100 protein-coding genes, 2 tRNA genes, 2 pseudogenes and 1 CRISPR repeat array (1 of these 105 only partly in view) are annotated in these 115,343 nt (G+C 37.4%); of the genes and pseudogenes, 35 read left to right on the forward strand and 69 right to left on the reverse strand.

Going from position 1 to position 115,343, the window contains the following annotated elements:
* Positions 1-403: 403 nt before the first annotated feature.
* Together F938_RS03440 and F938_RS03445 are read right to left on the reverse strand one after the other, a co-directional pair.
* Positions 404-1,153: a YebC/PmpR family DNA-binding transcriptional regulator gene (locus F938_RS03440; protein ID WP_004831110.1), complete on the reverse strand. Its 750-nt coding sequence runs from the start codon at positions 1,151-1,153 to the stop codon at positions 404-406.
* Positions 1,154-1,259: 106 nt separating this feature from the next.
* A complete protein-coding gene (locus F938_RS03445) occupies positions 1,260-1,823 on the reverse strand; it encodes a 1-acyl-sn-glycerol-3-phosphate acyltransferase (RefSeq protein WP_005029431.1) in 564 nt (187 codons plus the stop codon).
* An 884-nt stretch (positions 1,824-2,707) separates the two neighbouring features.
* Here F938_RS03445 and F938_RS03450 point away from each other — a divergent pair.
* Together F938_RS03450 and F938_RS03455 are read left to right on the forward strand one after the other, a co-directional pair.
* Positions 2,708-3,814 carry an OmpW/AlkL family protein gene (locus F938_RS03450; protein WP_005029433.1) on the forward strand — a complete coding sequence of 369 codons (1,107 nt, stop codon included), beginning with the start codon at positions 2,708-2,710 and terminating at the stop codon, positions 3,812-3,814.
* 457 nt (positions 3,815-4,271) lie between these two features.
* On the forward strand, positions 4,272-4,802 hold the full coding sequence (locus tag F938_RS03455) for a porin family protein (RefSeq protein ID WP_004831114.1): 531 nt from the start codon (positions 4,272-4,274) through the stop codon (positions 4,800-4,802).
* Between the two features lie 307 nt (positions 4,803-5,109).
* Here F938_RS03455 and F938_RS03460 read toward each other — a convergent pair whose 3' ends face one another.
* On the reverse strand, positions 5,110-5,694 hold the full coding sequence (locus F938_RS03460; protein ID WP_005029434.1) for a TetR/AcrR family transcriptional regulator: 585 nt from the start codon (positions 5,692-5,694) through the stop codon (positions 5,110-5,112).
* Between the two features lie 134 nt (positions 5,695-5,828).
* On the opposite strand from F938_RS03460, the gene F938_RS03465 reads away from it, so the two are divergent.
* Positions 5,829-7,028: an MFS transporter gene (locus tag F938_RS03465; protein ID WP_005029436.1), complete on the forward strand. Its 1,200-nt coding sequence runs from the start codon at positions 5,829-5,831 to the stop codon at positions 7,026-7,028.
* 278 nt (positions 7,029-7,306) lie between these two features.
* Here F938_RS03465 and F938_RS03470 read toward each other — a convergent pair whose 3' ends face one another.
* Both F938_RS03470 and F938_RS03475 read right to left on the reverse strand, forming a co-directional pair.
* Positions 7,307-7,897 carry a hypothetical protein gene (locus tag F938_RS03470; RefSeq protein ID WP_005029437.1) on the reverse strand — a complete coding sequence of 197 codons (591 nt, stop codon included), beginning with the start codon at positions 7,895-7,897 and terminating at the stop codon, positions 7,307-7,309.
* A gap of 365 nt (positions 7,898-8,262) precedes the next feature.
* Positions 8,263-8,339, reverse strand: a tRNA-Ile gene (locus tag F938_RS03475).
* Positions 8,340-8,913: 574 nt separating this feature from the next.
* Between F938_RS03475 and F938_RS03480 the strand changes: the two genes are divergently transcribed.
* Entirely contained in the window at positions 8,914-9,723 is an 810-nt protein-coding gene (locus F938_RS03480; RefSeq protein WP_005029438.1) for a siderophore-interacting protein, read from the forward strand.
* Between the two features lie 896 nt (positions 9,724-10,619).
* Here the strand turns inward: F938_RS03480 and F938_RS03490 are convergent.
* From F938_RS03490 to F938_RS03505, 4 genes are all read right to left on the reverse strand, one after another.
* The gene (locus F938_RS03490; RefSeq protein WP_005029441.1) at positions 10,620-11,210 is read right to left on the reverse strand and encodes a Type 1 glutamine amidotransferase-like domain-containing protein; all 591 of its coding nucleotides are present in this window, start codon (positions 11,208-11,210) and stop codon (positions 10,620-10,622) included.
* A gap of 154 nt (positions 11,211-11,364) precedes the next feature.
* On the reverse strand, positions 11,365-12,144 hold the full coding sequence (locus tag F938_RS03495; RefSeq protein ID WP_005029442.1) for a TIGR03915 family putative DNA repair protein: 780 nt from the start codon (positions 12,142-12,144) through the stop codon (positions 11,365-11,367).
* A complete protein-coding gene (locus tag F938_RS03500; RefSeq protein WP_005029443.1) occupies positions 12,145-13,404 on the reverse strand; it encodes a putative DNA modification/repair radical SAM protein in 1,260 nt (419 codons plus the stop codon).
* A gap of 240 nt (positions 13,405-13,644) precedes the next feature.
* Positions 13,645-14,067: a PACE efflux transporter gene (locus F938_RS03505; protein WP_005029444.1), complete on the reverse strand. Its 423-nt coding sequence runs from the start codon at positions 14,065-14,067 to the stop codon at positions 13,645-13,647.
* 92 nt (positions 14,068-14,159) lie between these two features.
* Between F938_RS03505 and F938_RS03510 the strand changes: the two genes are divergently transcribed.
* The 3 genes from F938_RS03510 to trmB all read left to right on the forward strand — a co-directional run bounded on the left by F938_RS03510 (position 14,160) and on the right by trmB (position 16,688).
* Positions 14,160-15,068, forward strand: a complete 909-nt coding sequence (locus F938_RS03510; protein ID WP_005029445.1) for a LysR family transcriptional regulator — start codon at positions 14,160-14,162, stop codon at positions 15,066-15,068.
* A gap of 154 nt (positions 15,069-15,222) precedes the next feature.
* The gene (locus tag F938_RS03515) at positions 15,223-15,777 is read left to right on the forward strand and encodes a lipocalin family protein (protein WP_004831126.1); all 555 of its coding nucleotides are present in this window, start codon (positions 15,223-15,225) and stop codon (positions 15,775-15,777) included.
* A 194-nt stretch (positions 15,778-15,971) separates the two neighbouring features.
* Complete coding sequence (trmB, locus tag F938_RS03520; protein WP_004831127.1) at positions 15,972-16,688, forward strand: tRNA (guanosine(46)-N7)-methyltransferase TrmB; 717 nt, start codon at positions 15,972-15,974, stop codon at positions 16,686-16,688.
* Between the two features lie 61 nt (positions 16,689-16,749).
* On the opposite strand, the gene F938_RS03525 is transcribed toward trmB, so the two are convergent.
* On the reverse strand, positions 16,750-17,595 hold the full coding sequence (locus F938_RS03525) for a hypothetical protein (RefSeq protein WP_227567566.1): 846 nt from the start codon (positions 17,593-17,595) through the stop codon (positions 16,750-16,752).
* Between the two features lie 161 nt (positions 17,596-17,756).
* Here F938_RS03525 and F938_RS03530 point away from each other — a divergent pair, with 161 nt between their 5' ends.
* Positions 17,757-19,160 carry an aminotransferase-like domain-containing protein gene (locus F938_RS03530; RefSeq protein ID WP_005029448.1) on the forward strand — a complete coding sequence of 468 codons (1,404 nt, stop codon included), beginning with the start codon at positions 17,757-17,759 and terminating at the stop codon, positions 19,158-19,160.
* Positions 19,161-19,284: 124 nt separating this feature from the next.
* Positions 19,285-19,446, forward strand: coding sequence for a hypothetical protein (locus F938_RS24440; RefSeq protein WP_004831130.1), 162 nt, complete (start codon positions 19,285-19,287; stop codon positions 19,444-19,446).
* Positions 19,447-19,485: 39 nt separating this feature from the next.
* Here the strand turns inward: F938_RS24440 and F938_RS03535 are convergent, their stop codons facing one another.
* The 11 genes from F938_RS03535 to F938_RS03585 all read right to left on the reverse strand — a co-directional run bounded on the left by F938_RS03535 (position 19,486) and on the right by F938_RS03585 (position 28,954).
* Positions 19,486-20,265: a Rossmann-like and DUF2520 domain-containing protein gene (locus F938_RS03535; protein ID WP_005029449.1), complete on the reverse strand. Its 780-nt coding sequence runs from the start codon at positions 20,263-20,265 to the stop codon at positions 19,486-19,488.
* 106 nt (positions 20,266-20,371) lie between these two features.
* A complete protein-coding gene (locus tag F938_RS03540) occupies positions 20,372-21,409 on the reverse strand; it encodes a hypothetical protein (protein WP_005029451.1) in 1,038 nt (345 codons plus the stop codon).
* Between the two features lie 122 nt (positions 21,410-21,531).
* Complete coding sequence (locus F938_RS03545) at positions 21,532-23,070, reverse strand: OmpA family protein (protein WP_005029452.1); 1,539 nt, start codon at positions 23,068-23,070, stop codon at positions 21,532-21,534.
* Between the two features lie 187 nt (positions 23,071-23,257).
* Entirely contained in the window at positions 23,258-24,493 is a 1,236-nt protein-coding gene (locus F938_RS03550) for a dihydroorotase (RefSeq protein ID WP_005029453.1), read from the reverse strand.
* Positions 24,494-24,509: 16 nt separating this feature from the next.
* Positions 24,510-25,526, reverse strand: coding sequence for an aspartate carbamoyltransferase catalytic subunit (locus F938_RS03555; RefSeq protein ID WP_005029454.1), 1,017 nt, complete (start codon positions 25,524-25,526; stop codon positions 24,510-24,512).
* Between the two features lie 93 nt (positions 25,527-25,619).
* A complete protein-coding gene (locus F938_RS03560; protein WP_005029456.1) occupies positions 25,620-26,159 on the reverse strand; it encodes a hypothetical protein in 540 nt (179 codons plus the stop codon).
* 178 nt (positions 26,160-26,337) lie between these two features.
* On the reverse strand, positions 26,338-26,697 hold the full coding sequence (locus tag F938_RS03565; RefSeq protein WP_005029457.1) for a hypothetical protein: 360 nt from the start codon (positions 26,695-26,697) through the stop codon (positions 26,338-26,340).
* A gap of 133 nt (positions 26,698-26,830) precedes the next feature.
* Positions 26,831-27,133: a hypothetical protein gene (locus tag F938_RS03570; RefSeq protein ID WP_005029458.1), complete on the reverse strand. Its 303-nt coding sequence runs from the start codon at positions 27,131-27,133 to the stop codon at positions 26,831-26,833.
* A 42-nt stretch (positions 27,134-27,175) separates the two neighbouring features.
* Positions 27,176-27,923, reverse strand: a protein-coding gene (locus F938_RS03575) for an IS5 family transposase (protein ID WP_100250461.1) whose coding sequence is annotated in 2 segments (ribosomal slippage) — positions 27,176-27,829 and positions 27,831-27,923 — 747 coding nt in all. Because the reading frame shifts where the segments join, the coding sequence is not laid out codon by codon here.
* Between the two features lie 107 nt (positions 27,924-28,030).
* Positions 28,031-28,348: a hypothetical protein gene (locus F938_RS03580; RefSeq protein WP_005029462.1), complete on the reverse strand. Its 318-nt coding sequence runs from the start codon at positions 28,346-28,348 to the stop codon at positions 28,031-28,033.
* A gap of 24 nt (positions 28,349-28,372) precedes the next feature.
* Positions 28,373-28,954 (reverse strand): LysE family translocator, encoded by a 582-nt coding sequence (locus tag F938_RS03585; RefSeq protein WP_227567568.1) that lies wholly within the window; start codon positions 28,952-28,954, stop codon positions 28,373-28,375.
* Positions 28,955-29,184: 230 nt separating this feature from the next.
* Between F938_RS03585 and rlmKL the strand changes: the two genes are divergently transcribed.
* On the forward strand, positions 29,185-31,389 hold the full coding sequence (gene rlmKL, locus F938_RS03590; protein WP_004831142.1) for a bifunctional 23S rRNA (guanine(2069)-N(7))-methyltransferase RlmK/23S rRNA (guanine(2445)-N(2))-methyltransferase RlmL: 2,205 nt from the start codon (positions 29,185-29,187) through the stop codon (positions 31,387-31,389).
* An 11-nt stretch (positions 31,390-31,400) separates the two neighbouring features.
* Here the strand turns inward: rlmKL and F938_RS03595 are convergent, their stop codons facing one another.
* The 5 genes and pseudogenes from F938_RS03595 to clpB all read right to left on the reverse strand — a co-directional run bounded on the left by F938_RS03595 (position 31,401) and on the right by clpB (position 35,412).
* The gene (locus F938_RS03595; protein WP_005029465.1) at positions 31,401-31,865 is read right to left on the reverse strand and encodes a hypothetical protein; all 465 of its coding nucleotides are present in this window, start codon (positions 31,863-31,865) and stop codon (positions 31,401-31,403) included.
* A gap of 154 nt (positions 31,866-32,019) precedes the next feature.
* Entirely contained in the window at positions 32,020-32,223 is a 204-nt protein-coding gene (locus F938_RS24855; RefSeq protein ID WP_227567119.1) for an SEL1-like repeat protein, read from the reverse strand.
* A pseudogene (locus tag F938_RS24860) lies at positions 32,209-32,400 on the reverse strand (tetratricopeptide repeat protein); the annotation flags it as partial. The pseudogene F938_RS24860 and the gene F938_RS24855, both read right to left, overlap by 15 nt.
* 39 nt (positions 32,401-32,439) lie before the next feature.
* Positions 32,440-32,739 (reverse strand): SEL1-like repeat protein, encoded by a 300-nt coding sequence (locus tag F938_RS03605; RefSeq protein WP_005029469.1) that lies wholly within the window; start codon positions 32,737-32,739, stop codon positions 32,440-32,442.
* Positions 32,740-32,832: 93 nt separating this feature from the next.
* Positions 32,833-35,412, reverse strand: coding sequence for an ATP-dependent chaperone ClpB (gene clpB, locus F938_RS03610; RefSeq protein WP_005029470.1), 2,580 nt, complete (start codon positions 35,410-35,412; stop codon positions 32,833-32,835).
* Positions 35,413-35,675: 263 nt separating this feature from the next.
* On the opposite strand from clpB, the gene F938_RS03615 reads away from it, so the two are divergent.
* On the forward strand, positions 35,676-36,821 hold the full coding sequence (locus F938_RS03615; protein ID WP_005029472.1) for a hypothetical protein: 1,146 nt from the start codon (positions 35,676-35,678) through the stop codon (positions 36,819-36,821).
* 454 nt (positions 36,822-37,275) lie between these two features.
* On the opposite strand, the gene epsC is transcribed toward F938_RS03615, so the two are convergent.
* On the reverse strand, positions 37,276-38,184 hold the full coding sequence (gene epsC / locus F938_RS03620) for a serine O-acetyltransferase EpsC (protein ID WP_005029475.1): 909 nt from the start codon (positions 38,182-38,184) through the stop codon (positions 37,276-37,278).
* A 273-nt stretch (positions 38,185-38,457) separates the two neighbouring features.
* Between epsC and F938_RS03625 the strand changes: the two genes are divergently transcribed.
* The 4 genes from F938_RS03625 (at position 38,458) to F938_RS03640 (ending at position 43,350) form a co-directional block, all read left to right on the forward strand.
* Positions 38,458-38,946, forward strand: a complete 489-nt coding sequence (locus F938_RS03625; protein ID WP_004831152.1) for a rhodanese-like domain-containing protein — start codon at positions 38,458-38,460, stop codon at positions 38,944-38,946.
* Positions 38,947-39,093: 147 nt separating this feature from the next.
* Positions 39,094-40,026, forward strand: coding sequence for a family 2A encapsulin nanocompartment shell protein (locus tag F938_RS03630; protein ID WP_005029477.1), 933 nt, complete (start codon positions 39,094-39,096; stop codon positions 40,024-40,026).
* A complete protein-coding gene (locus tag F938_RS03635) occupies positions 40,001-41,950 on the forward strand; it encodes a family 2A encapsulin nanocompartment cargo protein cysteine desulfurase (RefSeq protein WP_005029479.1) in 1,950 nt (649 codons plus the stop codon). Before F938_RS03630 ends, F938_RS03635 begins: the two co-directional genes overlap by 26 nt.
* Positions 41,951-42,546: 596 nt before the next feature.
* Positions 42,547-43,350 (forward strand): peptidoglycan DD-metalloendopeptidase family protein, encoded by an 804-nt coding sequence (locus F938_RS03640; protein ID WP_010591505.1) that lies wholly within the window; start codon positions 42,547-42,549, stop codon positions 43,348-43,350.
* Between the two features lie 179 nt (positions 43,351-43,529).
* Here the strand turns inward: F938_RS03640 and F938_RS03645 are convergent, their stop codons facing one another.
* Complete coding sequence (locus F938_RS03645) at positions 43,530-43,952, reverse strand: OsmC family protein (protein WP_004831156.1); 423 nt, start codon at positions 43,950-43,952, stop codon at positions 43,530-43,532.
* Positions 43,953-44,103: 151 nt separating this feature from the next.
* Between F938_RS03645 and crp the strand changes: the two genes are divergently transcribed.
* On the forward strand, positions 44,104-44,814 hold the full coding sequence (gene crp / locus F938_RS03650) for a cAMP-activated global transcriptional regulator CRP (RefSeq protein WP_004831157.1): 711 nt from the start codon (positions 44,104-44,106) through the stop codon (positions 44,812-44,814).
* A gap of 320 nt (positions 44,815-45,134) precedes the next feature.
* Positions 45,135-46,184 carry an NADP(H)-dependent aldo-keto reductase gene (locus F938_RS03655; protein ID WP_004831158.1) on the forward strand — a complete coding sequence of 350 codons (1,050 nt, stop codon included), beginning with the start codon at positions 45,135-45,137 and terminating at the stop codon, positions 46,182-46,184.
* A gap of 113 nt (positions 46,185-46,297) precedes the next feature.
* On the opposite strand, the gene F938_RS03660 is transcribed toward F938_RS03655, so the two are convergent.
* From F938_RS03660 to F938_RS03680, 5 genes are all read right to left on the reverse strand, one after another.
* Positions 46,298-47,083, reverse strand: coding sequence for a M48 family metallopeptidase (locus F938_RS03660; protein WP_004831159.1), 786 nt, complete (start codon positions 47,081-47,083; stop codon positions 46,298-46,300).
* A gap of 112 nt (positions 47,084-47,195) precedes the next feature.
* Positions 47,196-47,501 (reverse strand): phosphoethanolamine transferase domain-containing protein, encoded by a 306-nt coding sequence (locus F938_RS03665; RefSeq protein ID WP_005029483.1) that lies wholly within the window; start codon positions 47,499-47,501, stop codon positions 47,196-47,198.
* Between the two features lie 141 nt (positions 47,502-47,642).
* On the reverse strand, positions 47,643-48,434 hold the full coding sequence (locus tag F938_RS03670; protein ID WP_004831162.1) for a M48 family metallopeptidase: 792 nt from the start codon (positions 48,432-48,434) through the stop codon (positions 47,643-47,645).
* A 175-nt stretch (positions 48,435-48,609) separates the two neighbouring features.
* Positions 48,610-49,929 carry an adenylosuccinate synthase gene (locus tag F938_RS03675; protein ID WP_004831163.1) on the reverse strand — a complete coding sequence of 440 codons (1,320 nt, stop codon included), beginning with the start codon at positions 49,927-49,929 and terminating at the stop codon, positions 48,610-48,612.
* A 70-nt stretch (positions 49,930-49,999) separates the two neighbouring features.
* Positions 50,000-51,166 carry an ATP phosphoribosyltransferase regulatory subunit gene (locus tag F938_RS03680; RefSeq protein ID WP_005029485.1) on the reverse strand — a complete coding sequence of 389 codons (1,167 nt, stop codon included), beginning with the start codon at positions 51,164-51,166 and terminating at the stop codon, positions 50,000-50,002.
* A 313-nt stretch (positions 51,167-51,479) separates the two neighbouring features.
* Here F938_RS03680 and F938_RS03685 point away from each other — a divergent pair, with 313 nt between their 5' ends.
* Positions 51,480-51,989: a hypothetical protein gene (locus F938_RS03685; RefSeq protein WP_005029488.1), complete on the forward strand. Its 510-nt coding sequence runs from the start codon at positions 51,480-51,482 to the stop codon at positions 51,987-51,989.
* 65 nt (positions 51,990-52,054) lie between these two features.
* Here the strand turns inward: F938_RS03685 and F938_RS03690 are convergent, their stop codons facing one another.
* On the reverse strand, positions 52,055-52,597 hold the full coding sequence (locus tag F938_RS03690) for a cysteine hydrolase family protein (RefSeq protein ID WP_005029491.1): 543 nt from the start codon (positions 52,595-52,597) through the stop codon (positions 52,055-52,057).
* 121 nt (positions 52,598-52,718) lie between these two features.
* Between F938_RS03690 and F938_RS03695 the strand changes: the two genes are divergently transcribed.
* Positions 52,719-53,123, forward strand: coding sequence for an Lrp/AsnC family transcriptional regulator (locus F938_RS03695; RefSeq protein ID WP_005029494.1), 405 nt, complete (start codon positions 52,719-52,721; stop codon positions 53,121-53,123).
* 39 nt (positions 53,124-53,162) lie between these two features.
* Positions 53,163-53,729, forward strand: a complete 567-nt coding sequence (locus F938_RS03700) for an RNA 2'-phosphotransferase (protein ID WP_005029497.1) — start codon at positions 53,163-53,165, stop codon at positions 53,727-53,729.
* A 3-nt stretch (positions 53,730-53,732) separates the two neighbouring features.
* On the opposite strand, the gene F938_RS03705 is transcribed toward F938_RS03700, so the two are convergent.
* Positions 53,733-54,194 (reverse strand): Lrp/AsnC family transcriptional regulator, encoded by a 462-nt coding sequence (locus tag F938_RS03705; RefSeq protein ID WP_004831170.1) that lies wholly within the window; start codon positions 54,192-54,194, stop codon positions 53,733-53,735.
* 149 nt (positions 54,195-54,343) lie between these two features.
* Between F938_RS03705 and F938_RS03710 the strand changes: the two genes are divergently transcribed.
* Both F938_RS03710 and F938_RS03715 read left to right on the forward strand, forming a co-directional pair.
* Entirely contained in the window at positions 54,344-55,087 is a 744-nt protein-coding gene (locus F938_RS03710) for an AzlC family ABC transporter permease (RefSeq protein ID WP_005029499.1), read from the forward strand.
* The gene (locus F938_RS03715) at positions 55,084-55,383 is read left to right on the forward strand and encodes an AzlD family protein (protein ID WP_004831172.1); all 300 of its coding nucleotides are present in this window, start codon (positions 55,084-55,086) and stop codon (positions 55,381-55,383) included. The genes F938_RS03710 and F938_RS03715 overlap by 4 nt, the downstream gene beginning before the upstream one ends.
* Positions 55,384-55,441: 58 nt before the next feature.
* Here the strand turns inward: F938_RS03715 and F938_RS03720 are convergent, their stop codons facing one another.
* Positions 55,442-55,738, reverse strand: coding sequence for a hypothetical protein (locus F938_RS03720; protein ID WP_005029501.1), 297 nt, complete (start codon positions 55,736-55,738; stop codon positions 55,442-55,444).
* A 119-nt stretch (positions 55,739-55,857) separates the two neighbouring features.
* Positions 55,858-56,880, reverse strand: coding sequence for a type I glyceraldehyde-3-phosphate dehydrogenase (locus F938_RS03725; RefSeq protein ID WP_005029503.1), 1,023 nt, complete (start codon positions 56,878-56,880; stop codon positions 55,858-55,860).
* A gap of 137 nt (positions 56,881-57,017) precedes the next feature.
* On the opposite strand from F938_RS03725, the gene F938_RS03730 reads away from it, so the two are divergent.
* The 5 genes from F938_RS03730 (at position 57,018) to csrA (ending at position 63,420) form a co-directional block, all read left to right on the forward strand.
* Positions 57,018-57,836, forward strand: coding sequence for a PA3715 family protein (locus tag F938_RS03730; protein ID WP_005029505.1), 819 nt, complete (start codon positions 57,018-57,020; stop codon positions 57,834-57,836).
* A gap of 29 nt (positions 57,837-57,865) precedes the next feature.
* Positions 57,866-58,642, forward strand: coding sequence for a PA3715 family protein (locus F938_RS03735; RefSeq protein ID WP_005029507.1), 777 nt, complete (start codon positions 57,866-57,868; stop codon positions 58,640-58,642).
* A gap of 245 nt (positions 58,643-58,887) precedes the next feature.
* A complete protein-coding gene (gene alaS, locus F938_RS03740) occupies positions 58,888-61,581 on the forward strand; it encodes an alanine--tRNA ligase (protein ID WP_167539460.1) in 2,694 nt (897 codons plus the stop codon).
* A gap of 63 nt (positions 61,582-61,644) precedes the next feature.
* On the forward strand, positions 61,645-62,925 hold the full coding sequence (locus tag F938_RS03745) for an aspartate kinase (RefSeq protein WP_005029511.1): 1,281 nt from the start codon (positions 61,645-61,647) through the stop codon (positions 62,923-62,925).
* Between the two features lie 243 nt (positions 62,926-63,168).
* The gene (gene csrA / locus F938_RS03750; protein WP_004721174.1) at positions 63,169-63,420 is read left to right on the forward strand and encodes a carbon storage regulator CsrA; all 252 of its coding nucleotides are present in this window, start codon (positions 63,169-63,171) and stop codon (positions 63,418-63,420) included.
* A gap of 80 nt (positions 63,421-63,500) precedes the next feature.
* On the opposite strand, the gene rnhB is transcribed toward csrA, so the two are convergent.
* A complete protein-coding gene (gene rnhB, locus F938_RS03755; RefSeq protein ID WP_005029513.1) occupies positions 63,501-64,070 on the reverse strand; it encodes a ribonuclease HII in 570 nt (189 codons plus the stop codon).
* Positions 64,071-64,127: 57 nt separating this feature from the next.
* Positions 64,128-64,508 carry a hypothetical protein gene (locus F938_RS03760; protein WP_005029514.1) on the reverse strand — a complete coding sequence of 127 codons (381 nt, stop codon included), beginning with the start codon at positions 64,506-64,508 and terminating at the stop codon, positions 64,128-64,130.
* A gap of 221 nt (positions 64,509-64,729) precedes the next feature.
* Between F938_RS03760 and F938_RS03765 the strand changes: the two genes are divergently transcribed.
* Complete coding sequence (locus tag F938_RS03765; protein WP_005029516.1) at positions 64,730-65,281, forward strand: cytochrome b; 552 nt, start codon at positions 64,730-64,732, stop codon at positions 65,279-65,281.
* Positions 65,282-65,539: 258 nt separating this feature from the next.
* Here F938_RS03765 and F938_RS03770 read toward each other — a convergent pair whose 3' ends face one another.
* From F938_RS03770 to F938_RS03805, 8 genes and pseudogenes are all read right to left on the reverse strand, one after another.
* Entirely contained in the window at positions 65,540-65,890 is a 351-nt protein-coding gene (locus tag F938_RS03770; RefSeq protein WP_005029519.1) for a hypothetical protein, read from the reverse strand.
* Between the two features lie 68 nt (positions 65,891-65,958).
* Positions 65,959-66,959: pseudogene (locus F938_RS03775) on the reverse strand (adenosine deaminase).
* Positions 66,960-67,078: 119 nt separating this feature from the next.
* The gene (locus F938_RS03780) at positions 67,079-68,398 is read right to left on the reverse strand and encodes an NCS2 family permease (RefSeq protein WP_005029525.1); all 1,320 of its coding nucleotides are present in this window, start codon (positions 68,396-68,398) and stop codon (positions 67,079-67,081) included.
* 312 nt (positions 68,399-68,710) lie between these two features.
* Entirely contained in the window at positions 68,711-68,902 is a 192-nt protein-coding gene (locus F938_RS03785; protein WP_005029527.1) for a hypothetical protein, read from the reverse strand.
* Between the two features lie 335 nt (positions 68,903-69,237).
* Entirely contained in the window at positions 69,238-70,635 is a 1,398-nt protein-coding gene (locus tag F938_RS03790; RefSeq protein WP_005029529.1) for an efflux transporter outer membrane subunit, read from the reverse strand.
* Between the two features lie 10 nt (positions 70,636-70,645).
* Positions 70,646-73,750, reverse strand: a complete 3,105-nt coding sequence (locus F938_RS03795) for an efflux RND transporter permease subunit (protein WP_005029531.1) — start codon at positions 73,748-73,750, stop codon at positions 70,646-70,648.
* Positions 73,747-76,842, reverse strand: a complete 3,096-nt coding sequence (locus F938_RS03800) for an efflux RND transporter permease subunit (protein WP_005029533.1) — start codon at positions 76,840-76,842, stop codon at positions 73,747-73,749. Before F938_RS03800 ends, F938_RS03795 begins: the two co-directional genes overlap by 4 nt.
* A 3-nt stretch (positions 76,843-76,845) precedes the next feature.
* Positions 76,846-78,054 carry an efflux RND transporter periplasmic adaptor subunit gene (locus F938_RS03805; RefSeq protein ID WP_005029534.1) on the reverse strand — a complete coding sequence of 403 codons (1,209 nt, stop codon included), beginning with the start codon at positions 78,052-78,054 and terminating at the stop codon, positions 76,846-76,848.
* A 258-nt stretch (positions 78,055-78,312) separates the two neighbouring features.
* On the opposite strand from F938_RS03805, the gene F938_RS03810 reads away from it, so the two are divergent.
* The gene (locus F938_RS03810; RefSeq protein ID WP_005029536.1) at positions 78,313-78,831 is read left to right on the forward strand and encodes an RNA polymerase sigma factor; all 519 of its coding nucleotides are present in this window, start codon (positions 78,313-78,315) and stop codon (positions 78,829-78,831) included.
* A gap of 205 nt (positions 78,832-79,036) precedes the next feature.
* The gene (locus F938_RS03815; protein WP_005029538.1) at positions 79,037-81,253 is read left to right on the forward strand and encodes a TonB-dependent siderophore receptor; all 2,217 of its coding nucleotides are present in this window, start codon (positions 79,037-79,039) and stop codon (positions 81,251-81,253) included.
* Between the two features lie 198 nt (positions 81,254-81,451).
* Here F938_RS03815 and F938_RS03820 read toward each other — a convergent pair whose 3' ends face one another.
* The 17 genes from F938_RS03820 to efp form a co-directional block, all read right to left on the reverse strand.
* Entirely contained in the window at positions 81,452-82,291 is an 840-nt protein-coding gene (locus tag F938_RS03820; RefSeq protein WP_005029539.1) for a sterol desaturase family protein, read from the reverse strand.
* Positions 82,292-82,373: 82 nt separating this feature from the next.
* A complete protein-coding gene (locus F938_RS03825) occupies positions 82,374-83,168 on the reverse strand; it encodes a helix-turn-helix domain-containing protein (RefSeq protein ID WP_227567112.1) in 795 nt (264 codons plus the stop codon).
* A 160-nt stretch (positions 83,169-83,328) separates the two neighbouring features.
* On the reverse strand, positions 83,329-85,386 hold the full coding sequence (locus F938_RS03830; protein ID WP_005029543.1) for a TonB-dependent receptor domain-containing protein: 2,058 nt from the start codon (positions 85,384-85,386) through the stop codon (positions 83,329-83,331).
* 248 nt (positions 85,387-85,634) lie between these two features.
* A CRISPR array of direct repeats spans positions 85,635-85,962; the repeat unit is 28 nt; unit sequence TTTCTAAGCTACCTATGCGGTAGTGAAC.
* A 251-nt stretch (positions 85,963-86,213) separates the two neighbouring features.
* Positions 86,214-87,410, reverse strand: coding sequence for a Fic family protein (locus F938_RS03835; RefSeq protein WP_005029545.1), 1,197 nt, complete (start codon positions 87,408-87,410; stop codon positions 86,214-86,216).
* 299 nt (positions 87,411-87,709) lie between these two features.
* On the reverse strand, positions 87,710-88,264 hold the full coding sequence (locus F938_RS03840) for a hypothetical protein (RefSeq protein WP_005029547.1): 555 nt from the start codon (positions 88,262-88,264) through the stop codon (positions 87,710-87,712).
* 64 nt (positions 88,265-88,328) lie between these two features.
* Positions 88,329-88,700: a hypothetical protein gene (locus F938_RS03845; protein ID WP_005029549.1), complete on the reverse strand. Its 372-nt coding sequence runs from the start codon at positions 88,698-88,700 to the stop codon at positions 88,329-88,331.
* Positions 88,697-88,918 (reverse strand): hypothetical protein, encoded by a 222-nt coding sequence (locus F938_RS03850; RefSeq protein WP_005029551.1) that lies wholly within the window; start codon positions 88,916-88,918, stop codon positions 88,697-88,699. The genes F938_RS03845 and F938_RS03850 overlap by 4 nt, the downstream gene beginning before the upstream one ends.
* A 169-nt stretch (positions 88,919-89,087) precedes the next feature.
* Complete coding sequence (locus F938_RS03855) at positions 89,088-89,900, reverse strand: hypothetical protein (RefSeq protein ID WP_227567113.1); 813 nt, start codon at positions 89,898-89,900, stop codon at positions 89,088-89,090.
* Between the two features lie 181 nt (positions 89,901-90,081).
* Complete coding sequence (locus F938_RS03860; RefSeq protein WP_005029555.1) at positions 90,082-91,284, reverse strand: tyrosine-type recombinase/integrase; 1,203 nt, start codon at positions 91,282-91,284, stop codon at positions 90,082-90,084.
* Between the two features lie 186 nt (positions 91,285-91,470).
* Positions 91,471-91,547 (reverse strand) — tRNA-Val (locus F938_RS03865).
* 44 nt (positions 91,548-91,591) lie between these two features.
* The gene (locus tag F938_RS03870; RefSeq protein WP_005029557.1) at positions 91,592-93,607 is read right to left on the reverse strand and encodes a transglutaminaseTgpA domain-containing protein; all 2,016 of its coding nucleotides are present in this window, start codon (positions 93,605-93,607) and stop codon (positions 91,592-91,594) included.
* A gap of 9 nt (positions 93,608-93,616) precedes the next feature.
* Positions 93,617-94,525, reverse strand: coding sequence for a DUF58 domain-containing protein (locus F938_RS03875; protein WP_005029560.1), 909 nt, complete (start codon positions 94,523-94,525; stop codon positions 93,617-93,619).
* 13 nt (positions 94,526-94,538) lie between these two features.
* Positions 94,539-95,498, reverse strand: coding sequence for an AAA family ATPase (locus tag F938_RS03880; protein ID WP_005029561.1), 960 nt, complete (start codon positions 95,496-95,498; stop codon positions 94,539-94,541).
* Positions 95,499-95,662: 164 nt separating this feature from the next.
* Positions 95,663-96,706 (reverse strand): 2-dehydropantoate 2-reductase, encoded by a 1,044-nt coding sequence (locus tag F938_RS03885; protein WP_005029563.1) that lies wholly within the window; start codon positions 96,704-96,706, stop codon positions 95,663-95,665.
* Between the two features lie 689 nt (positions 96,707-97,395).
* Positions 97,396-97,698: a YbdD/YjiX family protein gene (locus tag F938_RS03890; RefSeq protein ID WP_005029565.1), complete on the reverse strand. Its 303-nt coding sequence runs from the start codon at positions 97,696-97,698 to the stop codon at positions 97,396-97,398.
* Positions 97,699-97,723: 25 nt separating this feature from the next.
* The gene (locus tag F938_RS03895) at positions 97,724-99,826 is read right to left on the reverse strand and encodes a carbon starvation CstA family protein (RefSeq protein WP_005029566.1); all 2,103 of its coding nucleotides are present in this window, start codon (positions 99,824-99,826) and stop codon (positions 97,724-97,726) included.
* 373 nt (positions 99,827-100,199) lie between these two features.
* Positions 100,200-100,769 carry an elongation factor P gene (efp, locus tag F938_RS03900; RefSeq protein ID WP_004831207.1) on the reverse strand — a complete coding sequence of 190 codons (570 nt, stop codon included), beginning with the start codon at positions 100,767-100,769 and terminating at the stop codon, positions 100,200-100,202.
* A 404-nt stretch (positions 100,770-101,173) separates the two neighbouring features.
* On the opposite strand from efp, the gene epmB reads away from it, so the two are divergent.
* The 3 genes from epmB to F938_RS03915 are packed head-to-tail and all read left to right on the forward strand — an operon-like array spanning position 101,174 to position 106,178.
* A complete protein-coding gene (epmB, locus tag F938_RS03905) occupies positions 101,174-102,190 on the forward strand; it encodes an EF-P beta-lysylation protein EpmB (RefSeq protein WP_004831208.1) in 1,017 nt (338 codons plus the stop codon).
* 14 nt (positions 102,191-102,204) lie between these two features.
* On the forward strand, positions 102,205-103,959 hold the full coding sequence (locus F938_RS03910; RefSeq protein WP_005029569.1) for a hypothetical protein: 1,755 nt from the start codon (positions 102,205-102,207) through the stop codon (positions 103,957-103,959).
* Positions 103,941-106,178 (forward strand): EAL domain-containing protein, encoded by a 2,238-nt coding sequence (locus tag F938_RS03915; RefSeq protein ID WP_005029572.1) that lies wholly within the window; start codon positions 103,941-103,943, stop codon positions 106,176-106,178. The genes F938_RS03910 and F938_RS03915 overlap by 19 nt, the downstream gene beginning before the upstream one ends.
* A 118-nt stretch (positions 106,179-106,296) precedes the next feature.
* Here the strand turns inward: F938_RS03915 and rpmE are convergent, their stop codons facing one another.
* From rpmE to F938_RS03935, 4 genes are all read right to left on the reverse strand, one after another.
* Positions 106,297-106,521, reverse strand: coding sequence for a 50S ribosomal protein L31 (rpmE, locus tag F938_RS03920; RefSeq protein WP_004831212.1), 225 nt, complete (start codon positions 106,519-106,521; stop codon positions 106,297-106,299).
* Positions 106,522-106,751: 230 nt separating this feature from the next.
* Complete coding sequence (locus tag F938_RS03925; RefSeq protein WP_005029575.1) at positions 106,752-107,732, reverse strand: bile acid:sodium symporter family protein; 981 nt, start codon at positions 107,730-107,732, stop codon at positions 106,752-106,754.
* A gap of 164 nt (positions 107,733-107,896) precedes the next feature.
* Positions 107,897-108,298, reverse strand: coding sequence for a lactoylglutathione lyase (gene gloA / locus F938_RS03930; protein WP_004831214.1), 402 nt, complete (start codon positions 108,296-108,298; stop codon positions 107,897-107,899).
* Between the two features lie 311 nt (positions 108,299-108,609).
* Entirely contained in the window at positions 108,610-110,796 is a 2,187-nt protein-coding gene (locus tag F938_RS03935) for an AmpG family muropeptide MFS transporter (protein ID WP_005029577.1), read from the reverse strand.
* 181 nt (positions 110,797-110,977) lie between these two features.
* Here F938_RS03935 and F938_RS03940 point away from each other — a divergent pair, with 181 nt between their 5' ends.
* Positions 110,978-113,602 (forward strand): Lon protease family protein, encoded by a 2,625-nt coding sequence (locus tag F938_RS03940; protein WP_005029579.1) that lies wholly within the window; start codon positions 110,978-110,980, stop codon positions 113,600-113,602.
* A gap of 110 nt (positions 113,603-113,712) precedes the next feature.
* On the opposite strand, the gene grxD is transcribed toward F938_RS03940, so the two are convergent.
* Complete coding sequence (gene grxD, locus F938_RS03945; protein WP_004831217.1) at positions 113,713-114,057, reverse strand: Grx4 family monothiol glutaredoxin; 345 nt, start codon at positions 114,055-114,057, stop codon at positions 113,713-113,715.
* 162 nt (positions 114,058-114,219) lie between these two features.
* Between grxD and F938_RS03950 the strand changes: the two genes are divergently transcribed.
* Positions 114,220-115,343 carry the 5' portion of an aspartate aminotransferase family protein gene (locus tag F938_RS03950; protein WP_005029582.1) on the forward strand. 88 nt of this gene lie beyond the right edge of the window, so only the first 1,124 of its 1,212 coding nucleotides appear in the window; its start codon is at positions 114,220-114,222; the stop codon falls past the right edge of the window.

The following is a 115,343-nucleotide window of genomic DNA, read 5'->3' on the forward strand; positions in this document are numbered from 1 at the left end:
CTGAATTAATGTATTTATCTCTATATTTTACAAACACTTTTTATCCTTAAGAATGAGCCAATTTTACTGATCAACCGATCATTTAAAATTAATCAAAAACGAGACACAAGTCAAATATTTTTAAGTAAATGTTAAATATATAAAATAATAAGCTAAATTTATCTGCCTTTAAAAAGACAATTGATCAGTTGTTTAACCGTGATGATTTACTCAGTAAAACGATATTTTAGCTATTTACTGTTCTCATTATTACCATGTGCTTGATCTTTTAAACAACTTCAAACGTGGCGAAAAGCGATTGAGTTTATAGAGTGGCGATAACTCAATTACGGCAGAATTTAACAAATAAAAACCAGCATAAAAAAACGCACTCAAGAGTGCGCTTCTTTTACACAAATTAGAATTAATTTTCTAATTCAGCTAAAACTTCGTCGGTAAACTCAACATTGGTATATACGTTTTGAACATCATCTAAATCTTCAAACATATCAATCATCTTCACGATGAGTTTTGCTTGATCTACATCAGAAATGAGCGCTTTGGTTGATGGACTCATCACCACTTCAGCATTGTCAGATTTCAAGCCTGCTGCAGTTAAAGCATCTTGTACATCACCAAACGTTTCTGGTGTAGTAATTACCAAGATTTCGTCTTCATCGACTTCGATATCTTCAGCACCTGCCTCTAAAGCAATGTCCATAATCTTGTCTTCTAAAGAAACATCTTCGAAAGTAATTTCACCACGCTTGGTAAATAAGTAAGCAACCGAACCTGCTGTACCCAAGTTCCCATTGGTTTTAGAGAAACAATGACGAACGTCTGGTACTGTACGATTGAGGTTATCAGTCATCGTTTCAACAATAACTGCTACACCACCAACACCATAACCTTCATAAGTGACTTCTTTTAAATCATCGTTATCTTCACCACCAGCACCACGCTGAATAGCACGATTAATGGTGTCACGTGTCATATTCACTGAAAGTGCTTTTTCAACAACAGCTCGTAGACGAGGGTTACTTCCCACATCAGGACCGCCAAGTCTTGCTGCTGTGGTTAATTCACGAATATATTTGGTAAATACTTTACCGCGACTTGCATCTTGTTTTGCTTTACGATGCTTAATATTGGCCCACTTGGAATGACCCGCCATGCGAAATATGCTCCTGTAGATTGGCCTTATGCCATATCAAATTGCAGCAATTCTACCATAAGCACTTTTTTATGAGAAAGTGCTTATTTTTTAGTTTTGATGCAAATTAAGAGTTTTTTGGTTCAGGAATTACAATATCCAATCCTGTGTGCTCTTTATATAACCGTTTAATTTCTGCGAGATCCTGATCTAAATCATTTGGATAAATTTTTCCAAAAATTCCACCTTGCTTGGTTTTTGAGTTGGCATACATTAAAACAATCGGCACACCTGCAGCTTTGGCTATATGCCAAAAACCTGTACGAATCGGTTTACGTGCTTCTCCGCGTTCAGCACGAGTAGCTTCAGGTGCGATCACCAAATTGAATTCATCCTGACTTTGAAACAATTCAACCATTTGTGAAACAATATCTTTATTTGATTTACGGTCAACAGGAATCCCACCAATTTTTTCTAAAATTGGTTTCATGGGTCCTTTAAATAATTCTTTCTTGATTAAAGTATGAATTTTAATGTTATGAATTTGAAATATAGCAAGTGAAAGCACAGCATCCATCATAGACGTATGCTCAAAGCCAATAATCACTTGTTTTTTTTCAAGTACACTTTGATCCACGTCATAAGACCAACCCGAGAGCTTAAAAGTAAGTTCTCCCAAAAACTTTTTCATATAACATGTATGCCTTAAAAATTTGATTTGAGGATTGTCTGAGCAAAAGCAAAAAAAAACAATCACTATTACGCTTATTTTTCTACACTTGTATATTTTATCTTAAAACAATCGTCTTTTCTTAAAGCAACCAAAACATGAATGGATTTATTAATACAAATTTGAAAAGTATTAGACTTATATCCTGATCATAAGCCGATACACGACATTACAACGCAATAAATTTAAAAATGCAGTAGGTTTTAAATAAATATAAACCATTGATCGACCTAATAAATTCAAATAAAACTGATCGCTTATAAAATATAAATCTAAAGTTTAAAAACAAACACCGTTATATTCCATGTTCATCTCCTTATTCTTCATAATACATTATTCTACATCCTAATCGTTTTTCAAATAGAGAAATGAGTATCAATTATAAAATAAATCATGACATATCAGCACTTTTTTCTTTTTAAGGAACGCTTACATTTAATCCACCCCCTTTGTATTTTAGTATTTTTGAATATTGCGTTAACCCACTCAATTAATTATAAAATTCACCTAAAAAATAATATAACTTAAAAATTAATTTAGAGATACTAATTTGTTTTATGCTTTTTTAGCAAGATCAAAAAATAATTCAATTTATCAAAAAGTAAAACTATGTCACTATTTTGCAATATTTTATTTGTATAAAAAATAAACTAAAAAATATAATTTTTTTAAATAAATTTCTGATTTTCATTTAGATATAATATTAATACTTTATTTTTCATTACTTTTTTAGTCTTAATTGCACTTTTAAATTAGAGTTTTTACTCTACTTGTTGATTATTTTGTGTAATTTTAAATAACTCATTGTCAAGAAGACAATGATGATCTTTAAAAGGATGAATCTAATGAAAACAAAAAAGATGTTTCAAAAAGCCATCGTTACAACTTCTCTATTGTGTCTTACAGGGGTTAGCCAAGCTGAAGATTTTAAACGCTTTTCAGTTTCTACAGGCTGGCTACATATGACGTCTATGGGAAAAGCGCAGCCATTTAGAATCAATACTTCGGTTGGTGCGAATACAAAAGCAGCGGTGGGTGTAATTTCAGGGCAAACAATTTTGGATAATGTGGATCAATCTCGTATTGATGCGATGGACCCAACACTCATCGAGTTACTTAATACGCCCAGTAGTACAGAAGGTCGATATTTATTTGATGATTTACTCGAAGTTATCATGGCTGATGACCCCACTTTGATTGATCAATTAACAGGAATTGCTGAAATCAATGGCATTGCCAATTGGACATCAAATGCAGGTTTAGAAGTTGAAGATGTTGATACACTCGGTTTGATGTTTACCTATAATGTTACAGACAATGTTGCTGTTCAGCTGATTGGCGGTGTCCCACCTAAAGTTGATTTAAAAGGCAAAGGTGCTGTTTATGCACCCTTCACCGCAACATCTCAACCTCTTCAAGGCTTGGTTGGTGATCTATACTTAAAGAACAATCTTTTGATTACAGATTTAGATCGCTATAACACTGCTGCTTCTGCCAGAGCTTGGACACCCGCAATTCAAGCACAGTATTATTTTGGAAAATCTGGTGTCAATAAATTTAGACCTTTTGTTGGCGCAGGTGTTATGTATGCCTATTTCAATGATATTAAAATCAATTCAGGAATTAAAAATGATTTGGTCAATGCGGGGCATATGATCCAAAATATTCATGATGGTCAGTCAGGTGCTTCACTTGAAGGCAAACCATCAAGTGGCAATATGAAAGTTAAGGTCGATGCTACAGATGCACTTGCACCTATCGTCACGGCTGGATTTACCTATGACTTTAAACCAAACTGGTTTGCTACGGCATCTATTTCATATGCTAAATTAGATAATACAGCGACAATCAGTGTGGTGAATACCAATAACAATGCAAAATTAATCCAAGCGAAAACTAAAATCGAGATTGATCCACTGATCTCATACGTTGGTGTTGGTTATCGTTTCTAATTTTTAACATATAAAGTAATAAAAATTGAAGTCATTTTTTATATTCGATAAAGGAATGACTTCAATTAGGATTTAAAAAATTGGACTCGAAAATGAATTTGCATTTATTCGCTAAAAACCTGTAGGTCAAACGCATTGGCTATCGTATTTCATCTTCATACAGCGAAAATAAAGCAAAATTGCGCATAACAAATAATTTTTCGGCTTTATTAAAATACTTGAATAGTAAAATTAAATAGAACAACAAAAAATAAGATAATAGGTGAAATTCGGCTTAAACAAAACTATTTAAACCAATAAAACTCGACTACTTATCAAGCAAATAAAAATATTAAGAACAATCATTTTTCTAAATTTGTTGCAATTTCGTGACAATACTCTCATTATATGCAAAATTTTTAAACAGATATTGATCATTAAAAATTTTAACTATACTTAACTAAACTTTGGAAAAAAGATGAAGAAATTACTTTTAGTATCAATTTTGGGTGCTCTATCAGTAACTAGCCATGCAGCGAATACTGAAATTCAACCTTATGTGGGTGCAGGTTATACATATTTAGATAATGATGTTGATATTCACTTTTTGGGACTCAATGCTGGTGTTCAATTCAACCAATATATTGGTGCTGAAGCATTTTGGAACAAATCAGTAAATGACATCAAATTTGATGAAGACTTTGAAGAGCTAGGCGTAAGAACTGATGCAGATGTTCAATATTATGGTGTTGCTTTAACGGGTAAATATCCTTTAGAAAACAATTTTTATGCTAAAGGTATGATTGGATATACACGTGTTGATCTTGATGTAGATGCTCAATTTTTAGGTTATAAAGTATCTGAAAGTGAAGATGATTCAGGTGTGATTATTCAAGCTGGTGGCGGTTATAACTTTACCAAGAATATTGCAGCTGAATTAGCATACACATACATTAGCGCTTTTGATGGCTTTAATGGTGTGAATCTTCAATTAAAATATAACTTCTAAGTTAACAATAAGAAAGAAGGATAAATATCCTTCTTTCTTAAATCACAAAGTAAAATAAAAACGATATACATCATTCATCATACTGATCGTTTGATATGAGTTAGCGATTCAAAACACCAATAATTACTTAAATAAAATTTTTTAGGTAAATTTCGCTCAGTCAATTTATTTTATTCATCTTATAAATAATGACGAATTTAAAAGTAGCGATAGCAAGCATAATAGACATGCTGCTTCAGTATCAAATTTAAACTCGTGTTTTATAAAAAACTTAGATATTGCACAAGATTTAAAACACATCATAATTTTACTTGATCAACAATCCCCGTAATAATAAATCTAAAGCTTCTCGTGCATGTATTGATCTTTGTACATTATCTCCCCCTTCAGCAATCCAAAATGCAGCTTCTGTTAGACTGCCATAAATTAAAGAAGCAATTGCTTGTGGGTCAACGGGTTCAATCACATTCTCTTGGAGAAGTTTTTCAATGAGTTCTTGCATCGAATCAATACAGTCTTTTTGTGACTCTAATGAGCTTCCTCCTAAAACAGCGCGGGCATCACGAAGGACAATACGTTGGAATTCTGGTTCTAAAGCCATATCTAAATAACGATGACAACGTTGACTAAAACCAAGCCAAGCATTTTCAGCATGATCAGAAATAAACTGTAGCTGATGATCCATCTCACTATCAATTTGCTTCACAACCGCTGCTAATAGTCCTTTCTTATCTCCGAAATGATGATAGAGCGCTCCACGGGTAAAGCCTGCTTGAGCAGTCAGGTCATCCATTGAGGTCTCTGCATAACCCTTTTCACTAAATACTATACGTGCCATTGCAATCAAAGCTGCACGGGTTTCTTCCATTTCAGCACGGGTGCGACGAACCATAAAAAAACTCCTTACATACATTTCGTATGAATATTTACATACGCCTCGTATGATTGTATGCTTTATTCATACGCAGCGTATGTATTTTACAAAATCCTTGTATCTTTACAAGAAATCATTTTTAGGAAGACCGAATGATTGATGCATATCGAGAATTATTTTTAAAACCCCATACGACCACATTCACGATGGCTGGTTTAATTGCACGTATCGCTTTGCCGATGAGTAGTATTGGAATCATCCTTATGATTTCGCAGTTGTATGATAGTTATGCCCTTGCAGGTTTAGTGTCGGCTACATTTGTCCTCACTTATGCGCTTATTTCACCACAAGTATCAAGGCTCGTTGATCGCTATGGACAAAGAGATATACTTCCAATCGTAACGATCATCTGCACAGTTGGCTTTGTTATCTTAATTTATAGTGCTTGGAAGCAAACTGGCAATTGGTGCTTATTTATTGGAGCATTTTTAGCAGGTTTTATGCCAAGCATATCGGCAATGGTGAGAGCCCGTTGGACAGAACTTTATCGTGATCACCCCAGATTACAGTCGGCTTATTCCTTAGAAACAGTACTTGATGAAGTGTCATTTATTATTGGACCTCCCTTATCTGTAGGCTTATCTATCATTTTATTCCCTCAAGCCAGCTTAATCGTTGCAATCTTATTACTGATTATTGGCGTTATTATATTGGTTCTTCAACGTGCAACCGAACCCCAATTGGACGATTTAAATACCCATCTGCCGAATTCTGGCTCGATTATCAAACTTGCAAATATACGTTTACTGACTTTACTTATGCTGAGCATGGGCGTTATTGTCGGTACAGTGGACATCGTGAGTGTCGCCTTTGCTGAAGCAGTTTCTCAACCCGCTGCTGCAAGTCTAGTCCTCTCTGCTTATGCTCTAGGATCATGTATATCTGGTCTGTGGTTTGGTGCACTTAAGCTGTCAATGCCCTTACATCGACTTTTATTATGTGGCGGTGTAGCTACAGCCATCGCAACCATTCCCTTAGCTTGGATTAACAGTATCGCTATTCTGACTTGTGTTGTATTTGTGGCTGGAATATTTTTCGCACCGACGATGATCGTGGCAATGTCACTGGTAGAACGTCTTGTCCCGAAACACCGCTTAACTGAAGCAATGACATGGTTATTGGCTGGTTTAAATATTGGTGTAGCATTAGGCGCAGCAAGTGCAGGGCAAATGCTTGATCGCTATGGTTTAGAATATGGATTCTTGATCGCCTTGGGTGCGGGTGCAATCGTATTCATCCTTGCACTATTTGGAAATTATCGTTTAAGACATCATGAACAATCGTCAGGTTAAAATCATTCAAAATAGCTTGTTCACAACTCATAAAAATAGGACATCAGACGTGAATCATATTGATATCAAAAATTCATTGTTCCTTAGGGCGATAGTTAAGATAAAGCTTTTTTGCATTGAATGATGTTTTTTAAAGCGCTTTTCGACAGCTAATATTCCATTTTACAAAACTGGTGAACTTCAAAATCATTTAAATTGAAGTTCATTTCTCAGTATTACTATTTAAAAAATCTATAGATTCAAATATCTAAAATAAACCACGCTCAAGTTTTTCTTGGTCATTTTTTTGCTTTTAAACAATCCGTCGCCTGATCCAACTTAAACAGCTCATAGATCAGTTCATTTTTTTCTGGCATTGTAAAATCAATTTTAACTTTTTCTGGAGAATCAAACTGATGGTAACTTATTGTAAATTTTTTAGAATGGATTAACTCTCCCATCAGTCCACAGGATTCCTGCGGATCAGTTGCAACAAATAAAATTTGTATTGCTTTTAATCCCTCATCCGCAAAGTCTGTTGTTTGCAGTTTCTGATTGATACCATTATCCATACTGATATATATCGGCTTATTGGAATCAATAAATCGAGCAGTTTTACTTACTCCTGAATTAGCAGTCAAAGCGACGGAAAGAGTTAAAAATACTGCTTTTTCAGGATAACCCAGTGCTTTCGCAAAATTACCTTCTTTTTGGTATAGCCGAATTGCCTCATGACCAGAGTCACTGTAAAGCCTGAAACTATCAATCGCTTTAAAGTTATCCGAGATAATTTGCTTCTCCCAATCATTTGCATAACAAAAAGTTACTGCCATTGAAAGTTGGAGTAAATAAACTAATTTAACAAGTGTGGATATTTTTGTTGGCATCATTTAATGCAAGTACTCTTTTCTAAATTTGGAAATAATCAGCTAAACTCAAGGTCCACTTATTGATTTAAATGTTTGATTCATAAGAGAAAAGGTCAAACAACAGAAAGTCCAAATTCCCCCAAGCCTTTTCGTTTTCCACACGCTTTACGCCTCGATGTTCTAGATCATAGAAGATTCATCTTCATCGTAGATCGAGTGGAAAGCCGAAGTGCTAGAAAACGTTTAGTTGGGTATAAATTTACATGTGGGATATAGAACAACGGACTATCGAACGGATGGACCACAAAATAGACCGAAAAATCCGATGGTCTAAAAATAACAGGCAATAAAAAACCCCATAAATCAGTGATCTACGAGGTTTGATATGGTGGGCCCGCCCAGACTTGAACTGGGGACCAACGGATTATGAGTCCGCTGCTCTAACCAACTGAGCTACAGGCCCTATAAATACTGACGATAGAGTATTTTCGAGAAAGAATACTAGCGAAAATAAAATTGAATTACAAGAACTTTAACAACAACTTAGATTTAATGCATGTTTTTTGAACATTAGAGAGAGAATTCAACGAATTATGACAAAGCAACTCTACTTTGCAATATCGATTACACCAATATGACTAGTGAGGATTTTTACGTTTATCTAAATAAACTTCCAACCCGCTCCATAAACAAATCAAAATAAGGACAAAGATCATCACAATAAAAAAGGTCATAAACACACTGCAATCCTTTTGCGCATTGTTAAAATTTTAAGCTCGTTGCTTAACTAAGACTAAAGTCTAAAACATTCAATATCGATAGTGAATATGAGGTTGGTTGTTTTTAAAACAAAATAAATCTTATGCTATTGTTTTTAATTATTAATTTTGGTTTTCTTCATTTAATCACGAAGATAAGACACAAATTTATTCACCCTACTGACTTTTTAAACTTTGGAATTATTACTGTAATAGTGGCACTTCTATTCAAAAACATATACGATAATGATAATTGTTATTACTTGAGCAATATGAATCATGGCTTTGAATGCACATCGTACTTTTATTCAAGTGAAGGAAAAAATATATTTAGGTCCCAACTATATTCGTATCATTTTTGACTGTGTAGATACGGATAAATTCAAACATACAAGTATTGGCGATAACAATAAAGTCTTTATTCCAAGACCTGACCAAAGTGAAATAGAGCTTCCAGATTTTGATTTTGATCAACGTAAATGGATCGTCAACAATCCTACCCTTATGCCAGAAATTCGCACATATACCCATCGTGATATTGATCTAATCAATAAAACTTTAACCATTGAGTTCGCAATGCATGGTACAGATACGGTTGCTTGTCATTGGGCTGATCGTGCGCAACGAGGTGATCAAATTGGTGTCACCATGTCTACTGCGACACGAGACTTGATTCCCACTGGGCTTCAACATTATCTGATTATTACGGATAGTACAGGTTTAGCCGTTACACAAGCAATTTTAAAAACATTACCTGCAAGTAGCAAAGCTTATGTGATTGCAGAAGTACCAACTATCGCAGATCGAATCGAATTAAAAACGCAAGCTGATTTAGAACAAATATGGTTATATAACCCTACGCCCTTGAAGCAAAGCTTATTGGCAGATGAGTTAGCGAAACATCCTGAGCTGATCAATCTACCGCCGAGTCGTTATGCACACATCACTGCTGAATTACAAGCTGTACGTGCTTGTCGGAATATTCTCAGAAAACAAAGTGACTGGGGGAAAGAAGATTGTTATGCATGCTCATATTGGCAAATTGGTAAAGCAGACAGTGAGCGATTTTCTAAAGTTGTTGATGATTGAAATAATGTTGTGAGTCCAATATCTCAATTGATTTATTACAGTGCAACTGATTGAAGTTCAAACAAAAGTCTCTATGCTCGTTCTCTGTGTAGAGACTTTAATCATTCAGTGTAAATTAAAATATCGGTGAATAGGCATCTGGCATAAATCAAAAAAATGAGACTGGTTTGTGATTGTGAATCATTTCAACATTTCAAGTAATTTCCTCATTCAAAAAAGTACAAATTAATCATTATTTCATATTTAATGATAGAGCCAATTTATTAAAAACTCATACCGTAAAATATGACTTACCTTGATCAATAAAAGCGATGTAATGAAAATCTTGTTGAATAACAAAAATCTTTCGTTGAGCGAGCAGGCTTATAAAAAACTCCGACCTAATAAAATAAAAAGTATCACAATCAATCTTCCAATTACGCTTTTAATATGTTCAAGTCTTAATCACAATATTTCATGGCTTTATTCTTTGATAAATTTAACTGTATATGATGCAATAACACACAAGAATAATTACGAAACTCGTATTCCTTAATCATTTTGTCCTGTATGAGCTCAATCCGAATCTGGGTTTCTAAATAATCTTTGAAAAAATCTACCTGATTCAAACAAAACATATATTTTTGCTGATGATTCTCTAAGTTGTGCAAACTTGATTGATACACTTTGCTTGTCAACACATCGTTTACATTTCCGTTTGCATATAAAAACACAATATCAAACCTTGAGAAATCGTCAGAATTGAATATGGCTTGGGGCTTCAGCGCACATATATTTTGATTCACGCGTTCATATTTAAAATCTTGGATATATTTCTTTTTACATCCCTGTACAATCAAACAAGAACTTAAAATTATAATCAAACCACAATATTTCATCGATGACCTAAAAAATAATCAGTTGATATAAATAAATTGCTGGTTGGTGAGTGGAACTAAAACCTGTTTAGCATAAAACTCATTGAATATCTGTGTGGTAATTTCTGAAAATGGTTCATCTTTAAAATGCGGTAAAATTGAAAAATTGATCAATCCCAATCCTTGAATATCCTGTAAATAAGGTGCTTTTGAAGTATCATCCATTGTTCTGATATATTCTAAATCTTGTCCCAATACGATAGAGCCAGCGGAACTGCCTATATAAGGTTTTCCCTGATTGATCAACTTTGAAATGACTTTATCAGCCTGAGATCGTTTTAATTCTTGTAAGAGATAGAAGGTATTCCCTCCTGAAACAAAGATAAAGTCATTCCGATTTAGCGTCGCTTCAATTGACTGGATGTCTTGCTCATCTATATTTAAAACGTCAACCTGAATGCCTAGCTTTTCAAAGGCTTTTTTATCATCTTCGACATAAAATGTAATTGATTCAGGCTTACTTGCAGTCGGAATAAATGTAACAGACTTACCGATTAGAGGCTGATCAATATGCTGTGCAAAATCCAAATAAACATCCGCAAAAGAAGCTGCTAGAAAAAGGTTTTTCATGATGAACGCTCTATTTTCAGGTTGTATTAAAAAATATTGTTAATTTTTAAAATAATTCAAAATCTTAAATGAAGACAATAAATCTAGATATTCAAATCAGTCCAACTTCATCATAGCACAGCACTGCGACGGATTTTATGTAAAAATACAATGCTCAAATCAGTTTCTCATTCATATAGCGCCAATAACGTTTTGGAACATATTGAATATGAAGTTTGATATTTTTACGTGCCGAAATATTGACACTATTAAAATAGTCTTTCCAAAGTTGGTCATAAAGGATTTCATCGTCATCCAGTTCAATACTAAAATCTTGACTGGTCCCCTTAGCAATATTTTGATCAATCTCAAATACATTCATACTGACTTGATGAATATTTTTTAAGTCATAATAAATGCCAAAATTCCGCAACTCATCATAAATGAGCCAACGTTGATCTTGATATCTTGTTTTGAAGTGCCTTTCAATCAATGGAAGAACATTGAAATCAGGACGTACCAAACTTAAAAATAATTCATCTTTACACTTTTTGAAACGGACAAAAGCCTCCATACGGTGCTTCTCACGCCCCACTTGTTTCGCCCATTTAGAAACAGCAAGCACATCTGCATGACCATAATCAGCATCGACACGTCGATGTGATGAAAACACGTAGATACTCAAATTAAACAAATGTTGAAATGCACTTTCCTGCTCAGATAAAAAAGTATAATAAAAATTACGCAATGTATTAGATGAAACCTTTTGCTTAAATGCCTTCCACACGCGATCAGCATGAATTTCATTAGACTCAATAAAAATCGTTTCATCCAATAAACTGGATTGAAGACTATTTTGGCTGGCTATCAAGACATCCAGCTCTTTAAACTGAAATGCACGAAACACACAGCATAATAAGCCAGTCATCGTTCCATCAAAAATATACTTTGCCATTTAAAATAAAAGGGCCAACTGTGGTGAAAGTTGTTGCGTATATTTTGATTGACCAGTTTGTAATATTTGATGACGAATCTGACTCGGTGATTGATCCTTTACAAACGCAGGCGTATCAGCACAACGGATAAAATGGACAGCACGATTATATGCAATACCCATTTTCTTAATTTGATCGATATGAATCTTACCAAAGCGTCGAGCCTGAATAATTTTTTTGGCTGAACGTACACCGATACCAGGTACGCGCAATATCATACGATACTCAGCACGATTGATGTCTACAGGAAATTGCTCAGGATGTCGTAATGCCCAACTCAGTTTGGGGTCGATATCCAAATCTAAATTCGGATGTTTTTCATTGACAATTTCTGTTGCCTCAAAACCATAGAAGCGCATTAACCAATCAGACTGATATAGACGATTCTCACGTAATAGTGGCGGTGCAGAACCAACAACAGGCAATGCTTTTTCTTGGTCATTGATCGGAATATATCCTGAAAAATAGACCCGTTTAAGTTTAAATTCTTTATAGTGATGATCTGCCATGAGAATGATATCTTGGTCTGTTTCATTGTGTGCTCCCACAACCATCTGTGTGGTTTGCCCTGCCGGCACAAACTTCGGCACAGACTTTATAATTTTTCTCTCATCTTTAAACTGAATTAATCGATCTCGTACAATGCCTAAGTCTTTTTGCACTTCTCCATGAGTTTTTTCTGGTGCAAACTTTTTTAGCCCTTCTTCGGTCGGCATTTCCAAGTTAATACTCATACGATCAACATAAAGCCCAGCTTCATGAATGATTTCTTGTGACGCACCTGGAATGGTTTTAAGGTGAATATAGCCATTAAAATTTTCTTCTAGGCGTAGTTTTTTCACCACCTGCAACATACGTTCCATGGTGTAATCAGCAGATTTAAAAATTCCTGAACTTAAAAATAGCCCTTCAATATAATTTCTTCGGTAAAAATTAATGGTTAAATCCACGACTTCTTGCACAGTAAATGCCGCTCTTTTGACATCATTTGAGCGCCTAGAAACACAATAAGAGCAGTCAAAAATACATACATTGGAAAATAAGATTTTAAGTAAGGAAACACATCGCCCGTCTTCGGTATAGCTATGACAAATACCAGAACCAGTATTTCCAAGCCCTTTATCCTTGTTTTTACGTTGACTTCCACTGGACGAGCATGACACATCATACTTTGCAGCATCTGCCAAAATTTGCAATTTTTCTCTGATACGTTCTGTCATGACTTAAACTCAATTTTACCAATGAATTTTAGTCATTATATAAACTCTGAAGGCTGTAAAATATTGATCTAATCATCATCACGACATGAGCTGACGTATAAATTATAATCCATTATTTTTACAGTAAATTATCAACTCAAACTTTTAGATAAAAACTAGAAATATACGATGAATTTAAAATATTTAAACGTTGCCCATTCATGTTGATGGGCAAACCTCAATAGTAAAATCAATGTTCTTCTAAACTTGCGCTGAAAGTGGCAGTCCAAAGATGCGATCAAATGACCAGTTAAAAATAAATGTATAAATAGGAATAATGACAATCAATGCCGCATCCAACAGAAAAGCATCAAGAAAACTGATTTTCATCCACCAAGCAATCAAGGGGATTAAAAACACAATTAAGGTCAGTTGGAAGCCAATAGCATGAACAATACGACGTTTTACCGTACGTTGACGTGAAAGTTGACGTTTTTCCCAAGCCTCAAAAATAAGGTTATAAATAAAATTCCAACTCACAGCAATGGTCGTAATAAAAATCGCCAATGGACCCGTATGACTCAATTGAGTCCCTGAAAGTAATGCAAGACCTAAAGATGAAATTGTCAATCCGATGATTTCATAACTACTCACATAAATCACTCGACGTTTAAACCCTTGCATAAATCAATCTCAATTTTTTAAGAAAGGCTATTTTAATTTCAGTTATAATAATAGATAAAGATAATAGCTTTCAGTTGAGCTGATACCAAACTATGAATTTCACCAGTGAAAATATTGAATTGTTTGTCAAAGTGATTGATACAGGTTCTTTTTCAGCTGCCGCTCGTGCCCTGAATAGGGTTCCATCAGCAGTAAGCATGGGAATCGCCAATATTGAGGCTGAATTAGGCTTACAACTCTTTGAAAGAACACCAAGAAAAGTCATTCCAACAGCAACTGCACTGGCATTAGCCCCACAAGCTCGCATTATTTCTGAACAATTAAAACAACTCAGTAAACATGCTTATGAACTTTCTTTAGGTCTAGAAAGCATATTAAAAATAGGTGTGGTATCGGATGTAAATAATCAGAAGCTTTTGCGTGCAATTGATCAACTCGCCTGCAAATATCCGTTATTAAATATTGAAATCATTACTGCGCCACAAGATGATATTTTACATTTATTGTACTCTGAGCAAATCAGTATCTGTTTGGCAGGTTCTGGGCAAAATATTAAAATACAAGAACATTTGCAATTGGTTAGTTTGGAAACCGTCGTTGCAACTATTTCTGCTCAACATGATTTAATCACTCACCACAACCACCCTATTTATATCGAAGATCTGATCAATATTCGTCAAATTATTGTGGCGAGTACCGATTTAGATATTACTGACTTAAGACCAGTAATTGGTGCATCTTACTGGAGGACCAATAATCTACAAACAGCTATTGATATGGTTGAAGCAGGTTTAGGATGGGGAAACTTTCCATATTCACTGGTCAAACCATATATTGAGGAGGGGCGTTTAATTCAAATTAATTTTAAAAATACTTATAACCAACTTTCTGTCCCGATTTATTTGATTTGGCTAAAAGATAAAGCACTCCCTAAAGCTACTCGAGAACTGATCGAATTGATCAGACAAAGTTTAGATCAGGATAGCTGCCATAATGCTTAAATTTAACGATCAAATATAGCTTTAAATAAAGTTGAGAAGTTTCTAAATTTCATCCTTCAATTACATGACTTGTAAGTAAATTTACAATAGATAATCCACATTTATCCATCATTAGGTATATTGATTGAATGATCAAAACAGATAAGGCTTTGTTATGAATAATAAATTAAGAGTATTTACCTTAGTCAGTGGAATTGCATTACTTAGTGTTGCTGCACTCGCTCATTCAGAGCATGAAAAAATCCCAACAGCTAAAGATATCAATCTAAATAAATACTTGGGGCAATGGCATGAAATCGCTCGCAAACCCCTCTATTTTCAGAAAAAATGTGATTATAACGTAACTGCTCATTATTCATTAAATGAAAATGGAAGCATTAGAGTGGATAATACTTGTTATAGTCAAGATGGAAAACTTCAGCAATCGATTGGGGTCGCCAAAGTACAAAATGCACCTGTAAATTCAAAATTAAAAGTTACATTTTTACCGAAAGCTTTACGTTGGTTACCTGTAGGACGCGGTGATTATTGGATTCTAAAAATTGATGAAGACTATCAAGTGGCTTTAGTCGGAACACCTAACAAAAAGTATCTTTGGTTACTCAGCCGTTCTCAAAAACTAGATCCTGTAGTTGTTGAAGAATATTTAAATTATGCACAACACTTAGGCTATGACTTAAAAGATTTAATTTACACCAAGCAAAAATAGTAAAGACTTGGAAAATTTATAAAGGCATGCTTGTTAAAACGGCGAATGAACAAAATTTCAAGCATCGAATTTTTATTCATTCAGCATCAGACTCGATTTTTTGCTTGAATACAATCAGTCTGACCATAAAAAATTTGACTTGGCATGCTCAGGACTTACAATACGCCTTTTAGATTTCCAGTATTACCAAAATCATGTCAAACGATCAAATCGAAGCACAAATTGTTGACTTAGACAATTTGCAAGAACACCGCGAAATTGTGACGTTTATGCGCAGATCGTCGCCGCTCAATACTTCACAACGTACTGCACTTGAGCAACATCGTGAGTTAATTTTGGAATACCCTGTTGGCGACTTGCGACAGCATTTTGAACATCCGGAACGCCCACTGACTGTAGAAATTGGTTTTGGTATGGGGCGTTCTTTAGTGTTGATGGCAAAAGCCAATCCTGAGCGTAACTTCGTTGGAATCGAAGTTCATGTTCCCGGTATTGCGCAGTGCGTTTATGAAGCAGGCATGGCAGAAGTCAAAAATCTTCGTGTTTTAGATGCAGATGCAATTCAAGTGCTTCGTGAAATGCCTGATAATAGTATCAATACTGTTCAGCTTTATTTTCCAGACCCATGGCAGAAAAAACGTCATTTCAAACGTCGTTTTGTGTCACATGATCGTATGCCATTGGTGGAAGAAAAACTTGAAATTGGTGGTACTTTTCATGCTGCAACAGACTGGGAACCGTATGCTGAATGGATGCTTGATGTCTTAGATAATCGCCCCCGCCTAGAAAATCTTGCGGGGAAAGGCAACAGTTATCCTCGTCCAGAATGGCGCCCACAAACTAAGTTTGAACGCCGTGGAATTGAATCAGGTCATAAAATCAATGACTTTATTTTCAAAAAAATCAACTAAATCAGAATTTCTTCGCCATCAAAAAAGCTGTAACAATCGTTACAGCTTTTTTTACGTCTTTTTACATCGTTAAGCTTGATACGGACTTGAATTTCGGGCTCAGCACATTGTTCTGTAGTTTTGTTTGCATGTATTCAGCATATACAGACAATTTTTCATAAATGTGCTCAGAATAAAACATATCTTCAACTAAATTTTGCGCTCGATAAATATCATAAAGCCCTAATAAAGTTAAAATCCTCGCATTCATTTCAGAGAATTCTCGGCATAATGCCATATGCGTAGCATCTTTATATTTAAAAAGCAGTTGTTGCATATTTAAGTCATCTGCTTGGTATTGAAATGAGCTCTGCAGTTGATGATCCTGTGGGCGAATCAGAAAAATTCTAATTCTGAAATAACGCTCAATTTCATATAGTCCCTGGATGTCGATTGGATAATCTGTAATTAAAAAAATGGTCTGTATTTCAGACAATGTCAGCGCTTTAAACAACTCAAAACAAATAAAGTCCTGCTCGATTAATGCTTGATCCTGGAAATCAAGACGTAACTTTAAGCTTTCTAGGACAGTTTCATCTTTTTCAGTTAAATTTATGGTTTTTTCAATTTGATAATAAGGCATGAGCAGACTTTGGAGTTGGTCTGTTAGTGGTGAAGTGTACAAAACGGTTTGATTTAAATTTGCCAAAATAAACGGCGCAAACAAATAGGCAAAGTCTGTTTGTTTGGTGGTCATTTCAGATTGGATAATCAATATATGTTTTTTTTCAGAAAACTCACGCAAAACTTTGGCACGTAATAATGTTGCTTCAAAGTTAACAAATTTCTGATTTAAATGATTAATCACCGTCGTTGAACAAGCATGATCAGATAAAAACTGTGTAAGCACATTCAACTGAGCTGTCATAAACATTTCTCTAACTCACTTTCTACCACCTCAAGTAACAATATTCTGAAAACAAATCATAAATAAATATAGCCACAAATATTTATAAAAAATATATAACAAATAGAGCTGAAACGATGTGATCTGTTATAGTTATTTCACAACTTGTCTTGAATAATGTCATGTATAAATCCGAACAACTGGCACATAGTCTTAAAGTATTGATTGAAAATGGGACATGGAAAGCACATGAAAAACTCCCTTCACTTCGACAGCAAGTTGAACAATCTGGACTCAGCCTAATTACCGTCATGAATGCTTATCAAGAACTTGAAGCGCAGGGTTTGATTTATTCAAAAGAAAAGTCTGGTTATTTTGTCGTTGAGCAAACTTCTCAACACAATCTACCAGTACATGTCGTCAATGAAACGATAGAAATCAACTCAGTGGTATTTAAATATTTAAAATCGATACAATCTGAAAATATCATCCCATTGGGTTCCGCATTTCCAAATAGCCAATTGTTATATTCAGCCAAGCTTATTCAATCACTAGGACAACTTGCAAAGCAACGGCGCAGTTATGAACAAACACCCAGTTTACCACCAGGAAATTATCAACTGCGTAAAACTATTGCACAAAAGTACGCCATGCAAGGTATCCCAACTGATCCCTCAGATATTGTGATGACTTCTGGTGGATTAGATGCCTTAAATCTTTCATTACAAGCGCTAACGCATGCTGGAGATTACATTTTATTGCAAGAAACCATGTTTTATGGCGCATGGCAAGCAGCTGAACGTCTCGGTTTAAAAGTGATTACCATTCCTGAACATGCTGAGCATGGTATTGATTTGGAGGCTTTTGAACAAGCTATTCTTAAATATCCCATCAAAGTTTGTATGATGATGTTGAATAGTCAAAACCCTATTGGTTTTACTGTAAGTGATGAGATTAAACTCAAGCTCGCCAAACTTCTGCATACTCATCAAATTTATCTCATTGAAGATGATGTCTATGAAGAACTCTACTATGGTCAAAAAAAACCGCTCCCAATGAAATATTTTGATCAGCAAAACTGGGTTCTACACTGCTCGTCTTTCTCTAAAACTTTGGGGGCAGGTTTTAGAATAGGTTGGGTCTATGCAGGAAAATTTTCTGAACATATTCAACACACTCAATTAATGAGTACCCTTTCAGTCAATTCATTTATTCAAAATGCCTTGGTCGAATATTTATCTCATCGCCATTATGAAAAACATCTAAAAACTTTACGCTCAACTTTACAACGCTATAAAAAGCAATACTTTAATTATCTCAAAGCCCATTTACCTGCACAATGTCATGTGAACTATTACCCTTCAGGGTATTTTTTATGGATTGAACTACCCGCACGAGTCAATAGCAATGATGTCTATCATCAAATGTTGGAGAAAGGCGTCAGTATTACACCGAGTAATTTATTTAATATCACAAACCAACAAAATAATTTTATTCGAATCAATTGCTCTTTTGAATTAAATGAAACATTTATTCAAGCACTTAACCATTTAATTACTATCATTGAAGCAGCACTTAAAGATTAATTTTTATAACAGATGAAAAGTTTCGCTGTTCATCTGTTATATTTTTTTTCTAATTTTTTGTATCTACGCGATATCAACTTATGTCGTCATAATTCAATCATATTAAGCAGAAAGAGATTTTGCGATGAATGATGACAAAAGCCCTAAAAAACCACAATATGCGGATAGTTCTATTTCGGACAAAGCCTTTAAACGAATGATTATCTGGTTTTTTATCTACTGTAGCCTATTTTGCATCGGAGTCATCGTCACCATTGGTGCAGATCACGCTGCTATCATTAAATGATGAGTCATTTTAGTAACCAAGTTACAGCAAACACTCACTTTACTCCAGTGAGTGTTTTTTTTGTATTTGTTGACTAAGTAAGCTATAGACACAGCTAAGATCCAGACGTCCTTGTTGTTCCAACATATTTTGATGCATTTTTAAAACGTTCCTATCACCACGCATTGCAGGTCCAGTTTGCATGGCTACGGGATCATTCTGGGTCGCTTTATGTGCAGTTTCTAAAATCAGCGGATACAACAAGTTAAAATCAACATGTTGCGCATCAACCACTTGTTTTGCCATGTCATAACAATAATTACTAAAGTTACATGCAAATACCGCTGCCAAATGTAAACTTAAACGTTGTGCTGAAGTATAGTGATAGATACGCTCACTTAGGCTATTGGCTAACCCTGTCAGTATTGCCAAATCCTCAGTTAATTCAGTTTCAATGAATAAAGGTGTCGTTTTCCACTCAACATTACGATCAAAACTAAATGTTTGTAAGGGATAAAAAACCCCTGATTTTTGATGAAACTCGGTCAAAACTTTCAAATTGGTACTACCAGAAGTATGTACAATCAGAACTTCAGTCAGCTGAGAATGAACAGATTGAATCACTTGTGCAATGGCTTGATCACTGACAGCAATCACCAAGAGATCAATTTTAGGATCAATATGCACTAGCCGTTCTATCGCTTGTGCATTTACTTGAGATGCTAATGTTTCTGCGTGAATTAAATCACGACTATAAATCTGTACAATGTCATGTTGTTCTGACAATTTTCGTGCTAAATGAGTCGCAACACGACCTGAACCAATGAAACTAATACGCATAGCAACATCTTAAATTTAAATTGGCTTACAGCATGCCAATAAAAAAGGGATGAATCAATTCATCCCTTTCTTTATATTTCAGAAAAATGATCTGAATATATTTAGTTTAATTTAACGCGTTATTGAGATAAATAATACGTTCAGCAGTTCGCTTATTAAAACACTTGGTATATTGCATTTCTTTATTTTGTTGAGACATCGCATCATCCCAATATTGGCGTTGTTGCTGATAGGTTTCAACCTCACTTTCAGGCAGTTCACTATAACTTTTTTGTGAAATCACTTTACAGTCTACATCACGCTTTTCAAACCACTCTGCTTGATCTTGCTTGAGTTGTGCCTTCGCTTCTTCCGTTAAACTGTCCCAAGTTTGATTTAAACGATCAACTTGTTTGGCTTTTTCTTCATCAAGCTCTTTTTTACGGATATCCATGGCTTTCTGCGCAAGCTCAGTCTGTGCCGCATTTTCGATCTGATTTTCTTGCTGACGTTCACGTATATCTTTATTTTCTTTAATATAAGCAGCATATTGCACAGCTTTGACAGACACAAAACTGACACCTTGAATAATTGCATCTTGATTTAACACATCCAGCGTTAAACCATCTTGATCTGTTTTAACCACATTATAATTAAATTTGCCTTTTAGCTGATCATTACCGAGCACCAGTTTAGACTCGCCTGCTTCAATATATTCTCGAAGTGTACGATAACCTTCACCTTCACATTCTTCGCTACGGCAATCTTGACCATATTCAGCATAGGCATTTTCAGCACGCTGTTGTAAGCCTTTAGGAAATTGTACAACCAGCTGACTTTCACACTCTAACTGATTGGTTTTGGTAGAATCATTACTAAGAGTGCGTACATTTTTGACTTCAAATTTCAGACCATTATTGATTTTTTGCAATAATGCTTGGTCTGCTTCATAACCTGAATTGGCAATATTGTCTGAAACTTGACGTAAATATTCATCTTTTAAAAATTTCTGAATTTGATCAATATTGCTTTGGTTGGTACAACTCCACTCAGCAAGTGCGGTATTGTTGTCATCTTTTTTCTTTTTAAAATAATCACATCCTGACAATAGCAAAGAACTTGAAAGGGCTATAATTATAAGTAAAGGGCTAAAGGATTTATTCATTGTTTATCCAATCATCTTTTTATCTGCGCCATTTAAACAAAATTTGATGCGATTTTCGAGCAAAAAATAAAAAAGCTTCTTTGTCCAGAAGCTTTTTTATTCATTTCATTATAATGAGAATCTTAAGGTGTGGTTGCACCCACCACTTCAAACTCAATGCGACGATTTTTAAATTGCCCTTCTTTAGTCGAATTATCTGCAATCGGGTTATCCTGACCATGTCCTTCCGCAGTAAGCTGAGAACTATGAACTCCCTTTTCAACCAAATAAGCGACAACGGATTTCGCTCGTTTTTCGGATAAGGTTTTATTTGAGGCTGCATTCCCGACATTATCAGTAAAACCTTTGACCACAAGTTTTGCATCAGGTAGTTGTTTTAACAAACTCGCTGCTTTATCCAAAATGGCTTTATTGGCATCAGGAATACCTGTAGAACCAGTTGCAAAGTTAATCACCTGAAGGTTTAAAGCTGCGGCAATATCATTGACATTCGCAGAGTCTACTTGAATATTTGACAATGCTTGATCAGCTTGTGAATTACTTGTATCGACATTTGCTGTCGCATCCGATGCAGCGAGATTCGCAGTTAATTGGTTTGCTGTAATATTTACATTTGGAATAATACCTTTTAATTCATCAGCTAATTTTTGTGCTTGAGCCAAATCTGGGGCTTGAATGGTAAATTGATCCCCCATCCATGCCAATGAAATATTTGGAATTCCTTTAATTTTTGTTAAAACTTGATTGATTGCATTTTGATCTGGCAAGTCACCTGCATAAGCTGTATTGGCTGTAATTTGACACTGATCTGCTTGACCAAAAACAGAGGCAACAGCACCTTTTAATTGATCCAACAAAGTTTGACTGCTGGATTGTGCTTGGCAATTTGCCAGCTTACCCTGAGCATTAGTAGAAAGCTGAAATTCAGCAGCTTGTAAATCTACAACAGCCTGTGAAGCTGAGCTTCCTGTTGTAGATTCGCCAACTACAGCAGGTTTACTGCTACATTGCTTGAACAATAATGCAGCTAAACCTGCAATCACCAATAAAGCAATGATGGGCAACAGCCAATTTGATTTCTTTGGCTCATCTTGAACTGGGTTTGAGTTAAGCGGTGGAACAGGTGTAGGCGTGACAATTTCAACGGGTGCAGGAGCAACGGGCTCAACAGGTGGTATGACCGTTTCTGCAACAGGCACAGCTTCTGCATTGGAAGCGAAACCTAAGCCTCCAACGCTGAGCCCAAGTGCTGTAAATAAGCCCCCAGCCCATGCAGGCAACGCAGCCTGAATATTCCCCCACTGCGCCTTAATTAAATCGAAAATTTCATGTTTATTGTCTGAGCCTGCCTGATCTGCAAGCAAAGATAATGTGGGAGAAATAGCATGATTTAATATGTTTTCAATGTCTTGTGCCGGTGCATCCCCCCGAACCAGATCAAGAAATTGGCTTACCGTTTCTGGACGATAACTAAAAATGTCAGCGAGCCGTGGATTCAGATTTTGCTGAAGTGTACTAATCAGTTCAGGTTTGGATTTAAAAATGGTAAGAAGGATGGGAAAAAATGCGCTTAACGCACCGATTTTTTCATCTTGAAACTGTTGATCATGTTGTAAAACTTTTGTTGTCACTTGTTGTTTTAAAAGCTCAATAATATTCATAATTCTGGACACTCCTATATCATTGTTGTGTTTGTCGCATTAGAATCACTTATTGATCGTTTTTTATTCTAGTGGTTAATTTTTGATATTTATAATATCTTTTTGTAGCAATAAATGTTTTATATCTATAAAAAAAGCCAGCTTATGCTGGCTTTTTAAACTCAATAGAAGTGAACACTTTCCTATATTAAGCGATAAACGTCGCTACAACTTTACCCAACATTTTTTGATTAATTAGTGGTGTATTTTTCCCATTTGAATAAATGCTGTCTTTGCTCACTGTCCATTCCATGTCTGGATCAACCAATGCCCAACCTGATTCTTTCATCCAACGTTCAGTCATGTTAGCAACTTTTGCAGGTGCAGATGTCACTTTTTCAACCCATTCTAAAGGTTCAAATAAACCTTCACGAACCAATTGAACGCCAAAAGACACATAGGTATCAAATGCACTGATACCAGGCAAAGTTTCAGCAAATGGTGCTAATTTAGCCGAGCCACTTAAAGGTTCATGATGTGTACAAATCGCATCAATAATGCCCTCTTTTACTCCCTTACGAAGTAATTCCTTATCTTGTTCAGCACGTAAAGGTGGGCGTACATGCGCAAGCGAATTAAAACCATCAATCAATTGATCAGTTAAATGCAGTTGATGCATGGCAACATCCGCTGTGACTGGCAAACCTTTCTGCTTTGCGATTTTGATCAAATCGACAGATGCGCCACTCGAAAGTAAGCCAAAATGCGCTTTAACGCCTGTGGCTTCAATCATTAATAAATATTTTGCAATAGCAATTGTCTCTGCAAGCGCAGGAATCATTGGCAAACCTTGACGTGAGGCAACAAAACCTTCGTGTACACATCCGTCTTTGGCAATTTGATGCTCTTCAGGATAGAACACAACGGTCATATCCAAACCCGCGGCGTACTCCAGTGTACGAAGTACCACATCATCATTTTCAAAGGTCGCATAGGCATTTGAAACAGCTGTACAGCCACCCTTTTTCAACCCCGCCATATTGGCAGGCTGTTTTCCGTTTAGACCTTGTGTTTGTGCGCCAATCACCTGTAAGTGGATACCGCCATCCAACATGGCTTTTTCAACCAAACCATGAATTAAAGCGCCGTTATCTTGCACAATCGGTTGGGAGTCAGGTGGTGTGAACACATGTAAAATGCCATTTTCACGAGCAGCTTTACCTTCTGACTTTAGTGTTCCATGCTGTTGTTGACCTGGCTCACGTAAACATGCGCAAAGATCCACCATGGTCGGCATCAACCACTTCCCTTGCCCATCAATGCTTTCAACAACGTCATTCGAGGACTCTACAAGTTTTCCATCTTTCAGATAAACAGTTTGTACGCGGTCAGTTTTGTTGATGGGGTCTAAGACACGTACATTTTCAATTTTTACAATACTCATGACTTTATCCTCTACCTTAAACTGCAATCGCGTCTAATAAACCTTTTTCCTGCAACTGACCTTGCATTGCCAGCGCCAAAACAGCCATACGAACTGCAATACCGTTGGTCACTTGATGAAGAATCACCGATTGATCCCCATCCGCAATGCTGGAATCAATTTCTACACCACGATTCATAGGTCCAGGATGCATCACGATACAATCTGGTTTTGCAAAAGCAAGGCGTTCTTTGTTCAAACCATACATTTTGTAAAACTCAGCTTGTGAAGACAAAGCGGGTGAATCAATACGTTCATTTTGAATACGTAAGGTAATAATCACATCACAATCTTTAACCCCTTCATCCATTTTATTGAATAGACGTACACCTTCACCATATTCATCAAAACCATGAGGCAATAATGTGTTTGGTGCAATGACACGGATATCTTTACAGCCGAGCGTTTGTAAAGCAGCAATGTCTGAACGAGCGACACGAGAGTGTTTAATATCGCCAATAATTGCAAGGCTAATATCTTCAAAATTCTTTTTAGTTTCACGGCGAATGGTCAACATATCCAACATTGCTTGAGTTGGATGTGCATGACGTCCATCTCCTGCATTGATAATAGCGACATGAGGACATACAGTTTCTGCGATAAAGTGAGCAGCACCTGAAGAAGAATGACGCACCACGAAAATATCGGCTGCCATTGCTTCTAAATTCCAAAGTGTGTCACGTAATGTTTCACCTTTTGAGGTACTTGAACGTGCAATATCAATATTCAGTACATTGGCTGACAAGCGCTTTGCAGCAGCTTCAAAAGTGGTACGGGTACGAGTTGAGTTTTCAAAAAACAGATTCATCACTGTACGACCTTCTAAAAGCGGTGTCGTTATCAGTTGATTTTGATCATTTATAAAAGAATGGGCTGTATCTAGAATTTTAGTGAGGGTTTCTTTAGAAAGACCTTCGATGGTCAGGAAATGCTTTAAGTTTCCATCATTATTGAGTTGAATCTGACTCGGTGTATGCAATGCCGCCAAGTGCATGAGAGATTCCTTAGAGGTTAAGTTAACGTATTATACAGATTTTCCTTTTCTTTGGCAGACGAAGTTTTGGGCAAATAACGCTAAAAATACTGATCAAATTTTAAATTTGATCAATTTCAAATCAGACTGCTTCACATCCATTTGCAATAGCTTTTGTTTTAATTGTCTTATCAGTTCAATATAGTCTTGGTCGGATTGATCTTTTAAAAGTTCAAGATAACTGTCTAATCTATTCAGTGCTTTATCTCGCCATTTAAACAACTCCTGAATCGGATGATATTTTTCAGGATCTACATGGGTTAGGTCATATTCCAATATTTGGCTATTTGTTAATGCCGTATCAAATTCTTTGACTCGTTTTAGACAATTCAGCGTATCTTCTAGTCGAAAACGGATTTCATGTTCACACAAAAATTTTAAATGAGCTAAATCATGTTGCTCTGCAAAATACTGTGCAAGTGGTAATGTAAATTCCTCATAAGGATACCAACGACCATGTGCGCACGAAATCAATTCTTTAAACTTTTTATTGTCCAACCATTGTCGAAAAACTGCATCTTTTGCCAGTTTATAATCTGCCAAACGTCGCGCTGTTTGAGCGAATGATTCATCTGCTGTACCTGAATAAATCATTTGATGTCTTTTTAAATATTTGCTGATTTCCGTATTAAACTTACTATAACTCAAAGTCTATACGCTATGATCATTATGATTTTTATCAGCTTATAAGTTGAATGGGATACTTACTGTTTCAAATGCGTAAAAAGCTTCAAGCCCGACCATCTTTATACTTAAAGCTTTTAATTTTGTATTATCTCAATGCACCAATATAGTGATGAGAAACTTGTGCACGATATATTTCTTCTTCCGTTGCACCAGAAATATAGCCTTCTTCAGATGCTGAATCCTGTTCTATCCGGTCAACGGTTGTATCTAAATCTGGTTGTTCTTGATCAAGTAAATGCTGTAAACGTAAAGCATGTCGATTGAGCTCAGCATCTTGAGTTGCTAAAGATATATCAATGACATACTGCGCATAGCTTTTATTGTCAACCAAATACATCACATCTATGACTCGCCCTGTTACACGTCTAAGTCTGGTTAAAATGAGTGCCCCAATTGAAAATGCATCTGCATGTGCAATAAATCGATTGTTATTGACTGGTTGCATAAAAATCCCCTGTATTCATTTAATTTTTTAACATCAGCACACTGACCAATACGATGAATAACTAAGCAATTTATATACCAATTTTAAATTCTAACAGCTGTCATCTTTTAAAAAGTTCAATCAATCAGAATCTTTAAGTCGTTGAATTAAGTCGTTGAATCATGATTTGACCGACACATCTAGGTCCTTCCAATAAATTGAATAATTGCCCAATGTGTATATGACGTTCATCATGATCAAACAAAAACCACATTTCTGCTTCATAAGGAGACATTGCATTCATTTTAAGTGCAATACTCCAAGTATTGATCTTATGCTTGTGCAAAATCTCTGTTGTACAGTAATAAACACCATGTTGTGGGATATGCTGACGTCCACCGTTCTCAGGTGTATACCAATCAATCAATACTTCAAAGACTTGCTTTTGTTTTATCATGACAGGTTAGGGTCTGTTGACATTTAGGGTTCATAATTTAACCTACAATGGGAGCCATAAAAATATACAAGCTAATGCAACAGAACTTTCATAGTTCCGTTTTAACTTGTCGTATCGAGTGGCTATTCCTCGAAATTGCTTTAATCTACAGAACATATTTTCTACTAAGTGCCTGATTTTATATAAATACCAATCCATATGGTCATTGTTTGATTGGCTATTGGATTTTTTAGGTATATTCGCTTTTGTTCTAGTTGCTCTAATCTGCTCTCTTAATGGCTCTGAATCGTAACCTTTATCTCCACATACAACCTCTACCTCATTTAAATCGAGTTTTGAAATTAAATCAGGTGCGACTTTAACATCATGCGTGGTTCCATCAGTAATAATGAAATCAATAGGATTACCATTTGAATCTACAACTAAATGTATTTTGGAGGAGTTTCCTCCTGCACTTTTAGAGATTGCCTGATCAGCAATACCCGCAGAATGTTGATGAGCACGAATATGGGAACCATCGATGAATAGCCATTCCATATCGGTATTCAGTGATAATAATTTGAATATAGTGAGTAACTTACCACTACTTGACCAGCAATTAAAACGTTTAAAAATAGAGTTCGGTTGTCCAAAGCAAGTGGGTATGTCACGCCAAGGACATCCAGTTCTTATCCTATAAAGAATCGCTTCAAAAAAAATTTCTTAAATTTGAGTTGAGATGAATGGATAAATTACGCAAAATAGCTTTCAACTTTTGCCAGTGTTGATCTGTTAACATGGTACGAGGCATAGCGAATAGTAAAATTGGGTTTGGCGATTTAATTTTACTACTTCGCTATTTTTTAATCTAAAAGTGTCAACACACCCTAATTATTTTGTTCACTGATGAATTCCAAGTTACCACTTTGTTTGCTCTCCATCGTCATCGATCACATCAACCTGCACATATTGACCGAATAAAGCCAAAAAAGCTTTTATTTCTTGTCTGAGTTGATCATTTATTGCAGATATTTCCAATAGAATTTGGGATTCTTCAAAAATCAAACGGACATCATATTCCCATGCATTTCCTGTCACTGTCGTTGCTTTTAAATAAACAATATTTGACTGGAGGAATTGATAACTCTGCAATTGCTGAGCGATTTGAATCACCAATTGACGATGTGTTCGATACCAATCTTCAGGCTGAAAGGTGACATAAAATTCCGCTGACATGTCCAAGCTCTCTAGATCATGATCTTATAAAGCAGGTGAATGATAAAAATATGTCCAACACATTTCTATTGAGATAAAAATAAGTACCAATCCCATCGCTACATTAAAAATTCGTGCGCGATTTCCTGTGTTTAAAAAGTTTGCTAATTTTTGCCCCACAACTCCCCACAACACTAATGATAAATAACACACCACAAAATAAATCAGCACAAAAATCAGCAAAGCATTTTCGATTTGACCTGTTGAAAACAAACCCGTACCTGCTACAGCCGCAATCCATGCTTTTGGATTAAGCCACTGCATCAATGCACCTTGCATAAAGGTGGGAATTTTAGTTTGAGCATGGCTTTGGGTAGAAATCGTTGTGCCTTCTGCGCGCAGAATATTTAGCCCAATCCATAACAGTAAAACTGTACCCAATACGGTAATAATATCCAATAGCAAAGGATAAACCACGATGATTTGATATAGACCAAAACAGACTGATGCCAATAGCAAAGTAAAGCCAATTGTTGCCCCTGAAATAAAACCAAAGCTGCGTTTAGCGCCATAATTCATACTGCTGGTTAAAATGGTTAAATTTACAGGTCCTGGCGATATGGACATTGAAAGTGAAAAAATAAACATTGAAAGAATAAGACTCAGCATTTTTTTAAATTTCTTGATTTGATCTTGGTTAGATATGGATATTTGAATATATTTCAAGCAAATCACCACAATCTATAAAAGAATTTTAAGGTTTTTGGAAAAATTCGATCTTCTTGGCACAATCCACAAGTTTTCGTCATCAAAATACGCTAAAATATGCGATTGCTTTAATGTCTTTGGAAATATTCATGAATTCGAAACCGCGTCTTTCTACATATTGGGTTACCTGTGCAGATGGACTAGAAACCTTACTGCAAGAAGAAATTCAAGGTTTAGGGATTCAAAATATTGAAAAATTTCCTGGACGTTTGGTCTTTAAGGGTAAACTTGAAGATGCTTACCGTATTTGTATGTGGTCACGCCTTGCTTCACGTGTGCTCACGCCTATTCATACACATGAACTTGAATTTACGCATGATGCACGTGACGTTGCTGAAGAACTTTATGAAGGTGCGATCAACTTTGATTGGTCGTTAATTTTTGCACCACAAAGTACTTTTGCCATTCGCCTACACGTTGAACGTGATATCAAGGTCAATACTCAATTCGCAACCTTACGTGTCAAAGATGGCGTGGTTGATTCTTTCATGGAAGCAGTGGGTAAACGCCCAAGCATTGATATTAAGCAACCTGAAATTACCTTATATGTACTTGCAGGCAAAACTGAACATACCTACTGCCTAGACTTATCTGGCGATTCTCTACATAAGCGTGGCTATCGCCGTTACATGACCGATGCACCGATTAAAGAAAATTTAGCCGCTGCCATTTTACAAAAAGCCAAATTGAAAGAACGTCACCCAGAAATCATACTTGACCCAATGTGTGGTTCAGGTACGTTTATCATTGAATCACTAATGATTCTGACTGACCGTGCGCCAGGTTTAGTCCGTCGTTTTGGTTTCAATGGTTGGAATGGGCATGACCATGAACTTTGGATGTCGATCAAAGCTGAAGCCGCAGACCGTCATCAAGCCGCATTACAACAACCTTTACCAAAATTCTATGCTTATGATGCAGATTGGGAAGCTGTAAAAGCCACCAAGCAAAATATTATTGCGGCAGGTTTTGAACAGCAACTCGATCAAATTCAAATCGAAGAACGTACATTAGCAGATTGGCCAGACTTCCATGCTGAAGGTAAAACATCCTTTGTTGTCACCAACCCTCCTTATGGTGAGCGTTTGGGAGATAAAGCTTCAAATCGAGCATTATATTTAGGTCTATCTGCGCTTTTACAAAAGAATTTCCCAAATCAATATGCAGCTGTTATAGCTGCAGCAGTTGAACAAGCGGATGTATTGGCTTTCAACAATCCACAAATTTTACGTTTGATGAATGGTAAATTACCGATTTATGTTCGTTTTGGTGATATTAAACCAGCAACAGTCAGTAAGCCCTTCCTTGCAGATTGGCAACCTCAACAATTTGAAAAGATTGAAGGTGCTGAAGACTTTACCAACCGTTTGCAAAAAAACATGCAAGCTTTAAAGAAATGGGCAGTCAAAGAAAATATTTATTGCTTAAGACTTTACGATGCGGATCTACCTGATTTTAATGTTGCAGTTGACCTTTATGGTGATCGTTTGCATGTCCAAGAATATGCCCCACCGAAATCAATTGATCCTGAAAAAGCCAAAAAGCGTTTTAATCTTGCTTTAGCCTCGATCCGTGCGGTAACAGGTTTAGGTCGTGATGCAATTTTTATCAAAACCCGTGCGCGTCAAGAAGGTAAAGCGCAGTACACCAAACAAAGTACTGCGTCTAAACGCTTTATCGTTCAGGAAGGTAAAGCTAAAATTCTGGTCAATTTAACTGATTATTTAGATACGGGATTATTCTTAGACCATCGTCAAATGCGCTTACGCATCGCAGCAGAAGCCAAAGGCAAACACTTCCTTAACCTATACAGCTACACCTCGACTGCAAGTTTGCATGCCGCTTTAGGGGGTGCTGCCAGTACAACCAGTGTGGACTTATCCAATACTTACTTAAACTGGTCTAAAGAAAACTTTGTACTGAATGGTCTGACCGTAGATCATGCTGATGAACAACACCAATTTTTCTCAAGCGATTGTTTCGAATGGCTCAAAGAGGGTCATGAACAATATGACTTGATCTTTATTGATCCTCCAACTTTCTCTAACTCAAAAAAATTCTATGGTACATTCGATGTTCAACGTGATCATATCTCATTACTTAAACGAGCAATGAACCGCTTAACGACCGAAGGGACTTTATATTTCTCAAATAACTATCGTGGTTTTGAGATGGATGAAGAAATTGAGGCTATGTTTGATGTGCAAGAAATCAGCAATGAAACCATTGGTTTAGATTTTAAACGTAATCAAAAAATCCACAGAGCTTGGAAAATTAAACACTTCCCTGTTTAATTTTTTTCTCGCTATTTATACGCCACGGGGTCAACTTCATGACCAATGTACAAGGTCACCCGATCTTGTGTTGTGATACGAACATCGTGGCGTTGATAAGGGTTAAATCCCATATCGATAATTTTATATTTTTCTAAAGGGGTAATATATTTATCCCCCGGTTTATTCGGATCAGGGTCTTTTTTTTGCCACTCAAAATCAGTCAATACAGTAGAATATATTTCATCCTTTTTTGCTGCATCTGCTTGTTGTTGCGCGATCTTATGATGTAAATCTTTTTGCTCATCTACAGATTGTTGAGCATCCTGTTTAACGGCTTGAATAATAATCGGCGAAAGCTTTACTACACCTACAGACTGTTCTGCAAGATCTTGGTCATCCAATTGATTTGCCAATATCTCAGCCGAACCCAGTGCCATTAACAACATCGTCAGTAGCTTTAAATAATCAGATTTTTCCTTTATTTTGATCGTCATGATCAACTTCCCTTTCTTATTATTCCTGTCTAAAAATTATCAATTTTTAACAAATGTTGCAATCAAACGATCAGAAAACCCGATAATAGGTAAAACAGATTAGGCTTATCTGTTAAATAAGCCCGCTTACTGGCTGAAATAGGTTCAAACAGAACTAATCAACACATTCCGCTGTAATTCTGCCTGCATTACACATTTCCCATAACTGCTGGTGTGCATAACGGTTACCTTGTGCTTCAGAACGCTTCAACCATTGCACTGCCAACGTTACGTTTGCAGCAACACCCTTACCTTCCAGATACATCTGCCCAACACTGTTTTGAGCATCCTCATCGCCCTGCTCAGCAGATTTCAACATCCATTGAAATGCTTGCTTTTCATTTTTTGTTATTCCATCCCCATATAGATTCATGAGGGCAAGATTACGTTGTGCATTGGCATCGCCTTGTTCAGCAGATTTCTGATACCATTTTGCAGCCAAGGCTTTATTTTGCGATATGCCCTCACCAGTATAGTAAGCAAGCCCTAAATTATTCTGTCCTGCTGGATCATTCTGTTCTGCTGATTTTTTATATCACTCTACAGCTTTGGAAGGATCTTGCTTGACCGTAAAACCATATTTAAAGAAATCACCAACAACTGAAAATGCTAGCCAAAACCCTCCTTGAGCCGACTTTAGCATCAATGCTGCCCCGTTTTTTTGGGATGCCTCATCTTCGCGATATAATAAAAAGTCAGCATATTGATACATTGCTTCTGGATCCCCCTGTTCTGATCGTTTGATCATTTCTTCAAATGTTCTTTCAGGTAAGGCTTGTGCCAAAGGGTTAAAACATAAAATTGAAAATAATAGGATATAAATTTTTTTATTCATTGAATATTCGCCGTTGATATATAGATTTCTTATAACATAAAAAAACCAACCGTCTTATAACGGTTGGTTTTTTATCTTTGGTACATGACTCGATTAGCTGAGTTTTAATTTCCCAAAATCAAGCTCACCATTTTCAGCACTGATCAAGATGGTATCACCCGCTGTAAATGCACCTGACAAGATTTTTTGCGCCAATGGGTTCTCAACCTGCTGTTGGATTGCACGTTTGAGTGGACGCGCACCATATACAGGATCAAAACCAGCATCGATCAGAATGTCAAACGCTTGATCATCAACATTTAAACGAATATCACGTTCAGCTAAACGTGCGCGTAAACGATCTAATTGAATATCCGCAATGCCTCGAATCTGCGATTTTTTCAATGAGTGGAACACCACCAATTCATCTATACGATTGATGAACTCTGGACGGAAATGCTGAGAAACGGCATTCATCACTGTTGCTCGAACATCTTCATCGCTTGCACCTTCACCCAACTCACGAACATCACTTGAACCTAAGTTAGACGTCATCACGATAACCGTATTCTTAAAGTCGATCACACGACCTTGAGAATCTGTCAAACGCCCATCATCAAGCACCTGCAATAAGATGTTAAATACATCTGGATGTGCTTTTTCCACTTCATCAAACAACACCACGCTATATGGCTTACGACGTACAGCTTCAGTCAATACACCGCCTTCTTCGTATCCGACATAGCCTGGAGGCGCACCAACTAAACGACTGACCGAATGCTTTTCCATAAATTCTGACATGTCAATTCGAATGATCGCATCATCACTGTCAAATAAAAAGTTGCCTAAAGCTTTGGTAAGCTCGGTTTTACCCACACCTGTCGGTCCAAGGAACAAGAATGACCCACTTGGGCGATTCGGATCGGAAAGACCGGCACGTGAACGGCGCACCGCATTTGCGACTGCCACAACAGCCTCATCCTGACCAACGACACGGTTATGCAAGAAGTCTTCCATATGAAGCAGTTTCTCACGTTCACCTTGTAGCATTTTGGACACTGGTATACCAGTTGCAGCACTGACAACTTCTGCAATTTCGTTTTCAGTCACTTTGGTACGAATCAGTTTTGGCTCTTCATTCACTTCCGCAACTTCTTCTTCATTCAAGCGTTTTTGCAACTCTGGAATCACACCATATTGCAAACGGCTTGCTTCAGCCAAGTCACCTTCACGTTGCGCTTTTTCAAACGCTGTGCGAGCTTTATCAAGTTCAATTTGCGCCTGATTAGTGCCATCAACCAAACGTTTTTCTGCAATCCAAACTTCTTCCAAATCACTGTATTCTTTCTGAACTTCAGCAATTTGTTTTTCCAAATGCTCAACTTCAGCCTTACTGACTGAATCCGCATCCTTCTTAACCGCTTCCAATTGCATCTTCAACTGGATTAAACGACGGTCTAGACGATCTAGTGCTTCTGGCTTAGAGTCAATTTCCATTTTGATTCGTGATGCAGCCTCATCAATCAAATCAATCGCTTTGTCTGGCAATTGACGATCTGTAATATAGCGATGCGACATTTTCGCTGCAGCAATAATCGCGGAGTCAAGAATTTGCACCCCATGATGGGTCGCATATTTATCTTTTAAACCACGTAAAATTGCGATGGTATCTTCCACACTTGGTTCATCTACCAATACTTTTTGGAAACGACGTTCAAGCGCAGCATCTTTTTCAATAAATTGACGATACTCATCTAAAGTCGTTGCACCTACACAACGCAACTCCCCACGAGCCAATGCAGGTTTTAACATATTCCCTGCATCCATTGCACCATCACCTTTACCTGCACCCACGAGCGTATGTAACTCATCGATGAACAAGATGATTTCACCATCAAATTTTGCGAGATCTTTTAAAACAGCTTTTAAACGCTCTTCAAACTCACCACGATATTTCGCACCAGCCAATAATGAACCCAGGTCTAAGGACAAGACACGTTTCCCTTTTAAACCTTCTGGTACTTCACCATTGATAATACGTTGCGCCAAACCTTCGACAATCGCAGTTTTACCCACACCTGGTTCACCAATAAGCACTGGATTATTTTTGGTACGACGTGACAATACTTGAATGGTACGACGAATTTCCTCATCACGACCAATCACAGGGTCAAGTTTTCCTTCTGCAGCACGTGCAGTCAGATCAATTGTATATTTATTGAGTGAATCTCGTTGATCCTCATGGTTATTTGCCATCACTTGTTCACCCCCTCGAATATTTTCAATCGCTTTGCGTAGTTTTTCAGTGGTCACACCTACGCCAGTTAATAATGTTTTGGTTGCACCTGTTTCAGCCAATGCCAAGATGACCCAATCTGTAGATAAGAACTCATCACCTGCTTTTTGGGCAAAGCTGTCTGCTAAATTTAATGCTCGAACAGCCTCAGGATTGAGGTTGATATCTCCAGTCGGTGTTCCAATTTTTGGCGCATCCGCCAACGCTTTCTGCAACTTTGCTTTTAACTCAGGGATATTTGCACCAGCCTGTTGTAACAGACTCAAGTTTGAAGGCTCTTCCAATAACACTGAAAGTATATGAATACCTTCAATGGCGGTATTGTCATTACCCATTGCCTGAGATTGTGCATCTGATAAAGCTTGCTGTAAGCGGTTCGTAAATTTTTCAAATCGCATTCTTGTTATTCCTCACAACAAATTTGTACTTGAATAATAGATGGGAACGGTTTTGTAGATTTCAACTATATTTAAAAATTAATTTATATATTTTTCAAAAGCTTATTAAAATAGTCAGGATATATTTCAGTATTAATATTTGTGCTAAATTCATCTTTTTCAAGTCAATTTAAGCAAAAATATTACGTATGACCTTTAAGCGTTTGTATTTTCAACAATATGCTTTAGAGTAAGCAGTATTGAACTTTTTTAGAATAACAACAATGTTGAATTTCAGTAAATTATTGTCGGTACTATTCACTATAAGCATGTTAAATGCTTGTGGCTATCAATCGCCGAACAGCGATAAATTTCCACATAAACATATTCAAGAATTAACACCTGAAACATCAGATCTAGAATTTAAATGGTTTAAATCGCCTGCTGACACGATCTTAAAAGTTTTGAATGAAAATTTTATTGTGTATGATTGTTCGATATTTGAAAGAGTCAATCAACCCAAACGGGATTTAAAAATTTGTAGTTATGATTTACGTACCCATCAACAGCTTCCGGCATATTTTGTCTCGTCTTCACCCCGGCAGTTGATCCAACAAATTGAATATTTAGGTCAAAATCAATTTTTAGTGACTATAAGAATTTTTCAAGCCGATTATCAGTCGCCCACTCAAGCTTATCTTTTCAATGCGCAGACCCAAACTTTTACTCAACTAAGTACCTTTTCTTATGATCAATTTGCTTATGCACTATTGGAGCAAATGGTACAGGAAAAAACTTATCAAAAAAAAGTTTCAGAACATGACATCATCGTTTATTTCGACCCTCAATATGTCTCAGAAAAAGAAGCCGAGAAAGTCAAACAAGAACAAAAACAGCAGGAACAATCTTTTATTCAAAATATAATAGATATTTTTAGAACTCAGCCTGAACAACCACAACGTAACTTTTCACCCAATAATTATCGAGTTCAACCTGCAGAACCATTTAATTTAGCGATGATTGCAAAGTTAAAACAATACTTACAACAGCAGCAAGCCGAGTGTTATCAAGTGATTGATGAAGAAACACAACTCATAAAAACCTCAAAAAACTATATTTTTAGTCAAGATTTTTCCAGATTTCTTCCAAAATTAGAACATTCGATTGAGCTACCTGAATGTAAGACAGCCCCTAAACCAATAATTTCAAACGATAAATACCTAAAATATCAAAGTATTGATGATGTCCAAGGCTCAGGAAATCACTATATTTTTTGGTTTACACCGATTGGATATGATGTATTTGAAATTCAGCAACATGGCAAAACAATACAGTTTAAACTGCCGCTTGAAGCAGCACAGATTTATCGCGTTAGAAATGATCTCATCGTGATCAATGCTCAAACTTATTACATTATTCCTTTGTCTTAGCAAATATAGTCAATCCGCTTAAAAAGCGCATACAGTAAAAATATAATTTCTTGTGATCAATAAAATCAATGCAATGAATATATTGTTGAATCATTTAAAGCTGTCATTGCCACGCTTTATATCAAAAGTTTAAATAGATCTGCGTAAGTAACTTCTCTTTGTTTATCCATTCTTTCTTGAATAGCATTCTTGTGCTGCAAACAAAGCAGTGCTTTGTTTTTGCTCATATACACTCGCTCAACATGGCAACATCCATGTCGCCTCACAATAGAAAGAACATCGGTGATTCAAAAATGCAAAAAAGTCATTCTCCAAAAGTTTGTAATAACTAATAATTTGTATAAAAGCATCAAGCTTATTGAATATGAATGATTTAAATCGAATCACTTGTATCGATAATCAGGGTTGAACTATAGAATCTCAATCAAGATCATCATGAATACGATGAGATTGGCTATACTTCTGTCTTGGTTGCCGAACTCTGCGAAACCGCACTATTTGCAGCAACACTTTGAGTAATCCACACGTTGCCACCAATCACAGCGCCTTGACCGATCGTGATACGTCCAAGAATGGTCGCACCTGCATAAATCACCACATTGTCTTCAACAATTGGATGACGTGCATATTCCTTTTGTAGACGTCCACTATCATCGACTTCAAAACGCTTAGCACCCAAAGTGACTGCTTGATAAATTCGGACATTTTTTCCAATAATACACGTTTCTCCAATCACCACACCTGTACCATGATCGATGAAGAAACCTTGTTCAATTTGTGCGCCTGGATGAATGTCGATTCCTGTTTTTGAATGTGCAATCTCAGCAATTAAACGTGCCAATAGAGATAAATCTTTTTTATAAAATTCGTGGGCAACACGATGATAAATGATTGCCAAAATTCCCGGATAACATAACAACACCTCATCCACACTACGTGCCGCAGGATCACCATCATATGCCGCTATCACATCTGTATCCAAAATACGGCGTATATCAGGCAGTTTTTGCGCAAATTCACTGACAATACTTTGCGCCAGCACGTCAATGACGTCTGCATTTTCATTATGTTTTTTATATTTATAATCATAGGTTAAATTGAGTTTGACTTGCTCAAGTAAGGAATGCAAAGTTTTTTCAAGTGTATGTGCAATATAAAAATTTTCACTTTGTTGTCGTAAATCATGTGGACCTAAACGCATAGGGAATAAAATGCCACATAGGTCATTCATGATCTTCTTAATTTCGTCTTTTGACGGTAATTCCCTCCCTCCAAAGTCTTTGAGACTTTTACGTTGGGTACGCCATTCATTCCGAGCTTCTTGTAACTCATCCACAATATTTTGGATATTCCATTGGATCATATGTTTACCTACCTAAAAGACGTTCCATGATCTAAAAAACCTCACATGAAATTTTATTATTCATCTAAATACTATTTTATTCACAATATGGTAGATAAACATAATTCATATAAGCATATCTGTAAAAAATAATTCAATCTTTATTTCAAAATAAGAATAAGTAATCCATTTTTTATTAATTTATAGAATATACAAAATGTTTATAGTTGTTATCAATACATCTGATACATCAAAGCTTAAATACAAATTTAAGTCAGAAGAAAGGCAATTGAAATGACCAGTTTAAACCAACAACATTTTAACGAATTAACTCAAGCACAAATTGAAAAGATTTTTGAACAAGCGCAACAACGTGTTGAAGACCATTATTTAGAGTTTACAGGTACGATTTTACCGCACGAAGCTTGGGCATTGTATCAAGCTGGTCATGTCGAAATTGTCGATGTTCGCACCAATGAAGAACGAAAATTTGTCGGTTTTGTTGAAGGTACCATTCACATCCCCTGGGCTACAGGAACTGCATTAAACCGTAATCCGCGTTTTGCCAAAGAACTCGAAAGCAAAGTGGGCAAAGATAAAATCATTCTTTTACTGTGCCGTAGTGGTAAACGTTCCGCAGCGGCAGCCAATGTCGCTTTCAATGCTGGTTTTGAAAATATTTATAACATTGAACAAGGCTTTGAAGGTGACTTGGATGAAAACAATCATCGCGGGGTATTCAACGGTTGGCGCTTTCATGGATTGCCTTGGCGCCAAGAATAGCTTTCGAAGTTATTCCTTATACATATTTTAAAAGATTCAAAATATGAAGCATTCATAACAGCACTCTGATTTTACTGGAGATGATAACAATAGACACCTTAAACAAATTGTAATCAACCATCAATTCATATCACCAAGGATTAAAACATGGCTAAGAACCAAGAAGTCACACGCCAAGCACTCAATGATCAGGCTGCTCGCCAACTGGCAAATGCAACCAAAACCGTTCCTCAACTTTCAACAATTACGCCACGATGGCTGACGCATTTATTACAATGGACACCTGTAGAAGCTGGTATTTACCGAGTCAACAAAGTCAGCAATACAGATGATATTCAAGTTGCCTGCACCCAACGTGATGAAGCGACACTTCCACAAACCTTTGTGGATTATGAGCTTAATCCTCGTGAATATTTTTTAAATGGGGTTTCAACCGTACTCGATATTCATACCCGTGTTTCAGACTTATACAGTAGCCCTCACGATCAAATTAAAGAACAATTACGCCTGACTATAGAAACGATTAAAGAGCGCCAAGAAAGTGAATTGATCAATAACCCTGAATACGGGCTATTGGCGAGTGTTGCTGATCAACAACGCCTTTCAACCTTGACAGGCGCCCCAACACCCGATGATTTGGATGACCTATTACGCAAGGTTTGGAAAGAATCAGGTTTTTTCTTGGCGCATCCTGATGCAATTGCTGCATTTGGTCGTGAATGTACTCGCCGTGGCGTACCACCACCGACTGTCAGCTTGTTTGGTTCTCAATTTATTACATGGCGTGGTATTCCGTTAATTCCTTCCAATAAAATCCCAGTGGAAGACGGCAAAACCAAAATCATCCTGTTACGTGTTGGAGAAAAACGTCAAGGTGTCGTCGGACTATTCCAACCTGGTCTTGCGGGTGAACAAGCACCAGGACTTTCAGTCCGCTTTATGGGCATCAATCGCAATGCCATTGCTTCATATTTAATTTCGTTATATTGCTCACTTGCTGTGCTTACAGATGATGCGCTTGCTGTACTTGAAGATGTGGAGGTAGATAAATACCATGACTATCCAACAACCTACAAATAATTCATCTGCTGCAACACAAGATGCACCAATCCATGAATCTGTGATTACCCAGTTGGCAAATGAATTGTTTGCGGCATTACCACAGCAAAAAAAACAAGCTTTGAATTTTGAGCTGCCTGATCAAGTGCTCGGGCAGAGCCATACACCACAGCCAAAAGATCCAATAGCAGCTTTATCAGGTCGTATCCCTGCTATTGTGCAACAAGCTCATTTAAATCCGAAATCTACGCAACATTATGTAGAACCTACGACAGATCATCCTGAACGTCGCATTCTATCTTCGGCGCCAATTATTGGAGGAGCGCATACGCCAGACCCATTCACGGTCACACCTGATTGGAATTTAGCCTTAAATTCAACGTCTGCACTCCCCTCTACTCCGCTAGCAACATCCGCAACACCATCACAATCCGCTTTTTATTTTTTGGATTTCGCTCAAAATGAAAGTGTTGATGCTGAAAATCTACAACACAACATCAGCCAAACAAAAGGAATTAAAAATCCCTATGCCTTTGATGATTATCATGTGACAAATGATCATCATCTAAAAAGCACGATAGAAGATCGTAATGACAAACCTGCGACGACTGAATCAGGCTATTACTTTCTTCAATCACCCACAATTAAGTCTGTTCGTCCACATTCAGATAAGCAAATACCCACTCAGAGTCAAAATTATCAGCCATTGGATATTCTGCAAATTCGAAAAGACTTTCCAATTTTGCAAGAGCGTGTCAATGGTCAGCCTTTGATCTGGTTGGATAATGCAGCAACCACCCATAAACCACAGGCAGTTATTGATCGAATTTCTTATTTTTACCAGCATGAAAATTCGAATATTCACCGTGCTGCACACGAACTCGCAGCACGTGCCAGTGATGCCTATGAACATGCACGTGATGTGGTTGCTCGCTTTATCGGTGCAGCTTCTGCTAAAAATATTGTTTTTGTCCGAGGCACAACCGAAGGGATTAATTTAATTGCAAAATCATGGGGAAAACAAAATATTCAAGCGGGAGATGAAATCATTGTCTCGCATTTGGAACATCATGCCAATATTGTCCCCTGGTACCAACTGACTCAAGAAACTGGCGCTAAGCTGCGGGTAATCCCTGTCGATGATACGGGTCAGATTCAGATTGATGAATTTTTCAAACTCCTCAATCCAAAGACCAAGCTTGTTTCAATCACTCAAGTATCCAATGCACTTGGTACGGTGACACCAACTCAAGAAATTATCGCTTTAGCACATGCTGCTGGTGTACGGGTCTTAATTGATGGCGCGCAATCGGTTTCTCATGTTCCAACCAATGTGAGTAGCTTAGACGCTGACTTCTTTGTATTCTCTGGGCACAAAGTTTTTGGACCTACAGGGATCGGCGCTGTTTATGCCAAATCAGAATTACTCGACAGCATGCCCGTTTGGGAAGGTGGCGGTAATATGATTCAGGATGTCACTTTTGAACATGTGATCTATCAGCCTGCGCCAAATAAATTTGAAGCTGGTACTGGAAACATCGCTGATGCTGTTGGCTTAGGTGCTGCTTTGGAATATATAGAAAGAATCGGTATCCACAATATCGCACGCTATGAGCATGATTTGCTGGAGTACGGTCAACATGCACTTCAAAGTGTTTCTGGTTTACGTTTAATTGGTACTGCCTTAAACAAAGCCAGTGTGATGTCTTTTACCCTTGCAGGTTATGAAACTGAAGAAGTGGGGAAAGTTTTAAATCAGCATGGAATTGCTGTACGAACGGGACATCATTGCGCACAACCAATTTTACGCCGTTTTGGTGTCGAACGGACTGTGCGCCCTTCACTTGCGTTCTATAACACCACTGAAGAAATAGATGTATTGGTTTCAGTATTGCACCAATTAAGACGAGCTAAACTTTATCGGTCTGCATTTGCAAATCAATGAATATCCAGACAGTTCTTTTAGGGTCAGTGGACATTTCATAAATGGCTTGCGTTGTAGGTTAAAATTGAGCAGGCAAGGCATGAAATTAAGAGAATAGCGAGACTATTTTTAAGTTTCATAACGTAGCCTGAGATAATTTTAACCACAACCCTGAGCAAGAACAAAGCACTGCTTTGTTTGCAGCGCAAGGCGTAGCGGGGGCTAGCGTGTTTTTTGTCGCTTCGTCGTTCCCTTGCGAAACAGTGTTTCTCATCATTTAGAATGACTAAATTTCGTATTTCGCGCCTAGAATCGCCTAAAAAACACACCTAGTCGCAAACATAGACGAATTGTCCACAGCCCCTAATGAATCACATGCTAGATCATTAGCATGTGATCGTAAAAATATATCAAATTCATTCTCCCTCCAATCCAACCTATAAACTGTACTCGAAAGCGCTTGATCAATTTAAAAATTGGTCGATTTAAATACTCGCAAGCACAAATGCTAAGCGTTTAAACGATCAACAGGAGTGCTGATAATTTAACAATCATGGGCTTGAGCTTGCTAGGACAATCTCAGATACTGTCTAAAAATTAAATCTTGTATCAGCATTATGTTTTCAATCAAAAAAATCCTCATTTTAAGCAGCCTAATGATCACAACTCAAAGCTTTGCGCTACCTCAAGACTCACGTCGAGCTGGTGGTATTGCGGTGATTACTGTGCCCAAAACAGTGTTGAATGTGAGTTATCAAGGCAAGCCCGTATTGGTTGTTGATGGGACCAATTCGGTGAATCATATTGTATTTGGTATTCCACTTTCTGCTCAGGTTGGCAACCTAGAACTGCAAAGCTCAAATGGTCCAATCAATATTGAGGTGCAACCCTATAAGTATGCTGAGCAACGGCTTAATGTAAAAAACCAGGATTACGTTAATCCAAATCAACAACAGCTTGATCGATATAGCCAAGAAGCCAAAGAGCAAAATGACGTCTATACCACATTTAGCCCAGCCCAATGGAAAGATTTCCCAAATTTCATCCGACCAACTGCAGGTAAATTTAGCAATTCATTCGGTCGCAAACGTTTTTTCAATGGCGAAGAACGCGCACCCCATTCTGGATTAGATATACCTGCTCCAATTGGACAAAAAGTTATTGCACCCGCGGCAGGAAAAGTGGTTGCAACGGGCAACTATTTCTTTAATGGCAATACTGTCATGATTGATCATGGACAAGGTTTAATTAGTATGTTCTGTCACCTAAGTAAAATAAATGTTGAGAAAGGACAAATATTACAACAAGGTGATTTGCTTGGTTTGGTGGGTAAAACAGGACGAGTAACAGGACCACATTTACATTGGGGAATGAGTCTCAACAATGCACGTGTTGATCCACAGCTTTTTCTAAGCCACTAATTTGCTCAAATAGATCGCAAAATTAAGTCATTTCCTCACTAAAAATAGCTTTTTTGGAGAAAATACACATTTTGTAATAATTTATTTTATTTAATTTTGACTCCACTAGTCACGTTTTATAAATACTAAAAAATAAAAAAAAGCCAATAAAACTATTGGCTTTTTTTAGATTTATTTTGCTATTCAGCAGCGATAATTTCATAATCGTGGGTGATTTCAACACCGCCATCAGACAACATTTTACTCGCCGAACAATATTTTTCAGCTGATAATTCAACAGCTTTGGCAACTTGCTTATCTTTTACATCATGCCCTGTCACGACAAAATGTAGATGTATTTTAGTAAATACTGCTGGAATGGTATCTGCACGTTCAGCCTTGAGCTGACAAACAACATCCGTTACATTTTGTCTCGATTTCTTTAAAATGGTCACAATATCAAATGAAGCACACCCACCAAGTCCCATTAATATCAATTCCATAGGACGTGGTCCACGGTTTTCACCACCGTATTCAGCAGAACCATCCATAATAATTTGGTGACCACTTTCTGAATTTGCTTGAAAAGCAACATTCTCTAACCAATGAACGCTAGTTTGCATTGCAACTACCTAAAAAAAGCTATAAATTTACAGGGTACCTGTACACTAGCATAAAATGAGTTGATAAGGAATTTCATCTCTACTGCTTCTACGTGACGAGTTCAATTTAGATCAAAAGATCTAGTTATTATCCAATTCGGAATTTTTAAGCATGTCTTCTAATTTTGCACAACTTAGTACAGATGCTTTGTCACCTGGTCAATTACCTGAGTCAGTCAAAGCTTTGCTCAAGAGAGCCCACATCAATCGTTTTCCTAAACGCTCAACAATCATTGATGCAGGTTCAGAGTCAAAATCACTGTATTTAATTTTAAAAGGTTCAGTTTCAATTATTTTACGCGAAGATGATGAGCGTGAAATCGTTGTTGCCTATTTGAACCCTGGGGATTTTTTCGGAGAAATGGGTTTATTTGAGCAAAACCCACAACGTACAGCCGAAGTCAGAACTCGTGACGTATGTGAAATCGCAGAGATTTCATATGACAATTTCCACGAAATCAGTAAACAATACCCTGACTTAAGTTATGCAGTATTTGCACAACTTGTTCGTCGCTTAAAGAATACAACACGTAAAGTAACTGACCTTGCATTTATTGATGTCTCTGGTCGTATTGCACGTTGCTTGATTGATCTTTCTGCGCAACCTGAAGCGATGATTTTACCAAATGGTCGTCAGATTCGTATTACTCGTCAAGAAATTGGTCGCATCGTAGGTTGCTCACGTGAAATGGTAGGGCGTGTATTAAAAACGCTTGAAGAGCAAGGTATGATCGAGACTGATGGTAAAGCAATTTTAATTTTTGATGCGTCTTTAGAAGAGTCTAAATTCTCTGAAGATGAATATAACAATGATGATGAATAAAATTTAAAAGTTGATTTGAGAAGTAAACATCACCAATTTTTGGCTTTGATAAATATCAAAATTCTCAAAATAACACCATCTTTATATTGTTTAAAAGCAAACTTTCGAGTTTGCTTTTTAAGTCTAAACTCTACAGTTTTTGTCCATCTTCCCTTTGTGCTGTTTAAATAGTGAATTGGATAAAGATAAATACTTTCTTATACATTTTTTAGATAAATTCATCTTCTTTTGGTCATTAGAAAAATAATTTCAACAGCTTATCAAATTTTATTTACGTTATTATTCTCATTAGATATTGAACTCTCATTAAAGGATCTGACATGAAATCAAATCGCTTAGGTCATTCTGATTTGGTGGTACCTGAAATTTGTTTAGGAACCATGACTTTTGGTGAACAAAATACTCAGAATGAAGCATTTGAACAACTCGCCTATGCACTTGATCAAAATATTCATTTTTGGGACACAGCCGAAATGTATCCTGTTCCACCCAAACCTGAAACTCAAGGTTCAACAGAAACCATTATAGGCAATTGGATTGCTCAAAATGGTCAACGCGACAAACTCATCATTGCTACAAAAATCGCTGGACCACAGCAAGGCGGTAGTCAAATCCGTGATGGGCATACAAAATTTATCGCTTCAGAAATTAGTTCAGCGATTGATGGTTCATTAAAACGCTTACAAACCGATTATATTGACCTCTACCAACTACATTGGCCACAGCGACCTGCAAACTTCTTCGGTACCTTAGGCTATGGCAACCAGCAAGCGGCATTGACTCAAAACATTACCCCACTTGCAGAAACATTAGAAGCGCTTTCAAATGAAGTTAAAAAAGGACGTATTCGCCATATTGGCTTGTCCAATGAAACGCCATGGGGCACCTTAAAATTTTTACATCTCGCAGAGCAATTGGGATTAGAAAAAATTGTCAGTGTACAAAACCCATATAGCTTGTTAAATCGCACCTATGAAGTCGGTATGTCTGAAATTGCACAGTTTGAAAGTGTTGGTTTACTGGCTTATTCACCACTTGCATTTGGCTACCTAACAGGAAAATATCGTCATGGTGCACGACCTGCCGATGGTCGTATTAGTTTATTTTCGCGTTTTAGCCGTTATACCAATCCTCAAAGTGATTGGGCAACAGAACAATATGCGCGACTTGCTGAAAAACACGGTTTAAGTCTAACCCAATTGGCATTGGCATTTATTAAACAGCAATTCTTTGTGAGCAGCACCATTATTGGTGCAACACAACTTTCACAGCTCAAAGAAAATATTCATGCTTTCGAGCTTCATCTGTCTGAAGAAATCTTAACGGAAATCGAAGATATCCATAAACAACAACCTAATCCAGCACCTTAGTTTGACTCAGGTTTTAATGTACATAGCCACTCCATTCGCGTTACTGATTCAGAAACTAAAAAAGGATGCCTAGGCATCCTTTTAACTTATTAAACTGTTGTAGTCCCAAACGCTTATTTTCCACCGCGTGCGTTGTATACTGCCATCGCAGCTGCAAGATTCTTTTTCATTGCATTGATACGGTTTGCATCAGATGGATGTGTAGAAAGCAAAGCAGAACCTTGAGCACCACCTTGTTTGGCCATTTTTTCCCATAAAGTAATTGCTGCTTGAGGGTTATAGCCTGCCTTTGCCATCATCATTAAACCGCCTTCATCCGCACGGCTTTCCAAGCTACGTGAATAAGGTAAACCTACACCCACTTGACTGCCCAAATCAATTGCAGCATTGCCTAGTTCACCAATTTGGCTACCTGCATAAGATTTACCAATATTTACGGCAAGATTGGTTAAGGCTTGCGCTCCTAACTTCTGTTTTGAATGCTCTTCTAAAGCATGGGTCATTTCATGTCCCATAACAGCAGCCACTTCAGCCTCAGATAAATTGAGTCGGTTAACAATGCCCGTATAGAAAACAACTTTTCCACCTGGTGCAACATAAGCATTGATCTGATCTGACTTAAGCACAGCCAACTGCCAATCAAATCGTTGTCCTGTTTGGTTCATCTGATCTGCATAAGGTTTTAAGCGAATAAATGCCGCATTTACCTTTTTATATGTTGCAGAAGTTGTGTCTAAAGTTTTATTTGCACGTGCTTCTTGCACAGTTTTGTTAAAACCCAGCGTCGCATTTGAATTCAATGTTGCAGAGTCTGCACCTGCCATATCCGCAATGGTTGTACATCCAGAAATTGAAATCGCAGTCGCAGCGCAAAGACTAAGTATTAATTTATTGTTCATTATAATCAACTCCATAGAGAACAAATAAAAACGTTGTGAATTATATGCAAATGTTACATAAGGATAAATCAATAATTTTCATTAAATCATATTAATTATGTAAGTAAAAAACCTACAAAAACTGTACCATCAACCAGTACACCAAACACAGCACATTCAAAGCCAAATAGATATTTTTTAAAGGAATAATTTTCTGTTCCAACTGCTGATCATTTCGTTTAAAAAATAGAAATGCATTTTGAATCAGAACAATAGGAACCAGTATACAAGCAATCATTACACTCAGCCCAAGCAAAGCTTGAGAAACAATAGCTGGATCAGTGGTTTGAGCCTGAATAATGAGCATAGCGATTGTTGGTGCACCGCCCATTGCAAAAATCAGAGAATAAAACATCGTTGAGGATATATTCTTTTGCATGGTTCAAACTCAATGTGTATCGAAAGATATATTCTAACAAGCTGAATATAAAAACCTAACTTAAATCATTTTCGACTTTAGTCTTTTACTTCCAAGAAAAAGCCTGAATAACTTCAGGCTTAGATCTCTTCTACATTTCAATTATTTTTTGATTGCAGCTTTATAAACTTGCTTGGCTTCAACCATACTCTTATTTAAATCTGAGATACGGTCATTATTCGATGGATGCGTAGAAGTAAACTTTTGAACACCATTGGTACTGCCACCATCAATTTTATTCATTTTTTGCCATACTGTGATTGCGGCTTCTGGGTTATATCCTGCTTTAGCCATAAGCATCAAACCACCACGATCCGCAGAAGATTCTAAACTACGTGAGTAAGGTAGACCGACGCCGTATTTACTACCAATATCGAGTGCTTGAGTACCCATTGAGCCTAACTTATCACCTGCATAAGTTTTACCCATCTTCACAGCAAAATCAGTGATTGCAGTAGCACCTGCATCGCGTTTAGAGTGTTCTTCTAAAGCATGCGTCATCTCATGACCCATGATTGCAGCGATTTCAGCATCTGTTAATTTAAGCTGATTGACGATACCTGTGAAGAACACCACTTTTCCGCCCGGCATGACAAATGCATTGAGTTCATCAGATCTCAACACACTTAACTGCCAGTCAAACTGTTGCCCTGTTTTATTTGCTTGATCCGCAAAAGGCTTCATTTTTACAAAAACAGCATTCACACGTTTATAAGTAGAAGATGTCGTATCCAGTGCTTTTTGTGCCTTTGCATCTTCAACCAATAACTTATAATCTGCTGCCGCATTGAGGTTTAATGTTGCAGAGTCATTACCCGTTAACTCAGCAACCGTGGTGCAACCAGACAAACCAACCACTAACCCTAATCCAAGTAATACATTCTTGTTAATCATTATTTTCACCAAAGCTCATTAGTCTTTATGTAAACTCCAACACGGAGTTCAACGTTTAGCGCCCAAATTATGTTGTATTTTGTAAAAAAAATCAAAGTAAATCACATTTTATTTAAACCTTATAAAATAGCTTTATAAAAAAAGCTCCCGAGGGAGCTTTTAAAATATCTATATATCAAGCATCAAATGGGTGACGCATCACAATCGTTTCATCACGATCTGGACCAGTAGAAATGATGTCAATCGGACATTCAATCAACTGCTCAATACGCTTCACATAATTAATTGCATTTTGTGGCAATTGATCTAGTGATTTCGCACCGAAAGTCGATTCAGACCAACCTGGCATGGTTTCATAGATTGGTTTTAATGTTTCAAATGCAAGCGCATCTGTAGAACCAACACAACCAGAATCCGCAGCTTCATAGCCGACACAGATTTTCACTTCTTCTAAGCCATCTAAAACATCAAGCTTAGTTAAGCAAATACCAGATAATGAGTTTACATCAACTGAGCGGCGTAAAATTTCTGCATCAAACCAACCACAACGACGTTGACGACCAGTAGAAGCACCAAACTCAGAACCTACAGTACCTAAGTGTTTACCAATCGCATCACCAACATCATTGGCAGCATCATAAACAAGTTCGGTAGGGAACGGACCCGCACCTACACGAGTTGTATATGCTTTGGTAATCCCGAGAACATAATCAAGGTGTAATGGACCTAGACCTGAACCTGAGCTCACACCACCTGCTGTTGTATTTGAAGAAGTTACATATGGATATGTACCGTGGTCAACATCCAATAATGAACCTTGAGCACCTTCAAACATAATATTTGCACCATCTTTACGATAGTCATGCAAAGTCGTGATCACGTCCAATACTAATGGTTTAATCACTTCACGCCATTGGTCGCAAAGAGCAAGTACATCTTCTACTTTAACTGCTTCAACACCAAAGAATTGAGTCAATTGGAAGTTATGGTACTCAAGAAGTTCTTCAAGCTGCGCTTTAAGATGATCACCACCACGTACCAAATCCGCAACACGGATTGCACGACGAGCGACCTTATCTTCATACGCTGGACCAATACCACGACCAGTTGTACCAATCTTAGCATTTCCACGTTTTTTCTCACGTGCTTGATCAAGTGCAATATGGTGTGGAAGAATCAATGGGCAGTTTGGAGAAATACGTAGACGTTCACGAACAGGTACGCCCTCTTTCTCTAAAATATCCATCTCTTTGATCAAAGCTTCAGGTGAAAGCACAACACCATTGCCAATTAAGCAAAGTACGTTTTCACGTAAAATACCTGATGGAATGAGGTGAAGAACTGTTTTCTTACCACCAACGACGAGTGTATGACCCGCGTTATGCCCGCCTTGATAACGTACTACCGCAGCTGCTTGATCTGTGAGCAGGTCAACGATTTTACCTTTACCTTCGTCGCCCCATTGGGTACCGAGTACCACAACACTTTTGCCCATAATAGCCTCATTACATCATGCTGTTAAAATAGAAAACCCAATAAAATGACATGAACATTTTATTCGATCGTTAAATTGTTTCGACTTTCCACTCACCTGCAACATTCACCAATTGGTGCGTTGCATTAGGAACTGAGTTTAAATCGTCGTTACCCAATAACTGAATTACACTTAAGCCTTGATTGCGTGTTTCCGCAATTGCTTCAAGCAAATCAGGAGCTGTTCCCTTCGGTGCAACCACTTTTTCAATCTGTTGATGTTGCCCGGCACTTAAAACATATAAGTCACAAGAGAAACCTGTTGCTGGGCGCGCTCGTCCAAAATGTTCACCAATACCATCATAACGACCACCTTGTGCTAATGGTGCTGCACGGTTTGGTGCATATACGGCATACATTAAGCCAGTGTGATAATGGTATGAACGAAGTTCTACCACATCAATCCCGATGTTGAGATTTGGCCAACGTGCTTGAATTTCGGTATATGTTGTTTTAAGTACATCAAAAGCATGTTTGAATGCTTCGTCCGCAAAAATTTCTGTACTAATATGCGTTTGCAAAGCATCTAAGTCACTTGCATAACGACCTAAAGCATAAAAATCAGTGCCATATTTTAATTCTTGCGTAAACTCCGCAAGTTCTGGTAGCGCTTTACGTTGATATAAGTCTGACAACTGACGTTCTGTTGACTTATTTAAACCTGCAAGCTTGACCAAACTTCTAAATAGCCCAACATGCCCTAAATCAAGATGGATACCATCCACCATACCCGCTGTTTTAATCAGATTAAGCATGACGTCGATCATTTCAACATCAGCATCAATACTATCTGAACCAAATAATTCCGCACCAAGCTGTAAAGGTGCTCTCGTGGTATTAAAACCTTGTGGTTTAGTATGAAGTACTGTTCCTGCATAGCAGTAACGCGCCACACCTTGTACTTGATGTACATGGGCATCGATACGAGCCACTTGTGGTGTCATATCGGCACGCACACCAAGCAAACGACCAGAAAGTTGGTCGATGACTTTAAAAGTGGCTAGGTCTAAATCTTGATTCGATTCGGAAAGAGAAGAAAGTGATTCGATGTATTCGATGAATGGCGTATACACCAGCTGATAACCTCGGGATGCGAGGAAATCTAAAGCTTTACGGCGCAATTGTTCAATTACTTGCGCTTGCTCTGGTAATACATCAGCTACACCATCAGGTAATAACCATGTCTCTGAAATGGGCATGTTGTAAACCTAAATCCTGTCAGCGCGGAAGTAATCCGCATAAAAAAATCGGGAACACACCCGATTTCTCTTATTTTAGCACGATCATCCGCACCATGCATTAATAAAATAACTTTTGATTAATAAATTGCTGACAAGTATACAACTTACACCAAAGTTAGAAACTGCAGCTTAAACTAAACACAATAGTTTGTATTTATTTAAATTTTCATTTTAAAGCCGATTGCTATTTACACTGTTCAAAATATAATTCATTTGCATAGAAAAGCATCACCAACATCAACATGACTTAAATATTAAAATCGGGGAACGTATGGAACTTCATAGCAACATTTATTACAAACATCCAAATCCAAACCTTATGCTAAAACTGGATGAGTTATTTAAAGCGCATCGAGGGGATCAGGATAAATTTATGACTTCCGCGGTTGAGATCAACCCAGAGATGGGACATGAACTGGTTGAAGATCTTTTAAATACTGTGGACAATGTTGAGTTTGACTTAGGTCCTGAATCAATAAGTAGGATAGATGGTTATTCAATTGCCCATTTTGTACATGGTTCTTCAGGTGACGAATTTGTTGAAGCAATTGTGCTGTTCTTAAAATCTCTACTTGATGAGATTGATGTACGTGCGTGGGGATGCGGTGATGATGACCCGTGGGAATTCTGGTTTAAATTCGAAGAAGATGAATTAATTCGTGAAGACGACGAACCATTTAACGCCCCAGAAGAAGATGAGGAAATTAAATCCTCAATCTATACTTGGTGGCATGTAGGATTGCCTGAAAAAATTAAAGAAGGTTTTTTAAATCAAGAATAGAAGCTGTTTTGATTTAAAATGGGAAAAGCAAAAGCGCTATCCTTTTGCATTTCCCTTTATTTTGACTATTTTAAATAATCATCAACACTGATGACTTGTGAAAACATCTGAAATGCAGATAAACATGCCGTTTGCACATCTTCAGCTTGTACTGTTTTACCTGCATAACTGAGTTGGCGTGTCGCTGTTGCTTCAGCAATGATTATTGGTTGATAGCCCAATTCCGCTGCTGCGCGAGATGTCGCATCGACACACATATGCGTCATCATTCCGCTAATAATCAAACGCTCTACTTTAAGCTGATCAAGCACTTGCTTTAAGTTCGTTTGAAAGAAACTGTTGGGATAGTGCTTTTCAATGATGATTGGGGCTTGATTGATCTGCAAGCCAGCATGTAATTCAGCACCCTCTGTTCCCTCTTGAAAAAAAGTTGCTTGCGCTTGTTTGGCAATATGTTGAATATAAATAATCGGTTGAGCATTTTTGATAAAATCAGCTTCCAATCGATTGATATGCTTTAAAGCTTGTTCTGCACCAAACAACGCCATCTTGCCTTGTGGAAAATAATCATTTTGAACATCAATCACCAATAAAGCAGTACGACTCATTTTCATTCTCACTGTTCTGTTGAAGTTTTTATAAGATTAAGCAAAATATCTAGCAGTTTGCAGACTCTCGTGAAAGAATAAATGTCTGCCTACTTTCAAACTGAAAAAAGTTTAATTGCCCATGTTGCCAAATGACCCAATCGATCTAAAAATTTTAAAGATTCTAAAAACTGACTCTAGACTCAGCAACAAAGACATTGGACAATTGGTTCATCGTACAGGACAAGCCGTTGGTAGTCGTATCGCCCGAATGCAAGACGAAGGTACAATTCAAAAATATACCATTGCTTTAAATCATCCAACGACTCAGTTTATCCGAGTAATGATGCAAAATAATGATTTTGAAAAGTTTGAAGCATTTGTTATGCAGTTTGAAGCGATCGAAAGTTGTTATAAAGTCTGCGGTTCTGCTTGCTATATGTTAGTGGCTCACTTTGACAGTCAAGCAATCAATCACTTTATCGAACAACTGTCCGAATGGGGACAATATTCAGTTGATAGTGTGGTAAAAACAATAGAACCATAAATTTAACTGTTTTTACTAAAATTATGTAAGAATAAACCAATGAAATCTCAAGAAAAAAATCAGCAACAACACAGTAAGTTTCTCAGCTTAGTACTTAGACATCAACCAGAAACCATTGGAATCCAACTAGACTCCGAAGGTTGGACTGATGTACAGATACTTTTACAGCAATTGATTAAGCATCACCACCCTCTTAAATTAGATGCATTTATTCAAATTGTTGAAAGCAGTGATAAAAAACGTTTTCAGCTTTCAAATGATCACTGCAAAATCCGTGCAGTACAAGGTCATTCTAGTACGCAAGTTAAACGTGATTATATCGCTATCACACCACCCAATACACTTTTTCATGGTACGGCAACACGCTTTGTCGACAGTATTTTAGATCAAGGTTTAATGTCTGGTGAACGACATCATGTGCATTTGTCCGCCGATCAAATTACTGCGGCTCAAGTTGGCAAACGGCATGGCAAAGTGTTTATTTATCAGATTGATACTCAACAAATGCATCAAGATGGCTATCATTTTTATCAAGCAGAAAATGGCGTTTGGCTCACTGAACATGTTCCTGTAAAATATTTACGCCAATTCGTACACTCCGACTAACCATTAATCCAATGGCAAAGTCGTGGTTAGTTTGATTTTTTGCAAAGGGATTTCAGTTTTTACATTCTGAATTCCTGATATTTTATTAAGATGATTGATTTGAAACTTTCGATAAGCTTCTAAATCAGAAACAACGATACGTAAGAAAAAATCACAATCGCCTGCCATCAATTGGCACTCTACGATCTGAGGAATATTCATAATTGAATCGATAAAACGGTTTACGGTTTGCTCATCCTGACTTTTCAACCAAATTCGAGCAAACACCGTCAAACTGAGATTGACTTTTTGCGGGTTTACCAAAGCCACATATCGGTCAATGATCCCTTCATCTTCAAGTTGTTTTACTCGTCTTAAACATGGGGAAGCGGATAATCCGATCTGCTCGGCTAACTCATTATTCTGCAACTTACCGTTTTGCTGTAAAGCGCGCAAAATACGACGATCTGTTTGGTCTAATTTCATAAAACCAGTCTTAGTATATAAATTTAAAAAATAACATATTTCAGCAATATTATTGCAAAATAACTTTTACAAGCAGAAAATTTAGAGAAAAATAGCCTATCAAGTGGCATAAAATAAACAAACACCGTATTTTCGACTTTGAGCTTCTCATGTTAAGTTTTAAAAACGCCGCAGCAGAACTGAATGATTCTATTGATTTCAGAGAATTTTTACGCGGTCTTAAAACATCCATTCCGATGTTATTAGGGATTATCCCTTTTGCCTTGGTACTTGGAACTCAAGCTGCTCAAAAAGGTTTCTCTGCTTTAGAAGTCCCTCTACTTACAGGACTTAATTTTGCGGGTGGTTCAGAATTTGCCATTATTGAAGTATGGACCCAACCACCACAACTTCTTTTTCTTATCTTAATCACGTTTTTGGTGAATAGTCGCCATATTTTAATGGGCGCTAGTTTAGCACCTTATATTCGACACTTGCCCAACCGTAAAGCTTTGCCTTTGTTATTTTTTATGTGTGATGAAAGTTGGGCTTTAAGCATTACCGATGCCCACAAACAAAATCCACGAAATCCCTATGCAGGCTTTAGTGTGTTCTTTTATATCGGACTCTGCTTTGCACTTTATGTTATGTGGGTTAGCTTTACCACGCTTGGCGTTGGTATTGGCTCTTTTCTTGGAGATGTTACCAAATTTGGTTTTGACATGGCTTTTCCGGCTGTATGCTTAGTGCTTTTACGTGGAATGTGGAAAGGCTTTAAACCCGCATTACCTTGGTTGGTTAGCCTCATCGCTGCCGCTTTGGCTTATTACTTTTTACCCAAAGGATGGTACGTTTTGGTGGGTTCTATTTCAGGAATTATTGCTGCCTTCTTGTTTATTGGAGATGAAGAATGATTCATATGACCACCTTTATCGCGATTCTATGTGTTGGATTGACCACATATTCAACCAGAGTTTTAGGCTATTTGTTGTTAAAAAATCGACAGCTCAGTAAAAGAACCACACGGATTTTGCAAGTCATTCCGGGTTGCGTACTTGTTTCTGTCATCGCACCATATTTTGTTTCTGATCATCCAGCGAATTTAGTTGCAATTGCTGTAACCATACTGGCTGCTTGTTATTTGTCTTTACTTCCTACTGTAATGATCAGTATTGTCGCCACAGCGATGTTGAGATACTTGATCGCATAAAGTATCTCAACTGTTTGAGAGCATGATTTGCCCATCCATCTCTACGTTCTTGAGCAAATTAAGGCTGTTTACTTTGTTGAAGTATTTTAATCAGTTCAGCATTTTGAAACTCAACTTGAGTCAAGCGATTTGAGGTATTGTCCAAGACTTCTTGTTGTACATGCATCTTTTTTGCTAAATCCTGCATAATTTGCAATGTTTGTTTAAGATGTTTCTCCTGTGATTGAATCAAATGTTCTTGGTGATTGGTTCGCTCAATTAAAGTGATATTTTGCTTATTCAACTTCCCCATTTGCCAAACCATAAAAATAATTGCTAAATAGACAATCACCAAAGTGATATACATAAAAAACATCATCATTCCCCAATTATAAGATGTGATCTATCATTATTTTATCTTTATTTCAGCACGTTAAAAGTGATGAATTCTCATCGTGTTGAATGCATTGTTATCACACACGCATCAGTGAATGTTCAATAGAATGATTCACACAGATCAAGCAAGCGATTCGCATAGCCCCATTCATTATCATACCAAGCAAAAACCTTAGCCTGCTGTCCTACAACAAGTGTTTGGGTGAGATCAACAATCAATGAATAAGGTGAATGATTAAAATCACTAGAAACCAATAGTTCATCTGTCACGGACATAATTTCCGCATAATCATATTTTGCAGCTTGAACCAAAGTTTGATTAATCAAATGAGTCGTCATCGCTGACTTTGCAACAAAGCTTAAATCAATTGCAGCCACATTAATGGTCGGTACCCGAATTGAAAAACCATCAATTCGATTTTCCATTTTTGGCATGACTTGCTTCAATGCACCCAGCGCTGAAGATGTGGTTGGAATTATGTTTTGACCCGAAGCTCTTGCACGACGCAAATCACGATGAGCATGATCCAATACCGATTGATCCGCTGTAACCGCGTGAATTTCTGTCATCAAAGCACTTTCTATACCAAAAGCATCATCAATAATTTTGACCAATGGCACCAACGCCTGTGTGGTACAAGACACACTGGAAATGATTTGGTCAGAGGCTTTGACTTCATGGTGATTAACACCATATACGATTGCAGCATCAACAGTATCAAATGGTGCAGCACCAACAATGACACGCTTAGCCCCAGCAATTAAATGCTGTGTTGCAGCCGCTCTAGAACGAAATAGACCCGTACACTCTAAAACAACATTAATATCCAATTCTTTCCAAGGCAACAGTGCTGGATTTTCTTGTCTTAAAATCAGAACTTTAAGTTTTATCTGACGAGCATCAATAGACATATAAAGCTGTCCATTTTCTTCAACAATATTGACTGCACCATCGAAACGTCCGTGAGTGGTGTCATATTTAAATAAATGAACCAATGTTTCAACGTCTGCGATATCATTGATGGCAACAATTTCAAAATGAAAGTTCTTCGGATTTTCAAACCAAGCTCTTAATACATTTCGCCCAATCCGCCCGAATCCGTTTATTGCCACACGTTGCATCAGATGTCCTTTTACAGCCAAACTACCATAATCAGTTATATGGTATAAGATTTATGGTCACTACTGTTAATATATAGCTGACTTTAGCAAGAAAAATTTCGAAAACAATAGAATTTAAAACATCATTGGATAAAAAAATGTATTCATCTTTGCTCACCATGACTTTTATGCGGCATCTATTTTATTTTTGCTGTATTGCGATATGTATTTTTATATTGATTCCTTTCAGTTATGCCCAACAAATGAATATTCAAAATACCTATTCACGATGCAGCCAAACACAGACTCAGCAATTGCTTGATCAACTTAACCTAATTTCATCACAACACAGCGATACACGTTATCCAACATTTGAGACCTGTATCGAGCTGGATCAAAATCTGCAATTGATCGCAGTTAGTCAACCACTTCCTCTGTCGTCTGGGTATCCAGATTACGACTTAAATCTTTACTTAATTGACAATACATCTGAAAAAATTCTAAATCACTATCATTATCCAATGACGATTACTTCAGATATCGGTCAGTATGAAAACTTACAATTTGATATTCATCACTTTTCTACAGACTATGCCACACCCGTTATTGGTCTGGCTTTAACCTACAAGCATTTAGGCAGGATCGACAAAACAATACGTGAAATAAAGTTATTCAAAATCAACAATCACCAACTGCAATTGGTTTTAGATAAATTTATGACGAATTACTCAGGTAGCGAAAGACCGTCTATGTGTGAAAATAATCAACAAATCGAGACTCAAATATTACTTCACCCATTAAAACAAAACAGTCACGGTTTAGCAGATATTCAACTCACTGAAAAAACAGAGCGCATAACACTTGACGAAAAAAATTGTAGTACCCATCGTATTGTCAAAAAGCAACGTCATATCATGAAATTTGATGGTAAAGAATATCGTTTTAAACATCTTAAATTTTTAGACTTTGGAATTTAATTAGATTTTGAACTTTTAGAGATGAGCCTATGAAAATATTTCAGATTTCCCTTGGCATGGCATTGGTTTACATTTCAGTAAACTTATTTGCAGCTCCCTATCAACGTTGCTCAGAACAACAGCAACAACAATTGATTGAACAATTTAAATTGGTCAATCAGCGTTTTGCAAATACAGATGCTGAAACATATCAAAGCTGTATCCATTTGGACAATGCACAAAGAATTCACTTAATCGCCATTAGCCAGCCAATTGATTATAAATCTTATGATGACATGGAACATGATCTGAATTTATATCTAATTGATTCTTCTCAGCATAAAATTCTGCAAAAGTATAAAGCACCAGAAACCTTTTACTCAGATGCCGATCATTATGATGGTGCACAACTACATACCACCCGTTTTTCAACATTAAAGGATATTGATGTCGTGGGTGTTGAAACCTCATCGTCGCATCAAGGTGGTTTCACTTATAGCCACAGTAATTTAACTTTATTTAAAGTTAATCCTAAACACCCCATTAAAGAAATTGGCGGTATCAGCATGAATGAAAGCGGCTATGAACGAATTGGAAACTGTTCAGAAAACAGTAATTCAGAAGTCAGACGCATCCTTATTTTATCAAATAAGATCACACATGGCTTACAGGACATCATTTTAAAAGAAACCAAAAATCAGACCAAAACCAACTACAAAACCTGTACTTCGGTGAAAAAACAATATAAGCAACAACAAACGCTTAAATTTAATGGTCAAGTATATAAATTTCAGCATCATAACTTTTTAAGTATTGATCCTTTTTAATTTGCGTTAAATGTTGTAATGACAATGTAGGGGTATTTTAAATTTTGTAGAATTTAAAACCTATTTGGACCAAAGTCGCAATTGTATAGAAAAACCAATAATTCACCTTAAAATCATTGGTGGAGCGTGTATTTTCCGTTATACTTTGGCGTTTTTAAAAATTAAGCCTGTGTGCAGACTGAGCAATAAAATTAGACTCAGTGACACACTTTTAGCCAATATGAAAATTGAGGAGTGACTTGGTTGTGAGTACTCGTTTTATGACTACTGCTGAAATACGTGAAGCATTTTTGCGTTACTTTGAATCGCAAGGACATACACGTGTCGCGTCGAGCTCACTTGTACCCGCCAATGACCCTACTCTGCTGTTTACCAATGCCGGCATGAATCAGTTTAAGGATTGTTTCCTTGGTCTAGAAAAACGCGACTATGTTCGTGCAACAACTTCACAAAAATGTGTACGTGCAGGTGGTAAGCATAACGACTTGGATAATGTGGGTTATACAGCACGTCACCACACTTTCTTTGAAATGTTAGGTAACTTTTCTTTTGGTGATTACTTTAAGCATGATGCTATTCGTTTTGCTTGGGATTTCCTAACAGGTGAAGAATGGTTAGCACTTCCAAAAGACAAACTCTATGCCACTGTTTATCATACAGATGACGAAGCTTTTGATATTTGGAACAAAGAAATCGGTCTAGATGCTAGCCGTATCATCCGTATTGGTGACAATAAAGGCGAGAAATACGCATCTGATAACTTCTGGGCGATGGGTGATACAGGTCCTTGTGGTCCTTGCTCTGAAATTTTCTTTGATCATGGCGATCATATCTGGGGTGGCTTACCTGGCACACCTGAAGAAGACGGTGACCGTTTTATCGAAATTTGGAATAACGTCTTTATGCAGTTTAACCGTACTGCTGATGGCGTCTTGCACAATCTTCCTGCGCCATCTGTCGATACAGGTATGGGCTTAGAGCGTATTTCTGCTGTTTTACAACACGTCAATTCAAACTACGAAATTGACTTGTTCCAAAACTTATTGAAATCTGCAGCTGAAATCATCGGCGTAGATATGAGCCAAGCTCAAGCTGAGGCTCAGACTCAAAATAAACCAATTGAATACCCAGCTTCGCTTAAAGTTGTTGCAGATCATGCACGTTCATGCTGTTTCTTGATTGCTGATGGTGTAAATCCATCCAATGAAGGACGTGGTTATGTGTTGCGTCGTATTATTCGTCGTGCTGTACGCCATGGTAATAAAATGGGCGCAACAGGTACTTTCTTCTACAAAATGTTGCAACCACTCATTGATGTGATGGGTGAAGCTTATCCTGAATTGGTTGAGCGTCGCCAAGTCATTGAAAATGCTTTGATTCGTGAAGAAGAGTTGTTTGCAAAAACACTTGAACAAGGTTTGAAATTACTTGAAAGTGAATTAGCAAACCTGAAAGGTAAAATTATTCCAGGTGAGACTGTCTTTAAACTTTACGATACTTATGGCTTCCCAACTGACTTAACTGCAGATATTGCACGTGAACGTGAACTCGAAATTGATGAAGCAGGTTTTGAAGTTGAAATGGCTGCACAGCGTCAACGTGCACGTGAAGCAGGCAAATTTGCAGTTGATTACAACAGCATTGTAAAAGTAGACAGCGAAACTCAGTTTGACGGCTATGACGCAACTCAAGGTCAGGGACAAATTGTTGCGATCTATAAAGATGGTGTTCAAGTTGACGAAGTCGTTGAAGGTGATGAAGCATTGATCGTGCTGAACCAAACACCATTCTATGCAGAAAGCGGTGGTCAAATTGGTGACACAGGTATCTTCAAAAATGAAACCGGTATTTTTGAAGTTCAAGATACTAAAAAATCAGGTAATGCATTTGTTCATCAAGGTATTGTGACTGTAGGCAGTCTAAAAGCAACACAGAGCGTTGAAGCTATTGTGAAAGCTGATATCCGTGACGCGACTGCACGTAACCACTCTGCCACTCACCTTTTACATGCTGCATTGCGTCAAATTTTAGGCGAACATGTTCAGCAAAAAGGTTCATTGGTCGCTTCTGATCTTTTGCGTTTTGACTTTGCCAATGACCAACCTGTGAGCTTCGAACAACTGCAACAAGTTGAACGTTTAGTGAACCTTGAAGTTATTGCCAATACTGCTGTATCTACAGAACTTCTCGGCATCGAAGCAGCCAAAGATAAAGGCGCAATGATGTTGTTTGGTGAAAAGTATGGCGATGAAGTTCGTGTACTGTCTATGGGCTCACTGAAAGATGAGAAAAATTTCTCGATTGAGCTGTGTGGTGGTATCCATGTGAAACGTACAGGTGATATTGGTTTATTCAAAATCACTTCTGAAGGTGGTGTTGCTGCGGGTGTACGTCGTATTGAAGCTGTCACAGGCACGAAAGCACTGGAAGTAGTACAAAAAGTAGATGCCGATATTTTACATATCAATGATCTGCTGAAAGCCCAAAAAGACCAAACTGTTGAGAAAGTTGAAGCTGCGGTAGAAAATGCGCATCAACTGCAAAAACAAATCGAACAATTGAATCAAAAATTGGCGAACTTCCAAGCTTCTGACTTGATCAATCAAGTGACGGAAATTGCTGGTCGTCAAACACTTATTGCCACAGTTCAAGGACAAGATGCGAAGTCAGTTCGCCATCTTCATGACAGTGTCAAATCTAAATTAGATAATGCAGTAATTGTGCTTGCAGGTGTTGAAGGCGACAAAGTGAGCCTGATCGCATCTGTAGCAAAAGATTTCACTGCAAATCTAAAAGCAGGTGACATCATTAAGCACTTAGCAACTGAGCTTGGTGGTAAAGGTGGTGGTAAACCTGACTTAGCACAAGGTGGCGCGCCACTAAACGAGAAGTTTGAACAAGTGATGACAGATCTAACTGCATGGCTTGCTCAAAAATAAAACTTCACCTTTTGTGTAACTGACTCTAATGCCAATTAGAGTCATGGCTTATATGGAACAACTATGGCATTAATCGTTCAAAAATATGGCGGTACTTCTATGGGTACTCCCGAGCGCATTTTAAATGTTGCTCGTCGTGTAAAGCGTTGGCATGACCACGGCCACAAGGTTGTAGTGGTTGTATCAGCAATGAGTGGTGAAACCAACCGCTTATTGGCTTTAGCGAAAGCCATTACCGAAACCCCTGATCCTCGTGAATTAGACCAAATGGTGTCAACGGGTGAACAGGTAACGATTTCAATGTTAGCAATGGCGCTCAATTCAATTGGTGTTGAAGCTAAGTCACTTACAGGTCGCCAAGTTGGGATTAAAACCGACAGCGCATTTACCAAAGCACGTATTGAAGCAATTGATACTGATGTTATGACCAGTCACTTAGATGCAGGTCGTGTCATTGTTGTTGCTGGCTTCCAAGGTTTTGATGCTGATGGTAATACAACAACTTTAGGTCGTGGTGGCTCAGATACATCTGGCGTTGCATTGGCTGCTGCCTTGAAAGCAGACGAGTGTCAAATTTATACTGATGTTGATGGTGTATATACCACTGACCCACGTGTTGCACCTAAAGCCAAAAAAGTTGATCGCATTTCATTTGAAGAAATGCTTGAAATGGCATCTCTTGGTTCTAAAGTTCTACAAATTCGCTCAGTTGAATTTGCAGGTAAGTACCAAGTGCCTTTACGCGTATTATCAAGCTTTGATAATGACAATGATGGCGCATTCGACGAAGACTTTAAAAAGAATGTCGGAACACTAATCACCACTGAAGCGGAAGACAGTATGGAACAGCCAATTATTTCTGGTATCGCATTTAACCGTGACGAAGCTAAATTAACTATTTTAGGTGTACCTGATGAACCAGGTATTGCTTCAAAAATTTTATCGCCTGTTGGTGCTGCAAACGTCGAAGTGGATATGATTATCCAAAACGTTGAAGAAGACGGTACGACTGATTTCACATTTACAGTGAATCGTGGTGAACTTAAAAAAGCAAAAGCAATTTTAGAAGAAACTGCAACAGCAATTGGCGCACGTGAAGTTGCAACACGTGACGATATCGTCAAGGTTTCTATCGTTGGCGTGGGTATGCGTTCACACGCAGGTGTTGCGAGTAAAATGTTTACAGCACTTGCAGATGAAGGGATCAATATTTTAATGATCTCAACATCTGAAATTAAAATTTCTGTGATTATTGAAGAAAATTATTTAGAACTTGCGGTACGTTCTCTTCACACAGCGTTCGGTTTAGACCGTGAACATGGCGAATCGAGTGCGCGTGCGTAATTTTTGATCAAATATAGCAACTTATTCGCTGTTTTGACCAAGAAAAAATCAGAGCCACTATAGTGTTTTCTATAGTGGCTCTGTTATATTAGTTTTTGAGGTTTTAAAAAATTTCAACGGAGGGGTGAGAAAGTGAAAAACTTGTCACATTATTCTGTTAAAATTATCGGTGCTATTTAAAGTTGTGTTTTCTATTTTTGTAGAAATTCATCGCAGGTTTAGCGTTTAAGCAAGGAGATAAACATGCTGATTCTGACCCGCCGTGTCGGAGAAACTTTGATGATTGGGGATCAAGTCAGTGTTACTGTGCTTGGTGTTAAAGGCAATCAAGTTCGTATTGGTGTGAATGCACCAAAAGAAGTTTCTGTACATCGCGAAGAAATTTATCAACGTATTCAACATGAACGTGCTATGCACGAACATTTGCAACATATTGATCAAGATTATCAACCTTCTTTTGAAGATGATAATTCGCAAAACACATATAATCGTTAAGATTATAAATGTTTTGAAATATAAAGCGGCTTATATAGCCGCTTTAAATTTATTTGAATCACTGGTAAAAAACTTTGTGCTTATTCAAGACCTAAAGCTTTTTTTACGGGTGAATAACTACGTCGGTGTTGATCAATAACCCCGTGTTCTGCAATAGCATCAAAATGTGCCTTTGTAGGATAGCCTTTATGCTTTGCAAAACCAAATTGTGGATATTGCTTGTCTAAATCTACCATTTCATGATCACGGGTCACTTTTGCCAAAATACTGGCAGCACTGATTTCAGCATGTAACGCATCACCTCCTATCACAGCGTCACAGCTCATGTTTAAGCCTTTAGGGACTTTGTTCCCATCAACCAATACATGCTCAGGAACAAGCTTTAATGCTTCTACAGCACGTCGCATTGCCAACAATGAAGCTTGTAAAATGTTAATCTCATCAATTTCTTGATGTGTTGCTTCGGCAATCGCCCAAGCAAGTGCTTTTTCTTTAATCTCAATAAACAACTTTTCACGTTTCTTTTCAGTCAGTTTTTTTGAATCATTTAATCCTTCTATCGGATTATTTGGATCTAAAATAACAGCTGCAGCAACAACAGATCCAACCAATGGACCTCTGCCCGCTTCATCAACTCCAGCAACTAACATCGTCTTTCCTATCAAATCCATACCTAAATCATTAAAGCCTTAAACAATTCTAGGCAATTATTTCATTGCTTCAGCAACACAGGCATTAATTGTTTTTGTTACTGCATTGGAAACAATCGTTGCACGCGCCTGAGGATCTAGTGCCGCTGTTGCTAAGTCTACAGCAGAGACACTTTGTGGTGCTTTTTCACTCACACAACCACAAATTTGGCTTTGAACATTGCTTTTTTGTTCAGTAGTCATCACTCGTGTTGCCACTTTCCATGCAGGTAAGTTTTCTAATTCTGTCGTGCATTTTGCATTAATCGCAATTTTCATCACTACAGCACCTAATTGCTGTGTCGTTGTCCCTGCTGCAGTAGGATCCATTGAATCCGTTGTCGCACAAGCAGTCAAAGCCAAGATCAAAGGTGCAATAAAGGCAGCAGTTTTTTTCACAATTTTTCCAGTTTATCGAATAAAGAATATATTTTGCCTAAACTTATAGTGAGATTAAACTAAAAATTCTAATAATCTTGTGCTCTGCCATTAAATGGATAATTATTTCTCATTTTCTGCATTAAGCGTTGCAAATTTAAAACAATCCGTTGAATTTTTGGAACTGATTTCCGTAGTAAAAATCCATATCATAGGCATCAAATTAAATTGGAATATGTAACATGCAACAAAAATCACAATACTATACAAGGACGGCACAGTGGTTACATTGGGTCATGGCAATCATTTTTATCACCGCATGGGTGATTGGTTTTTATAGTGGTAATTTTTTAAGCTATGATGTCGATGGTCCATTCAAAGGCGATGTTATCACCTTGCACAAAAATATCGCTTCAGTGATTATCTTTTTGGTGATTATTCGAATTTTTTGGCGTTATACACACCCAGTGCCAGAACTCCCAGCAACCATGTCTCCTTTGATGAAAACTTTGGCTCATCTGGGACATCTCGGTCTTTATTTCATGCTTTTGGCTTTACCGATCACAGGCTGTTTATTTAGCTGGAGTGCTGGTCATCCTGTTCCTGTATTATATCTGTTTGAGATTCCAAGACTGGTTCAAGACAATCCTGATTTAACTGCGATTGTAAAACCACTGCATATTTATATTTCATGGGCAGCTGGGCTATTACTGGTCGGGCATATTCTTGCAGCGCTTAAACACCATTTTATTGATAAAGATAATGTTTTAAAAAGCATGACTCGTCAGGGCTAAATCTCAAAATACAATGATTTGAGATTAAAATTGTTTGCACTTAAAAGCACATCATTCAGATGTGCTTTTTTAAAATTTATTTTGTACTTTTGAATCCTCTGAAAAGTAAAGTATCGCCTACGCAAAACAATTTAAACTCTAGAGCTAAAGCGTGGCAGTGCAAGGCTTATATCATCGAACAATATATTGATCGCTTTAATTTTATTGATCAAGAGAAATGATATTCTACTGTATGAATTTTTCAACAGATTGACTATATCATCTATAATTTAAAGCTTCTTTTGCACAACCTTTCAAGCTGTTCATAACCGCCTTTTGAACCAAACTGTCTTTAGCCGACTCGCTCACGGTCGCCTTAAGCAATTCTGTAGCAGGAATATCATTTAAAGCATTATCACTGACGCAAGCACAGATTTTCTCCTGCGCTTGGTTTTGCTGGGTGCTCGACCATAGAAAAGCCGAAGCTTGCCAAATTTTTGAAGATTTTAATTCATTGGCACATTGCAATTCTATCAAAGGCTTAAACATTTGTTGCGTCATGCTTTTATTGGAATCCGCACAAGCAACAGTGATGGGTAAAATCAACATCAATGCGGTTAAAAGTTTCAAATCATTTTCCTCATGAAAAAAAACAGTGCTCACACACTGTTTTTAATATGGTTAGGATATACCTTGACTTAGCTTAATGCATCTATTTGATGATTCCAATTTTGCTTTTCTTCAGCAGAAATAAAAGCAGCATCAAATGAGTTTTTTGCCAATTGTTTTAATTCTTGTGTCGATAAATCCAAAGCTTCTGCAATTGATATAAAGTTATCATTCATATATCCACCAAAATAAGATGGATCATCTGAATTTACAGTCACATGAACACCCTGCTCTAATAAGCGCTGGATATTATGCTGCGCCATATCATTGACAACACATAGTTTAAGATTACTGAGTGGGCAAACCGTTAAAGGCATTTTTTCAGCAATTAAACGTTGCATAAGTACAGGATCTTCTTCTGAACGAACCCCATGATCTATACGATTAACTTTGAGGAGATCTAAAGCTTCCCATACATATTCAGCTGGACCTTCTTCTCCAGCATGTGCAACAACCAAAAATCCAGCTTCACGTGCTTTAGCAAAAACACGTTCAAATTTAGCAGGTGGATGCCCTACTTCACTTGAATCTAAACCAACACCAATGATTTGATCTTTATATGGCAGTGCCTGTTCCAAGGTTTCAAAAGCTGCTTCTTCACTTAAATGACGCAAGAAACACATAATCAAATGTGAACTAATCCCAAGCTTAGCTTTTGCATCATCACATGCACGTTGTAAACCGTTGATCACCGTTGCAAATGCTACACCACGGTCTGTATGTGTTTGTGGATCAAAGAACATTCGGTATGTACCACATGATCTTCTGCGCATTTCTCAAAATACGCCCAAGCCAAATCATAGAAATCCTGTTCCTTAACCAGCACATTCGCGCCTGCATAATAAATATCAAGAAATGATTGAAGGTTATGGAAGTTATATGCCTGTTTGACTTCCTCTACAGATTTATAAGGAATATCAATCTGATTACGTTGAGCAATCGCAAACATGAGTTCTGGCTCGAACGTGCCTTCAATATGTACATGGAGTTCCGCCTTTGGCAAAGCACGGATGAGTTCTAACCTATTCACGATATATCCTCAAAATTCTTAAATTAAATCAAAATATCCAAATCACTTGGATTTATATCTACACATTAAATAAAAAAGGGTGCAAACATGAGTTTACACCCTCTACGCATTTCTGGATATTAGCCACCAAATGCAACGAATTTAATCACCCAAAGCACAGCAATGATCCACACCATATAAGGTACAGTTCTAGCTTTACCTGTAAACAGTTTAACCAAAGCATAGCTAATGAATCCCATTGCAATACCATCTGCAATTGAGTAGGCAAAAGGCATAAATACGATGGTCAAAAATGCTGGAACAGCTTCGGTAATGTCATCCCATTCAATGTTGGTGATCCCTTGGATCATCAATACACCAACAAATAATAATGCTGGTGCTGTTGCAAAACCAGGAACAGATTGAGCAAGCGGTGCTAGGAATAAACATGCAAGGAATAATAAACCCACAACAACAGCAGTTAAACCTGTACGACCACCAGCAGCAACACCTGCGGATGATTCAATATAAGGTGTCGTTGAAGATGTTCCTAAGGCAGCACCTGCAACAATTGCAGTAGAGTCTGCAAACAATGCTTTTTTCAAACGTGGCAATTTACCATCTTTTAACAAACCTGCACGATGTGAAACACCAACCAATGTGCCTGTTGAGTCAAAAAGATCAACCAAGAAGAATACAAAGATAACGCCTACCAAACTTGCTGAAAATAAATTTTCAAAATTCATTTGCATGAACGTTGGTGCAATTGAAGGAATTGTACCCACAACACCCTTAAACTCGTTTAAGCCGAGCGCTGTTGCAATTCCTGTTACTGCTAAAATGCTGATAATAATTGCACCACGAACTTTATAGTGATGCATAATGACTGTGAGGAAAAAGCCTAACAAAGTCAATAAAACAGTCGGTTGTTTTAAATCACCTAAACCAACCAGCGTTGCTTGATTCGCAACAATAATGCCTGAGTTTTTCAATGCAACCAGCGCAAGGAATAAACCAATTCCTCCCCCTATTGCAAACTTCAATGACATTGGAATGGCATTTACAATGGCTTCTCGGATCTTAAACATACTAATTGCAATGAATACCAATCCAGAAACAAATACAGCAGCCAATGCTGTTTGCCACTCAACCCCCATTCCCAAGCAGACTGAATAAGTAAAATACGCATTCAACCCCATACCTGGTGCAAGCGCAATTGGATAGTTCGCTACCACCCCCATAACCAAACAACCAATTGCAGCTGCCAAACATGTTGCGACAAATACTGCACCATGATCCATACCTGTCTCAGATAGAATCAATGGATTAACAATGATGATATAACACATCGTTAAAAACGTTGTTAAACCTGCAAGTATTTCGGTTCTAAACGTTGTTTTGTTTTCACTTAATTTAAATAAGCGTTCGAGCAAACCCGCTGAAGGATTTGGATTCGTCATTGTTGAGCCCCTGTTAAGTTTGAGCTATTCGTTGATAAAATCGAGTTGATTGAGTAAATGATACATGGCATCAATTTAGCCGTAGTTAAGCATTCAATAAACATACCAAAATGACATTTCCGATAAAAAACTTGAATTAAAAAAGCTGCGAATGCGCAGCTTTAATATTCTAGAATGTATAAACGGACTTGATCGGTTATATTTCGCAAATTATATCATACTGTTTATATAATTTTATCAAACTGAACGTCCTCCCCCGTTCATTTCATCGGATCTGATAATTTTTGAACATCAGCATAGCCACTCTTGAGATTATATGGATGAATGATTGCCCTTTAAAATACGCTGATTATTTGGGTTCGCTTCAACATTTTTAATGGTTAAATTTGCTTCTTTAATGATATTCAGCATTTCTTGCTGTTTTTTCTGTTGCGTATCCACATAGGTAAAATAACCAAGAAATAAAATCCCAACGAAGACTGTCAAAGTTATGAGCTTTACCATTTTTAAATCATGTCAAGTGATAAATTTCGGCGATTATACATATATTTTGTGACTTGTATAACACTTTTATCTAAAAAAATGAATCAAGATACATTTATTAAAATATCGCACTTGAACAGTGCATTTTTATGGACCAAACACCCTAAAATGACAACAATTAAAGCAAAATTCGGTTTAGGGCGGTAAGTTTGAGACTTGCTTAAATTAACCTACACATCGTCTATCAAGGAGGTGTACATCTTCATTGATGATACACGGCATAGCAAAATCTAAAAGACTCAATACGAGAAAAAAACCACAAAGCATTATTCAATAATCAACATTGATGAATGCTTTTAATTAATCTGTCCGCCTGATGCTGCAATCAATTGTGCTGTATTGTTTAACTGTCGTTGTTTTAATTCCAAAGTTGCTTGTTCTGCTTGTAAGCGCAAATTTTGTGCCGTAACCACTTCTAAATAACTCACCATACCTGCTTGATAACGGCGAGTGACCACTTGTTCATTTTCTCTTGCTAATTCAAATAAACGACTTTGTTCATTTTGTTGTTGCCTAAAACTGGCAGATTGTAGAAGTGCATCTTCAACTTCCTTCCATCCTGTTAAAACCGTTTGTTTATAATTCGCCGTTTTTTCAGCATAACGTGCTTGTGCAAGCTCAATTTCAGCTTTACGTTTACCACCATCAAAAATAATTGATGTCGCTTGCAAACCTGTTGACCATAAGTATTGTGGCGCTTGGAATAATTGACTCAAAGTTTGAGCATTGACTGAGCCATTTATACCGATACTAAGATCAGGTAGCCAAGCCGTTTGCGCTAATCCAAGTTCTGCATGTGTGGCTGCGAGTTCTCGTTCAGCACGTCGAACATCTGGACGCTGAATTAATAAACGGCTAGGAATTTGTGTGGGTAAAACAGGTATTTGAAAGGTTTGTTGCTGCCGAGCCATGTGAAATTGTGAAACCGTTTTGCCCTGTAGTACAGCCAAAATATTTTCTTGTAAATCACGATCACGTTGTATTTCAATCTGCTGAATTTCAACTTGTTTGCGCTGTGTTTCTGCTTGAATCACATCTGCACGTGCGATCATTCCAGCAAGATATTGGTTATTGAGAATCTCGACAGATCGTGAATAACTTTTTTGGGTTTGCTGTAATACCGCTAACTGCGCATCCAATATCCGTATATTCCAATAAGCCTCTGTTGCTAATAATTGCTGATTGAGTCTTACAGCATCTAAGTCTGCTTGAGAAGCGGCTAGATTTGCATTTTGCCCTTCAATCGCTTTTGCAACTCTGCCCCACAAATCTGGGATCCAACTGACTTGAATACCCGTAGACCATTGATTTTTTGCTGAGCTTTGCTTGGTTGCTTGACGATTTACTCCACCCTCTACGGTTAACTTTGCTGAACGTTGCGCATACTGTTGGTTGAGTAATGCGGCAGCTTGCAGATATCGTGCTTCAGCCTGTTTTAAATCCAAATTTTCGAGATTGAGTTGTTGCATCAATTGATTCAAGGTTGAATCATGATAAATCTCCCACCATGCAATTGAGTGTATTTTTAAATTTTTGGTTTGTTTCCAGTTTAAAGTTGAATATTTATAGTGCTGATCTGCTTGAATAATTGGCACTTGATATTGCGGTGGATGCCAAACTTTGGTTAATTGACATGCTGTCAGGAACAACATACAACTTAGACTGATCACATTTTTTTTGATTAAATTTTGCATGTTATAGTTCCTATTGACCAGACTGAACGATATGGCTGCGCTTCAATCTTGCGCAAAATTCTGCGCATTTTTCCAAAGCTAAATATAAGACAGGTGTGCTATATAAGGTGAATAACTGACCCAGTGCTAATCCACCCACAATGACAACACCTAAAGGTTGGCGTAACTCAGCCCCTTCAGCCCAGCTAAGTGCCAAAGGAATCGCGCCAAGTAATGCTGCGCTATTGGTCATTAAAATCGGACGAAAACGCAAGCTTGCAGCAGACAACACAGATTGGTATGCGGACTTACCTTGACGCCGTTCAAGCAAAGTAAAATCAATTAAAAGGATGGCATTTTTCACCACGATACCTATCAACAAAAACATGCCTAAAAGTGCAATGAGGGTAAATTGGAAATCAAATAACCATAGGGTAAATAGCGCTCCCAATGCCACAGCTGGGATGGTAGATAAAATAGTTAAGGGATGAACAACACTCTCATAAGTAATCCCCAATAGAATATAAATCAGGAGTATCACCACCAAAATTAACCATGCTGTGCTTAAGCCACCTTGTAAACTTTCTGCTTCTACATCTTTATCCGTGGTCATAAATATTTCATTGGGCAACATCACTTCAGGCAAAACAGATCGTATCGCAGCATCGGCCTGTTCATAACTGTAACCTTGTTTCACCACATAACCGATACCCATCGCTGCAAACTGATTACGGCGATATACTCGATCATTACTAATCCCATATGACCATTTGGCAAAATTACTCAATGGTACCGATGCACCCTGTTGATTTGGTATACGCACATTCGCCAAAGCTTCTGGATGCTCAGTAAAATGCTTATCGACTTCCATCACCACATGAAATTGTTGATTTTGATCATAAATGGTTGAAATCTGACGTTGTGAAAATGAGTTATTCAATACACTCGATATATTTTCAATCTCTACACCCAAACGACGAGCAGCTTCACGATCTATATCTAATGTGACATGCTGAGCGCCTTCATCTCCCATGCTTTCAACTTCCTCAAGTTCAGGAAGTTTTTGCATGGCCTGCGCAACTTTGGGCACCCATTGGCGTAATAAGGCAACATTGTCAGATTGCAGAAGCAACATATAATCTTGGCCACTCCCGCTTGAAAATGGATCATCTAGTTCTAACTCTTGCTTAACACGTGCCGAGAAAATTGCCCCAGCTTGCCAAGGTGCATTTTGCTTAAGTCGCTCAACAATTTCATGTGAAGATTTTCCACCACGCTCGGCTTTTGGTTTTAAACTCACCATGAGAAAAGAGTTTGTGGTTCCTCCTGCTCCGCCTGAAGTCCCAATGACATCTTTTACGGCTGGGTCTTTTAATACACTTTGACTGAAACTGGCAATTTTCGGCTGCATAATCTGAAAAGAGAATCCATCATCACCACGTATAAAGGCATCTACACGACCTGTATCTTGCTCAGGTAGCACCCGTTTCGATAAATTCTGGTAAAGATATGCGGATGCCCCAATTGCCCCAATCCACAATAGAATTGCAATATAGGCATGTCCAATCATCCATTTCAGGGAGCGCAAATAGAGCTGAGTTAAATATTGTGTTGTACGATGGCTAAACTGGTACAAAGCTTGATGCTGATAACTTTTAAGGGGTTTAAGTGTCCGTGCAGACAAACTGGGGGTGAGAACCAATGACACCAATACAGATAAAATGACAATAAACACTAAAGTTAAAGAGAACTCTCTAAACAATCGTTCAATCACACCGCCCATAAATAGTACGGAAATAAAAATCACTACCAAAGCTAAGTTCATTGCCACCAAAGTCGCCCCAACTTCGCTGATACCTTTAATTGCAGCTTGAACAGGCTGTTCACCTTGTTCAATATGACGCTCAATATTTTCTAAGACGACAATGGCATCGTCCACAACCAATCCGATTGCCACAATCACAGCCATGATCGACAAATTATTCAGTGAAAAACCTGCGAGATAAATCAAGCTACATGCGCCAATCAAAGTCACGACCAAGGCAATACTGGGCACAATTGCACTTTGTAAACGTCCCAACATCAATGCGACGACGACGATCACCAAAAACATGGAAAATAATAAAGTATCACGTGCTTCATCAAGACTGGCTCGAATAATCTCTGATCCATCCATCACGGTGATGAGTTGAGCGTCCGCAGCAATTAAGGCATTTAATTCAGGTATCTTTTCTTTTATTTTTTCAATGGTCGCAACAGTATTGGCATTGGGTTGACGGCTGATTTTAATAATCACAGCAGGTTGACCATTATGAAAACCACTGACATAACGATTTTCAACGGAGTCTTGTACCTCTGCAACGTCTTTTAAATGAACCAATGTCTGCGCATTTCGATAAACCACCAAATCAGCAAAGTCTTGTGCAGTTTTTAAGTCATTTGAAAGTGCGACCTGCCATCGTAATTTTTCAGTCTCTATGACACCCAATGCCTGTGTTCGATTTGCCTGAACAATCGCTTCACGAACTTGCTCCAAAGAGATCCCTTGAGCAATCAAAGCATTCGGGTTAAGTGTCACTCTCACCGCAGGCATAGAAGCACCATCAATGGCAACTTCACCAACACCACTGACTTGAGCAAGATTCGGTTGTAATTGATTCGCAGCAATCTCATAGAGTTTTCCAGCAGATAAATGCTTTGAACTCAATGCCAAATAAAGAATCGGGCTTTGACTTGGATTAATTTTAAAATATTCAGGTGGGCTAGGCATACCAGAAGGAAGCTGTGACATAGCAGCATTAATCGCTGCTTGTACTTCTCGAGCAGCTTCATTAATGTCCGTATCCAAAGCAAAATGCAAAACCACTTGACTTGAACCTTGACTACTTGAAGAGTTAATGGCTTTAACCCCTGACACGCCCATCATGGCTCGTTCCAAAGGAGTTGCCACTGTTGCAGACATACTTTCTGGACTTGCTCCCGGTAAACTGGCTCGCACAACAATTGTGGGGATATCAGCTTGCGGTAGAGCTGCCACTGGCAAGCGGAAATAAGCCAATATGCCCAACAATACAATTGCTATACCCAACAATATGCTGGCAACGGGTCGATGAATAAAGTTTGAGAGCACCTTCAAGACTCTCTCCCTACTTCATTTGCCGTTATTGTTGATGACTCAGATTTTGAAAAAGATTGTTGCAATCGATCAAAGAATAAATAAACCACGGGTGTTGTAAATAAGGTGAGTAACTGACTAACAATCAAACCACCGACCATCACGATGCCGAGTGGTTGGCGTGATTCTGCACCAGCGCCCGAAGCCAACATGAGTGGAATCGCTCCGACCAATGCTGCAAGTGTGGTCATTAAAATCGGACGAAAGCGCATTAATGCTGCTTGATAAATCGCCTGCTGCGGTGTCAAGCCTTCATTCCTTTGCGCAGCCAAAGCAAAATCGACCATCATGATGCCGTTTTTCTTGACCAGACCAATTAATAGGATGATTCCGATCAATGCAATCATATCCAACGGTCGTTGTACCAAAAACAAAGCCACTAAAGCACCGATTGCAGCAGAGGGTAATGTTGAAAGAATGGTAATGGGATGAATAAAACTTTCATATAAAATCCCCAAAACAATATACATCGTGACAATCGCGGCGATGACCAGCCAAAATGTATGTTGTTGGGCATTTTCAAATGCTGCCGCCGCACCTTGTAATTTCAACTTCACATCGATAGGCAAATTGAGCTGTCGTTCCACTTCATGAATGGTTTTAATTGCATCTCCCAATGCCACACCTGAAGCAAGATTAAAAGACACACCACTGGCAGGAAATTGTGCTTGTTGTTGTAAAATAGTCGGCACTCTTTTTTGAACAATCGTAGCAACAGTACTGAGTAATATGGGTTCACCATTACCATTATGAATATAAGTTTGCCCTAAATGATCCAAACCTTGTGTCAAATCAGGATTGAGCTCTAAGACAATACGATACTGATTTGATTGGGTATACAGTGTCGCAATCTGACGTTGGGCAAATAAATTCTGTAAAGCCAAACTAATATCTTCAACGCTTAAACCTAAACGAGATGCAGCATCTCGATTGACCTCAATAAATGCCTGTAAACCTTGTCCACTCCCCTCACTGGTGACATCTGCAAATTCAGAACGTTGTGCCAATGCATCTACCAATAGAGGCGTCCATTTTTCTAAGTCTGAAGCTTGTGTTGCACTTAAGCTGAGTTGATATTGAGTCCGACTAATTTTGTCTTCAATACTCAACTCCTGTACAGGTTGTATCCATCCATAAATACCTTGAACTTGACTCATTTGTTTACGCAAACGGGACATCACCAGATCAGCATCATCACGCTCAGCATGTGGCTTTAGGTTAATTAAAATACGCCCATTGCTCAGTTTCGGATTATTGGCATCTACCCCAATAAATGAAGATAAACTTTCAACCGCAGGATCTTTGAGAATTTGACTGGCAAGTTTTTGCTGACGTTCACTCATGGCTTGGAATGAAATATCATCTGGTGCTTCAGTTACGACTTGAATCACCCCACTGTCCTGCACTGGGAAAAATCCTTTGGGAATCGCCCAATATAAGAATCCTGCCAGCAATACTGTACTCAACATTACGACTAAGGTCAGGGGTTGATGGCGAAAAACCCACGCCAACCCTTTAGCATAATAATCAATAACTTGATCTAAGCTCCAAGACTTTTTTGAAGTTACAAGCTGAGTATTTTTGAGTAAATAGGCGCACATCATCGGTGTTAATGTTAAAGACACCACCAAAGAAATTGCGATTGCTGCGGCCAAAGTGACTGCGAACTCATGGAATAAGCGCCCAACGACGTCGCCCATAAACAGTAATGGAATCAGTACTGCGATCAATGAGACTGTCAAAGATATAAGAGTAAAGCCAATTTCTCGAGCACCTTTCAATGCTGCTTGTAATAAATTTTCTCCAGACTCTCGGTGCCGTGCAATATTTTCCAGCATCACAATCGCATCATCGACCACAAAACCCGTCGCAATCGTCAGTGCCATTAAGGTCAGATTATTAACAGAGAAACCTAGAAAATACATCACCACAAAAGTACCAATAATTGAAAGCGGTACAGCAATACTTGGAATGATGGTTGCAGATAAATTCTTTAAAAACAGAAAGGTCACCATGACCACAAGACAAACAGCAAAAACCAATTCTTTTTGTACATCGCGAATTGAGCTTCGAATACTTTCCGTACGATCTGTTAAAACCCGAATTTTAACGTTTTCAGGCAAATTCTTTTGTAATTCAGGCAATACCTGCTTAATTTGATCAGCAACCTGAATCACATTGGCATTCGGTTGGCGTTGAATATTCACCAAAATCGCTGACTGGCTGTCTGCCCAAGCTGCCATATAACGATCTTCACTACCTTCTATGATCTTTGCCACATCTTTTAAACGTATCGGTGCGCCGTTATTCCATCGCAAAATTAAATTTTCATAATCGTGAATTGAGCGAATCTGGTCATTGGCATCCAACATTGTGGTTCGAAAAGGACCATCAAAACTGCCTTTTGGTTGATTGGCATTGGCTGACTGAATCGCTGTTCGTACTTGCTCTGCACTCATTTTATAAGAAGCAAGCGCTGCTGGATTCATTTGTACCCGTATTGCAGGTCTTTGCCCACCTGCAAGACTGACCATGCCCACACCAGTCAGTTGTGAAAGTTTCTGAGCAACACGTGTATCAACCATGTCATAGACTGTAGTTAAAGGCAAAGTATCAGAACTAATGGCCAAAGTAATCACTGGAACATCGGCAGGATTAACCTTGCGATACACAGGCGGTGTGGGCAGATCACTGGGTAACTTATTGCTGGCTGTACTTAGTGCGGACTGCACTTCTTGCTCAACTACACCCAATTCCGCACTGAGTTCAAACTGTAAAGTAATTACCGACGCACCAACAGAACTACTGGACGACATCTGTTTCAACCCTGCAATTTTCCCCATTTCACGTTCAAGTGGCGCGGTAATGGTTCTTTGCACCGTATCGGGATTTGCACCGGGTTGAAAGGTATATACCTGAATAATCGGATAATCGACTTGTGGCAAAGCAGATACAGGGAGCAAACGCCAAACTAAGAAACCACTGAATAACAAGGCAAGCATTAACAGCGTCGTAGCGACTGGACGTAAAATAAAGAATCGTGAAATATTCATGATTTATCTCTGAGTTGCGTCCACGTTTGAAGTTTGTTGGCGCTGATCTGAAACGATTTGAACTTCTTTTCCTTCTGATAGTCGATCAATCCCTTCTAAAACCACCTGCTCTTTTGCTGTTAAACCCTCTATCACTTCAATTTGACCGTTTGAAGTCATGCCCAGTTTTAGCATGCGAATTTCAGCTTTATGTTGTGGATTAACAATATAAACATAGGTTCCTTTGGCGCCATGTTGCACAGCATCATTTGGAATCGTGATGGCATTCTGAATCGTCTGTGTATTCAAGCGAACATTGACAAATTGATTTGGAAATAAAGTATCGTCTTGATTGTTAAACACTGCTTTTAGCTTTAATGTCCCGGTACTGACATCAATCTGATTATCCAGTGATTGTACACGTCCCATCGCTAACTTGTTTTGCTCACTTTTGTCCCATGCACTCACTTCAATTTGCTGTCCTTTTTTCAAAGTATCACGTAGCCCCATCAAATAATTTTCGGCAACTGCAAATTGCACATAAATAGGATGGACTTGAGTAATTGTGACCAAGCCTGTTGTTTCATTGGCCTGAATTAAATTACCCGCATCTTTTTGTCTAAAGCCTACTCGCCCTGCAATCGGTGAATAAATTCGTGTAAACGAGAGCTGTAATTTAGCCGCATCAACTTGGGCTTTGTTCGATTGTATTTGCCCTTTAAGCTGATTCACCAATGCTTGTTGTTGCTCGACTTGCTGTTTGGCAATCGAGTCTTGCTTAAACAGTAATTGATAACGTTTTAACTCTGTTTCTGCATTTTGCAGTTGTGCTAAATTTTGCTGCTGGGTGCCCTGCGCCTGTGCCAATGCAACTTGAAACGCTGCAGGATCTAGTTGTGCAAGTAGCTCGCCTTTTTTAACCCATTGACCTTCTTTAAAATAAATTTGTTGTAGCACACCAGAAACTTGACTTTGAACATTGACTGTATGTGCAGGAATTACCGTTCCTATAGCTTTGATCTCAAGTTGTAAATTTTGCTGCTGTACGGATACTGTTCTTACAGGAACAGGTTTACTCCACTGACTGTATTCCTCTACAGGTTTAGACGTCGATTTTTTCCAATAAAAACCTGCTAGCGCCGAGCCAATGAGAATGATTAATCCAATTAAATATTTAAACTTCTGCTGAAGTGAACTCTTTTTGGGGCTTATATTGACTAATGGATTACTCATAAAAACTCTTATTCAGACAGTCGCAGAATTCGCGATATTTACAAAGATCAAACCAAATAAAGTGACAATTCACTAAAAATCAGTGCTCATTTCATCCATTCGCTTGATGAAACTTGATTTAAATCAGTTCAATACTACATGTTGCTTTTTGTAATGTTTATTATTACATTTAATAATCATTATCACTATCATTATTTTCAATACTTATATCTACCCAGCAAAACTTTGTTCTGTTCGCTGATTCAACAGGCAACTTCAATGAATTTGAACTTAGAAAAACAGCAATGGTTCAACCATATTTATCAAGACTATCAAAGTAGTTTGGTTTTGTGGTTTAAGCATAAGCTGCATAATCACCACTCTTCAGAAGACTTGAGTCAAGAAGTTTTTTATCGTGCATTAAAAAGCAACTATCGTTTTGAAGAAATCAAAGAACCCAAAGCATGGCTATTGGGCATAGCCAAACATGTCATCATTGATCATTGGCGACATCAGCAAATTGAACGAGGTTATTTAGAGACACTCCCCTCAATCCCTCAAGATGATTATCCTTCGACCGAACATCAAATCTGCATGCGCGAAACTTTGAATCAGGTCCAACAAACCCTTGAAAACCTTCCCAATCGAGTTGCTCAGGTTTTTTTATTATCTCAGTTAGAAGGAATGACTTATCGCGCCATTGGTCAGCAACTCAATATTTCACAGGCCACAGTAAAAAGAGATATGAAGCAGGCATTCAGCGCTTGTTCTAAAACCTATAACAATACCTTGAACTAGATATATCGTGATCAGATTAAAATTTTCTCGATTAGATAAAGGCTTTACAAGATTAACATCAAGCTACTGATTTATATAAAATAATAAGAATTTCTTTTTAATATTTTTATTTCCAAATTGTCTAAAAGTAAAAAAGTTAGAAAAATTTGAGCTTTTTTTTCACATTAAACGACTAATAGATAAATATAACTCGTATGAGAATCTTATGAAGGAACATCAAGCTAAGCATGCTCTGACTGTGGCTATTCGAACTGTACTTTGGGGTGGATCTATTTTAGTCAATGGATCATTATTTGCGGCATCAGATAATACTGAGAACCTGCCACAAAACTCCGAACAACTTCCGACCATTACGGTCACTGCTACCAACAGTGATACATTAACAACCGAAGAAACAGGTCTTTATACGGCGAAAGCAACCACGGCATCCACTGGATTAGCCCTCAGCTTAAAAGAAACACCGCAACTGGTGAGCGTGATTACTCGCCAGCAAATGGAAGATCAAAATCTCACTCAGTTAACAGATGTGGTCACTCAAGCTGCGGGTTTAACCATAAATCAAGGCGGTAATATCGGCTCCGATAACACACCAATTTATGCTCGTGGTCAAAGCGTAGACAATTACTTATTGGATGGTGTAAAACTCCTGAACTCTTATTCAAGTATCTTTCAAAGCCAAGATACTGCGCTTTTTGACCGTATCGAAATTGTACGTGGTGCTAATGGTTTAATGACAGGTGCCGGTTCAGCAAGTGCCAGTATCAACATGGTTAGGAAAAAACCATTACAGAATTTTAAAACTTCAGTGAGTGCAAGTGCTGGCTCATGGGACACATATCGTACCGATATTGATGTTTCATCACCATTAAACCAATCAGGAAGTATTCGTGGTCGTGCCGTATTGGCTTATCAAGATGGTGACTCTTATATCGATCGTTATGCTGAAGAACGTAAAGTTGCTTATGGTGTACTTGAAGCTGATTTGACTGATCGAACCAAAGCAAGTTTCGGTATCAGCCACCAACAAATTGATATTACAGGCATCGCACGTGGGGGCTTACCTTCATACTATAAAGATGGATCACTGATCAATTGGTCACGTTCTGATTCAGCGGCAGCTGACTGGACCTATTCAGACCGTTCAACAACAGGTTATTTTGCAGATATTGAACATAAATTTAATGACAATTGGAAACTCAAGGGAACGATTTCTCGAACTGAAACCTCTTCTGATGAGGTAGTCGGCTATGCATATAGTTCAGGAATTGAAAAACAAACAGGTGCTGGCGCTTTAATTTATGCCACACGTTGGGATTATGAACCTACACAGAATCTATTCAATTTAACCTTAAATGGTTCCTTTAATCTATTTAACCAAACTCATGACGTGGTCGTGGGTACAACCTATACAAAAAGTGACAATCAACGCCCAACATATTCCGGTTGGAATAATGGAATGTCTTGGGATGGTAATCTAGGTAATATTTTCACTTGGGATGGGCATAATCCAACTCGTCCAGAAACAATGATTGATGGCTGGTACAGTGGTGATGACAGTAGTCGCTCTATATTCGGCGCTGTTCGATTAAAGCCTTCAGACAAAGCTGCCATTATCTTGGGGACACGCGTTGAAGATTGGAAACGTGTAACCAAAAATCACGACAATGCCACAAACACTACCGAAACAACATCACGTAAAGAAACAGGTGAAGTGATTCCATATATTGGACTGACTTATGATTTGACTGAGCAGTGGACCACTTATGCCAGTTATACCAGTATCTTTTCTCCACAAGACAGAAAAACAGTGAGTGGTGACTATTTAGATCCACTTGTTGGAAATAGCACTGAGCTTGGAATTAAAGGTGAGTTCTTCGACAATCAATTAAATATTGGTGCTGCCATTTATCAAACCAAAGAAGACAATAAAGCCATTGCTGTCGATGGAGTTTTTGCTCCAGATGGCTCGCAAGCTTATCGCGCTGAATCAGGTACAGAAAGTAGAGGTTTTGAACTAGAAGCAACTGGAAAACTGACAGAGTTATGGCAAGTTTCAGGAAGTTTCACTCGTAATCTATCAAAGGATAATAAAGACAACGCCATAAATACCAATATCCCTAACAATACAGCAAAAATATTTACCACTTATACCCTGCCTTATTTCGATAAAGCACTGACAGTAGGTGGCAGTCTACGTTGGCAAAGCGATATTTATTCGGATGTGACCCGCCCTGTAAATACACGCTTTACTCAAGACAGTTATACACTCGTTGATTTGATGGCACGTTATAAAATCAATGAAAATTTGTTGGTCAATCTCAATGTAAATAATCTATTCAATGAAAAATATCATTTAGCGACAACCAATAGTTATTATGGTGCACCCACAAACTTTAATGTAGGTGTTCGCTACAGTTGGTAATTCTGTTTTTAAATTTATGATTAAATCCGAGCTTAAATAAATTCAATCTAGTAATGTGTTTGAGCTTTAAAAATAAAACTATAAAGTGGTCGTGATGACCACTTTATGCTTATAAAATAATAGTCCTTTTAGTCAGTACTAAATTTGACTACCAGAAATGCATGAGTTTAATTTGCTCTAAACTAGGCATCTGTCTGACTACTTTTGAAATGGCCATTTTAATTGCGCCAAATATTCATTTGGAATTGGGCTACGTACACCGACTTGATCTGGTTTAATATTTTGCTTTTCATAATAGAAGCTTCCAAAAATAATATCCCAGAAAATAAACACCTCACCAAAATTTTTCCGACCATGCCCGTGTTTATGATGAATGCGATGTACTTCAGCAACAGCAAAAATATATTTTAAAGCGCCGACTCGATAGTCCACATTGGCATGTTGAAAAAATAAGTGTACTGCCATGTACATCATCCAACAACCAATCAATATACTTGGAGCTCCTAAGATTGCAAGAATCATAAGGCTTGGTCCTGCAAGTATTAAGGCACTCAATGGATGCCTTTTTTCAGCATTCAACCAGTATAGCCGACTAGAATGATGGTGAATTGCATGTAATTTCCATAGAAACTTATAACGATGACTGAAACGATGCATCAACCACAATCCAAAGTCGATCACCAAGGCGACAAGCATAAGTTGCCAAAACCATGACCATTGATCCGGCCAGAGACGTGGGAAAAATCTAAATATGTCCAATATTTCAATTATTTTAGATACAGAAACAATCAAAACTAAATTAAAAATAGCATGTAAAATATCGGTCAATCCATCTTGATGTGACTCTAACCAATTCGGCTGATAGGGCGAATGATATTCAGCCAAAGCAATCATCAAACCACTCAGCACAATAAATAAGATCGAACTTGGCCAATATGTCATCTGCCCCGATAGAATCACGAACATGACCCAGACAGTCAAAGCCATCCAAACTGGGTAAAATAAATATCTGAATGACATCTTTAACAATGTATTCAATTCATCACTCCTTTTCCGTTTAAAATGTCATTTCAGTATGCGGATTAGAAAGTGAAAAGAATTGAATGAAACAGCTAGATTACTATTCAAGTATAGGATCAGATGGTTGCCACATCGGAATCTGTTCGATCGATGGAATGAATTTTAACAGTGAAGGTTGAATACCAAACATCTGTTTGCACGTTCTACTGAAATGAGCTTGATCAGAAAAGTGGGATTGATATGCCACATTTGTCAGGGTAGTTTGCTGACCAGCTGATTGAATCGTTTGAAGTAGTCGTAACCATTTACGATAACTTCTATAAGAAATACCAAAGCTTTCACTAAACCAGTGACTAAAACGACTTTCTGAGAGATTAAATTGTTCTGCGATTTGTTTAAGGGTTAAGTCTTGCTGTTTACTCGAACTAAGAAAATTTGAAAGATGCTGTTCTCGTATCGTGGGTTGTTTAAAATGATTAATTCCACAGTAATTTAACAGCATTTGAAAAGCTTTGTCGTGATGACGCTGCTGGATAAAATATTTACGAAGTACAATCACCAAATCTTCAGGTAATACGGTCATTGTGGAAATGGGTTGTAGGTATTGATGGATGATCTCGGCAAGAAAATGTGTTTGATCAATATAAATTGAACAATATGTTCCTGACTTTAAATGATGCAATGTATTTGCTGTAATATATACGCCACTGCTAAATATGCATTGTTCCTCACCACTGACCTGAATACATTCTCCTGCATTTTTTGCAAAACTTAATTGGTGTGCGTGGTGTCGATGTAAATCGTTGTCGCCAACATTACCTTCAAAATATCCAATGCCATAGCCAATTGAGATTTTCCCCAGCCAGTATTTAGAAGATACGTCGCTTTTATTCATAAAAGTCATCACCTCATCAAATTGACCATTTAAATTCATACAGCAGCATTTTGACTACTTATTCGTCCCTTTTAAATACCTATTTAAAAACCACCCGAAGGTGGTTTTATTAATTCATTTCTAAAAAGATTGTATTAAACTTAAAAATTCGATGTGTCGACTAGAATTTATAGGTTGCACCCACAAATACTTTTTGGCGCTCAACCAAATAAGTATCTGAACCATTCGATAGTTTCTTGTCTAATAAGTTAGTTAAACCGCCACGAAGCGTTAATTTATCATTTACTCTATAATTACTGGTTAAATTTACAATGGTGTGTGGTTTTTGCATTGTCGGCGTCGCTGTCTTATCACTTAAATATTGCTTACCTAAATATTGTGCAGACAATTCAACATTCAGTGGATCTGATGCTTGCCAATTCAATGCTGAGTTTATTGTTAATTTTGATGTATTAATTAGATTTGCACCTGTGTCTTCATTTTTTGCTTTTAAGAAATAGGTGGCATTATTATTCCATTTTAAATTATCAAGGACTGGGAAATTTGCCACCATCTCGATACCACGTGTTACTGCACTTTGTATATTTTCATTACGCGTAAACCAATTTCCATAAAAAAAACCGAGTGGAGAATAAGCGATTTTATTTTTAAAATCTGTATGGAAGAATGTCAACCCTAAGTCTGTTCCAAAGCCAGTATAGTTCACACCAATCTCATAGTTTGTACTTTCTTCAGGCTTTAAGTTTGGATTACCTGTCATATAACAGCCCCCACGTTCATAAGTGTGAGATACGCCCTTTTCGTCATACCAATCTTGACCTTTCAATCCATTACAACCATTCCCACCTGATTGAGTAGCACCACCTGGAGAAGACTCTTTTACCGTGGGTGCACGGAAACCTTTTGCAACGCCACCTTTAATAACAAGGTCATCAGTTGGACTATAAACTAAATATCCACGCGGACTATGATGAGTTCCATATTTATCATCATGATCTAAACGGTTACCGACAGTGAAAGTCAAATTTTCTAGCAGTGAAATATTATCTTCAAAGAATAATGCCCAGTTCTTATTTTCCACTTTTGGATCACTATAACCTTTTCCATCCCAACTTCCACCTGGTAATGTTCCTATGGTATCTGAATTGGTCAATTCTTGTCGTTTCCATTGCCCCCCAACAGTCAAGGCTTGCTTAAACACCACTTCAAATGGCATGGTTAAACTACCTTCAACGATCATTTCATTTGATTTAGTCGTAAGTTCACCTACACTCGAATCATAATCATTGTAATAGGCACTTAATTTAGATTGACCAATCGCCCAGTCACCCTGATGCGAAATGCTGAATGTATTGTGTTCTAATTCTGCAGCACCCCAACTTGTGGCTTGTTCAGCTCCCGTAGTTTGATTAATTTGCGAACCTTTCTCATTCTTTTGAATGCTATGCCCTGCTTCAAAACTAAATGACTGTTTGTCTGTTGGCTGGTAGTGTAACATTGCATTATAGTTTTGATCTTTAGAACCTGTTGTACCATCACCCGCTTTATATTTTTTATCTGCTTCTCTTTCAGTCATTCCTGCGGTTAGTCGTAACCCCAGTGTATCCGTCAATGGACCAGCAGCCATCACGCCTGTTTGTAAAGTCGTACCTAAATCTGAAGACGTTGTAGGTTGAGTATAATTTAGTGTGACATTGCCACCCCAAACACTTGGGATTTTTTTGGTGATGATATTAATGACACCACCCATTGCATCTGATCCATACAATGAAGACATTGGTCCTCGTACAACTTCAATTCTTTCAATCATATCTGGAGTTATCCAGTTTAAATCCTGACGTCCTAAATCTGGACGATAACTGACATCACGGGAAGAACCGATACGTTTACCATCCACGAGAATCAGTGTGTAATTGTCAGGTAAACCGCGTAGTTTAATTTTAGAGCCTTCTTTGCTAGGACTAATTCCACCAGTAACCCCAGGTACTTTACTTAATAACTCGCCAAGACTACCCACCGGTTGTTTTTCTATATCTTCACTGGTAATCACACTAATACTGGCTGGTGCTTCTTTAACATCGACCGCCTGACTACTTGCTGTAACGACGATCGTTTTAAGCTTGGAAGAGTCTTCTGAAGTCTCGTTTGCATATGTTGAAATTGACATTGCTGAGAGTATGGAGAGAGATAGTGCTTGAAGTGTTAATTGTTTATTCATGTTAATACGCAACTCAAATTACGGAGGGATTGTGTAAGAATTGTTGCACATTGTATTTTACCAAATATTCAAATGCAATTAATAATGCAAATAATTATCATTTAAATTATTGTATTTTATTTACTATAAAAATTATTCCATATCGTTTGTACTTTCCTAAATTTAGCGAAGATGTTAAGGCGTTTATATTTTTAAGGGATTTATACGGTAGTGAACTCAGACTTTTCGGCAATTCAAAACGTTAGCAATTTCTAAGCTACCTATGCGGTAGTGAACATGCTTTTTTGATGCCCCAAGCAGCATATGTATTTCTAAGCTACCTATGCGGTAGTGAACGCAATTCCCTCGTTGGAACCGTGGGGGTGGACTTTCTAAGCTACCTATGCGGTAGTGAACCTAAAGTAGAAATTACAACTGTTAAAGATTGTTTTCTAAGCTACCTATGCGGTAGTGAACATTTTGCATTTATAGATGATACGGACATAGATTTTCTAAGCTACCTATGCGGTAGTGAACTTCACCAAATCGCCTCTCGAAGCACCATTTCTTTTCTAAGCTACCTATACGGTAGTGAACTATAATTTTAAAACAAAAAATAAAATAATAACAGTAAGTTAAACCTTAAAATCATCAAATGACCCAAGTTTCTACTTACAATTATAACTTATTGATTTTATTAAGTTGTTAAAGAGCTAAAAAATATTGGGGTAAAATTTTAGAATTACCTTCTGTTTCACTAAAATCTATACAATCCAAATTTTCCTACTTTTGCTTCATTTGCAAAAAATTTATAAAATATTGCCAAGCAATTTATAAACTCATCATATTTAAACTGACTCGCCAACAACAATCAATCCATCTTGATCATCTAAAAAGTTTAGCTCAACCAATCTAGCAATATCACGATAAAAAGTACGTTCTGTTTTACCTGTATATAAAACTTGGATTTGTGGTATTCGATATAACTCAGCTTGGTTTAAAAACTTTTTCGTTTGTCCTGTTACAAACATAATTGTTTGAATTAAATTAAATTGTCTATCTGAGATCCGTTTACTAAATTTGGCATCATTTAAAGCTGTTTGATACAACAAAAAGCCGATTAATCCATTACTTTGATCATGTAAATTATTAATGGTCTCGAACATCCCTTTTAGCACAAACTCAATAAAAGATTGATTGGCTGAAGATTCCTTTCTATCAGCAGCTTTTCGACATGCATTAAACAAAGCAAAATACTCATGAATATTGATTTGATAATATGCCCATATCGCTGACGAACTAAATCGGTAGCCTGATTGTTCAAGCAGTAACATTTCAATTAAACGTCCTGTTCGTCCGTTACCATCCCAAAATGGATGAATCAATTCAAAGTAATAATGTGCTAAACAAGCACGGATAATAGCGGGCTGATTAATCACATTCGGGCTATTTAACCATTCAATCCAAGCTATTATAAGATACTCAATATCTTCAATACATTTTGGTGGACGATATGTACCACCATGTTCGCTATTACCTACCACTGTTTTTTGGTTAGGTTGATTATTCCTAAATTGCCCTGCTGGATTATGTTGTTCTTCTAGATTTTGCGATACCAGGCTATGTAACTTAATGACGGACATTAAGGATATACTTTGACCCTCTTTAGGTTGTAATTTTTTTTGACTGAACTGTTTGATCCAATCTATTGCCTCTTTAAGATTGGTGAGACGACGCTCCTCGGTCTTTTGTATTGTCTTAGGATCTAGTCTTAAAATTTCCTTCGTCTCTTGCTCTGTAAATTGACCACCTTCAATGGTATTTGTACTATAAATACTACTCGCTAAAACCTTTTCTTGTACTTGATCTATAATTTGAGGCAAACTTGGCATTTTATTAAATCTATTCTGTGCATCGTTTACACGATCAAGCATAGGTGTAACCTGCTCTAAGTCAAACCCAAGCTGAAAGGTAAAAGAGCCGGACTTGTACGTCATGACTCTTAAAGTTGTGTCATCTAGCCAAACTTTACTTTGATCAGGCATTTTGTCAATTTTTTTGTCAAATAAAATGTCAAAACATTATTATTATAAATCATAAATTTAGTCAAATTTTAATTGTAATAATGTCAAAGATTATGTCACTCATTTTGTCAAATTTTGTTTTAAATATAATATCGAAATTTTTCAATTGATTAGACTTTTCCAGTCACATTAAACCTATATCCAATTAATTTTAAGTTCGTTAAGTTACCTATACAGTAGTGAACTTCTCCAATCATCTTGTGCTGTTGCATTACCATTTCTAAGCTACCTATACGGTAGTGAACGAGTATTACGAGTTATCAAACTATTCGCACATTTTCTAAGCTACCTATAAGGGTATCTGGTAAGTGCCCGATACCACTTATTGCTTTTGCACCCCAGACATTAAATTTTTTAGGTTCGTGATTGTCACCAACAGTACGAATGACATAAGAACTACGTCTGCCATGTCCAGCATTTAATATTCCTCTTAAATCCTCACTATCTTTTATGAAAGAATCAGCTTCATCAATCAATAATGTTGGCGTCCATTTTTCGATACTCCTAAATAATGCTGCGGCAGTTATATTGGAAGTAGGCATGGGGCGTTTTACAAGTTCGCTAATCACATTCAAGAATTGTGTTTTACCACAACGTTTTTCGGGTGCAGTAATGCAGGCTATAGGGGAAATTTCCATGGCATCTAAGGTGATAAGGGATTTCACATGCTGTTTAAAAGAGCCATTGAAAGTACGGGCTTTTGTTTTACAATTGGAACTTTCACAGAAAGTTTGAAAAGTTAAGTTATCCGTAGAACTTAGTAAACTGAGCATTTCCTGACTCTGTTCTAGATTGATTTGTTCTAAATTTTGCATAAAAGCTCCTCATCTCGCCATATCTCTATGGCGAAAGGTCTGAGTTAGTTCTTTACTCGTGATTTTAAATAGGTGGTTTATTCAGTTTGATATAATTATAATTTCTTACAGTCGTTATGAAATTGTCTATAAAAATTTTAATATCTTCTTCATCTGTAGGGCGAATTTCACATCCCAAAATTTCTATTCTTTTATAAATACTTAATTCTAAAACTCTATAAAAGTTTGAATATATTTGGGAAAGTTGATCGCCGATAGATGGGTCCGTTGATAAAATTTTGATTGTCTCATTTGCATAAATAATTGAGAGTTTTCTGATAAAATCAATATTTTGATCGCAATCATTTAGGTAATTTAATACCAAACAATTCTCTTTTAAATAGCTATATATTTTCGAAAAATATTTTCGAAAAAGTTTTTGATCATTTAGGTTCATGTCGATACTCCTTGATTTTGTGAAGCTTTACTTTTTGCCCATATTTGTAATTCTGCATAAAGTAAATAAACATTAGACTGTTTTGAGTTACCATCTTTAATAACACAAGCAGCTAACTCTGGATCTCTGGAAATGAGCTCGTAAAGCCCCTGTCTTGATAAATCAAGAATGCGACAAGCCTCATTAAATGAGATGCGGATTGGGGGGAGTTTGTTCATATTTATTCCTGTATAAGTAATGGTATAAAAAACCATAAACACATCTTTAAATAAATTTTTTTTTAATTCTTATAATTAGAATTTTATTTTTTATAATTATAATTTTATCCACTCAATTTACTGATAAATATAACATTAAATATTTAAAAATAATCGAGATATAATTTATTTAGTTTTTAAACCATTTCGCTACAGTTTGATCACTTGGAAAATCGTCAGGAAGATGCTGTCCTTTGCCTCTGAGTAGCTTCTCAATATTCGACTTAACCCCATGAGGTCTTTTTGTATTTAAAAGAACAGATTCTGCAATTTTTTTTAGAAATAGTTTTACTGCTTTTCGCTTCTTTGGAATTTTATCAATTCCATATTTTTTATCGTAAGGTAAAAGTAAATTTAAAGCGTTAAAAATTGCAGTTATTGTACCAATTTCCCTTGCACTAAGTGATTCATCTGTCTCATTTTTATTTAACTTAAAACGACTATAAGTCTTAAAAAAATTTGCCGTTTCTGTATTGTTTGCATAAAAAAATTGCTTGGTATACCAGTATAAACCACTTATAAAAATATCTATTTTTTCAAAAACATCATCTTCGGAAGACTTTGTATTTAAACTAATTTCTTTTATAAATTTATCAAAAGAAATTGCATTTCGTCCCTTACAATCACTATCAATGATTTCGAACTTCTTCAAAATTCCTTTTTCTTGTAATTGGAAAACAGCTTCAATTAAACTTTCCTTATAATTCATATTACTTTCTCTATTTATAAATGCTTGTTCTAGTCCCAATGCATCCAAAATACTTATTTCGTTAAAACATAAATACGAGTTTTGAATTAGATTGATTTGTTCATCAATAGTATACAAAACAACAGAATTATCACAACTTTCACGAATAATAAAATCAATATAATTACTTGATATAATTAACTTATTTACAACCCCTTCCTTTAATGGGAAATACACATATTCAGAAAATTGCATAACAGTCTTCTTAGAAGTATAAATAGGCAAAATTAAAACCTCCAATTAAATCAATCTAAATTTTAATTTATGTTTTATCCAAATGTTAATGTAGCTTGAAGACGAAAATTTTCAATAAAACATATACACCGAATATCAATATAAACAAAGATATACCCAAGCTATAATATTGAATAAACTACTATCCATTTGTCATACGATCAATTTCATCTGCCCACCACTGCATCATATCTTTTCGTTCTTCAAAGTGTGCGCCTTTGTCATATACACCTTTAACTCCTTTTTTAAGGTGAGCTAACGTTGCTTCCACTACTTGCTCCTTATCACTGTATCGATTGTTTAACGCTGTGCTTGCAATATGCCTAAACCCATGGGGGTTCTGCCTACCTTTATATCCTAAACGATTTAGGGCTTGATTAAACGTATTGTCTGAAACAGGTTCTACCAAACTCCCACGACCTACAAACAATAAATCAGATTCCGTTTTAAACGTGTATAACTCTTTCAGTAAAACTATGGCTTGGTGGGGTAGTGGCACGGCGTGGGCAATATCCTTTTTCATGATTTCAGCTGGCTTGATCCATACCGCTTGATCGAGATCGAATTGCTCCCAAGTGGCATAACGTAGTTCAACAGGTCTAGGAAATAATAAGACCAATAATTCCAACCCTATCGCCATGTCTCTTTTAGGATAGGTCCTAATGGCATGGATTAAGGCTGGAAGCTCATACATTTCGACAAACTTCATGTTTCCGCCGTTGTTTTTATCTAAGTGCTTTGTAATCCCTTCCAAAGGGTTGAAAACGATTTTCTCTTGAAACTTTGCCCAGTCATAGGCATTACGGACGTATGATGTTAATTTTTCCACTTGGGTATAAATACCTAAGTTACGTTGTAAACCTTGAAAAAAATCAAACCACTCTTTAGGTGATATAGCTGTGAAATCTCTCTCACCAAATACTGGGATGATGTGCCGTTTGATTGATTTAACTGCCTTATCATACGTATCAGCTCCCCAATGAGACCCTTTTGTATCTAACCAATCGAACATTAAAACCTTAAAACGCTGATTTTCATTTTCTATTTTTTTTTGTTTAACTGATCTGCATGTATTTATTTCTTCGCCATTTGATAGCTTCTCCAATAACTCACTTGCTTTTTTCCTTGCTAAAGCGCCACTTATGGCTGGATACGCCCCTAAACCCATCCACGACCATTTCCCATCAGTTTTTTTATATCTTAATTGCCATGATTTTGTACCTTGCTTTTGAACGAGGAAGTACAGCCCAAGACTATCCAATTCCCTATAGTCCTTATCTTCAGGTTCGAGACTAGCCAAAGTCGTATCTGATAATGGGCGTTTCTTTATTGCTGCTCTTTTCATTTTATGTCACAGATATTTGTATCATGAGTTCAATTATAAAACCATGATACACAGCGTGATACAAGAAATTTGATGGTGTATGCTTAGATATGAGGGTATATAATGGCATAAAAAAACCCTAAATCATTATAATTTAGGGTTTTACATGCATACAAATATATGTAAGTTTATATGAATTTAATGTCTTGGTAGGTATATCCAGACTCGAACTGGAGACCTCTACGATGTCAACGTAGCGCTCTAACCAACTGAGCTATACACCTGAAGTGCTGAGAATATTATTCATTTTTCAGCAATATGACAAGACTTATTTTTTAGCTTTTAACGCATTCGAACACTCTTTAAGCAATTTCTTAATTTTTTGAATATCTTGTTGATTTTCATTAGCTAAATACGTGATTTTTTGAAAAACTTGATTTGCCTGTTCAAAGGAACTTTTTTCTTCAACCTGACTTGCTAAACGAGACATCCATTGTTGAAAAGTTTCAAATTGTGCTTTTTGATTTAGCTCAGGTAACTGCTGATTAAATTTAAAAATCAAGCGCTCGAGTTCAGACATCTGACGCACTCGAAAAAGTTTTGTCACTCCCCAGTAAATCAGTAACAATCCAATTATCCCAAAAATTAAAACTAGTCCATAACTATAGATTGAAGTTAGCCCCAGTTTTTTCATCCACCCACTTTGCTTTTCCGCATCATAACCCACGACTTTGCTTTGCCATTGAAAACTTGCGTAGTCACTCCAGACTCTTAATGTTCTCAATACGGATGAATGCTGAAAACGTAAATTTGAATAAGCTGCATCCCCAAAAAACGCTGCATTGCCATCTATGGTCGTTTGCATTCCCTGATCTATTCGCATCGGCGCAATGATGGCTGTAGGATCAATTCGACGCCACTGTCCTTGTTGATACACTTCTGCCCATGCATGAGCATCTAACTGACGTACTTCCCAACTTTTTCCGTCAGGTGCAAGTTCTCCACCCTGATAGCCTGTGACGACCCTAGCAGGTATTCCGACATAACGCATAAGCAAAACAAAGCTTGAGGCATAGTGTTCACAGAAACCCTGTTTTGATTGAAATAAAAACTCATCAATTCGGTGATTCCCCAATTTCCCCGGAGCTAGCGTGTAAACAAAATTCTCTTTTTTATACCAGTTTAGAATATTTTGAATATAGATATCAGGGGTTTCTTGGCTTTGTTGATACATACTCACTGCAAACTTCTGCGCTTGTAGATCACGATTTTTAGGATATTTTAGATTATTTTTAAGCATCAATTGTTCAAACGCCGGGGCTTGAACATCCTGTATACGCTGACCAATCCATTGCAATTCGATGGGTTGTACCCGTTGTACAAGCCGTTTCGGTGTAATAGACCAGTCTTGATGTAGTTCAAAACGTTGTTCTATCGGTATCGATTTTTCTAAACCTGTGATCCACTGCTGACTTGGATCACTGGCTAAATATCGATAATGAAATCCATCCACTTGACCTGCTATTTTGGAATAGGATTTGCTCTGCTTATTGGTTAAATCACTTGTCCAAGTTGTGCCATCATAACGATCCAATACCATCGCTCGCCAATACAACTCATTGCGGCTTGGAAACTGTTTCATGTCTCCAATAATTCGAAAAGCCAAGGCACTCGATTGCGACAATGATGCAATATCTCCAGGGGACATCCGATCACTCAATCCTGTCACCGCTTGATTATTGGGAATCGGAATTTGCCAAAGTGGAGGCAAGCGTGGAAAAAACAGAAATAGTAAAATAAAAAAGGGTAAAGCCAAACCAATAACCTTAACGATATGGAATGAGTCGTTTTTAAGAGATTTTAAAACAGGTTGTGTAATTTCAAAATTGGCTGTCTGTACGCGGTACAATCCAACCAAGCAACTGATTAAGCAGCACAATACTAAAACAGCCATTGCAAAAGATTGGCTATGTAAAAATAAACTTGCACCCACAAACAAAGCAAAATTAAACAGGATAATAAAGTCACGTTTAGACTTGGTTTCTAATGCTTTGGCAAATAAGAATGTAGAAAGTACGGCAGTTCCAGCTTCTACGCCTAAAAATGTTTGAGTGTGCAGATAGATAATTAATAAGGCAAAAAATGCAAATAATAGCTTCGGCGCTTGCAACAAAAATCGAGGAACATTGAGTGTTTGATGAGTATTTATTTTATGATAATACCCCCCTAAACCGAGGATATTCACCAAGAACAATATCGACAAGGCAATTGGCATATAAGCAAGCTGTGCCAACCAAATCAAACTTAAGGCAACTAAAATTGAAACTTGAATTGATCTATTCATACCCACTCCTCAAGCTTGTGCCAACAAAGTTTTGATATGAATATAATGCTGCTCCCCTACACCATTTTCAGTCTGAGCATGCGGTAAAATAATACAATAAGGTGATTGTACTTGTTCACAACGATCAACCAATTCCATCATTAAACTGAGTTTTTCTTCATGTTCTGCACTGGGCATTTTTGCATATTCAATTTGCATGGCGTGGGTATCGAGTAAATCCTCAAACTGCTTCACAAAAAGTCCTTGTCCTCGAGCAGCCTGCTTCCATGAAATACTTTGTAATGAATCACCAATTTTAAAATTTCTTAACTCTTTAAACTCGTCCAAATCAGGTTGACCCGTATTCGCCTGAATATGTGAATATTGCACACCAGACTTTGCTTCAGGGGCTATCCAATAATCATGGGTCAGATAAATGTATGTCCATGCTCGGACTAAGCCTAGTGGATAAGTTGAATAAATCTGAATTGGAGGAATTGAAAATTTGCCACGCTTTTGCGGGATAAAATTTAATTCAACACGCTGTTGTTTATCCTGAAATAAAAAAGGTAGTAATTGATCATCGAATTTAAAATTTAAAAACTTCGGGCTTGCGCGATGTTGTTGCAAAATCACGGTGACTTTAAAAGCTTCATTAACCTTACCAACTTCATCAACAATGACTTCTATTGTCACACCATGCAATTGTTTAAAACTCAAATAAAAACTAATACACAAGATGGCACTTATTAAAAAGCAAAAACCTAAAATTAAGTTATTTGCATAGTTAATTCCCGCAATAAATGTGATCAAAATAAGCACAAGATAGAGGAAGCCTTGTTGATATATGAATACTAAAACTTCATTTTGTTTGAGTGTGCGTATACCTGTATAACGAAATCTTTGATGCAACCATTGCACGAATCTTTTAGCAAACATGGTCAAATCCCAATTAACCTTGAACAGGAACTTTTTGCATCAAAGCTAAAGTTTCAGACTCGCCTAATCCTATACGATGCGAAGTAACTGCAACAAATACGGCTTGTACATCATCTGCAATTACAAATGATCTTTTTTCAATAAATGCATGCGCTTGAGCAGCCTTTTTCAATGCCAATACACCACGCGTAGACAACCCATGACGTCCTTTTCTGGTTTCTTCAGCTAAATCAAGTATATAATCAAAAACCAAATCATTAATTGCAATGTTATTAACCATACATTGTAATTGCAGAATCTCTTCTTGTTTAAAAATGGATTGTAAATTTTCAATTAAGTCATGACGAGAATGTTGTTGTAAAAGTAATTTTTCTGCTGAACGTGATGGATAACCCAGGGATAACCGCATTAGAAAGCGGTCTAACTGAGATTCAGGTAGGCTATATGTACCACTTTGAAAAAGTGGGTTTTGTGTTGCAATCACCCAAAATGGCTGTGGCAGTGTATAACGGACACCATCCACTGTGACATTACCCTCTTCCATTGCTTCCAACAATGCACTTTGGGTTTTTGGACTACAACGATTGATTTCATCCGCAAGTAATATTTGAGTGAAAATAGGTCCATACTTAAATTCAAATTGATGTTCTTTTTGATTAAACATATTAATCCCAATCACATCACTGGCCAGCATATCATTGGTAAATTGAATTCGTTGAAAATCAAGCCCTGCTAAACGAGACAAACTGCTGGCTAAAGTCGTTTTACCTAAGCCTGGCAAATCTTCAAAGAGTAAATGCCCTCCAGCCAATAAACTACACAAGGCAAGTTTTGTTTGTTGCTGTTTATCTAAAATGATTTGGTTAATTTGCACTAAGAACTCATCAACCTTCGGATAATAACGTGATAAGTCTAAATCACTCAATTCGGAATTCTGTTGCAGTGTATTTCCTCGTGTTGTTCCCCAAATCACCTTATTTTCCCCAATCGTAATTTTTTAAGTAATTTGATTAACATACACGTTTTTAAGGGATACTCAAAGTGCAACAATTCATGAATTTCGCCACTTGGTTCATTTTGACTAAAAAACGATTCTTATCATTCTTTAAAGATCAATTTAGGGTCTAAATCATGTGTTCATACACATCTATTTCGAGCATGGTTTAATCTTGATTTTAAATCATCTGCACTTATTGAAAATTCAATATCTGAAACCTCAGCTTGCTTAATCAATTCAATAAGCAACTGATTGATGGGTGCTTGAGTGTTGAGTCGATGTGCTAACTTCACCACCTCACCGTTAATCCAATCAACTTCAGTGCTTCGCCCTGCAATCAAATCATCTTGCATCGACGAACGTGCCAACGGATCAATTTTCAGCATTTTACGACTTAATATTTTAAATAAAATATTCGGCAGACTCATGATTTTAGGAAGCAAATGTGCAGAAATTGCAGTCAACTTTGCAGGTTTGATCTGTGCCAAATCCAGTAAATCAAGTGCTTCTTGTTGCGCCATTGCGAGACATTGACGATATTGCAAATTCGATAATTGTGCTTTTAAAGGTAATTTTGATAAGGCATTAATAGAATTATTTAAGTTAAGTAAAACTTTTGCCCATTGCACAGCAAGCATGTCCTGATCAAATACAATATCTAATTGCGATTTCTGAAAAAGTTGGGCTAAATCTTGTTGTTTGGAAAAGTTTTTGACATGAATTGCCCCTGATGTACCTTGATGAAAATGTCCAGATCCCAAGGCAGCCACATTAAAAGGAACCATCCCCGCTAAGATTGTCATATCTGGTAAAAACTGTTTAAGTACAGCAACATTACTTAATCCATTTTGAAAACTCAGGATATAAGGTCTGTGCTTAAGACCAGCATTACTTTGAACGAATATTTTCTGAAGCGCTTTGGCGACTTGTTCAGTTGCCGCTGATTTAACACAGACAAAAATAATATCAGCATCCAAAGCAATACTCGGATCTTGTGATAATTTTAGTTCATTTGCAGGTATAGATAAGTTATTCCCTAAATAATCCGTAAGTTTCAAACCTGATTTGGATAATTCATCATACATGCGTGGACGGGTCATAAATGTTACGTCTACACCAGATGCAGCCAATCGACCACCAATATAACACCCAATACTTCCCGCGCCATAAATACAAATCTTCATCTCAACATCCCTTTAACCAATATATTTCTGTCATTTTTCTGTTTCAACATTTTATCTGAGATAATTGAAATGAACTGTCCACTATCCGACAATTTATAATGTTTATTTCATGGCAATTTGCAATAACGCTTTGCAATCACAATTTACCTAAGTCCACGGAATAAAAATGATAGCGAATATAGTTAAACCGTCTAATAATTCATACAAATATGCCAATGTAAATAATTAATATTTAATAACATTTACACCCACTAGAAGATTTTGATCATTCATTTACTTCGTCCTTTTGAATCATAGATGGACTTGCTATCGTTAGTCGACATGGATGTCGCCATGTTGAGCGGGGGTATGTGAGCAAAAACAAAGCACTGCTTTGCTTGCAGCGCAAGACCCTGTTAAACGAATGATTTTTGTTACTTTTCATCTCTGAAAAGTAAAGTATCGCCTACGCAAAACAATTTAAACTTTAGAAGTAAAGCGTGGCAGTGCAAGCTTTGTCTCATCAAACAATTTATTGACCGCTTTAATTTTAATAATTAAGAGAAATGATATTTTACTGTATGAATTTTTCATCAGATTGACTATACCTTACCTAAATCACTGCCCAATGAAAAACGGCACCGAAGTACCGTTTTAACTACCATTCAAAACAGCATCAAAGTACTGTTCCATATGATTAGACACTCATCTCAGCATGGACACTTTTTCATCGTACCACCAGCACTCGGATAACGAGCATCTACACAGTAACGATGAAAAGTTTTCTCATCCATTGCATCCATATCAGGATGATGCTTTTTCATATGTTCCAAATAGTTTTGATAATCTGGTACACCAACCATCAAACGAAAACTCTGCTGTAAGCGTGTCCATAATGTTGCAATTCTTGACCAATTCTTAGGATTAAAAATTAGATCCTTTTGCGACATGATGGTCATTTTGATGATTTTATAAATTACCATCTTACCACCTTTGGCGAATTTAAGATTCATCTTACTCACCTCACTTATAAGTCAATTAATGCTTTGCAGACGTGACAACAGTTTCTTCAGGGTCAGCATATACTGCAGGCGCTTCATTAACTGTTGGTGTTGGGCTTGCCAATGCACGGCGAATTACCCCAACAGCGGCAACCAACATTACGACCGCAACAATCATAAAGAATGCACACAATGCTGCATTGATCTGATTCGATAAAACAATCGTTTGCATCTCTTCAAGTGTTTTTGCAGGTTTTAAAATTTCACCCTGAGCAATTGCAGCTGAGAATTTATCTGCTTGTGCCAAGAAACCAATCTTTGGATTTGAATGAAAGATTTTTTGCCAACCCGCTGTCATACAAGTAATGAATAAGAAAACTGTAGGTACAATCGTGACCCACACATACTTTTCTTTTTTCATTTTAAATAGAATGACCGTACCAAGAATAAGCGCCATAGCAGCGAGCATTTGGTTACCAATACCAAATAAAGGCCACAAGCTATTGATACCACCCAGCGGATCAACAACACCCTGATACACAAAGAAGCCCCAGCCAGCAACCGCCACCGCTGTACCAATCATATTTCCAAAGAAGTTATGTGAATTTTTAAGTGCAGGAACAACTATACCCACGGTATCCTGAACCATAAAACGACAAGCACGTGTACCCGCATCAACCGCAGTCAAAATGAACAAAGCTTCAAATAAAATCGCAAAATGATACCAGAACGCCATCATCGAACGATTATTAAAAATATCCGTGATGATATGTGCCATACCAATTGCAAATGTTGGTGCACCACCAGTACGAGAAAGAATGGTACTTTCGCCAACTTCTTTAGCCAGTAGACTTAATGTTTCAGGCGTCACTACGAAACCGAGATTACGTACCGCTTCTGCTGCACTTTCTACAGTTGTACCCAATACTGCTGCAGGCGCATTAATCGCAAAGTAAACACCAGGCTCAAGTACAGTTGCACAAATCATTGCCATAATCGCGACAAATGATTCCATGAGCATGCCGCCATAACCAATGACACGAATATTGACTTCGTTATCAACCAGTTTAGGTGTAGTCCCTGAAGAAACTAAGGCATGGAAGCCTGAAATCGCACCACAAGCGATGGTAATAAATAAGAATGGGAACATTGATCCAGCAAAAACAGGACCAGTACCATCAACAAAATGCGTTACAGAAGGCATTTTTAACATCGGCATGGCAACAATGATACCCACTGCCAAACCTGCAATTACACCAATTTTTAAGAAAGTTGATAAGTAATCACGTGGCGCCAATAGTAACCAAACAGGTAATACTGAAGCTACAAATCCGTAAATGATCAGTGCCCAAGTCAGTTGAGTCCCAGTTAAAGTAAAGAATGGTCCCCAATATGGGTCAGCAGCAACATTACCACCATACACAATTGCAGCCATCATCAAAACAAAGCCAATAATCGACACTTCTGCAATTCGTCCAGGGCGGATATAACGCATATATACCCCCATGAACAAGGCGATCGGTATGGTTGCTGCAATACTGAATACGCCCCACGGACTGTGTGCAAGCGCTTTAACCACAACCAATGCCAGTACAGCAAGGATAATGATCATCACCCCCAATGCACCCAGCATCACTACAACACCAGCAAATGAGCCAAGTTCTTGCTTTGCCATCTCCCCCAATGAACGTCCATCGCGACGTGTTGAGATAAATAGCACCAAGAAATCCTGAACAGCACCCGCCAAGACCACTCCGACTAAAAGCCAAATTGTTCCTGGTAGGTAGCCCATTTGAGCAGCAAGAATAGGTCCAACTAATGGACCTGCGCCTGCGATTGCTGCAAAATGGTGACCAAAAAGCACATACTTATTGGTTGGCACATAATCCAGACCATCAGCTAAACGATGTGCAGGGGTTAACCGTCTCGGATTGAGCTCAAAAACTTTATTGGCGATAAATAAACTATAAAAACGATATGCAATGCTATATACACACACTGCAGCAAGCACCAACCAAACAGCATTGACATGCTCACCTTTACTGACTGCGAGTATTCCAAAAGATACTGCACCAATTATGGCGACAATCACCCAGACCAACTTTGATAAGGGCGATGACTTTGTCTGAATATTTTCCATTAAAACCTCACATCTTGATTACAAAAAGCAGTTCCATTGTTTTTATAAAGCGTAATGCATTTCCGTGTGACTCTTTCCCTGGTGACTCTACTCCTCATTTTTTTGTTTTCATCTAAGACTTTGGATGTAAAACTGGTTTGAATATGTACTATTAGCATGACATCACAATGACTTAAACTATTACAATGTTATTTTTATCATTCTTGTCATATTCCGACTATTCGACTCTACTATTAATTATTCTCAGTCGATCTACGACTTTAGTCGGAAATTTATCCATAACTCGCTACTGTTAACGTCCCTAGTTCAACACAAATTAAAAACAAAAAAAGGGATGATTTTCATCATCCCTCGCATCATCATTGAAAAATGATTAAGCACGCTCTAAGTAGTCACCTGTACGGGTATCTACACGAACGCTTTCTTCTTGCTGTACGAATAATGGAACACGTACTACAGCACCTGTTTCAAGCTTCGCTGGTTTACCGCCACCACCAGAAGTATCACCACGTACACCTGGATCAGTTTCAACGATTTTCAACACCACAAAGTTAGGCGGGCTTACTGTTAATGGCACACCATTAAACAGCATAATCGTACATTTTTCATTTGAATCATCTTTTAACCATTTCGCAGCATCACCCATCGCAACTTTATCAGCAGCAATTTGCTCGAAAGATACAGGATCCATGAAGTTCCACATTTCACCATCGTTGTAAAGGTAATCCATTTCAACTTCAACGATGTCAGCAGCTTCTAATGAATCACCTGATTTGAAAGTTTTTTCTAATACTTTACCAGATTTAAGGTTACGTAATTTTACACGGTTGAACGCTTGACCTTTACCTGGTTTTACATATTCGTTTTCCATGATTGAACATGGGTTACCATCAAGCATAACCTTTAGGCCAGCTTTGAAATCATTTGTAGAATAATAGGCCATGAAAGGCACACTCCAAACTTACTAATTTAAATCTCTAATGTCATGCGATCAACAAATCATCTGATTTGTAATCGGGTCTATTTAACACTTCAAAATCGCTGAATTGCCAACACACCCAGAATGATCACTCTCAACAATAAAGAATGTATTATACATTTTTCGTATTCTAAATGAGCAATACGTCGTGAAGCAATGAAAAATTACCCATGTTCTGTCAGATTGAGGGTAAAATCTCCGATTCATTGTTTTTTTGTACTGATTGACTCTCCTTTCGGTCCGATGTAATGAATCAGCTGTATAGGTTTAGATACAGCTCACAATGTTATTATGTCCAATCTGACAGATTTAATCTGAATAGACATTTGACCCCTTCTCTCCTCCATTGACTATTTATCGCACGTGGCATGTTAAATTATTTATATCAAGAGCAAAATTGGCAATCTCAACTCAGTGATTTAGTGACTGATCCACTCGAATTACTTGAACTTCTCACATTGTCGAAAGAACAATTATTGTCTGGTGCAATTCTTGCGACTGCTCAATTTAAATTACGTGTACCTCGAGCGTTTGTTGCGAAAATGGAAAAAGGCAATCCGTTAGACCCCCTACTTTTACAGGTACTCCCCCATCATCTTGAACTTGAAGAACATGAAGGTTTTGTAACGGATCCATTGGGTGAGGAACAGGCAAATCAAATTCCAGGTGTTTTACATAAATATAGATCACGTTTTTTATTGACCTTAACAGGTGCTTGTGCGGTTCACTGCCGTTATTGCTTCCGTAGACATTTTCCATATCAAGAAAATCTACCTAAAAACGATGATTGGGCGAATATTAAAAACTATTTAGAGCAGCATCCAGAAATTAATGAAGTGATTTTAAGTGGGGGGGATCCCCTGACCTTATCAAATCGCAAACTGGCACTCTGGTTAGAACGTCTAGCATCTCTCAGTCAAATTAAAATCCTGAGAATTCATTCACGAGTTCCTATTGTTATTCCTGAAAGAATCGATGAAGAGCTGGTTTCTTTATTGAAAAACAGTAGGCTACGTGTGATTCTAGTGGTACACTCAAATCATCCAGCTGAACTCGATAATTTGACCTGTTCAAAACTTGCTCACTTGGCAAAACAAAATATTCTTGTGTTGAATCAAGCCGTTTTACTTAAAGGTGTGAATGATTCTGCACAAACACTCGTTGATTTAAGTCAGCGACTTTTTGAAGCACAAGTTTTACCTTACTATTTACACGTTTTAGATAAGGTCAAAGGTGCATATCATTTTGATTTGGGGGCAGAAAAAATTGATCAGATCTACAAGGATGTATTAGCCAGCTTACCTGGATATCTAGTCCCAAAACTGGTTCGAGAAGTTGCGGGAGAAAATAATAAAACACCGCTGTTTGGAGTCACAACCTTTTAAGAGTTGAAACGCTCATGATAAATAAAGAAATTTCTGAAATTTTTCAAAATATCACGGTTCTACAACGAGAAAATTTAAGTTTTGCAAATCCCTCTGTAGATTCTGTGAGCGCATGGGTGGCTACGCTCTCAATCATGCAATTGGGCGACACTTCTGAGTCTGTTTTAAATGCGATTTGTGAAATTGCAGAGCTAAACTGTAGTGAAATGCTCCGTTTTGACCTTATTCAGGTGTTGCACCCGATTACAGAAAGCATTCTATCCAGTTTAGAAAAAAGTATTCTGAATCAAGGGCTTTCTCAAACAGATCGAATTGAGCATATCATTGATTTATCTTCCAGAATTCGTACCTATTTTGCCAATGTTTACATCAACATCGTGCAAAGAAGCCATCAAACATTAACATCGAGTAAATTCTCATTTTTTAATTTTAAACAAAAGAGAAATTTGCAAACTGCTCGGACTTTGGCAACATTTTATGCATTAGAACAATTGGGTTTGTTGCTTGTTCAGCAACAAATGATTTATAGCGGTCCTTTAACCCATCAATGGCTTACTACACACCATTTATATGAGCTCGCTGTTAAAAACCAAGAATTCAGTATAAATATCAATCAGCTACAAGGTACACATTTTACTATTCATAATATCCAACAAGCCTACGCACAAGTTTTACTGTTGGATATTTTCAATACGCATCAAATTCGCCCATCTGAAACTCAGGCATTATATCAATGTACATTTGACTGGGTAAAATTGGTCCAAATCTTACCAAGAGAAACCAGTCTTTCTCGTTATATTGTTGATGGTTCTAAAGATATACCACCGATCTATAACCGCAAACAACATGCAAACTTTCATACATCCTTATATATTTCCACGCAAAATTTACTTGAACATATTAATTTAACCATTCATAAAGAAACTGAATATTTATCGAAGAATGAGCAGATTTATTTATCAGCAGCCTTAAAGTTTCATGTACAAAATGTATTAGGAACAACCATTGAGCGTCGCCATGAACGTTATGAATACTCAGCTCAACTGCAAATCTGCTTTAGTTTACAAACAGCACATTTTTATCTATCTAAAGCTAAAAATTTCTATGAAACCCTCAACCTCAATAACAATTATGCTTTTCAGTCGGAATCAAATATTCATTCCTCTATTTCGACAGGTTCAAGTACAGGAACTAATTTAAGTCAAATTAAAAGTTTGGACCGAGAAGCCAAACAAATTTATCAAGCACAAGTACTCGATATTAGTGTCAACGGTTATCGTATTCGCTGGTCAAATGAAGCCCCTCGAAATCTAAGAACGGGGGAATTTATCTTGATCAATGAAAGCCTGAACAATAAATGGAAAGGTGCAATCATCCGCTGGATTAAACAATCAATCCAGAAAACCTATGAAGTCGGTTTAGAGGTTTTAGCACAGGACATCTACCCTTGTGCAGTAAAGGTTCCTGCTGATCGCTCAACGATTAATTATCATCCTTGTCTCATGGTACAGGTACCAAATCTAAATGAATCAAATACTTCAATTATTTTGCCAAACTTACCTTTTTTTAAAGAACAGCAAGCAATTTATCTGCGTTTAGATACTGATGAAATTAAGGTGTATTTAACGAAAACGTTGTTAATTACTCAAAGTTTTGTTCAGTTTGAATTTGAGTTGATCAATGATGAAGAAAATCATCGTATTGAACAATTCATTCAACTCCAATCAACCAATTTGAATAATCAAGATGTATGGGAAGCTTTAAAGTGAGAAATTTATTATTATCGAAAAAATTAAAACTCTCGGAAACTAGATTACTTATTATTGATGACAATCAAATTCGCTATAATGAAATTATCAGTTTATTTCAAAGCAAAAATCATCAAGTACAGGCGATTTTACTTGATGAGTTAAAAAGCTTTGAAAAACAACTTAATACATCGTGGGATTTAATTATTTTTGGTCGCGCTTACGATATTAAGATTGAGCAAGCGGTCACCCTTATTCAGGCTTCTGCGGAAATTGATATCCCTGTTTTATTGCTAAAACCTGAAGATTATCAACATAGCCAATATCAATCATATATACAAAAAGGTATCTATGATGTTGTAAACCTAGAATATACTGAACGTTTTTACATCAGTTTAATTAGAGCACTCTCCTATAGCCGCACACTACAAAGCAAGCAACATTTATTGACAGATCTTGAAAGTGCAAAAAATCAGGCACAAGCTTTGGTTGAAGAACAACATAAAGCTGTCGCACTGATTCAAGAAGGTATTCACACTCAAGCCAATGATGAATATCTAAAATTATTCGGTCTAAAAGATGAGAATGAAATCATTGGCTTACCTTTATTGGATATTTTACAACCTCAAAATATCAACGATTTCAAACAACGTTTTAAAAAGATTTCCCAAGGACAATTTGATTTAGCCCGTTTTGAAATCGATACACTCAATAAAAATGCCAAATCTGAAAATCCCTTGAAAATTGAATTTCTTCCTTCCAATGAAGAAGATTGTATTCAAATTACCATTGAAACGCATTCTGTCTCTCAAAAAACATCTACTCAATCCAGCGAATCGAGTAAAAAAGCGATTAGCCCTGTCGTCAACAGTTTGCAACAAATCCAATATGCGCTGATTAATCAACCCGCCAATGCCAATGCGCTGGTATTATTTAGTTTTGCAGCTTGTCCTGATCATATTTTGTTATCCAATTGGAAAACTGCGATTCAGTATTTAGATGGCTTTAAAAGTTTTATTAAAGAACAGACCAATACAACAGTCTATCAAATTGACATGTTGCTATATGCGGTGATTTTACAAGCAGAATCAGATGCCATTTTAGAGTCACGTATTCATGGTCTACAAGCTTTAGAAAAACCTCAATTACTTGAAATTAATGGAACGACTTATCCATTAAGCATCAAAATTGGTTATACCAACATTCAACAAAATAGCTTTAATGAAAGTAACTTTAGTGATGTTTTAGAACAAGCCTATGATCATCGCCTAAGCAAAAAAGGCTCTGTTTCTGAACAACAATTAACAGCAACATTACAAGATACTAAAATTGAATTGTCTTTAGTTGAACCTGCTTCAACTCCTGTAGAACCACTTCAATTTGAACGCAACTCACTTCAATTAGAGCCAAAGCCGCAGCCAGATCCTGCACTAACACATCAAGATACTGCTGCCCAAGATATACAAGCCAAACCAATTTTCAAAAATGCACCGATCTTAGAACAGATCATGCAATCTCTCGATAAAGGTGAAATTCAGCTTAAATATCAACAGCTTTATGATAAACATGATAGTAGTCTTAATACTTATGAAGTCACCAGTGGTTTTATTTTTGAAAATCAATGGAAAAAAGTCAGCAATTTAATTGAACTCGATGACGATATTGAACTATCTATTAAACTTGATCGCTGGATTTTAGTTGAAGCCTGCAAGCAACTTCATAACTTTATTACTCAATATCCACAAGCAAAATTAATTGTTAATTTGAATCGGCATGTATTATTCCACGATAAGCAATTTCCAGAGCTTATTTCTAAACTCCTGACCATTGTTGGCAGCCGTCAATCACATCCATTGATTCTACAGTTTGACGAAGAAGATATTGCAAAAAGTATTCTCGAGACACAAAAGCAATTTGCAATTCTACGCGACCACGGTGCTGAGATTTCAATCCGTCGCTTTGGCTCAAGCATTTCCAGCGAAACGATATTAAAACAGTTAGATGTCAGTCTATTAACGCTCGATGAGAAATTCACACAGAAGCTAAATAGTGATACGACCATGGCTCAATTTCAGCAGACACTTGAAAAGTATCAAACCATTAAACCTGTGGAAATGCTGCTTAAAAACCTAAATGATATGAGTTTATTCGCAAATGCTTGGAATGTTGATGTTCGATTCTTACAAGGTGAATATTTCCAGAAAAAACTCGATCATCTAACCGATGTTCAAGATCAATAAATAATGCTTATTTAAGATTGAGTATAGGGGTTCAATACTCAATCTTTTATACATCAATCTTTCATTGATCATAGACACAAAAAAACGGGCAAAAGCCCGTTTTTTATGTTTTGTCGTATTAACGCTTAACAGAGCGTGACATACCAGCAAAACGTTGTTTGAACTTATCGATACGACCGCCAGTATCAACATTCTTCTGTTTACCAGTATAGAATGGATGGCAAGCTGAACATACGTCTAGGTAAATCGTTTCTTTACCTAAAGCAGAACGAGTTTCGATAACGTTACCACATGAACAAGTAGCAACTAATTTTTCGTATTTTGGGTGAATATCGGCACGCATGGTCGATTCTCCTAAGTTAAGAAAGGTTTAGCTGTCATCGCAATTAACCACTCTCAAACATCTAAAAAAGCTTTGAGGAAGGCTGAACATCTTCAGCAGGTTAACACCACAACAGACCATTTCTTTTGGCCCACCGAGACTATAAGTGTCAGAGCTAAGCACAACAAGTGGGCAACATTATACGTGATAAATATTTCGATTGCGATCTATTTTTAACAATTTGATTAAATTTACTCGCCTGAATGTTGCTGTTTAGACCAATAGTTTGCAATGACTCCACAGACCATTAACTGAATCTGATGAAAAATCATGATTGGCAATACGATCATACCTAAGGGTTGACCAATAAATAAAATTTGTGCCATCGGTACACCACTGGCGAGAGTTTTCTTCGAACCACAGAAGAAAATAGAGATTTGATCTGCCTGACTAAAGCCCAACCACTTTGGAATGTATAAGGCTAATAGCATAATTGCAGTCAATAAAACAGAGCAAGCCAATACCAAATAGATTAATGTCGTTAAGCTGACTTGATGCCATAGCCCCGCAACAACTGCCCCACTGAATGCGCCGTACACCACCATTAAAATAGAACCTTGGTCAAAAACTTTGACAATTTTTGGCATTTTTTGCATTAAAGGAAATACATAAGGACGCAAAACCTGTCCAAGAATAAAAGGCACCAACAGCAATAAGGTAATTTCAATGATCGATGAAGTTGGATCGTAATTGTGCTTCGATTGTCCAAATATAAACAAGCTGACTAAAATTGGAGTAATAAACATCCCGATTAAATTTGAAAATGATGCACTACATACTGCTGCCGCCACATTACCTTTTGCCACCGAAGTAAATGCAATGGATGATTGCACCGTGGATGGTAAAAAGCACATGAACAGAAAGCCCCAATACAATTGTTGACCCAATAAAGGTTCAAGTACGGGTTTAGCTATCAATCCCAATACAGGAAATACAATAAATGTGATCGCAAAGACCAAAGCATGTAATTTCCAGTGCAGAATACCTTCAACCACAGCTTCACGAGATAGCTTTGCCCCATGTAAAAAAAACAAAACTGCAATTGCGATGGTGGTAACTTTACCAAAAATAGCGGCTGCTTGACCTGAAATGGGTAAAAATGAAGCTAAAAGCACCATTGCTACCAACAGTATCGTAAAGCGATCTAATGCCAATAGTTTCAACATTTTCATAAGCAACTTCCTGTATTTAAAATATGAAAAAGCTCAGTAGTTTAATTTTACTTTGAGGTAAAATTCAATCTTACTGAGCTCCAAAAATAAAGCTACTAATTTGGCTAAATGTTCACTATTTATTTACGACACATATCAACTTAATTTAACACACTGTTAGGTGATTAATTGTTTCTTGCATTTTGATCTTGTTGGATTAATTCAATTTTATAGCCATCTGGATCTTCAACAAAGGCTATTACAGTTACTCCTCCTTTCATTGGTCCAGCCTCACGCACGACATTTCCACCACGTGCTTTAATCTCTTCACATGCTTTATATGCATCTTCAACACCAATCGCAATATGTCCATAAGCATTGCCTAACTCATAGCTTGCAGTGTCCCAGTTATGGGTGAGTTCCAATACAGTATTATGCTCTTCATCACCATAACCGACAAAAGCAAGGGTAAAACGCCCTTCTTCATAGTCACGTTTACGAAGTAATGTCATACCGAGAACTTCAGTGTAGAACGCCAAAGACTGTTCTAAATTGCCTACGCGTAACATGGTATGTAGCATGCGCATGATTGATTGTCCTGTTAAATCAGATATTGCCTGTCAATATAGGCAATACTGTTCGATATTTCAATTTTTACCTATTTGGCAAGATTAAAGCACATATCAGATGAATGAAGTTTGACCACAAACTGACTTTTTTACGGAGTCCAGCCTCAAATGAAGTTTTGCTTTGACCCTTTATTCTAACTTCCATACGGTATAAATTGCCTTTCACTTTCGATTTGTCAATCTCGATAAAAAAACCTATTTTATCTTCACGATAAAATAGGTCATTTTCCAAAACATTCCATCAAATTGAGCAATGAAAATAAATCGTTTTAATCTTGCGTCTCTCTTAATTGATGTTCTCTTAATAACTTTGCCACCCACAATACCAACAATAAAATTGGGATACCAATTAAGGTGGTCATTAAGAAAAATTTTGGATAGCCGATATTGGTCACAATGGTTCCAGAATATCCACCCAATATTTTAGGCGTTAAGGTCATTAACGAACTAAAAATTGCATATTGAACAGCAGTGAATGACACACTCGTTAAACTAGACAAGAATGCAATAAAGGCAGCACCTGCCAACCCTGAAGCTAAATTATCCACCACAATCGCAAAATACAACCATCCTGAGCTATATTGCTCAATCACCTTACCTTTAATTTCAACAGATGCATTGGTATCTGCTTTAACCACAGGAACAGGCTGAATATCAACGTCAATATCTGCTTTTTTCTCAGTCAATTGATAGCGCTGATCAGTGTAAAGCGATGTTTTTGGATTTTTATAATTGACGACTGCAATGATCGTTTTAGATGCTGATGCTTGTAAATCTTTTCCATCGATCGTCCCACTAAACAAACCATCTTTGTCCAGTTTAGCAGGATAAGTTTTAGCATCCAGTTTTAAAGTAATCGGTTTATCTTCTTGGAGATCAGTAAGTTTCAACCCAACTGTTTGACCTTTAATCACAATACTTTGCTTGGACTCGGCAGCAGTTAAGCTATTATCGCTAGTGACCGGAAATAATTTGATTTGGGCAGTACCATTGTCAATTAAATAAGGCACTGTATATTGCTGAGCTACTGTTTGATCTGCTAGGGCGGCATCGATACGTAATGTTTTAGTTTGAACCAAATCTTGGCTTGGTATTTTGACTTTCCAGTACCCCACCTCATCAGGCGTTGCTTGAAAAGTTTTATCAGCAACATGGATTTGAACCGCTTGCATCGGCGCGCCAGACTTCACCAAACCAATAAAAATCAAGTTAGTTGAACTTGCCAGAACAGCTCCAACAAACATTAATTTCATAATGTTCATACGTTGTGCAAGTAATCCACCAAGAAAACCACCCAGTAAGCTAAAAATTACACCATATATTTTAACAGCTTCAGCAATTTGTTCTTTGGTAAAGTTGAGATCTTGATAAAAAACGTTTGAAATAACGCCTGCAATAATGTCTGAAATTCGATAAAAACCAATGAGCAACAATAAAACCAATGCCAACTTTAAACCATAACGTTTAAAAAAGTCTGCGATCGGATTCACCCATGTTTCATAAGCCATCTGTTGATTGACAACCCCTAATCGAATCAACACAGATGCAACAAATACAGCACCAGCACCTGATCCCAAAAACCGTACAGCTTCCATTAAAAATTTAAGAAAACTATCTTCAATTTTCCAAATTGATTGCAGGTATTGAATAAGGTCATCTGAATAAATATAAAAACATACAAAGCTTGCAACCGCTAAAACAAATACGAGAACCAGACGATAATAATCAATATTCTTATAGTGCTTATCAACACGGTCAACCTGTGGTTCACGGATCAAAAGTGTGGTAATTAACCCCACAACCATGACAACAGCCATCGTTAAATATGTGTATTTCCATGCCTCATAAATATAATTGCCTTTTGCTGTTCCTAATGATGCAGCTAAAAATAGTGCACCAGCACCTGCAACAATCATCCCCAAACGGTAACCCGCATTATAGGTGGATGCCAGTACAGTTTGCATTTCAGTTTCAGCTAACTCGATTCGATAGGCATCGATAACAATATCTTGGGTTGCAGCGGAGAACCCTAGCAATACAGCACCCACAGCCATTTGGTAAATATAACTTTGACCCAATGCTGGATCTGAAAATGCCATAATACAAATTGCACAAATAATCAGTAATTGTGCGATCAACAGCCAAGCTCGTCGGCGACCCAATTTTTTAGTTAAAACAGGTACTGGCAGTTCATCAATCAATGGCGCCCAAACGAATTTAAAAGAATAGCCCAAAGCCGCCCAACTAAAAAAAGTAACAGCACTTTTTTCAATTCCAGCCTCTCCCAGCCATAGAGATAAACTCGAAAAAATCAATAAAATCGGAATACCTGCTGAAAAACCAAGAAATAGCATGATTGCAGCGCGGCGGTCTAAAAATGCAGCAAAAGCAGATTTCCATCCATTTTTCGCGGTTGAATTCTGCTCAGACGATTGCTGAGATAGTTGCGTTGTCATTGCGTTGTTATTTTCTGAAAAATGAAATAATGCTATTCAACCTTTTAATGCTTAGAGTTTCAATCACTTTTATGCAACTAAGGTCGCCTTTTACAGATATTTCCGCTATAGATGCTTGATCTTTACCCCCAATCCTGTATACCTTAAAGCTTTCAACCCATATAAGTTTTGGATTTCACCTGTGACCCAAAGACACGATCAATTAAGCTCTACCGCTGTTTCAAATACTCACACTGCAAGCCTAATACAAAAAACTGAAACCCATTTTCCATCTGCTTTTGATCAAACGGAAATTCAAAATACCTTGACACTCACAGCCCTAAAACCTGAACAACTGACGCATATTCCAGATCTCTCCAAGATTCCTTCTTCAACCAGAAGAATCAAACCCTTAAACAATTTTTTGGGTCAAGATCGTGCTAAAGCCTCTGTTGAGGCAGGTATTGCCCTACCTTATTCTGGCTATAATATTTTTGCTGTAGGTACAGCAGGGCTAGGCAAACGTACCATGATTAAACGTTTGCTTCAGCAACATGCTAAAGCGATGCAAACGCCAGATGATTGGGTATATGTCTATAATTTTAAAAACGCACGCCAGCCTATTGCATTACGTTTCCAAGCTGGGCAAGCCAACAAATTCCAAACACTGTTACATCAAACTTGGCAAACCATCCTTAAGCAGCTTGAACGTCGTTTTAGTGCAGAAACTTATCATAACCGTATCGAACGCATTCGCCAGATTACAGGCAATGAGCAACAGCTTGCATTAGTTGAACTAACCAAAGAAGGTGAAGATCTCGACTTAAAGCTAATCAATCGAAACGACGAACATATTTTTGTACCCATCCATGTCAAAGATGACAAAGTATTGGAAATGTCACAAGAAGACATTAATGCACTTGATAGCAAACAACGTGCAGAAATTAACTCCAATATGCGTTATATGGATAAAAAGCTGGAACGCCTCGGTCTGCAATTAGGTGATCTTGAAGATGACGCACGTGATCAAGTTTCTGAACTCAATCGTGATATTGCCAAGCAAGTGGTGCTTCCTCGTATCGAACAGATTCTCAATAAATTCAAAACAGTGCATGGATTAGAGCAATATTTAAAGCTTTTTGCGGCTGATATTATTGACAATGTTGAAACAATTTTAGATCAAGAAGGCGAAGAATTTTCTCCATCGCTCTTTAATCGGGTACCTTCCAGATACCAAGCCAATGTTGTGGTGAGCAACAAACCAAACTCTGGTGCACCTGTAATTTTTGAAGACTTCCCTACCCATTACAATTTACTTGGGCATGTGGAGCAACTCACACAAAACGGAACCATTACCACAGATTTCACGCTGATTCGTCCAGGTTCATTGCACCAAGCCAATGATGGTTTCTTAATCTTGGAAGCTGAACAACTCTTAGAACAGCCATATGCATGGCAAGGATTAAAACGTGCTTTAAAATCAGGTCAGCTCAAACTGTCATCTTTAGAACATATGCTGACTTTGACAGGAAGTATTTCTATAGAACCTGCTTCAATTCCACTCAACCTTAAAGTGGTTTTACTCGCTGAACCAGAAATATATTATGAAATTTTAGAAGTAGAACCTGAGTTAGGCAGTGTCTTTAAGATTCGTGCAGATTTTACTGATACCTTGCAACGAAATGATGACAATGAACAAGCCTACATGCAGTTGATTGCAGACTATGTTCAGCAAGACAAGTTATTACCTTTTGATCGCTCAGCTTTGGCTGCTTTACTTACAGACTCTAGCCGTCAAGCAGAAGACCAAAGTTCTCTGTCATTACATGCATTGACTTTAGGAGATTTGATCCGTGAGTCACACCATCATGCTGCACAATCGGATGAAAAGCTCGTAACCTCACATCACATCAACACTGCGCTCAAACATCGTCAGTATCGCTTAGGTTATTTAAGAGAACTATATTGGCAAGACCTTTCCCGTGGCACACAGCTGATTGAAACGCGTGGGCATCGTTTAGGTCAAATCAATGCCTTATCTGTGATCCAATATGCGGATGTTGAATTTGGCTTACCATCACGTTTAACTGCTTCAGTATACCAAGGTGGTGGTGATATTCTTGATATTGAGCGTAGTGTTGAGTTAGGCGGCTCTTTACATGCAAAAGGCGTTTTGCTCATGTCCAGCTTCCTTAAAGCGCACTTTGGACGTGAACAAATCCTTCACTTCTCTGCGGCACTTGCCTTTGAGCAAAGTTATGGACAAGTCGATGGTGATAGCGCTACGGTTGCTGAGTTGTCAGCTTTAATCTCTGCAATTTGCCAATTGCCAATTGATCAGTCTTGGGCAATTACAGGTTCAATGAACCAATTGGGTCAAGTACAACCTATCGGTGGGGTTAACGCAAAAATCGAAGGTTTCTTTGATGCATGTAAACTGCAAGGTTTGACTGGAAAGCAAGGCGTCATTATTCCACGTCAAAATATGCAACATTTAATGCTACGTCAAGACGTTATAGATGCAGTAAATCAAAATCAATTCCATATTCATGCCATAGACACGATTGATCAGGCTTTGGAAATTTTAATGGCTCGTCCAGTCGGCAGTTTGGATAAAAAGGGACGTTATACCAAAGGTTCTATCTATGCTGCTGTGATGGCTCAACTTGAATATTGGCAAGCACTTGAGGATGGTGTTGAAATCGAAGAAAAACCAAAGAAAAAGAAAAAAAAGAAGGATAAAAAAGCTAAGAAAGTTGAGATTGATCCTGCATTATTAACTGATGATGCCGCAGATCTTGTAACTCAGCAAAATAAACGCAAGTAAAACCTATACAAGCTAAGCTTGATGAAGCCCCTAAATTGGGGCTTCATCTATTATCTTGCAACATTAGGCAATAAAAAAGCACCTTACGGTGCTTTCTTTGCATCAGTGGCTTATTTTGCTTCTGGTGCTGGGCTATATTGTTCAATCAATGGTTTTAATTCACCATTTTGGAACATTTCTAGCATGATATCGCTACCGCCAATCAACTCACCATTGATCCACAATTGTGGGAATGTAGGCCAATTTGCAATTTGTGGCAAAGTTGCACGAATATCTGGATTTTCCAAGATATTTACATAAGCAAATGGACGACCAATTTGGCTAAGTGCCTCTACTGCACGAGCAGAGAAACCACATTGTGGGAATTGTGGTGTACCTTTCATATAAAGAAGTACAGCATGTTTAGCAATTTGATCGCGAATTAACGCTTCTGTATCACGCGCTTGTTCAGTCATTGATTAAATCCTCAACTCATCTGCCTGCATTATACCTAAATCCACAATAAAGAGTATGTCTAGACGATTATTTCCAATTTTATTTACATTTAGGCTTTAAATCTTCCGCATATTTTGGTTAGATAATCCTTTCTTTTCCCTCCTAACAGATAAGAGTTAGTCATGAACAACATTACCCTTGCTCCGGTACAAACTGATCAACCTTCACATTTGATGCCTGTATTCAGCCGTCAACCGATCAGCTTTGTTCGAGGGCGAGGTTCTTATCTTTATACTGAGGATGGAACTGAATATCTTGATGCATTAACAGGTATCGCTGTCTGTGGTCTTGGTCATGCACATCCTGTATTGGCTGAGGTAATCGCTGAACAAGCTGCAACACTTATCCATACCAGTAATATTTATGAAGTCCCTTGGCAAACAGCAGCTGCACAAAAGCTGGCTGAAGTTTCAGGTATGGAAGAAATCTTTTTCTCAAATAGTGGTGCTGAATCCAATGAAGGTGCAATTAAAATTGCGCGCAAATTTGGTCACTTACAAGGCATCGCCAATCCTAAAATTGTTGTAGCAGATCATTCATTTCATGGTCGTACACTTGCCACACTCTCTGCCACAGGCAATAAGAAAGTACAAGAAGGTTTTGCACCTTTGGTTGATGGTTTCATTCGTGTACCTTTTGGAGATGTAGAAGCGATTGAAGAAGCAGCAATTAATCATCCTGATATTGTGGCAATTCTGGTTGAACCGATTCAAGGCGAAGGTGGTGTAAATACTGCCCCTCAAGGCTTTAGTTATCTTGAAGATATTCGTGCTATTTGCAACCAACACAATTGGTTAATGATGTTAGATGAAGTGCAGACTGGTAATGGTCGTACTGGTCAATATTTTGCTTATCAACACACCAATATTGTTCCTGATGTTTTAACTACGGCAAAAGGTCTAGGCAATGGTTTCCCGATTGGTGCAGTAATGACTCAGGGTCGTGGTGTTGGTGTTTTGACTGCTGGAAATCATGGTTCGACTTATAGCGGTACACATTTAGGTTCACGTATTGTGTATACCGTGATTGATTTAATCCAAAAAGAAAATATCATGTCCAATGTGAATGAAATTGGTACTTATTTGGTTGATCAGTTCCGCATTCAGCTTGCAGCACAAAATGTGATTGTCCGTGGTTTCGGTATGATGATTGGGATTGAACTTCCAAAAGACTGTGGTGAATTGGTGAATATTGCCCGTGATGAACATCATTTAATTATCAATGTGACTTCTGGCAATGTTGTTCG

The sequence above is a fragment of the Acinetobacter bereziniae LMG 1003 = CIP 70.12 genome, assembly GCF_000368925.1.
In the GTDB taxonomy this organism is placed as follows: domain Bacteria; phylum Pseudomonadota; class Gammaproteobacteria; order Pseudomonadales; family Moraxellaceae; genus Acinetobacter; species Acinetobacter bereziniae.

Excerpts from the sequence above, each read along its gene's own strand:
- F938_RS03790 (WP_005029529.1), bottom strand. The coding sequence starts at position 70,635 with ATGCAAAATTTAATCAAAAAAAATGTGATCAGTCTAAGTTGTATGTTG.
- F938_RS03665 (WP_005029483.1), bottom strand. The coding sequence starts at position 47,501 with ATGCAAAAGAATATATCCTCAACGATGTTTTATTCTCTGATTTTTGCA.
- efp (WP_004831207.1), bottom strand. The coding sequence starts at position 100,769 with ATGGCCTATTATTCTACAAATGATTTCAAAGCTGGCCTAAAGGTTATG.
- F938_RS03645 (WP_004831156.1), bottom strand. The coding sequence starts at position 43,952 with ATGCAAACTAGCGTTCATTGGTTAGAGAATGTTGCTTTTCAAGCAAAT.
- rpmE (WP_004831212.1), bottom strand. The coding sequence starts at position 106,521 with ATGCGTGCCGATATTCACCCAAAATACGAAAAATTAGTTGCTACTTGT.
- F938_RS03530 (WP_005029448.1), top strand. The coding sequence starts at position 17,757 with ATGTATAAATCCGAACAACTGGCACATAGTCTTAAAGTATTGATTGAA.
- F938_RS03460 (WP_005029434.1), bottom strand. The coding sequence starts at position 5,694 with ATGGTTCGTCGCACCCGTGCTGAAATGGAAGAAACCCGTGCAGCTTTG.
- F938_RS03525 (WP_227567566.1), bottom strand. The coding sequence starts at position 17,595 with ATGACAGCTCAGTTGAATGTGCTTACACAGTTTTTATCTGATCATGCT.
- F938_RS03870 (WP_005029557.1), bottom strand. The coding sequence starts at position 93,607 with ATGAATAGATCAATTCAAGTTTCAATTTTAGTTGCCTTAAGTTTGATT.
- F938_RS03555 (WP_005029454.1), bottom strand. The coding sequence starts at position 25,526 with ATGCACTTGGCGGCATTGCATACACCGAGTCAGATTCAACTCAATAAT.
- F938_RS03800 (WP_005029533.1), bottom strand. The coding sequence starts at position 76,842 with ATGAATATTTCACGATTCTTTATTTTACGTCCAGTCGCTACGACGCTG.
- F938_RS03735 (WP_005029507.1), top strand. The coding sequence starts at position 57,866 with ATGAAAATATTTCAGATTTCCCTTGGCATGGCATTGGTTTACATTTCA.
- F938_RS03805 (WP_005029534.1), bottom strand. The coding sequence starts at position 78,054 with ATGAGTAATCCATTAGTCAATATAAGCCCCAAAAAGAGTTCACTTCAG.
- F938_RS03535 (WP_005029449.1), bottom strand. The coding sequence starts at position 20,265 with ATGCGTATTAGTTTCATTGGTTCAGGTCGTGTTGCGACTCATTTAGCA.
- F938_RS03440 (WP_004831110.1), bottom strand. The coding sequence starts at position 1,153 with ATGGCGGGTCATTCCAAGTGGGCCAATATTAAGCATCGTAAAGCAAAA.
- F938_RS03855 (WP_227567113.1), bottom strand. The coding sequence starts at position 89,900 with ATGCAATTTTCTGAATATGTGTATTTCCCATTAAAGGAAGGGGTTGTA.
- crp (WP_004831157.1), top strand. The coding sequence starts at position 44,104 with ATGTCTTCTAATTTTGCACAACTTAGTACAGATGCTTTGTCACCTGGT.
- F938_RS03490 (WP_005029441.1), bottom strand. The coding sequence starts at position 11,210 with ATGAAAAACCTTTTTCTAGCAGCTTCTTTTGCGGATGTTTATTTGGAT.
- F938_RS03495 (WP_005029442.1), bottom strand. The coding sequence starts at position 12,144 with ATGGCAAAGTATATTTTTGATGGAACGATGACTGGCTTATTATGCTGT.
- F938_RS03560 (WP_005029456.1), bottom strand. The coding sequence starts at position 26,159 with ATGATTTATTCAGGTACAGCAGATGAATCATTCGCTCAAACAGCGCGA.
- F938_RS03470 (WP_005029437.1), bottom strand. The coding sequence starts at position 7,897 with ATGATGCCAACAAAAATATCCACACTTGTTAAATTAGTTTATTTACTC.
- F938_RS03605 (WP_005029469.1), bottom strand. The coding sequence starts at position 32,739 with ATGAATAAAAAAATTTATATCCTATTATTTTCAATTTTATGTTTTAAC.
- F938_RS24855 (WP_227567119.1), bottom strand. The coding sequence starts at position 32,223 with ATGTTGAAATCTGCTGAGCAGGGCGATGAGGATGCTCAAAACAGTGTT.
- rnhB (WP_005029513.1), bottom strand. The coding sequence starts at position 64,070 with ATGTTAGTTGCTGGAGTTGATGAAGCGGGCAGAGGTCCATTGGTTGGA.
- F938_RS03505 (WP_005029444.1), bottom strand. The coding sequence starts at position 14,067 with ATGCAAGGGTTTAAACGTCGAGTGATTTATGTGAGTAGTTATGAAATC.
- F938_RS03685 (WP_005029488.1), top strand. The coding sequence starts at position 51,480 with ATGGAACTTCATAGCAACATTTATTACAAACATCCAAATCCAAACCTT.
- F938_RS03585 (WP_227567568.1), bottom strand. The coding sequence starts at position 28,954 with ATGTCCATATCGCCAGGACCTGTAAATTTAACCATTTTAACCAGCAGT.
- F938_RS03780 (WP_005029525.1), bottom strand. The coding sequence starts at position 68,398 with ATGACGAATCCAAATCCTTCAGCGGGTTTGCTCGAACGCTTATTTAAA.
- F938_RS03640 (WP_010591505.1), top strand. The coding sequence starts at position 42,547 with ATGTTTTCAATCAAAAAAATCCTCATTTTAAGCAGCCTAATGATCACA.
- gloA (WP_004831214.1), bottom strand. The coding sequence starts at position 108,298 with ATGCGCATGCTACATACCATGTTACGCGTAGGCAATTTAGAACAGTCT.
- F938_RS03715 (WP_004831172.1), top strand. The coding sequence starts at position 55,084 with ATGATTCATATGACCACCTTTATCGCGATTCTATGTGTTGGATTGACC.
- F938_RS03595 (WP_005029465.1), bottom strand. The coding sequence starts at position 31,865 with ATGACGATCAAAATAAAGGAAAAATCTGATTATTTAAAGCTACTGACG.
- F938_RS03550 (WP_005029453.1), bottom strand. The coding sequence starts at position 24,493 with ATGAGTATTGTAAAAATTGAAAATGTACGTGTCTTAGACCCCATCAAC.
- F938_RS03515 (WP_004831126.1), top strand. The coding sequence starts at position 15,223 with ATGAATAATAAATTAAGAGTATTTACCTTAGTCAGTGGAATTGCATTA.
- F938_RS03635 (WP_005029479.1), top strand. The coding sequence starts at position 40,001 with ATGACTATCCAACAACCTACAAATAATTCATCTGCTGCAACACAAGAT.
- F938_RS03690 (WP_005029491.1), bottom strand. The coding sequence starts at position 52,597 with ATGAGTCGTACTGCTTTATTGGTGATTGATGTTCAAAATGATTATTTT.
- F938_RS03510 (WP_005029445.1), top strand. The coding sequence starts at position 14,160 with ATGAATTTCACCAGTGAAAATATTGAATTGTTTGTCAAAGTGATTGAT.
- F938_RS03745 (WP_005029511.1), top strand. The coding sequence starts at position 61,645 with ATGGCATTAATCGTTCAAAAATATGGCGGTACTTCTATGGGTACTCCC.
- F938_RS03580 (WP_005029462.1), bottom strand. The coding sequence starts at position 28,348 with ATGTCAGCGGAATTTTATGTCACCTTTCAGCCTGAAGATTGGTATCGA.
- F938_RS03465 (WP_005029436.1), top strand. The coding sequence starts at position 5,829 with ATGATTGATGCATATCGAGAATTATTTTTAAAACCCCATACGACCACA.
- epmB (WP_004831208.1), top strand. The coding sequence starts at position 101,174 with ATGTTAAATTATTTATATCAAGAGCAAAATTGGCAATCTCAACTCAGT.
- F938_RS03705 (WP_004831170.1), bottom strand. The coding sequence starts at position 54,194 with ATGAAATTAGACCAAACAGATCGTCGTATTTTGCGCGCTTTACAGCAA.
- F938_RS03655 (WP_004831158.1), top strand. The coding sequence starts at position 45,135 with ATGAAATCAAATCGCTTAGGTCATTCTGATTTGGTGGTACCTGAAATT.
- F938_RS03810 (WP_005029536.1), top strand. The coding sequence starts at position 78,313 with ATGAATTTGAACTTAGAAAAACAGCAATGGTTCAACCATATTTATCAA.
- F938_RS24440 (WP_004831130.1), top strand. The coding sequence starts at position 19,285 with ATGAATGATGACAAAAGCCCTAAAAAACCACAATATGCGGATAGTTCT.
- csrA (WP_004721174.1), top strand. The coding sequence starts at position 63,169 with ATGCTGATTCTGACCCGCCGTGTCGGAGAAACTTTGATGATTGGGGAT.
- F938_RS03895 (WP_005029566.1), bottom strand. The coding sequence starts at position 99,826 with ATGGAAAATATTCAGACAAAGTCATCGCCCTTATCAAAGTTGGTCTGG.
- F938_RS03450 (WP_005029433.1), top strand. The coding sequence starts at position 2,708 with ATGAAAACAAAAAAGATGTTTCAAAAAGCCATCGTTACAACTTCTCTA.
- F938_RS03830 (WP_005029543.1), bottom strand. The coding sequence starts at position 85,386 with ATGAATAAACAATTAACACTTCAAGCACTATCTCTCTCCATACTCTCA.
- trmB (WP_004831127.1), top strand. The coding sequence starts at position 15,972 with ATGTCAAACGATCAAATCGAAGCACAAATTGTTGACTTAGACAATTTG.
- clpB (WP_005029470.1), bottom strand. The coding sequence starts at position 35,412 with ATGCGATTTGAAAAATTTACGAACCGCTTACAGCAAGCTTTATCAGAT.
- F938_RS03875 (WP_005029560.1), bottom strand. The coding sequence starts at position 94,525 with ATGTTTGCTAAAAGATTCGTGCAATGGTTGCATCAAAGATTTCGTTAT.
- F938_RS03445 (WP_005029431.1), bottom strand. The coding sequence starts at position 1,823 with ATGAAAAAGTTTTTGGGAGAACTTACTTTTAAGCTCTCGGGTTGGTCT.
- F938_RS03785 (WP_005029527.1), bottom strand. The coding sequence starts at position 68,902 with ATGGTAAAGCTCATAACTTTGACAGTCTTCGTTGGGATTTTATTTCTT.
- F938_RS03885 (WP_005029563.1), bottom strand. The coding sequence starts at position 96,706 with ATGAAGATTTGTATTTATGGCGCGGGAAGTATTGGGTGTTATATTGGT.
- F938_RS03840 (WP_005029547.1), bottom strand. The coding sequence starts at position 88,264 with ATGCAAAATTTAGAACAAATCAATCTAGAACAGAGTCAGGAAATGCTC.
- F938_RS03890 (WP_005029565.1), bottom strand. The coding sequence starts at position 97,698 with ATGAATCTTAAATTCGCCAAAGGTGGTAAGATGGTAATTTATAAAATC.
- F938_RS03720 (WP_005029501.1), bottom strand. The coding sequence starts at position 55,738 with ATGTTTTTTATGTATATCACTTTGGTGATTGTCTATTTAGCAATTATT.
- F938_RS03700 (WP_005029497.1), top strand. The coding sequence starts at position 53,163 with ATGAAATCTCAAGAAAAAAATCAGCAACAACACAGTAAGTTTCTCAGC.
- F938_RS03915 (WP_005029572.1), top strand. The coding sequence starts at position 103,941 with ATGGGAAGCTTTAAAGTGAGAAATTTATTATTATCGAAAAAATTAAAA.
- F938_RS03670 (WP_004831162.1), bottom strand. The coding sequence starts at position 48,434 with ATGATTAACAAGAATGTATTACTTGGATTAGGGTTAGTGGTTGGTTTG.
- F938_RS03680 (WP_005029485.1), bottom strand. The coding sequence starts at position 51,166 with ATGCCCATTTCAGAGACATGGTTATTACCTGATGGTGTAGCTGATGTA.
- F938_RS03615 (WP_005029472.1), top strand. The coding sequence starts at position 35,676 with ATGTTGAATTTCAGTAAATTATTGTCGGTACTATTCACTATAAGCATG.
- F938_RS03725 (WP_005029503.1), bottom strand. The coding sequence starts at position 56,880 with ATGCAACGTGTGGCAATAAACGGATTCGGGCGGATTGGGCGAAATGTA.
- F938_RS03765 (WP_005029516.1), top strand. The coding sequence starts at position 64,730 with ATGCAACAAAAATCACAATACTATACAAGGACGGCACAGTGGTTACAT.
- F938_RS03630 (WP_005029477.1), top strand. The coding sequence starts at position 39,094 with ATGGCTAAGAACCAAGAAGTCACACGCCAAGCACTCAATGATCAGGCT.
- F938_RS03625 (WP_004831152.1), top strand. The coding sequence starts at position 38,458 with ATGACCAGTTTAAACCAACAACATTTTAACGAATTAACTCAAGCACAA.
- F938_RS03850 (WP_005029551.1), bottom strand. The coding sequence starts at position 88,918 with ATGAACAAACTCCCCCCAATCCGCATCTCATTTAATGAGGCTTGTCGC.
- epsC (WP_005029475.1), bottom strand. The coding sequence starts at position 38,184 with ATGATCCAATGGAATATCCAAAATATTGTGGATGAGTTACAAGAAGCT.
- F938_RS03815 (WP_005029538.1), top strand. The coding sequence starts at position 79,037 with ATGAAGGAACATCAAGCTAAGCATGCTCTGACTGTGGCTATTCGAACT.
- F938_RS03825 (WP_227567112.1), bottom strand. The coding sequence starts at position 83,168 with ATGAATAAAAGCGACGTATCTTCTAAATACTGGCTGGGGAAAATCTCA.
- F938_RS03710 (WP_005029499.1), top strand. The coding sequence starts at position 54,344 with ATGTTAAGTTTTAAAAACGCCGCAGCAGAACTGAATGATTCTATTGAT.
- F938_RS03570 (WP_005029458.1), bottom strand. The coding sequence starts at position 27,133 with ATGATAAAACAAAAGCAAGTCTTTGAAGTATTGATTGATTGGTATACA.
- F938_RS03480 (WP_005029438.1), top strand. The coding sequence starts at position 8,914 with ATGGCTTTGAATGCACATCGTACTTTTATTCAAGTGAAGGAAAAAATA.
- F938_RS03925 (WP_005029575.1), bottom strand. The coding sequence starts at position 107,732 with ATGAAAATGTTGAAACTATTGGCATTAGATCGCTTTACGATACTGTTG.
- F938_RS03935 (WP_005029577.1), bottom strand. The coding sequence starts at position 110,796 with ATGACAACGCAACTATCTCAGCAATCGTCTGAGCAGAATTCAACCGCG.
- F938_RS03860 (WP_005029555.1), bottom strand. The coding sequence starts at position 91,284 with ATGAAAAGAGCAGCAATAAAGAAACGCCCATTATCAGATACGACTTTG.
- rlmKL (WP_004831142.1), top strand. The coding sequence starts at position 29,185 with ATGAATTCGAAACCGCGTCTTTCTACATATTGGGTTACCTGTGCAGAT.
- grxD (WP_004831217.1), bottom strand. The coding sequence starts at position 114,057 with ATGACTGAACAAGCGCGTGATACAGAAGCGTTAATTCGCGATCAAATT.
- F938_RS03695 (WP_005029494.1), top strand. The coding sequence starts at position 52,719 with ATGTTGCCAAATGACCCAATCGATCTAAAAATTTTAAAGATTCTAAAA.
- F938_RS03845 (WP_005029549.1), bottom strand. The coding sequence starts at position 88,700 with ATGAACCTAAATGATCAAAAACTTTTTCGAAAATATTTTTCGAAAATA.
- F938_RS03455 (WP_004831114.1), top strand. The coding sequence starts at position 4,272 with ATGAAGAAATTACTTTTAGTATCAATTTTGGGTGCTCTATCAGTAACT.
- F938_RS03835 (WP_005029545.1), bottom strand. The coding sequence starts at position 87,410 with ATGCCTGATCAAAGTAAAGTTTGGCTAGATGACACAACTTTAAGAGTC.
- F938_RS03540 (WP_005029451.1), bottom strand. The coding sequence starts at position 21,409 with ATGAATAAATCCTTTAGCCCTTTACTTATAATTATAGCCCTTTCAAGT.
- F938_RS03545 (WP_005029452.1), bottom strand. The coding sequence starts at position 23,070 with ATGAATATTATTGAGCTTTTAAAACAACAAGTGACAACAAAAGTTTTA.
- F938_RS03500 (WP_005029443.1), bottom strand. The coding sequence starts at position 13,404 with ATGACAGAACGTATCAGAGAAAAATTGCAAATTTTGGCAGATGCTGCA.
- F938_RS03730 (WP_005029505.1), top strand. The coding sequence starts at position 57,018 with ATGTATTCATCTTTGCTCACCATGACTTTTATGCGGCATCTATTTTAT.
- F938_RS03910 (WP_005029569.1), top strand. The coding sequence starts at position 102,205 with ATGATAAATAAAGAAATTTCTGAAATTTTTCAAAATATCACGGTTCTA.
- F938_RS03660 (WP_004831159.1), bottom strand. The coding sequence starts at position 47,083 with ATGAACAATAAATTAATACTTAGTCTTTGCGCTGCGACTGCGATTTCA.
- F938_RS03565 (WP_005029457.1), bottom strand. The coding sequence starts at position 26,697 with ATGCAACCAGTCAATAACAATCGATTTATTGCACATGCAGATGCATTT.
- F938_RS03675 (WP_004831163.1), bottom strand. The coding sequence starts at position 49,929 with ATGGGCAAAAGTGTTGTGGTACTCGGTACCCAATGGGGCGACGAAGGT.